We start from the raw sequence: 115,343 nt of genomic DNA on the forward strand, positions 1-115,343 counted from the left end.
CTGTTTAATGGCTTCATAGGCCGCCTCATAGTTGCGCGAATTGAAGTACGCGGCCAACAGCAGCTCACGCGCCTCGTCGATGCGCGGCGAATCGGGGTACGCCTGCACATAGCCGGCCAGCGTCGTAATCGCTTCGTTGAATGCGCCGCCGCCCAGCTCGTATTGCAGTTTGCCGGCGTTGAGCATCGCCTCGCGCTTGATTTCGAGACTGTAATCGGATGCCGAAGCCAACACGAACGCGCGCAGTGCCTTCTGCTTATCGCCGAGTTTGAGGTAGCAGTCGCCCAGGTGGAACGCCGCATTCTGCCCCAGTTCGCCCCCCCCGGAAGCCACGTCCGTCAACTGAGTGCTGGCCTTGGTGTAGTACAGCTGGTTGTAGTTGCTGTATCCGGCCAGGTAAAGCTCCTCAGGGCCCATCTCTCCGCCGAGCTTTTCGTAATTCTCGATCTGGGCGAGTGCATCGGCGTACTGCCCCTGGCGGAAATAAGCTTCGCTCAGGATGCGGGCGATTTCGATCTCACGGGCTCCGGTCGCCTTGTTCAGCAACGGCACGCCATGCTCGACCACATAGGCGTAATTTCCCTGCCGGAATTCGATCTGCAACAGGTAGAACGGAATGATCGGCTCATAGGCGGGCAGCTCCGCTATCGAGGCGAAACCGCTTTTGGCAGCGTCCAGATCGCCGCGCGTATAATCTATATAGGCCTTGTAGTAGGTCGCATGGGGCGCATAAGCGGGATCGGTCGTACAATTCTGGAAATAAGAATAGGCTTTATCCTCGTCGCCGTTCTGGTAGGCGGCATGCCCCGTACGGTAATAATACTCCCCGATGCGCGAATAGGGCAGTTCGTGGGGATTGACGGTCAGCAAATGTTCGTAGGCCCGTTGGTAGTCGCCCTCCTTCTCCAGGATCGTGCCGAGAGCGAAATGGACATCGTTCAGGTAGATCGAATTGGGATAGTCCTCGACAAACCGTTCGAGCATTTCGCGGGCGCCCGTCTGCTGGCGTTCGGCGGCACAGAGCGCAGCATAATAGCGGGCTCGCATCCGGTAACCGGCATCATCGACGGACATCGCCCCGAGGGCCTTCTTGAATTCGGCGAGCGCCGAACCGTACTGCTGGCGCTCGTAGAGTTCCACGCCCTTATCGTAATGGTACTGCGGCCCGCGTTCGAGAGCCGATGCGGGATTCGCGCACACGGCCGAGAAAAGCACCGCCGCCGACAACAACCATCTGTTTTTCATATCGACAAAAATTAACGCTGTATCTGTATAGTTTTCCTCATTCGGTTCACAATGGTACACCTGCCCGGTCACCGGGAGACCTGTGCGTCCGGCACAGTTTCACCACTGTCCCCCCGCCGCCGGGACGAATGTTCCTTTGCAGCAATTTCCTTCCGCGGCTACCCGTCACGACTCCTGCCGCAGCGGCCCGCTCAGTTCAGCTATCCGCAGTTTCGCACTCCGCGAACGGGGATTGCGTTCGATCTCCTCCGGAGTCGGGACAACCGCCTTGCGGGTAACGACCTCGAAAGGCGTCTGCACCCGGCCGTAAAAATCTTTTTCGACCTTTCCCCCGAAGTTGCCGCTGCGCATAAAATTCTTCACCAGCCGGTCTTCGAGCGAATGATAGGTAATCACCGCCAGCCGCCCTCCCGGAGCCAGCGAGCGGACGGTCTGTTCGAGCATCATCTTCAGCGCCTCCATTTCGCCGTTCACTTCGATCCGGAGCGCTTGGAACAGTTTGGCAAGGAATTTACTCTCGCCGCCGCGCGGGGTAACCGGCGCTACCGCTGCGATCAGCTCATCGATCATCGCCAGCGGCCGTTCCGCCCGGCTACGTTCGATACACTGCGTGATGCGGTGCGGGGAATCCAGCTCGCCGTAATCGCGCAAAAGCGTCGTCAACCGGACATGGTCGTAACCGTTCACCACGTCGGCCGCCGTCAGGTGGGCCCGCTGGTTCATCCGCATGTCGAGCGGCGCATCGTAGCGAAACGAAAAACCGCGCTGCCGCGTATCGAAATGGTGCGACGAAACGCCCAGATCGGCCAGGATGCCGTCCACCCGTTCAATCCCGTAATAGCGCAGCCACGTGTGCATGAAGCGGAAATTGCTTTCGACGAATGTCAACCGGGGATCTTCGGGCAGGTTCGCCCGTGCATCGCGGTCCTGGTCGAACGCAAAAAGGCGCCCCTGCGGGCCGAGCCGGTGGAGAATCCCGCGCGAATGACCGCCGCCGCCGAAAGTCAGGTCGACATAAATCCCTGCGGGCCGAATGGCAAGACCCTCAAGGCTTTCATCGAACAGAACCGGCACATGGTAGACACTCATACGGGACAGCTTGAAAAATCCGTCGTAAAGGTATAAAAATTACCCGATTTTTGCGGATAAAACGGCAATATTCTACCTTTGCAGGAACAAGTGTCACAAGAGTGGAAACGAACGATACCCTGCAAGTGGATGTGGACAAGGTGCTCGCAGACAAAAATCCAGGTCTGGCGCGCCTGTTGCCCCGTTTTGTCAAGGCCTACCTCAAGAGGATCGTGCATCAGGACGAAGTCAATTACGTGCTGAGGAGTTTCTCGCACCAGCCGCCTGTCGGATTCGTCCGTTCGACGCTCGACTACATGGAGATCACCCACCGCGCCGTGGGCCTCGAACGCCTTTCCCTCGACGGGCGCTACCTTTTCGCCTCGAACCATCCCTTCGGCGGCATGGACGGCATGATGCTCTGCGACGAACTGGACAACTATTTCGGTTCGAGCCGCATCATCGTCAACGACATCCTGATGAACCTCAAACCGCTGGCTCCGCTGTTCATTCCCGTGAACAAGCACGGCAGGCAAAACAGCGACTATGCGCAGCGGTTCCGCGCAACGCTTGCCGGCAACGAGCAGATCGCCACCTTCCCCGCCGGCCTTTGCTCGCGGCGCATCAAAGGCTCGGTATGCGACTTGCCCTGGAAACCGAGTTTCGTCAAAAACGCCATCGAAAGCCGGCGCGATATCGTTCCGGTCTACTTCGAAGGGAAGTTGTCGAACTTCTTCTACAACCTCTCGTCGATTCGCACCGCACTGGGTATCAAGGCCAATATCGAGATGCTCTACCTGGCCGACGAAATGTTCTCCCAACGCGGCCGCCACTTCGACATCTATTTCGGCGAACCGGTCCCGTGGCAGCGGCTTGCCACCGGAGAACCGCCCGTCCGGCTGGCACAGCAAATCCGCGAACAGGCCTATGCGCTGCGTCCGGCACACCGATAGAACCCGGCCCGGCACGTCACCACAGCCCCGCACCGTCTCCGTCCTCTCTCCAAACATCTTGATCCGATCCCAAAGTACTCTCCCGGGAAAGGGTGCAATGCTCCGCATGCAGTCAGGGTGTTAACAAATCGTTCAGTTCAGCCAAAAAAAAGCGGGACAGCGCGGTTATTCTCAGGATTTGTGTAAATTTGTCAATGCTAAACCGCTTTTTATGATACCCATCATAGACCCTGTGGATCGCACCCTGATCCTGAAGGAACTCACAGCAGACAAACTACTGCGCAAGACCAACAACGGAGGCAACGAAATCTACGTCGTCACGGCCCGCAACAGCCCGAACATCATGCAGGAACTGGGACGCCTGCGCGAACTGTCGTTCCGCGACGCAGGCGGCGGCACCGGCGCAGCGGTCGACATCGATGCAGAGGACACGGCGGAAGAGGGCTACCAACAACTGTTCGTCTGGGATCCCAAAGCGCAGGAGATCGTCGGCGGGTACCGCTTCATCGTCTCGCGCACGCCGCATCCGAAGCACATGTCCACCGAACACTACTTCCGCTTCAGCGACAAATTCCGCAACGAATTCCTGCCCTACACCATCGAACTGGGCCGTTCGTTCGTACAGCCGCTCTACCAGGGGATCCGCCAAAATCCCAAAGGGCTCTACTCGCTCGACAACCTGTGGGACGGCCTCGGCGCACTGGTCGTCACCAACCCCGACATGAAATATTTTTTCGGCAAGGTGACCATGTACGGCGACTACAACAAAGAGGCGCGCGACCTGCTGATCTATTTCCTGAAGAAATACTTTCCGGACCGCGACAAGCTGGTCGATCCGATCTACCCGATCGAGCTCGACATCGACAACGAAGCGATGGGAGCCGTCTTCTGCGGAGAAAGCTACGCCGAGGATTACAAAATCCTGACCCGCGAAATCCGCAAATGCCGCGAGAACATTCCGCCGCTGATCAACTCCTACATGAACATCTCACCGTCGATGCGGGTGTTCGGCACCGTCAAAAACCCCGATTTCGGCGAGGTCGAAGAGACCGGCATCCTGATCACGATCAGCGACATCTACCCGGTCAAGTCGGAACGGCATTTCAAAATAATGGATTAAATACACGGGGCGAGCGCAAAATAAACTGGCCGCAGAAAACGGGATAACCGTCCCGTCCCGATTGTCCGGGAGCTCCGTACAGGGCAGCGCCTTTCCATACATCCGGCGACAGTTCCGATACCCGTGGTGAAGTATCCCCGCCACAAATAGAAAAAACGCACGGTCGACGACCGTGCGTTTAGCATGATTCCGCAGCCCGTCGCTGCATTCCCGTATCGTCATATCACCGTATTTACCCTCTCGCCGTATCATCGCGGCTGGCAACCGGGACAATAATAGATACTGCCCCCCAGGTAGTTTTCCTTGCAGATCAGGGAACCGCAACGGGGACACGGCTCCCCTGCCGTATTTTTGGACAAACGGGGACGGTATCCGCCGGGACGGCCGAACAGATCGGTTTCCGAGTCGCGGCCTCCCAGACGCAGCATCTCCCGGAGCGTCTCCCGGACGGACCGGAACAGTCGCTCTTTTTGCTGCCGGGTCAATCCGGAAATTTTGGTTTTGGGATGCATGCCCGCCCAATAAAGTATATCCTGCAACCCCCCGTTACCGAGACCGGGAATCGTCTGCCCGGTGGCCAGGAACGCCTTGGCGCTCTTTTTCTGCACGGACGGTTCATCCAGCAACGACATGAAATAGGAGAGGTCAAAAGCGTCGGACAGCACCTGAGGTTTCTCCTTCGCACTGCGGTAGTAAGGCTCCAGCGGACCGGGAAACTCACCCTGTGAAAAACACCACACCCCGCCGTACATCCTCACCGACACCACCAGACAACTCTCGTCCCCGAACCCGATGAGCAACTGGTGCTTGTCCGGCAAATCGGCACCGGGTTCGAGATAGGTAAGGTTCGCTCCGTCGCTGAACAGCAGCGCCCGTTCTCCGACTGCCAGTTCCACCATGCCGCCCCGCGCACGGGCCTTCCCGACCCGCTTACCCAAAAGCACGCCTTCGTAATCGATTCCGGGTGAAATAAAGGTAAATTTGTGAGGCGAATGGAACACCACCACCTCGCTGATATACTTGCCGCACACAGCATCATTGAGCTGCCGGGAGAGGCAAACGGCTTCGGGAGCTTCGATCATAGCGGACAAGACGGTTTATGAAACGATCAGCCGTAAACAATATCGCAGCAGACCGGCAAGACGATTAACAGGTAACCGGCAGGAATTTACGCGGCCGGACCGGCAACATTTTCAGCGGCTTCTTCACGCGCCTTTTGCCGCTCGACACGCCCTGCCAGCAAAATACTGCATTCGTACAGGCCGTAGAGCGGAATCACTACCAGCAACAGGCTGAAAATATCCGGCGGGGTAATGATCGCGGAGATGATACACAGCAGAATCAGCGCATGACGGCGGTAGCGCCTCAGGAACGAAGCGGTGATCAATCCCATCCGCGCCAGGAAATAGACCAGCAGCGGAAGCTGGAACACCACCGCGCAGGCGATCGACACGCTCAGCACCGTGGAGAGGTACGAACGCACGTCGATCATGTTGGTGATTTCGGGGCTCGCCTGGTATCCGGCGAAGAAACTGACCGACAACGGAGCGATCAGGAAATAGCCAAAACAGAGCCCTGCAAAAAAGCAAAGCGACACATACAGCACGAACATCCTGCTTTTGCGGCGTTCGTGTTCGGTCAGCGCCGGCACGACAAAACGCCATATCTCCCACAACAGGTACGGTACCGCCACGGCAATGGCGGTCGCCAACGCCACCTGCATGTGCAGATTGAACTGGCCGGCCAGCGCCGTGTTGACCATATTGAACTTCATCTGATTGATGCAAACCCGGTTATCGCCGAAAACGGCGTACGAGAAGTCGCACAGCCACCGGTTCGTCGGGAAATCAGGCGACTGGGGCCCCATCAGGATGGTATCGATGATGAATTTCTTACCGATGAAAGCGGCGATCATCACGACGATCAGCGCCATCACGCCCCGCACCAAATGGGGACGCAGCGCCTCGATATGTTCAAAAAAAGTCATCTCGTTGTCGGATGACTTTTCCCGTTTATCGGACATAACTTTCGTGTGGATTTATCCGCAAGGTTTATTTGGCGGCGTCGTCTTTGGTAGTTTCGTTCCGGGGAGCCTGAGGAGCGGTCGGGGCAGTCGTTTCGTTGGTATTCTCAGCCGTGTAATCTTTGTTGACCGCGTCTTTGAACTCTTTCACGCCGCGTCCCATGCCGCGCATCAGTTCAGGAATTTTCTTCCCGCCGAACAGCACGATAATCAGGATGACGATGACCAGTATCTGAGTCGGGCCGATGACCCCCAGAGGCAACATGAATGCTAACATAAGATTTAGGTTTTAGTTAATTCTTCAGGATGTGTTTGCAAATATAACATAAAAAACGATCATTTTATTTTTTGCAGGCAGAAAAAACGCCCGGCCCGATTGTATTCGGAGCCGGGCGCTGTCATTACTCAGCAGATCAGGCGGCTATTTCTTGAGGATCATTTCGTACTCGCCCGAGCAGAGGTTCATCGTCGTGGCTCCGTCGGCGGTCTTAATCTCCGAAGCTCCCGCGTCCTTCTTGAAGTCGACTCCCGAGATACCGGCGAGTTTGACCGTAGCCGACGTATTGGCCGGGATCGTCACCTTCCACTCGATATTGCCGTCCTCACGTTTCCAGTGGCTCTTGATCTCACCCGAAACCGACTTGTAAGAGGCCTTCACATAGTCGAGGCCGTCGATGAATACGGGCTCCATCTGGATTTTTTTGAAACCGGCCGACTGCGGATCGTTGCGGATACCGGCCAGGTCTTCGTAGAACCAGATCACCAAGTCGCCCAACAGCATAACATGGTTGCCCGAATTCATATTCGGCGCACCGGTATCGCCGTTCCACAGCTCCCAGATCGTCGTAGCGCCCTTCTTGGCCATATACCCCCAGCTGGGATAGGTTTCGTTGGTCGCGATCTTGTAGGCGAGGTCCTGCGCACCGTGCTCGGTCAGACCGCGCATCAGGTGCTGGATCCCCAGTACGCCCACGCTGACGTGGCCGTCGAACTCGCCCACTGTTTTATCAACGATATTCTGGAATACCTTGCCTTCATATCCTTCGGGAACCAGGCCGAGACGCAGCGAGAGAATGTTACCCGTCACGGTGTTATCGCCGAATTGGGGGGTCAGCACCGGAGCGAGTCCTTTACCGCTCGATTTCATGCCGTTATTACCATACTGAGCCGTCTCATAATTAAAGAACTTCTTGTTGTAGGACTCCTTCATTTTGGCTGCCAGCGCTTGGTACTCGGCTACATCGGCCTCGTTGCCGGTTAACTGGGCGAACTGGCTCATCATCTGGAGCAGGCTGTAATAAACGGTCGTTCCCAGAATTTCAGGCCGGGTTTTGCGGGACGGATCTTTCGAATGGATCAATTCCGGACTTTCGGGCGGCATGCACCAATCACCGTAGCGGTCCGTAATGATCACATTGTCTTCCATACAGTTCTGCTGCATATAGTGCATCCACTTGCGCATCGCCTGGTAGTGGGTCTCGATGCCGCTCTTGTCGCCGAACTGACGGTAGAGCATATCGGCTACGTAGAAGTAGGCTGCCGGCCAGGTCACGTCGTCTCCGTAAACAGTCCACGTACGAGGAGATACGTCGGAAATACGGCCCTGGGCATCGCGCGAATCGTAAATGTCCTGCAGCCATTTCTTATACAGCAGCGCATTGTCGAAAATAAAGCTCTCACCCAGTGCGCCGGTCGTGCGGTCGCCCAGCCAGCCGAGGCGTTCGTCGCGCTGCGGGCAGTCGGTCGGCATGCCGCGGTAGTTGCCGCGAATACCCCAGTAAGCGTTCTTGTAAATCTGGTTGATCACCGGATTCGAGGTTTCGAACTCGCCGGTCGTCTCCATCTTGTCGTAAATCACCTTACCGGTGAATACGTGAAGCGCAGGTTTGTAGCTCAGGCCCGATATCTCGACGTAACGGAAGCCGTGGTAGGTAAAGTTGGGTTCCCATTCGAACTCGGCATCCCAGGCAGGGATATAGGTATCGGTGGCTTTGGCCGAACGCAGGTTGGCCGTAAACAGCGAACCGTCGGGCTGGAGCGTCTCGGCGAAGCGGAAGGTGATGGGCTTCTTGATCTGCCCTTTGAGCTTCACATGCAGCCACCCCACCATGTTCTGTCCCATATCGAGGATATAGTTACCGTTGGGCCGCTCCATGATCGCCACGGGTTTGATCTCCTCCATGATACGGATGTTCTCGTTGGGCTGTGCCACCAACTTGCCGCCCGGTGCGGGCAGTTTCTGAGCCGCCATCCATTTGTAGTTGGTCTCATATCCGGTTTTGTTCCACCCAGGCAGTTCGTTGAAGGCATTGTATTCCTCACCGTCGAACTCGTTGTTCGCGACGATCGGCCCCCGTGCCGTGGCCTGCCACGTCGTGTCGGTCACGACCAACTCCTTGGTTCCGTCCTTGTACTCGATCTCCAACTGCGCCAGCAGGCGGGGCACGCCGAAACCGCGGATACCCGGGTTGCGCATCGGGAAGAACCGCCCGTTGCCGAGGATTACGCCGATCGTGTTGTTCCCCAATCCGAGCAATTTGGTTACGTCATACGAGTTGTAGTACATCGTCGCCGGGGCATGTGTCGGCATCGACTCGAAGACATCCTCGGTAATCTGCTCGCCGTTCAGGTAGCTCTTGGCCGACCCACCGGGACAAATGTAAAGTACAGCACGTTTCACACCCTCCTTTACAGGAAATTCTTTGCGCAGGTAACGAGCTGCCAAACGGGTGAGTATCCCCTTTTTGGAAGTCGAATCGCCAAGTTCCTCGCCGGGATTCGTGGCTCCCGCAATACCGATCCACTCGGCCTTCCAGGCGGCGGAATCAAGCAGTGCGGTCGCAAAATTCTCGGTCTCGCTCCAGGCCGTGCGCCCTTTGTTGGTCTTCACACGCACGCGCCAGAAATATTCGGTAGCGGACTGCAACGGAGATCCGCCGTAAGCAATGAACAGCGAAGTGTCCGAATTGACAAAACCCGAATCCCACAGCAGGTTCTTTCCTTTTTCCAATTCCTGGGCCGAGGCCGCCACCTGAATCTGGTAGGCGACCTGGTTCACATTGGATTTCTCGGATTCGATCTGCCACATAAACCGCGGATGGGCCGTTCCCACCCCGACCGGATTTTCACGCAGTTCGACCCGCAACTCATCCACCTTCACTTTCGAGGTAGAGCAGGCGAATCCGAGCCACGCCGCACAAACGGCGACAAACAGCACTTTTTTCATAAGCAATCAGGTATCAATTAAGGTTAATAATCTATTTCTGCTTAACAGGCGTCATCACGACGGTAAACGAATAGTCGCCGTACGGAAGCCGGTATTCGGGACGCGGCAGCGCTCCCCAACTGTCGACACAACCGAGCCCCATCTGGTAGCCGTCGAGCGACACGCAGGTCAGATCCCGTTCGTGCAACTCGCCCGAATGGCGCTGGTGCTTCACCTCCCCGTCATCGAGGTCGCCGGTCAGGTAGTGCAGCGCCGTGGCAAAAAACGGCTTTGCGGAGGTAAACATCACGCCCCGGCCGTCGGCATCCGTCACTTTCCACCAGCGCACATCGCTTTTGGACCCGGTCTCCTGCGGGCGTACATACGGGTAGAACTGCTCCGAAACCGACTGTCTGTAGCACCCCATAAACGTCGAACTTTTCCGGTCGGTATAGTTTTCCCCGGGGCCCCGGCCATAGTACACGATCCGGTCGAAATGCTCCGGCATCACCAACTGCATCCCGAAACGGAACATATCCGGGATATCCTTACGAGCAGGATCTGCCGTCAGTTTTTCGGTTACGGAGAGCTGCCCCGCCCCGTTCATTTCATAACGCATTTCGAGCGTCGCCGAGAGTTCCGGCAGCTTATACAGTGCCGTCACGGCGGCACTGCCCGCACCGGCTCCCGCCTGTGCGAGCGTCATCTCCTGCAACTCCATCGCGGGCTGCTTCCAAACAGCATACTTGGTTTGCAGGTTTGCACCGAAATCGTTGTCGGTCGGCGCACGCCAGAAATTGGGGCGCAGCGAATAACCCGCTTTAAGCATTTCGACGCCTTCGGCCTTATACGAGTCGAGCCAGCCGGTCGAGCGGTTGAACACCGCCTTTACCCGCCCTGCGGTCAACTCATAAACCGCAATGTTTTCATATGTTTTTACCCGACCGGCATCGGCTGCGAACCCGGCGGCAGGTTTCGTTCCGGAGCGTACCGCCAGTTGCTGGCGTGCCACCGGATAACCGGCAGGCAACAGATCGGTTGCCTGCTTGAGTTTATAAGCGACATTCAGGTAGAGATCGTCCTCACTCCCCCCAGGCACGTTGTAACCTTCGAGCGTAACGGTTCCTGTCTGCTGCGGGGCAACCGGCAGCTGATTCACGAACCCCTTCGAAAGCACATAACCTTTGGGCCCGTTGACCAGTTCCCACTCCAGGTAAAGGCCGGACAGATCGGTAAAGAAATTTTCGTTATAGACCTTCAGCACGCCTTTGTCCATATCGCCGGGGGTCGTCCAAACCGACTGGTAGTAATAACGCACTTCGCCCATGTGCGGATTCGGACGACGGTCGGGACTGATCAGTCCGTTGCAGTTGAAATTCTTGTCCGAGGGGTCGTACGGATTGTAGTCGCCGCCGTAGGCGTAAAACATATCGCCCCGGTCGTTATACTTGCGGAAGCCCTGATCGACGAAATCCCAGATAAACCCGCCCTGTAACTTCGGGTATTTGCGGATCAGGTCCCAGTACTCGCCGAAACCGCCCATCGAGTTGCCCATCGCATGCGCATATTCACACTGGATCAGGGGACGGTAGCTGCCTTGTTTGGACGAGCGGCCGCCCTGCCCGAAAGCCACATCTCCCCATACCAAGGCATCCTCCGTGCGGACGGCAGCAGGCAATGCATCGCCCGAAGCGTATTGCTCCATGTGGTCGTAAGTCGCATACATCGGGCAGTAGATATCGGTATGGTCGTTCAGCAACGCACGCTCGTACTGGACGGGCCGCGTCGGATCGTAAGCCTTGACCCATTTGTAGCACTCGACGAAGTTGGGCCCGTCGCCCGCCTCGTTACCCAGCGACCAGATCAGGATCGAGGGATGGTTCTTGAACGCGCGCACCATGCGCTCGTTGCGTTCCAGGTGCGCCTTGAGGTAGGAAGGCTCCTTGGCGAGCGTCTTCTCCTCGTACCCCATGCCGTGGGATTCGACATTCGCCTCGCTGATCACATAGATGCCGTAAATATCGCAGAGTTCGTACCACAACGGATCGTCAGGATAGTGGCAGGTGCGCACGGCATTGATGTTATTCTCCTTCATGATGCGGATATCCTCGATCATCCGCTCGGGCGAAACCACGTATCCGGTCAGCGGGTCCATCTCGTGACGGTTGACCCCCTTGAACAGCACCGGCTGCCCGTTCACCAGGATCTGCCCCTTGTCGGGACGCATTTCGACCTTCCGGAAACCGACCCGCTGGCGGACGGTTTCCAACTCCTTGCCCGAAGCGTCGTAAAGGGTCAAAGCAAGCGAATAGAGGTTCGGCTGCTCGGCGCTCCATTTACGAACATTTTTCACCGGCATGCTCAGACGGCAGCTGTCGCGGGAATCGAGTTTCGCGGTAACGGGAGCAAACTCGCCCTCCTTACCGCTGAGCACCATCTTCACGCTGCCGCCGGGAACGTTGCGGCCCGCCACTTCGACAGCCAACAAACCGTTGCGGTAAGAAGCGTCGAGATCGGCAACGATACGCACATCCCCGAACCGCTGTGCCGGCCGCGCATACAGGTAGACGTCCCGGCCGATGCCCGACAGACGCCAGAAATCCTGGTCTTCGAGATACGATCCGTCGCACCAGCGAAAGATCTGCATCGCGATCAGGTTCTTACCCGGTTTGAGATAAGGCGTGATATTGAAATCGGCGCCCATCTTGCTGTCCTCGCTGTAACCGACGAACTTGCCGTTCACCCACAGATAGAGGTTCGAAGTGGCCGATCCCATATGGAAAAAGACCTCGCGGCCGTCCCACGCTTGCGGCAACTCGACCTCGCGGCGGTAAGAGCCGACATGGTTGTTCCGTTCCTCGACAAAAGGAGGGTTATCGGCAAACTGGCGGGACCAGGCATAAGGAATGTTGGTATAGACCGGATCCCCGTAGCCGTTCAACTCCCATACTGCGGGAACCGGAAAATCCACCCAACCCGCATCGTCAAAATCTTCGGCGAAAAATGTCGTCGGACGCTGGTCCAAATCGCGAACCCAGTTGAACTTCCACAGTCCGTTGAGGGATTTGACCCATTCGGAAGAGGTCTCGATCCGATCGCCGCCCGGCAACACTTCAACGATCCGCGAAGGAGCATAATCCGGGAAAAAAGTGTGAACCGGCTCTCGGTTCACCGCATTGACATTGGGATCCTGCCATTCGCGTCCGGTCTGCGCCGCGGCGGATAAAGCAAGTGAAACAACAAAGGTGAAGATAGAAAAACGTTTCAGTATCATAGTTCAGAAGTTAGGCTCGGGATCCTTTCCGAAGCGGAAACCCGGACAGAACAAATATAATGATAAATACCGAAACTGAAAGCACAAAAAAATGACCCGCAGGGCCGCATCCCTGCGGGACGCGTCATATCAACGACGACACAGCAGCAGTCGAACACACGCTTTCACATACCCTGTAACCTATGACCCGTAACAACAGAGCATCCGACATCTTATCGCTTGCCCCGTACAGCGGTCGCTGAATCCTGCGGCCCGTATTGCGGCGGAATCAGTTCGTGCCGGATCAGGATATCGCAGAAGCGGGCCGCGATTTTCCGGTTTCCCCGCCGGCTGGGGTGGGCATCGTGCCGAAAAAAATCACCCTGCTCCCGGTCCAACTCCGCCTTTAAATTTATGAGACCGATATCAAATCGGGCTGCAACGGCGCTATTTTGCATGGGATCATCTTAAAAATATCATAGTCCCGGGCGCCGCCATCCACACCGCAATTGAGGACTTCCACCCGATACCCCGCACTGTCGAGCATCTTTTGCAACACCTCCACGAATGCGGTATAATAGGGCATTGTCAGCGTACCGGATACGAAAGAGTCCCCGGTCACAGCGATGCGGAACCGGCCGGAGGATTTGTCCGGAAAATCCCTGCCCAGGAATCCCTGTTCCATTGACATGAAACCGATTGCCGCTTACTTCGAAAATCCAGATTCGGGAGGTATAAGGTAATTCACTACCGAATCAGGTCGGTAGGCCAATGGTTTAAGCGTGTCGCTGGAGAGGGGCTCCCAAAAGAAAATCCGGCAAGCCGCCTCGATCAGCAGCAGGACGGAAACCGCCAGAATCGCTCCGTATCCTATACGTTGTCCTATCTTTTATTCCCCATATTCGGTAAAATAATTTACTCTTCTGTACAAGCCTGTCGTTCGGGTGTGCCCCGACATTCAACCCTCCCGCCTTCGCCGGTCCCGGTATTTTGCCCTGCGCCTGAAATATTCCGTTCCCAACCGATAACTAAACTACAATTTTTTATTGAAACAACCGCATAAAACAACTACATTATGGAATAACGACACAATACAGTAAAGCCCGGATGAAAATCATCCGGGCTTTACTGCAATACCGTTAACCGCCAACGGCCGACGTTACATATCCGCGACCGCGATATCGAGAATTTCGAAGGGAATCATCCCCGAAGGAACCTGGACGTCGACCTTGTCGCCTTTTTTGTGGCCGAGCAGCGCCTGGGCGATCGGCGTACCGATCGCGAGCTTGCCCTCTTTGAGGTTCGCTTCGCTCTCGGAAACAAGCGTATACTCGACGGTTTTGCCGGTTTTCATATTCTTGAGCGTGACACGGTTCAGGATTTGTACGGAGCTGGTGTCAATGCGCGACTCATCGAGTACCCGGGCATTGGCCACCATCTCCTCGAGTTTGGCGATACGCATCTCGAGCATCCCCTGGGCCTCTTTGGCCGCATCGTACTCCGCATTCTCGGACAGGTCGCCCTTGTCACGAGCCTCCGCAATCGCAGCCGAAATGGCAGGACGCTCCACAGAGCGCAGGTGCTCCAACTCGCTCTTGATTTTTTGCAAGCCGGCTTCTGTCAAATGAACTACTTTTGATGCCATAGTGAAGAGATATTTAAATAGGTAAAATAAAACGCAAAAAAAGAAAAAATCCCGACTCCCCGCCTGAGAGGGGAGCCAGAACTCTTCCGATAAGGCAAACTTAAACATTTAATTTCGATTTTCCAACTCCCCTCATTTTTTCGAAAAATAATTCTCCTCCTTTCCCCATTGCCATCGTGGCATCAGCCTCTGGGAATGGTCCCCTTCGCAAAATAGTTGGCACAGGAAATGTTGACTATATCGCCGGGGTTTATTATCTTTGTTTAAAACACCCTTTCAACGCACCCGACCCGCAATGCAGCAAACCGTCATCCTCACCCTCCTCGACCTGATCAGCCTGAAAGGCATTTTTAGTTTCGGCTACGTGCTTTTCGTGCTCATCACCATCGGCGTAATCATTCACGACAAACGCGACCCGGTCAAAGCACTCTCGTGGATCGTCGTGCTGATCCTGCTGCCCGTCGCGGGTTTCCTGCTCTATATCGTTTTCGGACGCAACCACCGCAAGGAGAAGCTGTTCAACCGCAAAGAGCTGCACGACCTGGAACAGATCGACGAGATGAGCCGCGAGCAGGTCTACGCGATCAACAACGCGGCGTTGCTGCTGCGCAGCGAAATCACCGAAAACCGCGACATCATCACGCTGTTGCTCAACAGCAACAAAGCCCTGCTGACCAACCACAACCGCATCCGCGTACTGAACAACGGCACCGTTACCTTCGACGAGATCAAAGCAGCCCTGCGCGGCGCCCGTTCGTCGATCCACCTTGAATATTATATTATCGAAGACGATCCGCTGGGCCGGGAGATCGCGGAGATCCTGATCGGGAAAGCCCGGGAAGGGGTCGAAGTGCGCCTGATTTACGACGACGTAGGCAGCTGGGGCCTGAGCAGGCGCTATATCCGACACCTGCGCAATGCGGGCGTGGAAGTGCAATGCTTTATGCGCGTCGTTTTCCCGTGGCTGACCAGCAAAGTCAACTACCGCAACCACCGCAAAATTCTGGTCGTAGACGGCCACATCGGCTTTACGGGCGGCATCAACATCGCCCAGCGCTACCTGACCGGCACGAAGATGGGCCCGTGGCGCGACACGCACCTCAAACTCGAAGGCGAAGCGGTACGGATGCTGCAGATCGTTTTTATGACCGACTGGTACTTCGTCAGCAAACAGCAGCTTACCGACCACGCCAAATACCTGCCCCCGACGACGGTTCGCGACGAATGCCTCGTCCAGATCGCCACTTCGGGCCCCGATTCGGACTGGGCCTCTATCATGCAGGCTTTTTTCGCCGCCATCACGCGCGCCCAGCACCACATCTATATATCATCGCCCTACTTCACCCCGAACGAGGCAGTGCTGACGGCGATCAAAGTGGCAGCCCTCAGCGGTATCGACGTACGGATCATGATCCCGAGCCGTTCGGACTCCAAAATCGTCTACTGGGCATCCCGTTCGTATATCGGGGAACTGATCGACGCAAACGTGAAAGTATACCTCTACCGGAAGGGATTCAACCACTCAAAACTGATCATGATCGACGGAGTGTTCGCATCGGTGGGTACGGCCAATATGGATATGCGCAGTTTCGAAGACAATTTCGAGGTGTCGGCCATCATCTACGACCGCCGCATCACCGAAGAGCTGGAGGAACAATTCCTCGAAGACCTTTCGCGTTGCCGGCTCGTCACGCGCGAGTATTGGGAAACGCGCCCGGTCCTGCACAACATTTACGAAGCCGTGGCCCGGTTGTTCAGTCCGTTGCTTTAACATCCATCGGCCGGAAACATTTGCCGTCACCTGAGTATCGGCTCCGATTCAACCCAAACCATAGAGGATATTTATTCCCAACAGAAGTACAGTCCTTGACATCCCGGCGTATTTTTTGCGCTGGATAATACCGCCGTGCGGAAGAGTACAACCGTATCAAGACACGAGACAGGCGTAAGGCAGGGCGAAACTGGTGTGGAACGACCTAAGAGCCGGGCGGGAACCCCATCCGGCACCGGGAAGAGCAACAGCATGAAATGATCCGAGTTATTACTATTTTTACTACCTTTGAAACGTTGAATTTCCATTAAGTATTGAACGATATGATAAAAAAGAGCCTCCTGATCGGTTCGGCCCTGTTACTACTGGCTGTTCTGGCCGCACCCGATGCCCAAGCCCTGAGTCCTATCCGCTTCGGCGTCAAAGCCGGTATCCAGACCCAATCGCTGAAAATGCAGGGCATGAACTGGAACGAACTCTCGAAAAGCAATAACTTCGGCTACCAGTTGGGCGTCATGGCACAGGTGCCGCTGGGGCCGGTCTACCTGCAACCGGAAATCTTTTACAGTTCGGCCCGATTCAAGTTGCAGGGCGACCTGCTGAATCCGGACGGCACCATGGCAGAGAGCGATGTTTCGGCCAAATACTCGGTCAATACCGTACAGCTCCCGGTACTGGTCGGCATCAAACTGCTGTTCCTGCGCGTATTCGCCGGTCCGTCGTTCAACCTGCTGACCGACACATCCAACAAATCGGGCAAAGAGGGGGTATCGTTCAACTCGAGCGTCACGAAGTCGGCCGTCGCATTCCAAGTCGGAGCCGGCGTCGAAATCGGCAAGTTCAATATCGATATCCGTTACGACGGACAATTCAAGAAACCGGTGCAGACTTTTACCTTCGGCAAAAACTACACCGAGACGGTCAAAACCAAAATGAACAGCTGGCAGCTCAACTTGGGCTACTTCTTTTAACCGGAGCGCCACCAAGATTACATGACAGAAAAAGTTATCCTGCTCGAAGGCGTCGACCCCGTTGAACTCTACGGTGCCGGCAACAGCAACATCGAAAAGATCAGCGCCAAATTTCCGAAGCTGAAAATCATCGCACGCGGTTCGTCGGTCAAGGTGATGGGCGAAGCCTCGGAGATCGGCCGTTTCGAGCAAAAGCTGACCGACCTGATCGATTATTACGGTCGCTACGGGCACCTTTCGGGCGAGGTGATCGACCAGGTTTACGACGGGGGAATGCCCAAGCGCGACGAAACGGCCGACAAGGATGCGATCGTATTCGGCAACAACGGCGTGATCGTCCGCGCCCGCACGGTGAACCAGCAAAAGCTGGTGCAGCTTTACGAACACAACGACCAGCTTTTCGCCGTCGGCCCCGCCGGTTCGGGCAAGACCTATACGGCCATCGCACTGGCCGTACGCGCATTGAAAAACAAAGAGGTCAAGCGCATTATCCTCACCCGGCCGGCCGTGGAAGCGGGTGAAAAGCTCGGCTTCCTGCCCGGCGACATGAAAGAGAAGCTCGACCCTTACCTGCAACCGCTTTACGATGCGCTCGACGACATGATCCCGGCAGCCAAGCTCAACAAATACATGGAAGAGGGCACCGTGCAAATCGCGCCGCTCGCCTTTATGCGCGGGCGCACGCTCGACAATGCGTTCGTCATCCTCGACGAGGCGCAGAACACCACCCTTTCCCAAATCAAGATGTTTCTCACCCGCATGGGCCGCAGCGCGCGTTTCATCGTCACGGGCGACCTGACCCAAATCGACCTGGCCCGCAAAGCCGATTCGGGACTGAGCACCGTGATGAAACTGCTGCAAGGCATCGACGGCATCGGCATGGTCGAATTCGACAACCGCGACATCATCCGCCACAGGCTGGTCAAATACATCGTCGAAGCGTTCGACAACCAGTCGAAGGCCTCCGAACCGGAATTATTCGCACAGGACAACAACCCCGAGCGTTCAAATTAAAAAACATACAATCATGGCAAAAGCAATCCTCAAGACAGATTTCCATTTCGACGGACAGAAAGACCTCTATGTCGGCAAAGTGCGCGACGTTTACAATATCGACGACAACTACCTGGTGATGGTGGTGAGCGACCGGATCTCGGCCTTCGACGTAGTGCTCCCCAAAGGCATCCCCTACAAAGGACAGGTCCTGAACCAGATCGCATCGAAATTCCTGGACGCGACTGCCGACATCTGTCCGAACTGGAAGATTGCTTCGCCCGACCCGATGGTCACCGTCGGCCACCGTTGCAAAGGCTTCCCGGTCGAGATGATCGTACGCGCCTACCTCACCGGCAGTTCGTGGCGCGATTACAAGGCCGGCGCCCGTGAAATCTGCGGCGTGCCCATTCCCGACGGCATGAAGGAGCACCAGAAATTCCCGCACCCGATCGTCACCCCGACCACGAAGGCCGAGATCGGCGAACACGACCAGAATATCTCCAAAGAGGAGATTATTCGCAGCGGACTAGTGAGCAAAGAAGATTACGAAAAACTGGAAAAATACGCACTGGAACTTTTCGCACGCGGTACCGAGATCGCCGCGAAGCAGGGCCTGATCCTAGTCGACACGAAATACGAATTCGGCAAGAAGGACGGTGAGATCCTGCTGATGGACGAGATCCACACGCCCGACAGCTCGCGTTATTTCTATGCGGACGGCTATCAGGAGCGCTTCGACAAAGGCGAAGCGCAGCGCCAGCTTTCGAAGGAATTCGTACGCGAATGGCTGATGGAGCACGGCTTCCAGGGGCGTCCGGGCGAACAAGTACCCGAAATGACCGACGAGTTCGTGACCAGCGTCAGCGACCGCTACATCGAACTGTACGAACACATAACCGGCGAAAAATTCGTCAAGGACGACACCGACGACATCCTCGACCGGATCGAAAACAATACGAAAAACATGCTTGCCCGGCTGAAATAGCCGCCGGATGATCGTCGGCAGAGGGGCCCGGGACTACCGGATCATCGTTGCATTCCGGCTCGGAATATCCGGCACCGGAGTTCAGGCCCGGACCGCACGCAGTTTCGGAACATCAGCATTCAAAGGATTCGACGCGCTCGAAAACCGCATTCCGACAAATTCCGGGCTCGCATCGCAAGGCGACGTTTTGACAATTACTGACACGGATAAAACCAGATAATCATGGATAAAAACATAGCAGCACTCGCACCGCATGAGGTGTGGAAACAATTTGCCGCCCTGTGCGCGATTCCCCGTCCGTCGGGCCACGAAACCGCCGTTCGCGACTATCTGATCGCCCAGGGCAACTCTTTCGGGATCGAATGCTTCGCCGACGAGGCGGGCAATGTGATCATGCGCAAACCGGCCACTCCCGGCATGGAGGACCGCAAGGGCATCATCCTGCAAGCGCACATGGATATGGTGCCGCAGAAAAACAACGACAAAACGTTCGATTTCACCAAAGATCCGATCGAAGCCTATATCGACGGCGAATGGGTAACGGCCAACGGCACGACCCTCGGCGCCGACAACGGAATGGGTCTGGCAGCGATACTCGCCGTGATGGGATCGAAGACACTGAAGCACGGACCGCTCGAAGCGCTGATCACCGCATCGGAAGAGACCGGCATGGACGGCGCATTCGGCCTGAAACCCGGCGTACTGCAAGGGGACATCCTGCTGAACCTCGACTCGGAGGCGGAAGGCGAATTGTATGTCGGCTGCGCCGGAGGACTCGACCTGAACGTCTCGCTCACCTATAAGGAAGAGGCGGTTCCGGCAGGGCTCAAGCCGGTGAAAATCGAGGTGAAAGGGCTGCTCGGAGGTCACTCAGGCATCGAGATCATCCTCGAACGCGGCAACGCGAATAAAATCATGGCCCGGCTTCTGTTGCATGCACAAAAAGAGTTCGGCCTGCGCCTCGCATCAATCGACGGAGGCGGGTTGCGCAATGCGATCCCGCGCGAAGCGACAGCCGTGGCGCTGATCCCGCAAGAAAAACTCCAGACCTTCGGGGAGATGGTTAAAACGTTCGACACGCTGATCCGCGCCGAGCTCAAAGGGGTCGATGACGGCGTTACGGTCACAGCCGGGGATACCTCTATGCCCGCATCGGTCATGGACACAGAAAGCCAGAACAGGTTGCTGAATGCCGTACAGGGCTGCCCCAACGGGGTGATCCGCATGAGCCCCTCGATGCCCGGGCTGGTACAAACCTCGACCAACCTCGCACGCGTCGTATCGGAGAACGGTACGGTACGAATGCAGGCGTTGCTTCGCAGTTCGGTAGACAGCGAGAAGGAGTACCTTGCTGAGACGATGACTTCGGTTTTCACGCTGGCCGGGGCAGTCGTCACGCCGAGCGGCGGTTACTCGGGCTGGAATCCCAATATGGATTCGCCGATCCTGAAAACGATGACAGAATCTTACGAGGCGCTTTACGGCCGCAAGCCGGCTGTCATGGCGATCCACGCCGGACTGGAGTGCGGTATCCTGGGCGGCAAGTACCCGAACCTCGACATGATCTCGTTCGGACCTACGATCCGCTATCCGCACTCGCCGGATGAAAAGACCGAAATCGCATCGGTCGGCAAGTTCTGGGATTACCTGTTGCATACGCTCTCGCACGTACCGCAGCGCTAAACACAACTTCACAGGAAGATGGAGAACGCCGACAAATGGTTTGCCATCGTCAACCCGGTCGCAGGCAGCGGCCGGGGACTGGCGGACTGGCCCCAAATCAGCAAACTGCTGCGCGACAACCATATCGTTCCGGAGTATGCCTTCACCGAGCGCAAGTACCATGCGATCGAACTGGCAGTCGAAGCGGTCAACAACGGTTTCCGCAAACTGATCGTCGTAGGCGGCGACGGCACGATCCACGAGGCCGTCAACGGCCTGTTCATCCAGAAAGCGGTGCCGACGCAGGACGTATTGCTGAGCGTAATCGCCGTAGGTACCGGCAACGACTGGATCCGGATGTTCGGTATTCCGCGCAAATATTCCGAAGCGATCCGCGCGATCGTCGAGGGACACTCGTTCCTGCAGGACGTGGGAATGATCTCCTACTACCAGTCTTCCTACCGGCAAACCCGCTACATGGCCAACGTGGCGGGGGTGGGATTCGACGCAGCGGTCAACCGGCGCTACAACCACCTCAAGGAAGAGGGCAAACGGGGTAAATGGCTCTACCTGTGGAGTACCCTCAAAGCGATCATGCGGTACAACTCCACCGGCGTAAAAGTTTACGTCGACGACCAACTGGTGGTTAACGACCTGGTATACAGTGCCACGATCGGTATCGGCAAATACAACGGCGGCGGCATGCTGCAAACGCCGGACGCCGTGGCCGACGACGGACTGTTCGACCTGACGGTGATCCGCCGGATGAACCCCTTGCAGGTGCTGTACAATTTCAAGGTCCTGTTCAACGGCCGCATCTACCGCCTGCACTCGACGAGCCTCAACCGGGGGCGTAAGATACACATCGAATCGTCACCCGAAATCGCCATAGAGGTGGACGGCGAAGCGCTCGGCTACTCACCTTTCGAGTTCGAGGTGATCGACCGGGCCGTACGGGTGGTCGTCTCCGAAAAGTTCATGCGCGAAGAGGCTGCCCGCCTGCAAGCCGTCTCCGCCGCCGGAACGGAAACGTCCCTGCAAACAGGAAATACGCCGACGGTCCGTTCCTGAACAACGGAAACAGGCCTAAGCAAACATATTGGGATTGGGATTGGGATTGGGATTAAGATCAGGTCCGGATCGAACTCTTCACGTAACTCGTTCTGCAAAAAACGGACAGGAGAGCCTCCAAACCGACCTGCAGACATTCTTCGACAGGAAGATACGACTTACATGCGCATGTCCGGATCCGCTGGTTACCGTCCTCAGAATTCACCGTCACCGGGGTTCAGCAGCAATTCATAATCCACCACGTCCAACCACCGCCCGAATTTTCGGCCCACCTGTTCAAAATGGGAAACTTGTTTGAACCCGAGTCCCGTATGCAACGCAATGCTGGCTTCGTTTCCCGCCGTAATGCAGGCTATCAACGCCCGGTAACCGTTCCGGCGGCACGCTTCGATCAACTCCCGCATCAACCGCTTGCCGATTCCCCGGCCAAGATAGTCCGGTGAAAGGTAAACCGTCGTTTCGAGCGTATACCGGTAAGCCGCTTTTGTTTTCCAGCCGTGTGCATAGCAGTAACCGGCCACTCTTCCCCCCTCCTCGCAGACAAGATAGGGAAAGCGTGCCGAGATGCCGGCGATCCGGGAACGCATCTCCGCTGTGCCGACCGGTTCGGTTTCGAATGTCGCCGAACCGCCCGTCACATACCCGTTGTAAATATCCGTAATAGCGTCGACATCCCGAAGTTCGACCGACCTGATGAGCATATTTATCCGGTATCAGTTTAGTCAATATTTCTTCCTGACTGTGGTTTATCCTCGTTTCCGGCTGAAATAGCGGATGGTGCGGGCGATTTCGCCGACCCACATCACCAACGACGTCGAACCGATAATCAACAGCCAGTCGTTCCAGGTCAACGGTACCGTGCGGAACACCTCCCCGCCCCAGGTCACGATAATGAACTGCCCTACCAGGATCAGCAACAGCACGGCAAAAAATGCATAACACCCTTTCCACGAGAAAATCAGCGGCTGGGTGGACGCGAATCCCTTCGCATTGAACATGTTCCAGAACTGCAACATCACGAAGACGGTGAAGAAAGCCGACAATTCATACGGAGTGATCGCCTCGCCGAACCAGAAGAGCATACCCAGCAGCACGACGATAAACAGCGCGGCCGTGCCGAGGATCGAACGGGACATCGCCGGAGTGATGATAAAATCGCTGCTCTTCCGCGGTTTCTCTTTCATCACGCTACGGCTGGGAGGCAGCGACGCGAGCGCCAGTGCGGCGAACGTATCCATAATCAGGTTGACCCACAGCATCTGCGTAACGGTCAGCGGCAATTCGCTGCCGAAGACAGAACCCAACAGCACGATTACCACCGCTACAACATTGATTGTCAGCTGAAACAGCACGAAACGCTGGATGTTGCGGTAGAGCGAACGGCCCCACATCACCGCCGTGGCGATACTGCTGAACGAATCGTCGAGCAACGTGATATCGCTCGCCTCTTTGGCTACGGAGGTACCGGTACCCATCGACAGGCCGACCTGCGCAAAATTGAGTGCCGGAGCGTCGTTCGTACCGTCACCGGTAACGGCAACCACTTCGCCGCGCTGCTGTAGCAGCCTCACCAGGCGCTGCTTATCGAGCGGCCGGGCACGCGACATGATCTTCAGCGCCTGTACGCGCTCCAGCAGTTCTTCATCGCTCAAAGCGGCGAAATCGGCCCCGGTAATGTGATTGTAATCGGTATCTTCGGCCGTCCACAACCCGATCTGCCGTCCGATCTCCTTAGCCGTCGCAGGCGTATCGCCGGTCACGATTTTCACACCGATACCCGCATCAAGGCATTCGTGAACCGCCGCAGGCACATCGTCGCGCACCGGGTCGGAAATCGCGGCGATCCCGACAAACGTGAGCGGACAGCGTTCGAGGGCCTCCCCGCAGTCCTGCGCCCCGTCGCAACGGCCGTACGCAAAGCCCAGCGTACGCATCGCCATATTCTGGTAGGCCGCCAACTGCGCCTCAACGGCCGTCTTATCCGGAAACGAAGCGCAACGATTCAGCACGATCTCCGGAGCACCCTTGATATAGAGGTAACGGCCGCCGAGCGGGGAATCGACCAGCGTGGCCATAAATTTTCGTTCGGTCGTAAAAGTGAGCTGGTCGACTACCTTGGCCCCACCGCGCAGTGCGGCATAATCGACCCCCTGGTCACGCAGCCACAACAACAACGCTCCTTCGGTCGGATTACCGATCACCTTGCCGTGCGTATCGAGGAATGCCGTGGAGTTCGCGGCAATCCCCTCGCGAATCAGGTCGTCGATCCCCTCCTGATAAAATTTCGTCTCGTGCACACGCATCTCATTGCGCGTCAGCGTACCGGTCTTATCCGTGCAGATCACCGTAATGGCCCCCATCGTTTCGCAGGCGTGCATCTTGCGCACGAGATTGTTCGTCTTGAGCATCCGGCGCATATTGACCGCCAGCGACAGCGTCACGCTCATCGGCAATCCTTCGGGAACCGCCACGACGATCAGCGTGACAGCCACCATAAAGTATTGCAGCACCCGTTCGGCAATCGTGATCCAGTCGGCTTCCAGCAGTCCTCCGAAAAGAAATCCTTTGACCAGCAACGCGACGAACGTCAGCACGGCCAGCGAGATTCCCGCACGGCCGATCAGTTTCGACAACCGTCCCAACTGCAGGTTCAGCGGCGTCTCCTCCTCACTCTCGACCGTCGACTGTTCGGCCACCTTGCCGAACTCGGTAGCATCCCCCACCTTCTCTACGACCATCACCCCGTGACCTTCGATCACCGTCGTCCCCCGCAGCACCTCGTTCGACGGATAGGTCGCATCGTGGTGGAAATGGGCCGGATCGGTCGTCTTGTCGATCATCGGCTCGCCGGTCAGCGTCGATTCGTTGACTTTGAGCGACACGGCCTCATGCAGCCGTCCGTCGGCGGGAACCTCCTCTCCGCTCTGGAGAATCACCACATCCCCCACCACGACGTCCTGTTTGGGAATCTCCATCACCTCTCCGTCCCGGACAACCTTGACCGGCGTATCGTCGTTCGTGCTGTTGAGCAGGTCGAATTTGCGCATCGCATCGTATTCGAACCAAAAGGCGACGCCCGTTGCCAGGAAAATCGCACAGAAGATTCCGATCGTCTCGGCAAATTCATTGTGAATGAAACCGATCCCGAGCGACAGGAATGCCGCAACGAGTAAAATGCGGATCACCGGATCGGAAAATTTCTCGAAGAAAAGCGCCCAAAGCGATTTGCGCTTGGCCGGAGTCAACAGGTTGCGGCCGTGCTGCTCACGGCTCCGGATCACTTCTGCCTGCGTAAGGCCTTTGTGGAGGTCTGTCATAGGATTATAGAGTAAGTTCGTTTTTAGCGGAATCGAGCCGTATCGCCACAAACAGCAGTACAGTAAACGCGATCATCGACGAGCCGCCGTAACTGAAAAACGGCAGCGGAATGCCGATCACCGGCATCAGTCCGATAGTCATGCCGATATTGACCAGTACGTGGAAAAAGAAGATCGATGCGACGCAATAACAATAAATCCGGCCGAAGGGCTCCATTTGCCGTTCGCCCATACGGACCAGCCGCAGGATCAGGATGCCGAACAGCACGATGACCAGAGCACTGCCCAGGAATCCCCACTCCTCGCCCACCGTACAAAAAATGAAATCGGTGCTTTGCTCCGGCACGAAGTTGAATTTCGTTTGGGTCCCCTCGAGAAAGCCCTTGCCTGAGAAGCCTCCCGAACCGATCGCGATTTTCGACTGGTTCACGTTGTAACCCCACCCCTTCAGGTCGGACTCCAACCCCAACAAATCGAGAATACGCTTCTGCTGATGGGTTTGCAGGATATTGTCGAAAGCGTAGTCGATCGAATAGGTAAACGCGAGCGATCCGAAAAAGAAGAGCACGAACATCAGGACGTTGCGCACTTTGTACCGGTAGGCATATGCCGCCACCAGCCCGAGCGACAACACCACGCCGACCAGAATCGCGGTATGCAGCGAGATCGATCCGCCCAGCATCGGAAGAAGCATATAGAGCAAAGCGACGAACAGCGTAAGCGCCGCAACATAGATCAGTTTACTGCGCCAGTATCCGTTAGTCAACCCCTCGCTGATCACACACACGAGCAACAGCACGATCAGCAATGCGGCCGGGTCGAGCAGGAACGAGAAGACAAAGAGTGAAACCACCATAATCAGCACCACATAGACCCAGCGGTTGAATCCCTCGCGGTAGAACATGAACAGGAAAGAGCCGTAAACCAATGCCGATCCGGTATCGTTCTGCAACATCACGATCAGTACGGGCAGGCCGATAATCGCACCGACCCGCAGCAAATCGTGCGGCCGGTGGATATCGAACGTATAGGAGCTCATATACCGTGCGAGCGCGAGCGAGGTCGTAAACTTGACAAACTCGGTGGGCTGCAACGCCACCGGCCCGATCATGATCCACGACTTCGCCCCGTTGACCTCTTTACCGAAAAACAGCACGCCGACCAGGATCAGGATCGTTCCCCAATAGAGCGGATAGGCGAGGATATGGTAATATTTCGCATCGATCAGCAGGATCGAAACCGCCATAAAGGCCGACACGCCGACCCACACCAGCTGCATGCCGTAACGTTGGCTCAGATCGAAGATACTCGCATGGCGATCGTCGTATACCGCCGCATAAATGTTCAGCCACCCCGCCAAAACCAGTGCCGCATAAATCAGGATCGACCACCAGTCGACGCGCCCTACCGACAACCGGGGATTCAGGTCATTTTCCATAGTAGGGATAATTGATTTGCAGGTTTTTGACATATTCGACCAGCTGCGGACGGGTCACCGTATCGGTCAGATAGAGTTCGGTGAGCAGGCTCGCGATCGGCGCTGCTGCGATACCGCCCCAGCGGCCGTTTTCGACATAGACCGACACGGCGATTTTCGGATTGTTGCGCGGAGCGAAACACATGAAAGTACTGTGGTCCGCGCCATGCGGATTCTGCGCGGTACCGGTCTTGCCGCAAATGTCGATTCCTTCGATACGGGCCATGCGGGCCGATCCCCCGTCCACATTCACCGCCCGGTACATGCCCTCGACAATCGGGTCGAAATGTTTGGAATCGACCTTCGTATAGTGTTTTTCATAGAACCGGCCGTCGATCGAATCCCGGTCGTGAATGCGCTTGACCACATGGGGAATTTTGTAATATCCCCGGTTCGCGATGGTAGCGGCGAAATTGGCCATCTGCAGCGGCGTGCAACCCAACTCGCCCTGCCCGATCGCCAGCGAAATAACCGTCAGGCCGTTCCAACGTCCACGGTAAGCCTTGTCGTAAAAAGACGAGGTCGGCACATTGCCGTTCAACTCGCCGGTGAAGTCCGAACCCAATTTACGCCCGAATCCGAAACTGCGCACATAATCGTCCCATACATCCAAACCCTGCTGGATGTTCCCGTATTTGCGGTTCTCGATGATATTGCGGAACACATAGCAGAAATAGGCGTTGCAGGAGGTCTGCACGGCTCCCATCAGGTCGATCGGCGACCAGTGATTGTGGCATTTCACACCCCGCCCGTAGGGATATCCCCCGTGGCAGGGATAGGTCTGCGACGGAACGAGTACCCCCTCCTGCAGGCCGATCAGGCCGTTCACCGTTTTGAAAGTCGAACCCGGCGGGTAACTCGCCATCACGGCACGGTTGAACAAGGGACGGCGGCGATCGTTCAACAGTTTCATGTAATTGTTCCCGCGTTCACGTCCCACCAGTTCGTCGGGATCGTACGTGGGGCTGCTCGCCATGACGAGTATCTCCCCCGTTTCGGGTTCGATCGCCACGACGCTGCCCACCTTACCGGCCATCAGCTCTTCGGCGAGCGCCTGCAACCGGGCGTCGATCGTACAGGTAATCGCCACGCCGGGTGAGGGCAGCGTATCGTACATACCGCCCGCATACGAGCCCTGCGGAATGCCGTGTACGTCGACCATCTCGATCTTTACGCCCTTTTCCCCGCGCAGGACATCTTCATAAGCCAGCTCTATCCCGCTGCGACCGATGTAATCGCCGCTGCGGTAATAGGAATTGCGCTCGATAATGCGGTCGTCCACCTCGCCGACATAACCCAGCAGGTTTCCCGCGATCTTGGTTGGATAAGAGCGGACGGTCCGGTAGACAGTGAAAAATCCGGGAAAATTGCGTTCGTCGAGCCGCACCTTAACCTCTTTGGGCAATTGCTTGAACAGCACCGAAGCGCGGCGGCGAGAAAAACGGGAAGCCTTGTCCAATTCCTTGCGTATCTGTTCGACCGGCACACCGAGGATACGGCTCATCGCCGCCGTATCGAACGGGCCCACCTCCCGCGGAGTAGCCATCAGGTCGTACGCCTCCTTGCTCTGTACCAGGAACCTGCCGTTACGGTCGTATACTTCGCCGCGCGGAGGGAACTGCACCATGTACCGCAACGCATTATTATCCGCACGGGTTTTGTAACTGTCGTCGACCACCTGCAAATAGAAGAGCCGCACCAGCAATACCAGCACGACACCGACCACGGTCAACTGCAATATTTTCACCCGCGACAGACTATTCACTTTTCCTGAGATCCGATTGAAATACCTATTGCTTCCACGCTACACCGCCTATTCCCTGTAATTCCGCGACACCGTAACTCTTGTTCCCCGCTCCTTCACGTTCCCTGCGACTCCAGGTATTTACGGCTAACGCACCTTGTTCGCATGGACCCTGCAGGCTCTTCGCCGCTACCCGCTTCCGGGATACATCCTGCTCCCGGCCATATGCATCCGGTGCCGACAGCACCAATATCTCCCGAACTTATATCTGCATTTATATTTCTCCGTACCCTCCCTGCCGGTTCACTGCAAAAAGTTTCTGGCAGAAATAGACCAACAATAAGGTTATGACCGAACTGCATATGATCCGTAACAAGGTCAGGTAAAAGAAACTCCAGGTCAGGGATTCCAGCACAAAAAACACCGTACCGTGCAACAGCACGATCACACCGGCATAGCGCAAAAAACGCTTCAAGCCGATGCGGTTAACGTTCGGCACGCCCCCTTCCTTCACCTCGTCCTTGCCCACGAGCAACGTCAGAACCGCCGGACGGCAAAAAGCGGCGAACAACGTCGCAATCGTGTTGATCCCGGCCGTTCCCATAAAAAAATCGACCGTCATGCCCAATACCATGCCCAGCACCAACAGCAGGGCTCCGGCAATCTCCATCGGCAATAGGATGAGGAATGCGATATAGACCAACGGATTGACATAGATACTGATCCCGATGCGGCTGAAAAGAAACACCTGCAGGATCACCATCACGAAAAAAAGGATGCCGTATTCAAGTAAACGATACATGTGGCCGTATATTTTCGGGAGCTTCGGCTCCCCCTGATATTTTTTGCGAGCTGTATTTTGCGGGGCGCCCGGCCCCGTTGCGGCGAATCAATAAATGCTCGGATTAGTAACGCTCTCTTCCAGCGCATTGCGTTCGCCGGCATCGAGGTATTTCACCGCCAACACATTGCCCAGTGCCGCGATATTACTGTGCAGTTTCACCTTGACGTTGTAAAAAGTCGCATTGTGCAGCGAAAAACTCTCGACCGTGCCGATGAGCACATCCGGGGGGAAAATCGTCGAATAATCGGTCGTTACGATCGTATCGCCCACCTGGAGCGGTGCATACTTCGGCACCTCGGAAAGCGTCACGTGCTCATAACTGCTGCCGTCCCAGAAAACCGAACCGAAATAGTCGGTTCCCTTGATCCGGCCGCTGGTCTTAAAATTGCGGTTCAGCACCGACATGCAGACTGCAAAGTGGTCGGAGCATCCGAGCACGTAACCCACGATCCCGCCGTCGGAGATCAACGCCATGTCGGGCATCAGTCCGTCGTCGGCTCCGCGGTTCAGCGCGATGTAATTCTCCTGCCGTGTGATCGAATTATTGACCACCTTCGCACTGAAATACTCATACTGCCGTACGCCGCCATTAAAAATCACGGAGGAATCGCCGGTAGCAAGGGCAGTCGAATCGGCCGCCGAAAGCGGAATCCGGATACCGTCCATCCGGTTGCGCAGCTCGGCCAGTTCCCGGGCGAGCGCCTGGTTCTCGCGGCGCAGGTGGAAATAGCTGTTCAGTCCGGCAATCTGCGAATAGATACCGCCCACAACATAGTTGGAGGCGGTAACCAGTTTTACTTTTGTATAGCTCGTACTGTTCGCATAATAGTGGATGGCCAACGATTCCAGCAGGATGAACAGCAGCAGGAAATGAATTTTCTTTATGAACAGGAAAAACTTGATCATCCGGCAAAATCTCTAAATTCTGTGACCTCGCACCGCCCCCGCACCAAACCCGCCGGGAGCGCTCCGTCCGTTCCGCATCCCCCATCCGAATAAAGTATCGGCCGAGACGACAATCCCCTCAGGGGCAGGGCGGACTTTTCCAAACGCGTTTATTTCATCAGGAACGAGAAACGGCCGATATTTTTCAGCGCGATGCCCGTACCGCGCGCCACCGCCCGCAACGGGTCGTCAGCCACATGGAACGGAATGTTGGTTTTTTCATACAACCGGCGGTCGAGCCCTTTGAGCAGCGCACCGCCACCCGCGAGGTAAACGCCTTTCTTGGCGATGTCGGCATACAGTTCGGGAGGAATCATCTCCAATACCTTCATAATCGCGGCATCGATCTTCACGAGCGACTTTTCAAGGGCATAGGCCATTTCGCTGTACGAGATTGACAGCACCGAAGGCAGCGAAGTGAGGATATTCGGCCCGGTCACTTCGAAATCTTCCGGCTCTTCGTCCAGTTCCGACAACGCTGCACCTACGGCGATCTTGATATCTTCGGCCGTCCGTTCGCCGATACGCATGTTATGCTGCTGGCGAATGTAGGTCTGGATATCTTCGGTAAAAACGTCGCCGGCCACGTTGATGCTTTCGCTGCAGACGATACCGCCCAGCGAAATACAGGCGATCTCGGTCGTACCGCCTCCGATATCCACCACCATGTGGCCCTCGGGAGCTTCGACGTCCAACCCGGCGCCCAGCGCCGCAGCCATCGGTTCGTAAATCATATAGACCTCGCGGCCGCCGGCATGCTCGGCCGAGTCGCGCACCGCGCGAATCTCGACGTTCGTGCTGCCCGACGGAATCGAAATAACCATCTTCAGCGACGGGCTGAAAAGCCGCCCACTGCTTTTAACCATCTTGATCAGCCCACGGAGCATCAGTTCGGCGGCGTTGAAATCGGCGATCACGCCGTCTTTCAGCGGACGGATCGTACGGATGTTCTGATGCGTCTTGCCATGCATCTGGCGCGCCTGCTTGCCGATAGCCACCAATTTGCCCGAATGCTGGTCGAGCGCTACGATCGAAGGCTCGTCAACGACGATCTTGCCGTTGTTTATGATAATCGTGTTGGCCGTACCCAAGTCGATAGCCAACTCCTGTGTCAGAGAAAACAGCCCCATATCGTTTCTAGTGTTTGAAATGTCTCAGTCCGGTAAATACCATCGCCATCCCGTTCGCATTGCAATAGTCGATGCTCTCCTGGTCGCGGATCGATCCGCCCGGAGCGATTACGGCATTCACACCCGCCTCATGCGCCAGTTCGACACAATCCGAGAACGGGAAGAAAGCATCCGAAGCCATCACCGCACCCTTGAGGTCGAAGCCGAAACTGTGTGCCTTGGCCACCGCCTGCTTGAGGGCGTCCACACGGGAGGTCTGGCCGATACCGCTTGCCAGCAGCATGCCGTTTTTAGCGAAAACGATCGCGTTGCTCTTCGACTGCTTCACCAGCTTGTTGGCGAAGATCAGGTCGGCCATCTGTTCGTCGGTCACCTGCTTTTCGGTTACGCTGCGCACTTCGCCGTCGATGCCCCCGACCTTCAGGTCGCGGTCCTGCACGGCCACGCCGTTGAGCAGCGAACGGAACTGTTTGTTGCAACGGGTCGTATCCTTGAGCAGTAGGATAATCCGGTTCTTTTTGCTTTTCAGGATTTCGAGCGCTTCGGCGCTGTAAGCCGGGGCGAGGATCACCTCGAAGAAGAGCTTATTGATCTCTTCGGCCGTTGCCGCATCGACCTCGCGGTTGCAGATCAGCACTCCGCCGAATGCCGAAACGGGATCGCCGGAGAGCGCATCCTTCCAAGCCTCGAGCAGCGTCGGACGCGTAGCGACGCCGCAGGCGTTGTTGTGTTTGAGGATTGCGAAAGTGGGCTCGGTGAACTCTTCGATCAGGTTGATCGCAGCGTCTATATCGAGCATGTTGTTATAAGAGATATCCTTGCCGTTGAGTTTGTCGAACATCCGGTCGATGTCGCCGAAGAAAGTAGCGTTCTGGTGCGGATTCTCGCCGTAACGGAGCACGGTGCCGTTCGCAAAACTGCGCTTGAAGACGGACAACTGCTCCTGAAGGTTGAAATAGTTGAAGATCGCCGCATCGTAGTGCGAGCTGACGTTGAATGCGTAAGCGGCGAAACGGCGGCGCTGCTCGAGGGTCGTGGAGCACTGCTGTGAAGTGATGATCTCGAGCAATTCGGCATACTGGTCGACCGACGGAACGATCACCACGTCCTTAAAATTCTTGGCAGCCGCCCGGATCAGCGAAATGCCTCCGATGTCGATTTTCTCGATGATCGCCTGCTCTTCGGCTCCCGAAGCAACCGTCTGTTCGAACGGATAGAGGTCCACGATCACCAGATCGATTTCCGGAATTTCGTACTGTCCCATCTGCTGGCCGTCCTGAGCGTTGTCCCGGCGCGCCAGAATACCGCCGAACACTTTGGGGTGAAGCGTCTTGACACGTCCGCCCAGGATCGATGGATAGCCCGTCAGGTCCTCCACGGCCGTGGCTGCGAGGCCCAGCCCCTCGATGAAAGAGAGGGTCCCCCCCGTCGAATATATTTTCACGCCGTCGGCGGCCAGCCGACGGACGATCGGTTCCAAACCATCCTTGTAATAGACTGAAATCAGCGCGCTTTTGATCTTTTTCACCTTCTGCGAATTTAAATTTGAATATACTTTTCCTAGTAAGCTACAAAGATAACAAAAAAGAGATTTTCCCTAATGATTTTCCGCGACATTTCCCTCGATTTTTACGCAGGATCGGGTAACCGCCTCACAAATCGCTCCTCCGGGCACAGCGATCCACAGAAAACCGATCGTACCGCAACCCGGGAGCGGAAACAATTTCAGGACAAAGCGCGGAATACTATTTAAAAATTCTTAAATTTGTTTTTCGATTTCAATCCGGTTATGACCTATAAAATTGACAGACAGGCGCGTTGCGCAGTAATTGGCTACGGCAGCTGGGCTACCGCGCTGGTCAAAATCCTCCTCGAGAACGAATCGGCCGTCGGCTGGTACATCCGCAACAACGAAGTGCTGGAGCATATCCGCCAGCACAAAACCAATCCGCGTTACCTGCGCGACGTGCATTTCTACACGAACAACCTGAAACTTTCGGACGACATCAACACGGTCGTTTCCGAAGCCGACGTGCTGATCCTGGCCGTGCCGTCCGTCTACCTGAAAACGACCCTCGAGCCGTTGACGGTATCGTTGCAGGACAAATTCGTCATCTCGGCGATCAAAGGCATCGTGCCGGAGGATTACGTGACCGTCACCGAATACGTCAACCGCCGCTACGGCGTCCCGTTCGACCAACTGGGCATCATCAGCGGACCGTGCCACGCCGAAGAGGTGGCCCTCGAGCGGCTCTCTTACCTGACCGTGGTCTGCAAAGAGATGGAAAATTCGCTCTCCCTCGGTGAAAAGATCGGCACCTCGTACATCAACGTCAGCCATTCGACCGATATTTACGGTACGGAATATGCTTCGGTTCTGAAAAACATCTATGCCATCGCGGTAGGTATCTGCGTCGGCCTCAGTTACGGCGACAATTTCCTCGCGGTACTGATCGCCAACAGTGCCATGGAGATGTCTCGTTTTATGGAACAGACCTACCCGGCCGAGCGAAACACTTTCGCATCGGCCTACCTGGGCGACCTGCTGGTAACTTCCTACTCCCAATTCAGCCGCAACCGCCGGTTCGGACTGATGATCGGCAAAGGCTACCCGGTACAATCGGCGCAGATGGAGATGAACATGGTAGCCGAAGGTTACTACGCGAGCGAATGCATCACACAGATCAACAAGAAATTCGACGTCGAGATGCCGATCGCCGAAACGGTCCACCGCATTTTGTACGACAGCGAAAAACCGGGTCCGCTTATCGCGAAACTGACCGGACACCTGATTTAATTAACCATCCAAAAGAACAAAAGGCATCAACGTGCCTCCACGTATAAATTGTTAACGTTATGAGTATTCTTTCGATCAACATCGACAAAATCTACGGCACCGTAAGCGCCGCCGATGTAGCCGCACTGAAAGGCGAAATGGAACAGGGCAACCGCATGCTGCAGGACGGCAGCGGCAAAGGAAGCGACTTCTTGGGCTGGGTCAACCTGCCCGAATCGATCACCTCCGAAGAGTTGAAAACGATCCGCAAATGCGCGGACAATCTCGCTTCACTGGCCGACGTAATCCTCGTGATCGGTATCGGCGGTTCCTATCTCGGAGCCAAGGCCGTCCTCGAAGCGTTGAGCGATCCGTTCCAGCTGTTGCGCAACAAGCAGGAAAAACCGATCGTCCTGTTCGCCGGACAGAACCTGAGCGAAGACTACCTGTACGAGTTGCTCGAAGGCACCCGTTCCTACAAGATCGCCGCAATCGTCATTTCGAAATCGGGTACCACGACCGAACCGGCCGTCGCTTTCCGCCTGATCAAAAACGAGATCGAGAGTCGTTACGGCGCCGAAGGCGCTGCCAAGCGCATCGTAGCCATTACGGACGCCGCACGCGGCGCACTACGGACGCTGGCGACCAACGAAGGCTATGAGACGTTCGTGATTCCCGACAATATCGGCGGCCGCTATTCGGTGCTGACTCCGGTCGGCTTGCTGCCGCTCGCTGCGGCAGGTATCAATGTCGACGAGCTGGTACGCGGCGCCAGGGATATGGAGAAAGCCACGGGCACGGATGTCCCGTTTGAAAAGAATCCGGCGATGATCTACGCTGCCGCCCGTACCGCACTGTACCGTGCCGGCAAGAAGATCGAGATCCTGGCCAGCTACGATCCGAAACTGCTTTACGTGGCCGAATGGTGGAAACAGCTTTACGGCGAAAGCGAAGGCAAAGACGGCAAGGGTATCTTCCCGGCCAGCGTCACGCTGACCGCCGACCTGCACTCGATGGGCCAATATATCCAGCAGGGCGAACGCACGCTGATGGAGACGGTTATCAGCGTCACGAAGCCCAAGCACAAAGTGGTGATCGAAAAAGACAAGGACAACCTCGACGGGCTGAATTTCCTCGCGGGCAAACGCATCAGCGAAGTGAACCGGATGGCCGAGATGGGAACCCTGCTCGCCCACTTCGACGGCGGCGTACCCAACATCCGCATCGAAATTCCTGAAATCAACGAATACTACATCGGCGGCCTGCTCTACTTCTTCGAGAAAGCCTGCGGCATCAGCGGTTATGCACTCGGCGTCAATCCGTTCGACCAACCGGGCGTAGAGGCTTACAAGAAAAATATGTTCGCGCTGCTGGGCAAACCCGGTTACGAAGAGGCCGGCGAAGAGTTGCGCAAACGGCTGTAAACATTGGGCGTGTCAAAATTCCGGACACCTACCTGAACGAACAGAAAAGCTGGATGGGAGACCCCGTCCAGCTTTTTCATATCGTCGAAAATGAACCGGTGACCTTTATTGACACACACCTTCCCCCGCCTATCCTCTTTTCTTATTTTCTTGCCGACCGTTTGCTTCACGGGGAAAGCTTCACGGCATACAAAAACGCGATCAGATTGCCGATACCGCAGCGGCGGCGAACAAGCCGGCAAACACAAATAGCAACAAGATGACGCCCAGCAAAGAGATGATCAGTCCCGCAATAGCCAGTCCTTTCGGTGTCCGGAACACACCGACGCAGGAAAAAATCAGGCCCAATACCCACAAGATCCAGCCGACTACCGGAACCCAACCGAGAAACAGGGCCAGCAGGGCTAATACGAACCCGGCCGTCCCCATTCCGTTCGACTTGGGAACAGGCTGATTGACAATAATGGTCGGATTACCCGAAGTTGTCGGTTCGTTGTTGGGTTGAATGACTTCCATAATCAGAAAATTTAAGTAGGACAATACCCAAAACAGCAAGCAACCGTATCGCTTGCATCACAATAAGCGGGAGACTTTCCCGTAATATAAGAACTAAAATAAACATATCGACTGAAAAATCCAACACATCGGGTCTGTTTCTTGCGAAAATAGAACGTGATTCGTCGCAAACCGTTTTCTGCATACAAAAAAAACGGCTCGTTTGTTCGACTTCAATGTCAGGTTTTCTATATTTGCGGACTTCCCGATCCGCAAACCAGACACCGGGTCGACGCTCCGGGGGAACAGTTGCAGTTGCCCTCACGAACCGTTTTCGATCGCAACGGGACAGGCTTCGTTCCGTCGGGGATCGTCTGTAGCGAAACACAGTCGTTATGAAGAAAAGTTTGCTCGCTTTGGCATTCGGGACTTTGGGATTAGGAATCGCCGAATTCGTCATGATGGGAATCCTGCCTGATGTCGCCGCAAACCTGCACATCAGCATCGAACAGGCGGGACATTTTATCTCGGCTTACGCATTGGGTGTTTGCTGCGGCGCACCTGCACTTATTCTCGCCCGGCGTTTCCCATTGAAACACATACTGCTGGCCCTGGTCAGCGTAGTAATCGCAGGAAATCTATTTGCAACCGCAGCATCCGGTTATTGGACTCTACTCTCCGCACGCTTTATTTCGGGCTTACCCCACGGGGCCTATTTCGGAGTCGCATCCATAGTAGCTGAAAAACTGGCCGACAAAGGGAAAGGTTCCGAGGCCGTCTCGATCATGATTGCCGGAATGACCGTCGCCAACCTTTTCGGAGTTCCACTGGGTACTTCGCTCAGTGCGATGATCTCCTGGCGCGTGACATTCCTGATCGTCGGTTGCTGGGGTTTGGTCATGCTCTACTACATCTGGCGATGGGTTCCCCACGTAAAGGGAGTTAAGGATACCGGGTTCAAAGGGCAATTCCGGTTCCTGAGAAAGCCCGCTCCATGGCTAATCCTGGGTGCCACGGCACTCGGAAACGGAGGCGTCTTCTGTTGGTACAGCTATGTAACGCCGATGCTGATCCATATTTCCGGCTTTTCTCCGGCCAGTATGACGGCATTGATGATGCTGGCCGGCTTCGGGATGGTCGTCGGGAATTTGACGAGCGGACGCCTCTCCGATCGCTATACGCCCGGCAGGGTCGGAGCAACGGTACAAGGCATGATCTGCATCATTCTATTACTGATTTTTTTCCTGGCGCCGCATCCCTGGTGCGCCGCGTTATTGATGGCCTCCTGTACAGCCTGCCTGTTCGCCGTGTCGAGTCCGGAACAGGTCTCCATCATCCGGGTTGCGGCAGGGGGAGAAATGTTCGGAGCTGCCTGCGTACAGGTCGCCTTCAACCTCGGAAACGCTATCGGAGCCTACTGCGGAGGAAAGGTTCTGCACTGGGGGTATCAATACCCCGCCCTGATAGGGGTACCCTTTGCCTTGGTCAGTTTTATCCTCCTTACACGATACTATAAGAAATACGAATCGCAATATCATTCATAAATACGCTGCCGGCAGCACTCCGCCTATTTTTATTCACAACATTCACGCTCATCTCATAACACGGTATTTCGTCCTGTGCCTGTACAGTCTTGACGTTTGCACTACTATCCCCTTGTTTCACACAGCATGAGATCTACAGATATGCGCTGCTTTTGAGTATACATCAGAAGAGGAATGCGCCATCCGGCCTCCTCCTTCGGAACGTGAAGTCGATTACTCCAGTCTGCTACGAGCCTTCAAGATTACCTTTTCGTTTAATCCAAACAAAAAAGGAGCGATTCGAAAGAATCGCTCCTTAAAGTGGCGGTTACCTACTCTCCCACAAAAACTGCAGTACCATCGGCGTGAATGGGCTTAACTTCTCTGTTCGGAATGGGAAGAGGTGGAACCCCATTGCTATAACCACCTAAATCTATACCAGATCACTCTGATTTATCGTAAAGTTCCTGACTCAAATACCGCTAACGGTATTTGACGATTCAGGATGAGAAAAGGGCCCTCTTGGAAGAAAGCCTTTCGGGCAATTAGTACCACTCGGCTGTGACATCACTGCCTATACACCTGTGGCCTATCAACGTAGTAGTCTCCTACGACCCTCAAGGGAAATCTCATCTTGGGGAAGGCTTCGTGCTTAGATGCTTTCAGCACTTATCCAATCCGAACATGGCTACTCAGCAGTACACCTGGCGGCATAACTGATACACCAGAGGTTCGTCCAACCCGGTCCTCTCGTACTAAGGTCAGGACCCCTCAAATTTCCTACGCCCGCAACAGATAGAGACCGAACTGTCTCACGACGTTCTGAACCCAGCTCGCGTGCCACTTTAATCGGCGAACAGCCGAACCCTTGGGACCTTCTCCAGCCCCAGGATGTGACGAGCCGACATCGAGGTGCCAAACCGCCGCGTCGATATGAGCTCTTGGCGGCGATCAGCCTGTTATCCCCGGAGTACCTTTTATCCTTTGAGCGATGGCCAGTCCACACAGAACCACCGGATCACTATACCCTGCTTTCGCACCTGGTCGACTTGTATGTCTCACAGTCAAGCACCCTTATGCTATTGCACTCTGCGCACGGTTACCAATCGTGCTGAGGGTACCTTGGGAAGCCTCCGTTACGCTTTTGGAGGCGACCACCCCAGTCAAACTACCCACCAAACGGTGTCCCCCTCACGGGGTTAGAATTCAAATACATAAAGGGCAGTATTTCAACGTCGACTCCACGATACCTGGCGGCACCGCTTCATAGTCTCCTGCCTATCCTACACATCATGCACCCAAATTCAGCGTTAAGCTATAGTAAAGGTTCACGGGGTCTTTTCGTCCCGTTGCGGGTACCCGGCATCTTCACCGGGACTACAATTTCACTGAGCTCACGGACGAGACAGTGTCCAGATCATTACACCATTCGTGCAGGTCGGAACTTACCCGACAAGGAATTTCGCTACCTTAGGACCGTTATAGTTACGGCCGCCGTTTACTGGGGCTTCGATTCAATGCTTCTCTTGCGATAACATCCCCTCTTAACCTTCCAGCACCGGGCAGGTGTCAGGCCCTATACTTCTTCTTTCGAATTAGCAGAGCCCTGTGTTTTTGTTAAACAGTTGCCTGGACCTCTTCGCTGCGCCCCACTGGCGTGGGGACCCCTTATCCCGAAGTTACGGGGTTAATTTGCCTAGTTCCTTATCCGTGATTCACTCAAGCACCTTAGGATACTCTCCTCGACCACCTGTGTCGGTTTACGGTACGGGTACCATATACCTGAAGCTTAGAAGTTTTTCTCGGAAGCTTGCTTGGGCTAACTATCCAATTGGCCGTAGCCGCTTGGTACTGTCAGGTTTCAGCATCAAAAAGCTATTAACTCCTCGATATACCTACACCCTTTAACGAACAATTCCGTCTGTTCGCGTAGCTTACGCTTCTCCGTCCCTCCGTCGCAGTATATGCTAGTATCGGAATATTAACCGATTGTCCATCGAGATCACCTTTCGGCTTACCCTTAGGTCCCGACTAACCCTGATCCGATTAACGTTGATCAGGAAACCTTGGTCTTGCGGTGGGCGGGTTACTCTCCCGCCTTATCGTTACTTATGCCTACATTTGCTTTTCCATAAACTCCACCGGACCTTACGATCCGGCTTCTGCGTCGATGGAATGCTCCCCTACCGATCTTTCGATCCCATAGCTTCGGCAATACACTTGATGCCCGTTTATTATCCACGCACAACCGCTCGACTAGTGAGCTGTTACGCACTCTTTAAATGAATAGCTGCTTCCAAGCTAACATCCTAGCTGTCGCTGCAGTCGCACATCGTTAGTTCAACTTAGTGTATGTTTGGGGGCCTTAGCTGATGGTCTGAGTTGTTCCTCTTTTGTCGCCGGACATTAGCACCCGACGGCTCACTGCTGAAAATCATACTACTGGCATTCGGAGTTTGTCAGGATTTGGTAGGCGGTGAAGCCCCCGCATCCAATCAGTAGCTCTACCTCCAGTAGATTATTTCAACGCTGCTCCTAAAAGCATTTCGGGGAGTACGAGCTATTTCCCAGCTTGATTAGCCTTTCACCCCTACCCACAAGTCATCCAAAGACTTTTCAACGTCAACTGGTTCGGACCTCCAGTTGGTATTACCCAACCTTCATCCTGCTCATGGGTAGATCGCAAGGTTTCGCGTCTACAACCACTAACTATACGCCCTATTCAGACTCGCTTTCGCTTCGGCTCCGGACCTCATGGCCCTTAACCTCGCTAGTGATTAGTAACTCGTAGGCTCATTATGCAAAAGGCACGCCGTCACGGCACGAAGCCGCTCCGACAGGTTGTAAGCGTACGGTTTCAGGGTCTTTTTCACTCCCCTGTTCGGGGTACTTTTCACCTTTCCCTCACGGTACTGGTCCACTATCGGTCTTCTGGGAGTATTTAGCCTTACGGGGTGGTCCCCGCGAATTCTGACAGGATTCCTCGTGTCCCGCCATACTCAGGATACTGCTACCGCTTACCAAACTTACCAATACGGGACTTTCACCCTCTATGGTATAACTTTCCAGTTAATTCTCGTTCGTTGGTATTGAGTTGTCGCAGTCCTATAACCCCTGCTCTGCCGTAACAAAACAGGTTTGGGCTGTTTCCCTTTCGCTCGCCACTACTCAGGAAATCGATGTTTCTTTCTCCTCCTCCGCCTACTTAGATGTTTCAGTTCAGCGGGTTTGCCCACCTCTCGGTGTGACAGGCCTTCTGCCTGCCGGGTTGCCCCATTCGGAAATCTCCGGATTAACTCGTTTTTGCCAATCACCGGAGCTTATCGCAGCTTAACACGTCCTTCTTCGCCTCCAGAAGCCTAGGCATCCTCCGTACGCCCTTGCTTACTTTCTTCTCTTGTGTCCCCCCAAACCGGCTCGTTACCGCCCGGGGGAACCCCCTTTCTCATCCTTAAATCTGTCAAAGAACTTCAGGTCGCATTGACCGTGACAGTATTGCGGTTTCGCTCCGCTACCGCTTTGTGTGTGAACACAAACGGATACTGTTATAAAAAAAGTCTTTGAAGTATAAAGCAGCTATACCTTATGAATAAGCTCCAGAAAGGAGGTGTTCCAGCCGCACCTTCCGGTACGGCTACCTTGTTACGACTTAGCCCCAGTCATCGGTTTTGCCCTAGGACGCTCCTTGCGGTCACGTACTTCAGGCACCCCCAACTCCCATGGCTTGACGGGCGGTGTGTACAAGGCCCGGGAACGTATTCACCGCGCCATGGCTGATGCGCGATTACTAGCGAATCCAACTTCATGGAGGCGAGTTTCAGCCTCCAATCCGAACTGAGATCGGCTTTCGAGATTGGCATCCCCTCACGGGGTAGCGACCCTCTGTACCGACCATTGTAACACGTGTGTCGCCCCGGACGTAAGGGCCGTGCTGATTTGACGTCATCCCCACCTTCCTCTCGGCTTACACCGGCAGTCCTGCTAGAGTGCCCACCTTGACGTGCTGGTAACTAACAGTAGGGGTTGCGCTCGTTATGGGACTTAACCCGACACCTCACGGCACGAGCTGACGACAACCATGCAGCACCTAGTTTCGCGCTCCGAAGAGAAGACCCCTTTCAGGATCCGTCGCTAACTTTCAAGCCCGGGTAAGGTTCCTCGCGTATCATCGAATTAAACCACATGTTCCTCCGCTTGTGCGGGCCCCCGTCAATTCCTTTGAGTTTCATTCTTGCGAACGTACTCCCCAGGTGGATAACTTAACGCTTTCGCTAAGTCACAGACTGTGTATCGCCTGCAACGAGTTATCATCGTTTACGGCGTGGACTACCAGGGTATCTAATCCTGTTCGCTCCCCACGCTTTCGTGCATCAGCGTCAGTAATAGCTTGGAAAGCTGCCTTCGCAATCGGTGTTCTGTGTGATATCTAAGCATTTCACCGCTACACCACACATTCCGCCTTCCGCAACTATACTCTAGACTAACAGTATCAGAGGCAATTTCGATGTTGAGCATCGAGCTTTCACCTCTAACTTACTAATCCGCCTACGCACCCTTTAAACCCAATAAATCCGGATAACGCTCGGGTCCTCCGTATTACCGCGGCTGCTGGCACGGAGTTAGCCGACCCTTATTCGTACGATACTTTCAAACAGGTACACGTACCTGCATTTACCCTCGTACAAAAGCAGTTTACAATGCATAGCACCTTCATCCTGCACGCGGCATGGCTGGTTCAGACTTGCGTCCATTGACCAATATTCCTCACTGCTGCCTCCCGTAGGAGTCTGGTCCGTGTCTCAGTACCAGTGTGGGGGGAAAACCTCTCAGTCCCCCTATGTATCGTAGCCTTGGTGAGCCGTTACCTCACCAACTAGCTAATACAACGCATGCCCATCTCTAACCATCGGAATTTTCAACCATCTAAGATGCCTTAAATGATATTATGGGGTATTAGACCAAATTTCTTCGGATTATCCCCCTGTTAAAGGTAGGTTGCATACGCGTTACGCACCCGTGCGCCGGTCGCCGGCAGGAGTACCGAAATACTCCACCCGCTGCCCCTCGACTTGCATGTGTTAGGCCTGCCGCTAGCGTTTATCCTGAGCCAGGATCAAACTCTCCATTGTAAAAAATGTTTTGTTAAATATCTTGGCTATACTCAAAGGTATTGTTATTTCTATCACCACCGAAGTGATGATGGATAAACTTTGCTGCTTCAATACTTCAAAGAACTTTAATTCTAAAAATTACAGAACTTTCGTTTCTAAACCTCTAAGACTTAACCTCTTAGCGGGTGCAAAGATAAGTGGAGTTTTTCAAACTTCCAAATCTTTTCGTCAATTTTTTTCAACCTTTTTACACCCTCTCGAAAATCTGAGAGCGAAACGGGTTGCAAAGATAAGAACGATTTTTGGAACCACCAAATCTTTTCGTTAAAAACTTTTCGTTACCGTAAAGAACCTGTCGCTATCGATAGTGTTTCTCTCGTTTAGCGGGTGCAAATATATGGACTTTTATCGGTTACTTCCAAACATTCTGCAAACTATTTTTCCAATATTTTCCAGCGATCACGATAACCAACTACTTAACAAGGGCTTACCGTTCCATGTTTTTCCGCAGCCTCTTCCGCCGCATGTGCCAGAGAAGAACGCAATCATATTTTACTTTATTGCCAAACGGACAAAGATTTTTTAAAATATTCTTAAATTCGGTTCATTACCAGCTGAATTTAGCGGTAAAAAATCTGGCGACGGGCATCCCCGACTACAGTAATTTGCCGCCGAGAAAGAGCGCGGCGATGGTAAAATAGATGATCAGACCGGTTACATCGACCAGCGTAGCGACAAACGGTGCCGAAGCCGTGGCCGGGTCGAGCCCTACTTTTTTAAGCAGGAACGGAATCATCGATCCAGAGAGTGTTCCCCACAGCACGATAAATATCAACGACACCGAGACGCTCAGGCCGATCCACACCCAATACTCCCCGTAATCATAAAGGCCGGCCTCCTGCCACACCCATATCCGGACAAAACCGATAATCCCGAGGATCGCCCCCAACAGCACGCCGGAAAACAGCTCTTTGCGCATCACATACCACCAGTTACGCATCTTCAGTTCCCCGAGGGCCAGCGCGCGGATGATGAGACTCGCCGCCTGGGAACCGGAGTTGCCCCCGCTCGAGATGATCAGCGGAACGAACAGCGCGAGCACTACCGCTTTCGAAATTTCTTCGTCGAAATGCCCCATCGCCGAAGCGGTCAGCATTTCGCTCAGGAACAGGATCACGAGCCAGCCGGCCCGCTTTTTCACCAGTTCGGCCAGCGACGTCTTCGTATAAGAGAGGTCCAGCCCCTCCGTACCGCCGAATTTCTGGAAGTCCTCGGTGTTCTCCTCCTGTACCACATCCATCACATCGTCGATCGTCACGATGCCGAGCAGCGTCCCGGCGGAGTCGGTTACCGGAAGCGCCACCCGGTCCAGGTTGCGGAACAGCTCTCCGGCCACCTCCTGGTCGTCATAAGCGTTCAGCGCGATGAAACGACTGTCGATCAAGTCGGCTATGATCTGGTCCGGAGAAGCCAGCAGAATTTCCCGGATGTGGATGTCGTCGACCAACTTCCAACTGTCGTCCACCACATAAATCACATTGAGCGTCTCGGAATCACGCCCGAAACGGCGGATGTGCTCCAGCGCCTGCGCCACGGTATAATAAGGTTTCACGGCAACGTATTCCGGCGTCATCAGCCGACCGATACTATCTTTGGGGTAGCCTAACAGCCGCGTGGCGATTTCACGTTCTTCTGCCGACAACATCTGTACGAGTCGTTGGCTCACTTTACCCGGCAACTCCTCGAAAAATGCGGTACGGTCGTCCGGATCGAGATCGTTGAGCAGGCCGATCACGTTATCCACATTGGCTGCCAGCCCTTCGATAATTTCTTCCTGCTCGTCGTACGAAAGGTGTTTGAAAGTCTCTTTGGCCGATTCACGTGACAAAAGCCTGAACAGAAGTATCCGGTCGGGTTTCGAGAGTGCGCCGATAATTTCGGCTATCTGGAACGGTTCCAGCGTAGCCAGTTCCTGCTTGGCAATTTTCCAGCTCCGTGATTCGATGAGCTGTTCAAAACGATTGGTGATTTCATTCATCATGCAATCTCCTTGTAGTTTATCCCTGCAAGGAGACCGCAGGGCCCCTTACAGAGAGGTGAATAATACTTTTCCTCTGCAACTCGGATAAGGGCCTTCGTCCATGATAACTGAATTTTGAGTTCGACTGAGAAATGCGGGATCATCCGATCCCACGTTCGATTGCTGCAAAAATAGCGCTTTTCCGGAAAAATCCGGCAAAAAAGGATCCTGAAATGCATGAATCCTCCGGGGAGACTCCCTCACGGGCTTTTTGAACAAAATAACCAAGATCGAAAAGTTTATTCGAAATTTCCCGCCGCCGGAATCTATACAGCCCACAAACGGGCCAAACATGAGAGTTATAAAAACGCATCCCTGCCGGATGGCGGGGATGCGCTACACTTATATTATATATGTATGCCTGAATAAATAATACGACTTAGTACCATAACAGTCCCGGACGGACTCAGGCAATATGGCCTGCAACAAAATCTCCCACTTCCGTCGTCGAGCAGGCTTTCGCCCCGGCAGCTGCCAGGTCCTCGGTCACGACACCGGCTTCGATAGCTTGATTCACCGCATCGCGCACCGCTTTGCCCTCCTGCTGCAGCCCGACGTGCTCCAGCAGCATCGCCGCCGACAGGATCGTCGCCATCGGATTGGCGATATTCTTTCCCGCAGCCTGCGGATAACTGCCGTGGATCGGCTCGAACAGCGCGACTTTCGCTCCGACCGACGCGGACGGCAACATGCCCAGCGAACCGCTGATAACGCTCGCTTCGTCGGTGAGGATGTCGCCGAACAGGTTCTCGGTAACGATCACATCGAAATGCGTCGGGCGCTGAATGATCTGCATCGCGGCATTGTCCACGAACATATATTCCAGTTCGACATCGGGATACTGCGGGGCGAGCTCGCCGCCGATCTGGCGCCACAGCCGGGAGGTGGCAATCACATTGGCTTTATCCACCAGCGTCAGTTTTTTGCGGCGTCCCCGGGCCAGCCCGAAAGCCAGGTGCAGGATACGCTCGATCTCCTCGCGCGTATAGACACAGGTATCGTACGCCGTATTGCCGTCTTCGCTGCGTCCTTGCGGACGGCCGAAATACATGCCGCCGGTCAGCTCACGCACGCAAATGAAATCGGCCCCCTTGACAATTTCGGTCTTGAGCGGAGAACGCCCGGCCAGCGAATCGAACACCGCCAGCGGACGAAGGTTCGCAAAAAGTCCGAGCGACTTGCGCATACGGAGCAATCCCTGTTCGGGACGCACCTTCGCCGCAGGATTGTTATCGTATTTGGGATCGCCGATGGCACCGAACAGGACCACATCCGACGCTTCGCACACGGCGTGCGTTTCGGCCGGATACGGGTCGCCCGTCGCGTCGATCGCACAAGCGCCGACCAACGCCTTGCTGTATTCGAACTGATGGCCGTACTTGGCAGCGACGCTGTCGAGCACCTTCACCGCCTCGCCCACGATCTCGGGGCCGATGCCGTCTCCCGGCAAAAGAGCAATCTTCAATTTCATCTCCTCAATGATTTTAAATAAGGCACCCCATCAGGGGTGCCTTACTCCATTTACATTAATTTCTGTACGTTCGGGTTTGTGCCGGAGAGCTGCCATCAAACCCCATAATCCGAAATCCGCTAAAATCCGGCCGGTTTCCGCCCAAGTCGGGGTACCGGTTCCGAAACCGGAACACTTCATTTCCATGCAAGGTCCATGACGCGGCACATCCCTATACCTCCGCAGTACCTTTTTACGCTTATACCTGCCTACTTATACTTGCCCGCACCCGGACTCCCATCCCGTCACCGGCACAACCGGGTTCCGCCGTAGCCCGGTTCCGTCAGCGCCTCGGCACTGCAAATCACCACGCTGCGAACTCCGTTGTCAATGGCCCGGAACGCATTTTCAAGCTTCGGCAGCATGCCGTCGGCCACAACTCCCGCCGCTTTCAATTCGGCAAAACGCTGCGGCGTAATCTCAGGAATAACGCTGTTGTCGTCGTCGACATCCATCAACACGCCCCGCTTCTCGAAGCAGTAGACCAGTTCCGTGTCATAAACGCCGGACATGCCGACGGCAATCGTCTGTGCGACCGTGTCGGCATTGGTATTGAGCAATCCTTCGCCCGCAGCGTCGAGCGTAATCGGAGCGGCCACGACCGTATAACCCGCATCGATCAGCGTACGGGCCATCGGTAGGCCGAAGCGATCCGGCAACGGATCGCCCACCCAGCCGTAATCGACCGGCACCGGATTACGACGCTGCGAACGGATGAATCCGCCGTCCGCGCCGCTCAATCCCACCGCGTTACAACCAGCCTGCTGCAACTTACTGACAATCGTTTTGTTGATAAGTCCGGCATACACCATCGTCACAACCTTAAGCGTCTCGGCATCGGTTACCCGGCGGCCGCCGACCATTTGTGTCTCGATCCCAAGGGCTTTCGCAACGGTCGTAGCCACTTTTCCGCCCCCGTGAACCAGAATCTTCGGTTCGGGCAGCGATGCGAAATCGACTAGGAACCGATCGAGTTTCTCCGGGTTATCGACAATGTTTCCACCGATCTTAACGACTTTCAACATACTGGAATTACAATTATTTCAACGGTTTACAAAGAGCTGAATCGCCAAACCGACCGGTTACGAACAATCCGTTTCCCTGTTCCGGGTATTAAACTGTCAATAACTTGCGCAACGAGGTGAGCAACTGATCGGCATGCGCCTGCGTGATGTTCAGCGCGGGCAGCAACCGGAATACGTTCTTATTGCCCGACGAACCGACAAAAATATGCTCGTCGTAGATCAGTTTCTTGCGCAACGGAGCCGCATCCTCGAACAGTTCGATACCGATCATCAGGCCCCGGCCGCGCACCTCTTTAATATTGGGAAGCTTGCGCAACTCGGCGATCAGGTAGTCGCCCATCTTTTTCGCATTGTCGATCAGATTCTCCTGCTCGATTACGTCGGCCACGGCAATGGCTGCGGCACAGGCCAGGTGGTTGCCGCCGAAGGTGGTCCCGAGCATGCCGTATTTCGGCGCGATGCGCGGCGAGATCGAAATGGCTCCCATCGGGAAACCGTTGCCGATCCCCTTGGCCATCGAATAGATGTCGGCAGACACTCCGGCCCAGTCGTGCGAATAGTACTGTCCGCTCCGGGCGCAGCCGCACTGCACGCTGTCGGCGATGTACACGGCATCGTGCTGGTCACACAGCGAACGGATTTTCCACAGGAACGAACGGCTCGCCTCGCGAATACCGCCCACACCCTGAATGCCCTCCAAAATCACCGAAGAGATTTCGCCCTTGTTGGCCAGGAACGCCTCTTCGAGCGCCTGCTCATCGTTCAGCGGAACGAAAATCACGTTGTCCGTCTGGTTAACCGGAGCGACGATGTTCGGATTGTCGGTCGCTGCGACCGCCAATGAAGTCCGGCCATGGAACGAGCCTTTCATCGCAATCACCTTCTTCTTGCCGTTGAAGAACGAAGCCAGTTTCAGTGCGTTTTCATTCGCCTCGGCTCCCGAGTTACACAGGAACAACTGGTAATCGCTTTTGCCCGACAGGCGGCCGAGTTTTTCGGCCAGCTCCTTCTGCTGCGCAATGATTACGGAATTGGAATAAAATCCGATATTTTTCAGCTGGTTGGTCACCATCTCCACATAATGCGGATGGGTGTGGCCGATCGAAATCACGGCGTGACCGCCGTACATATCGAGGTATTTCGTCCCCTTGTCGTCCCACACGTAGGAGCCTTCGGCCCGCACAATGTTGATATCGTACAAGGGATATACATCAAACATTTTCATAGTACTCTGTTTTTATAGGAGAAAACCGGGTATTTCTTTTCTCGCCAGCGCGGGAGACTTTCCGATGCAGCCTACCCTGTCACACAGACGCAGGTTTAGAACGCAGCCGCTTTCAATCGCAAGCCGGCGCGCTGATCCAAACCAAACATCAGATTCATGTTCTGCACCGCCTGTCCCGACGCACCTTTGAGCAGGTTGTCGATCGCGCTCACCACCAGCAGCTTGTCGCCGTGCTTTTCCAGCGAGATCAGGCATTTGTTGGTGTTGACGACCTGTTTGAGATTGATATTCTTATCGCTCACAAACGTAAAGGCGGCATCTTTGTAATACTCCTTATACAGCGCGGCCATCTCCTCGAGCGGCCTATCGCAGTCGGTATAGATCGACGCGAGAATCCCGCGCGTAAAGTCGCCGCGATACGGAATGAAGTCGATTGCACTGTCGAAAGCTGGCATCAACGAGCGGATGCTTTCGCCGATCTCACGCAGGTGCTGGTGCTCGAATGCCTTATAGACAGACAGGTTATTGGCCCGCCAGCTGAAATGCGACGTGGCGGCCAGCTTCTGCCCAGCCCCGGTCGAACCGGTAGCGGCCGAAATGTGCACATCACTGCGGAGCAACCCGGCTGCGGCCAGCGGCAGCAGTCCCAGTTGCAGGCAGGTAGCGAAACAACCCGGATTTGCGATGTTGCACGCCTCGCGTATTTTTTCACGGTTCATCTCGGGCAGGCCGTACACGAATGTCCGCTCCCCGAGCACTGCGCCCGCAGCCAGGCGGAAATCCTGGCTCAGGTCGATCACCCGCACCGAAGCCGGAACAGGATTCGCTTCCAGGAACTTACGGGCATCGCCGTGACCGACGCAGAGGAAAATCACATCGACGCCCGAAAAATCGAGCTCTCCGGTGAAACGCATATCCGTATCGCCCAACAGATCGGCATGCACGTCACTGAGCAGATTGCCCGCATTGGAGTTGCTGTGCACGAACACCAGTTCCACCCCGTCGTGATTGACGAGAATACGGATAGCTTCGCCACCCGTATATCCCGCACCTCCTATGATGCCTACTTTAACTCTCTTCATGCGTATACTTTAAAGTATAGGGATGATTTACCTATTTCATTCCTTTGTTGACCTTGTACCAAATTTTGTTCTGGTTGCCGAAAATCTTACCGAAACCTTTGACGTCATCGCTGGTCCAGTCGCTCATCGTTTCGCCGTAAGCACCGAACGCATTGCTCATCAGGTCGTGCTCGCTCTTAATGCCGACCACCACGAAACGGTAAGGATGCAGATCGACGTACACGTCGCCGCTCACCGTGCGCTGGCTGCTCTCGAGCATGGCCTCCATGTCTCGCATCACCGGATCGTAGTACTGCCCCTCGTGCAGGTAATTGCCGTAGAAAGCGGCGATCTGGTCTTTCCAGAAGAGCTGCCATTTGGTCAGCGTATGTTTCTCGAGCATGTGATGCGCTTTGATGATAATCATCGGGGCGGCAGCCTCGAAACCTACACGGCCTTTGATACCGATGATGGTATCGCCCACATGCATGTCACGGCCGATCGCATAGGGAGCGGCCACGGCCTGCAAGGCCTGGATCGCCGCGATACGATCGTCGAAACGTTTGCCGTCGAGACCGACGAACTCCCCTTTCTCGAAAGTCAGCGTAATGCGGCGCGATTTGCTCTCCTTGAGCTGCGAGGGGTAAGCCTCTTCGGGCAGCGTCTCGCTCGAAGTGAGCGTCTCCTTGCCGCCTACCGACGTGCCCCAAATGCCTTGGTTGATCGAATATTCCGCCTTTTTAAAGTCGAAATCGACGCCGTGCGAGCGCAGGTAGCTGATCTCCTCTTCGCGGCTGAGGCGTTTCTCGCGGATCAGCGCGATCACTTCAATCTCCGGTGCGATGATGTTGAACACCATATCGAAACGCACCTGGTCGTTACCGGCGCCCGTACTGCCGTGGCAAAGGTAATCGGCTCCGATCTGCTCGGCATATTTGGCAATGGCCGTCGCCTGCGACATACGCTCGGAGCTGACCGAAATCGGATAAGTGGCATTTTTCAGCACATTGCCGAAGATCATGTATTTGATTGCCGTATTGTAATAGTCCTGCGTCACATCGAGCGCTACGTAGCTCTTCACGCCCAGATCGTAGGCGCGTTTCTCGATTTTCGCGAGTTCCTCGGCCGAAAAGCCGCCGGTGTTGGCCAGTGCGGCATGAACCTCGAGGCCCATCTCCTTGGCCAGATATATTGCGCAGTAGGACGTGTCGAGCCCACCGCTAAATGCCAATACAACTTTTTTCTTTTCCATTTTCGTTACTTTTTGTCTTACTAACTTGTCCTGCTAATTTTTAAATCAAGAGGTCCTCCTTCTCACAGCCTGCATCCCGGCCGCAACATGCGAACCGGAAGGCTTCCGATCTCCAGCGGTGAAGGCTACTCCTCCTCGAACCCTGCGGGCCGGGGAACTTTCACTTCATCGTGGGCGGGATCAAAAAGCATGGCTGTGCAGAGGCAATTTCGTCGTTGTTTGCTTTGCAGGATCGGATAGTTCACGCAGCTTTCGCAGCCTTTCCAGAACTGGTCGTCATCGGTCAGCTCCGAGAAAGTTACGGGGCGGTACCCCAGTTCGTTGTTGATTTTCATCACGGCCAAACCGGTGGTCAGACCGAACAGCTTAGCACCTTTGAACATCTTGAGCGACAGGAAAAATGTCGCGGTCTTGATGGCTTTGGCCAAACCCAGCTTGCGGAATTTCGGATTGATAATCAAACCCGAATTGGCGACATAGTCGCCATGTCCCCAGGACTCGATGTAACTGAAACCGGCCCAGGTTCCGTCTTTGTGAAAGGCAATCACCGCCTTGCCGGCACGCATCTTGTTCGCTACATACTCGGGAGTACGTTTGGCGATACCAGTGCCGCGGGCTTTGGCGGATTCGGCCATTTCATCGCAGATAGCCTGCGCGAAGGGAGTGTGCTCCTCCGTGGCTACCAACACATTGAAATCTTCGATACTCATTCTAACACTCTAAATTTAAACGACGAAATTGTTTATGTACGGACGGCAGCGGCTCCTTGTCGCTGTTCGGCACGTACGAACTGCAAAAGTATGAAAAAAAGCTCAGAATAGGTCATAAGGGCGGGTTAAATTAAATTTTAAACAACTTCACCCTTTCGTGTCAGGATTCAATCGGCAATCCGACAAAACTTTCCCCGGAAGATCAACAATCGGAGAGGAATGGTATGGAAATTGTTCTCTGATTGAAACAATCCCCAATAAAAACGAATCCGCTATGAATTCATTATTATTAATCATTAATACGCTGTTAATCATGACACACACACTTCCTCCCCTCCCCTACGCCATGGACGCTCTCGCTCCGAAGATGAGTAAAGAGACTCTCGAATACCACTACGGCAAGCATTTGCAAACCTATATCGATAACCTCAACAACCTGATCAAAGGGACGCCTTACGAGAATATGACCCTGGAAGAGATCAGCGTGAAGGCCGACGGCCCGATTTACAACAACGGTGCGCAGGCCTGGAACCACGCATTCTTCTTCAACAGCTTCTCCCCGACGCCGAAATCGGCGCCCGAAGGAGCGTTGGCCGAAGCGATCAAACGTGATTTCGGTTCGTTCGACGCCTTCAAAGAGCAGTTCGGCAAAGCCGCCATCGGCCTGTTCGGATCGGGTTGGACCTGGCTGGCCGCAGATAAAGACGGCAAACTGGTTATCGTATCGGAATCGAATGCCGGCAATCCGTTGAAAAAAGGGCTGATCCCGCTGTTGGGCATCGACGTATGGGAGCACTCCTATTACATCGACTACCGCAACCGCCGGGCCGACTATGTAAAGAACTTCTGGGACATCGTCGACTGGAAGGTGATCGAAAAACGCTTCAAAAAATAGCTCAATAGCGTGGCCCGTTCAGGGGGCCGCAACCCCTTGTGTCCGAAACCTGAACACACAGTGGCCACGCGACGAATGCCAAGAGGCGCTCAATCGAGCGCCTCTTCATGTTTCACATCAGCCCTGGTCAGACTGCCTCGAATTATTGCAGGAAGACATAATATACGGCAACGCAGGCAATACCCGGTTCATCGTTGCGGGAAACAGCAAGAAAAATTCCGTCAAACTACAACCCCTACAGCATTCTGATCAGGATACCCCCATAAATACAAGATTTAGGAAGGGGCTCTCTCACCGCGAAAATTTGCTCCGGTGCAGTTTACCAGGTCTTGTTGTATAGCAGCTATTTCACCGGACGTTTCGGATTGCGGGGAAACCAACCTTTGCGCACGCGCTCTTTCTGCTCGAAAAGCTCTTTGATCGTCCACAACGATGAAAAAGCGAATACGCCAGCCAGCGCAGCGACCAGCACGTTGTCGGTGCAAAGCGACCAGACGATACCACCGATGCCCAATAACAGGAAAATCCACCAGCATCCGGTGCCCCAGTAATATTCGGCTTTCACTACAACCGGATGAAACAGGCCGATGATCAGAAATGTCGCGATCCCGATCACGAGACCCAACAAGTGGTATTGCATCAGAAATTCCATTGCTTTTCCTGTTTAGAGGTTCCGGTGGACAAATTCGATGCAACGTTCCATCAGGTGATTCCGGTAATTGCCCATCGAATGGTTCCGGTCGGGATAGATATACATCTCGAACGGTTTATCGTGCTGTACCAGACGCGCGACCATTTCGTACGTATTCTGGATATGCACATTGTCGTCGGCCGTGCCATGCGCGATCAATAGTTTGCCCTTGAGCCGGTCGGCAAAGTTGATCGGCGAGTTGTCGTCGTAACCCGACGGATTTTCATTCGGGTCACCGTTGTAGATTTCGGTATAAATCGTATCGTAAAAGCGCCAGGAGGTGACCGGAGCAACCGCAATCGCCATCTTGAACACGTCGTTGCCCTTCAAAATACAGTTCAGCGCCATAAAACCGCCGTAACTCCATCCGAAAATCCCGATCCGATCCGAATCGATGTAAGGGAGCGCACCCAAATAACGCGCTGCGGCGATCTGGTCTTCCACCTCATATTTGCCGAGCTGCTTGTACGTGCACTTCTTGAATTCGGATCCGCGAAAACCGGTCCCGCGCCCATCCACACAGGCGACGATATAGCCCTGCTGCACAAGTACGTCCTCCCAGCCCATACTCCAGCTGTCGGCCACACGCTGCGAGCCGGGCCCGCTGTACTGCACCATAAAAAGCGGATAGCTCCGGGTCGAATCGAAATCGGCCGGACGGATCATGTATCCATTGAACTCGATCCCCTCCGGGTTCCGGAATGTAAAAAACTCCTTTTCCGGCACATTCAGTTTCGAAAGCGTATTCCTCAACGCAACGTTATCCTCGAGGGTACGCACCAACTTGCCGTCGGCTGCGTGCAGCGTCACGCGGTTCGGCGTCGAGACATTCGAAAAATAGCTGATAAAATAACGGAACCCGCGCGAGGGAGCGACCGAGTAGGTACCGCTGCCGTCCGTCAGCCGGCGTTTATCCTTGCCGTTGAGCCTGATGCTGTAAAGGTCCCGCTTCAAGGGCGAAGTTTCGGTCGAAAGGTAATAGACCCGGTCGCCTTCGATCCCGGCCAGAGCGGTAACCTCCCAATCACCGGAAGTGATCCGGTTCAGGAATCCTGTCTCCGCACTATATAAATAAAGGTGCGTAAACCCGTCTTTTTCGCTGCGCACCACGAACCGCTCCCCATCGGGAAGGAATGTAACGCACTCGTCATCGACCCGCTCGACATACCGCGGATCACGCTCATCGTAAATCACCCGGGCAGATACGACTCCGGCATCCGTCCCCGCACCTGCTGCCAGGGCCGCCGCATCGCACAGCAACAGTTCGAAATGGTTTTGCGAACGGTTCAGCCGGTAGACGAGCAAACCTCCGGCGGGCGTCCATTTGACCCGCGGAATATACTGGTCGGTCTCTTTCCCGGTGTCGATGCGGCTGCGCCGGCCGCTTTCCAGATTGTAGTTGTATACTTCGACGATCGAATTTTGTTCGCCCGCCTTGGGATATTTGAACGAATAGTTCTCCGGATACAAGTCCCCTTCGAAACGGTTCATGTTGTACTCCCTGACCCGGCTCTCGTCGAACCGCATCCACGCCAGGTTCTTTCCGTCGGGAGACCAGGCGAATGCGCGTGAAAAGCCGAACTCCTCTTCGTATACCCAGTCCGGAATGCCGTTGATGATGTGGTTGAACAGACCGTCCGAGGTAATTTGCCGCTCGGATCCGGTAGCCAGATCGACCACGTACAGATTATTCCCACGCACAAATGCGAGGCGCGTGGCATCGGGCGAAAATTGCGCCACCTGCTGCGGCCCGCCCGCCGAAAGCCGGATCAACCGGTCTTCTTCCCGGTCGTAGATCCAATACTCGGCAGTAAACGACCGGCGGTAGATCGGTTTTACCTCCGTAGTCAGCAAAATACGGCGTTCATCCGAACTGAATGCATAATCGGTGAACGGCAATACCGGTTGCTGTTGTTTGCTGTCGAACACCACAGCGGTCTGCTCTCCGGTCCCATAGCTGAATTCGAGGATTTTCCCGTCGCTCATGGTCGTGTAATGCTCTCCGTCGTTCATGCTGCGTACGCCCTGTACGGTGCGGGGTACGAAAATCCCCTGCTTCATGTCGTCGTAACCGAACCGTCCCGCTCCGGCAACGGGAGCCGCCGAGGAGCAGGTAACCGCCGAACAGAGGGTGAGCGCCATAGCCATCGTTTTTATGTTTTTCATACCGTCGTTTCGATCTTGATCCATGCATTACCCCTTCAGGAATCCTAACACGCCTTCAGGCTCAGGTCGAGGCTTTTGATCTGGTGCGTCAGCGCGCCAACCGAGATAAAATCAACGCCGCACTCGGCGTACTCACGCAGATTCTTAAGCGTAATTCCCCCGGACGATTCGATCTCGGCCCGGCCGCCGATCAGTTTTACCGCTTCACGCGTCAATTCAGGGGTGAAATTGTCCAACATGATCCGGTCGCAACCGCCCGCAGCGAACACGTCGCGGATATCGTCCAGCGAACGGACCTCCACCTCGATCGGAATATCCTTGCCTTTCTCCTTCAGATATTCGCGCGTCAGCGGGATCGCCTTGAGGATACCACCGGCAAAGTCGATATGATTATCCTTAAGGATCACCATGTCGAACAGACCCATGCGGTGGTTTTCGCCTCCGCCCAACTTGACAGCGATCTTATCCAACACACGCATCCCCGGCGTCGTTTTGCGCGTATCGAGCACTTTGGTCTTCAACCCCTCGAGCTCTTTCACATAAACGGCCGTCTGTGTCGCCACGCCGCTCATACGTTGCATGATGTTGAGCAAGATCCGTTCAGCCTGCAGCAGCGAGATCAATCGTCCCTCGACGTAAAAGGCAATATCTCCGGGTTTGATCCGGGTCCCGTCCTCCAGGAGCTGCTCGAATTTCACCTCAGGATCCAGGCGCCGCAGCACCCGCCGGGCGACTTCAACGCCGGCCAAAATACCGTCCTGTTTCACCAGCAGTTTCATCCGTCCGCGCTGGTCATGCGGAATACAGGCCAGCGACGAATGGTCGCCGTCGCCGATATCCTCCCGGATCGCCAGCTCAATCAATTCATCGACGAAGGGAATATACTCTTCTTTCATAATGCTCATGTTTTAACCGGACAGCGCATACTGTCGCAATTACAATCGAATTTCGTACAAAGTTAAACAAAGTGGCGGCAATTCAAAAGCAGGACTTTCCGATTTGCACGCCTTACAATCCGGCAGTTCATACAAGTTTTTGCTTACAATTTACAACACATATTCTTTTCCCCACTTACGATTAGCTTACAAACCGCTTAAATTTGCATATTTTCAAGCATAATTTGTACTTTTACAGAGAATTTTTAACATCAATTACAAATCGGATTACTTTTGTCATTGTGTTTAAAACAAATATAAACAACTGACACACAATAATAAAAGTGCAACCTTAAAAGTTTGAGCATCATAGGTACCCGAAAAACTTTCATTCTATCAGCTGCTATCCCGATTTATTTTGTAAAAAAAGAACCGAACCACACGACATGAAACCACTCAGAAGCGATATAACCACCCGGGGCCGCCGCATGGCCGGGGCCCGCAGTCTTTGGAGGGCGAACGGCATGAAGGACGAGCAGATGGGTCGTCCGGTCATTGCGATCGTCAATTCGTTCACGCAATTCGTCCCGGGACACGTCCACCTGCATGAAATCGGCCAGCAAATTAAGGAGTGGATCGCCGAAGAGGGTTGCTTCGCCGCAGAGTTCAATACGATCGCCATCGACGACGGAATCGCGATGGGCCACGACGGGATGCTCTATTCGCTCCCTTCACGCGAACTGATCGCGGACAGCGTCGAGTACATGTGCAACGCACACAAAGCCGACGCAATGATCTGCATCTCGAACTGCGACAAAATCACCCCCGGCATGCTGATGGCAGCCATGCGGCTCAACATCCCGGCAGTATTCGTCTCCGGAGGACCGATGGAGGCCGGACGTACAGCGGGAAAAGCCTACGACCTGATCGACGCAATGGTCAAGGGGGCCGACGATACAGTTTCCGAACAGGAATTAGCCGCGGTCGAGCATTCCGCCTGCCCGACCTGCGGCTCCTGTTCAGGAATGTTCACGGCCAATTCGATGAACTGCCTGACCGAAGCGCTCGGCCTTTCGCTGCCCGGCAACGGAACGATCCTCGCCACGCATGCGGCTCGTACCGACCTGTTCCGCAAAGCGGCCAAACTGATCGTCAAAAACGCGAACGAATACTATTTCAACGATAACGACGCCGTACTGCCCCGTTCGATCGCCACGCGGAAAGCATTCCTGAACGCCATGTCGATGGACATCGCGATGGGCGGTTCGTCGAACACGGTTCTGCACCTGCTGGCCATAGCGCAGGAGGCGGGCGTGGAATTCACGATGAAAGACATCGACGCGCTCTCGCGCCGGGTGCCGGTCATCTGCAAGGTCGCGCCGAATTCCCACCACCACATCGAAGACGTAAACCGTGCGGGAGGGATTATGGCGATCCTCGGCGAACTCGACCGCGCGGGACTGCTCGACACCTCGGTGCACCGAATCGATTATCCCGACCTGAAAAGTGCAATCGCCGCAAACGACATCCTCTCGGCTACTGCGTCGGAGGAGGCCAAAGCACGCGCGCTGGCAGCGCCCGGCGGCAAATTCAACCTGGAACTCGGTTCGCAGGACAATACCTACCCCGAGGCCGATACCGACCGTAAACAGGGCTGCATCCGCGACATGGAGCACCCCTATCTCAAGGACGGGGGGTTGGCCGTGCTGTTCGGCAACTTGGCCGAAGACGGCTGCATCGTCAAAACGGCCGGCGTAGACGCATCGATCCTCCGTTTCGAGGGCAAAGCCCGCGTATTCGAATCACAGGAAGAAGCATGCGAAGGAATCCTCTCAGGCAAGGTTAAAGCCGGCGACGTGGTGATTATCCGCTACGAAGGCCCCAAAGGGGGCCCCGGTATGCAGGAGATGCTCTACCCCACCTCCTACCTGAAAAGCATCAAAATCGACAAGCAGTGCGCACTGGTGACCGACGGCCGTTTCTCGGGAGGCACCTCGGGCTTGTCGATCGGACACGTATCGCCGGAAGCAGCCGCCGGAGGCAACATCGCACTTGTCCGCAACGATGATCCCATCCTGATCGACATTCCCAACCGCACGATCCGCATCGACCTTCCGGACAAAGAGTTGCTACAGCGCCGCAAAGAAATTGTCCGCTTCGAACCCGAAGGACGCGAACGAGTCGTCAGCAAGGCCCTAAGGGCCTACGCTAGCCAGGTCACTTCGGCCGACCGCGGCGGCGTCCGGGAAATTCGCTGAGCGCTTCACACCTGCGGGCTACTCCCCTCCCGTCCCCGGAAACACTCCGAAAACTTACCGGTACAAATTACAGCCAAGCCGTCCCGGTTGGTGCTAAAGGTATTTTGCCACTGTCCCGGACCTGCCAGACTGGCTGTCCAAACACCCTGAAGCCGGAACTCTCCCAGAGCTGAAAAGTTGTACGGAAAAGATTAGAATAAAAAGGAGATCAACATTTTGAAACAGTATGCAGATATGTCGAACCCACACAAGGTAAAAGGAGCGGAAGCTCTGCTGTTATCGCTGTTGGCCGAAGGCACCGATACGCTCTTCGGCTACCCCGGAGGTGCCATCATTCCGGTATACGATCACCTCTACGGCTATACCGACCGGCTGCACCATATCCTGACGCGCCACGAGCAGGGTGCGGTACATGCCGCGCAAGGTTACGCACGGGCTACGGGCCGGGTCGGTGTCTGCATGGCCACTTCGGGCCCCGGCGCCACGAACCTGGTCACCGGCATTGCCGACGCCATGATCGATTCGACGCCGCTGGTCTGCATTACGGCCCAGGTCGCAGCCGCTGCATTGGGTTCCGACGCTTTCCAGGAAGCCGACATCATCAGCATGACCATGCCCGTCACGAAATGGAATTTCCAGATTACCCGTGCGGAAGAGATTCCGGGAGCGATCGCCAAAGCCTTTTACATCGCCCGGTCAGGCCGTCCCGGCCCCGTAGTGATCGATTTCACGAAAAATGCGCAGAACGAAGATATGGTTTTCAGTTACACGCCCTGCGACTACCTGCGCAGCTACCAGCCGACGCCACCGCTGCAAGCCGCTGACATCACGCAGGCGGTAGAGATGGTCAATGCGGCTGAAAAACCCTTGCTGCTGGTCGGACAGGGAGTCAAACTCTCCGGCGGGGAACGGGCCGTGATCGCACTGGCCGAAAAAGGGGGAATCCCGATGGCGGAAACACTGATGGGCATTTCAGCGGTACCCAACGCCCATCCGCTTTTCGTCGGCAACCTAGGCATGCACGGCAACCTAGCTGCCAACGAAATGACCCAGCAAAGCGACCTGATCGTCGCCGTGGGCATGCGTTTCAGCGACCGCGTGACGGGAGACGTCAAGAGTTATGCTCCCCATGCCCGGATCATACATATCGACATCGATCCGGCGGAACTGAATAAAAACATTCCTGTCGCGCTGGCCGTCCATGCCGATGCGAAAGAAGCCCTCGAGGCCATGCTGCCCGGCATCCGGTACAAAGAACGCACGCAGTGGCTCGCCCTCGCAACCGCCAAACGGCGCGAGGAAGACGATACGGTCGTTCGCCATGACATGCACCCCCGGGGCGACGGCATCACGATGTGCCAGGCCGTGAGCGCACTGGCCGACGCCGAACACGGCGATGCCGTCATTGTCACCGACGTGGGGCAAAACCAAATGTTCGGGGCACGCTACTCGCGCTTCAACTCCACGCGCAGCTTCATCACCTCGGGTGGCCTCGGCACGATGGGGTTCGGGCTGCCCGCAGCCATCGGGGCAAAGCTCGGCATGCCCGGGCGGGAGGTGGTGGCCATCCTCGGCGACGGAGGTTTCCAGATGACGATACAGGAGTTGGGGACGATCAAACAGGAACAATTGGGCCTGAAAATCGTCGTGCTGAACAACTCCTATCTGGGTATGGTCCGTCAGTGGCAGCAACTTTTCCATGACCGCCGCTATTCGTTCACCCCGATGGACAATCCGGATTTCACGATGATCGCGTCGGCTTACGGCATTCCCGCCGACCGGGTCAGCGACCCGGCGGAACTCCCGGGCGCAATGCGCAAACTGGCCGACGCTCCGGGCCCCTATTTCCTCGAAGTGGTCGTCCGCCCCGAAGAGAACGTATTCCCGATGGTACCCGCAGGAGAATCGCTGTCAAACGTCATGTGCAAAGAGTAAAGTTATGGAACAGGAATATATCGTCATCGCTTTCACGGAGAATCAAATCGGTGTACTGAACCGCATCACGGGGCTTTACCTGCGCCGCAAAATCAACATCGAGAGCCTGAAAGTCTCGGAAAGCTCGATCAAGGGGATTAGTATGTTCGTTATTTCGGCTTTCACGACCCACGAGATCATCGAACGGCTCGTCAAGCAACTGCGCAATATTATCGACGTCATTCAGGTGGAGTTCTATTCCAACGAAGAGTTGATCACCCAGGAAATCGCCCTGTATAAAATCTCGGCTGAAATTCTGCGGCAAAGCGACACGGTAGACCGAATCATCCGGCAATGGAACGCCCGTTTCATCGAAATCAATCCCGCATACGTGGTGGTCGAGAAAACCGGGACGCGCGAAGAGATCGACCGCATGAGGGAAACGCTCGCAGAGGAGAAGCTGCTCGACGAATTCACACGCTCGGGCAGCGTCGTGCTGCACCGCGAATCGGTGGAAGAGAAACTGCAGGGGAAAATATAGGATATACAAACCCGGCAAGAGTGCACACCGATTCGATCCGGTATCTCCGGCTGCTTGCAAACGGATGCCGCTGCGTTTCCGGCAAGCAGACAGGGGAACGGGACCATTTAAAGTCTGGACAAACAAAGAAATAAACCAACTGTAAGATTAAATCTGAAAAATCATGGCAAAAATGAATTTCGGCGGCGTCGAGGAGAACGTTGTCACCCGCGAAGAGTTTCCGTTGAGCAAAGCGCTCGAAGTGCTTAAGGGCGAGACCATCGCCGTCATCGGCTACGGCGTTCAGGGACCGGGACAGTCGCTGAACCTGAAGGATAACGGTTTCAATGTGATCGTCGGCCAGCGCAAAAATTCGAAAACCTGGGACAAAGCTATCGCAGACGGCTGGGTTCCCGGGGAAACGCTTTTCGAAATCGAAGAGGCCTGCCAGCGGGCTACCATCATTCAATACCTGCTGTCGGACGCTGCCCAGATCGCCGTATGGCCTACTATCAAAAAGCACCTGACCGCCGGGAAAGCGCTCTATTTTTCACACGGCTTCGGCGCTACCTACTCCGAACGCACCGGCATCATCCCGCCGAAAGATATCGATGTCATCATGATCGCCCCGAAAGGTTCGGGTACCTCGCTGCGCCGGCTCTTCCTCGAAGGGCGCGGGCTGAACTCCAGCTATGCGATCCTGCAGGACGCTACCGGCAAAGCCTGGGATCGTGTCATCGCATTGGGTATCGGCGTAGGGTCGGGGTACCTGTTCGAAACTACGTTCAAAAAAGAAGTTTACTCCGACCTGACCGGTGAACGCGGTACGCTGATGGGCGCTATTCAGGGGATTTTCGCGGCACAATACCAAGTACTGCGCGAAAACGGACACACTCCTTCCGAAGCGTTCAACGAAACAGTCGAAGAGCTCACCCAGAGCCTGATGCCGCTGGTTGCTGAAAACGGTATGGACTGGATGTATGCGAACTGCTCGACTACTGCACAGCGCGGGGCGCTCGACTGGTGGAAACCGTTCCGCGATGCAACGTTGCCGGTATTCAAAAAGCTATACGCCGAAGTGGCTGCCGGCAATGAAGCCCAGCGTTCGATCGACAGCAACAGCAAGACAGACTACCGCGAAAAACTCGATGCCGAACTCAAAGAGATGCGTGAAAGCGAAATGTGGCAGGCCGGTGCGACGGTGCGCAACCTGCGTCCCGAACGCAACAAGTAACCTTACCAGGCATCTTCATGTAAAAACATCAAAGCCTGCCCGGATGAGCAGGTTTTGATGTTTTTATTATTCGATGTATCTATAAATAGAGACGATCGACAAAAAAGAAAATCGACCGGAAGCTAAAACCCTCCTTCAGGTTCCCAGCCGGAAAAAACACAGTAACCTGCGTACCATACGGTTATGCAAACCTATCCGGGAAGAGTGGAAATCGGAATTTTCTCCTTGATGCAAGGCGGCCTGGCCTGCTCCCATGGAAGCGGCTATGATCGGGTTCCAGAAGCGGGCCCGCCGTCGCCTGTTGAATCCATGGCAGCCAAACGGGACATGCCCTCCGTTCAACTGATAGCAAAGCCAAGGGTAGGTATCGAATGAAAAGTGCGCCGCCACTTCAACCGGAGGAATACTGAAATTCGGCTCCAGTTTGGGAGCTTCCACGGCAAAAAACACATCCTCATAATAGCGGGATTCGGCGACACGCTCCTTATAGTAAGCTACCCGGTCGGCATGGTCGGTCAGCAAACGATAGATCGTCCCGGTACGCCTGAGCGACAAACCGCCGTTGCCTACCTTATTCCGGACAATGTGCCTTTGATAATGGTTCTTTCCGCTCAACAGGCTTTTCAGCCGGGAACATACTTTATAAACCGGATTGGCATAAAGCGGACGGGAAGGCCAGGGGGCACCGATATAATCATATCCCCGGGCACACCACTGCGCCAGTTCGTCCCGGAAGACAAAAGCATCCGTCTGGTAAATCAGGATATATTCCCAATTCAGAAAACGCCGGTAAAATTCGGCCGACAGCATCAAGTGGTTGTAGCCGTAGCGTCCCGCAAAAAAAGAGGGATCGAAACTCTCTATCCTGCAAAACGGAAAACGCATCATGACCGGAGTCATATCGAGCCCTTCGGGAATCACAAACGTAATCGGATAGCCGCCCAACACAGCGAAACACCGCTCCAGCGACAACCATTCGTCAGGATTCAGTGCAGTGCGGTAAAGCGGAACAACCACATTCACGGGAGGGAGAGTCTGTTGCTTCAAGTGCTGGAAATTTAGGATAACGACAATACTTTACTCAGATGAGCGTGCAACTGGATCGGAGTCAGGTTCTGCCGAATGTGCCCTTTCCGGGCCACGGAAATCGTCCCGCGCTCTTCCGAAACGGCGATCACCAACGCATCGGTCACCTCGGAAGCGCCGAGTGCCGCCCGGTGCCGCATCCCGAATTCCGAAGGCACAACTTCACGCTCGGTTGAAGGGAGCACACACCGTGCCGCAGCGATCCTTCCGTTCGCAATCACGATCGCTCCGTCATGCAACGGTGAATTTTTGAAAAATATTGTTTTAATCAGGGCCGACGACACCCTGGCATCAATCGGTTCACCCCGCTCGATCAACGGATCGAGACTGATGCTGCGCCCGATCACAATCAGTGCGCCGGTCTTCGAAGCGGCCATATCCGCACAAGCATTCACGATCGGATCGATCCATTCCAACGCCCGGTCGATCGACTGGCGCGATTTGAACCACCTGCCGAAAAGCGTATTTTTTCGGTGTGAATACTGCGTTCCGAGCAACAACAGGAACCGCCGGATTTCCTGTTGGAACACCACGATCAGCGCGATCACGCCGACCCCGATGATCTGTCCCAGGATCATACTCAGCAACTCCATTTTCAACACTCTGACCACAATCCATAGCAGATATACGATCAGGATGCCGACCACGATCCTCAATGCGTTCGTACCCCGTGTAAGCCGGTAGATCTGGAACATGATCAGCGCGACCACGAGGATATCGATGATGTCGATCAGCGTTATGTCGATAAAGCCCATACGGGAACAAAGATAATAAAGTAATCATAAAAACGGCAACTGTTTTCACAATTGCCGTTTTGGTATGAAAATCGGACAGGTAACGAAAATCCCTACCCGCGTTGTTTCCGGTTGATCATGTCGTACGCGACCGGTGTGGCCACGAATACCGACGAGAAGGTACCCATCACGATACCGAACATCAGCGCGAAGATAAAGCCGCGGATCACCTCGCCGCCGAACAGGAAGATCGCCAACAGCACGACGAAAGTGGTTCCCGCCGTATTGACCGTACGGGCCAACGTACTGTTGATAGCGTTGTTGATGTTATCGCGTACGCTCCGTTTCGGATAGAGTTCCTGATACTCGCGAATACGGTCGAAGATTACCACCGTGTCGTTGATCGAGTAACCGATAATCGTCAGGATCGCAGCGATGAACGACTGGTCGATCTCCATATTGAAAGGCAACAGCCCATGCAGCATCGAGAAAATACCGATCGTGATGATCGCGTCGTGGGCCAGCGAGATCACACCGCCCATACCCCACTGCCAGCGTTTGAAACGCAGCATGATATAAATTCCGATGGCCAACAAGCTGAACAATACGGCGATAAACGAATTTACCGTAATATCGTGCGCCACGCTCGGGCCGACCTTGTCGGAACTGATGATGCCGTACGGACTGGTCTGGGTCGTCTGGAACTCGGATTCGGTCAATTTTTGGGTCATCAGCGGCGAAAGCGACTGGTAAAGCATCGATTCGATTTCGGCGGTCACATTGTCGCCCGCGTCGTCATACTTGTACTGCGTTACGATACGCATCTGGTTCTCCTTACCGAACTGCTTCACCTCGTAGCTCGAACCTTCGAAAACGGGCTGCAATGCTTCGCGCACCTCGTTGGCGGTCACGGGACGGTCAAAGCGCACGACGAAAGCACGTCCGCCGGAGAAATCGACGCCGTAACTCAGACCTCGGGTCGCCAGCGATACGACAGTCGCTACAACCAATGCAATGGAAATAATATAAGTGATGTGACGCAGTTTGATAAAGTCGATATGCGTATGGGCCAGGAAATTCTCCGTATACTTGTTCGAGAAGCGGATCTTCCAACCCTTGTTGAGCATTCCGGTAAAGATCAGGCGCGTGATGAAGATTGCGCAGAAGAGCGAGGTCAGGATACCGATGATCAGCGTCGTGGCAAAACCCTGAACAGGTCCCGTACCGAAAATGAACAGCACAATACCGGTAATCAGCGTGGTCAGGTTACCGTCGATAATGGCAGACATGGCGTTCTTGAAACCCTCTTTGAGCGACAGGGCCAAGCCTTTGCCCGCCCGGAGTTCCTCTTTCACGCGTTCATAGATGATCACGTTCGCATCGACGGCCATACCCATCGTCAATACGATACCGGCGATACCCGGCAGTGTCAGTACGGCTCCGAACGACACCAATACGCCCAGCAAGAAGAACAGGTTGCATATCAATGCAATACCGGCAACAAGGCCCGCCGTATTGTAATAGAAGATCATGTAAATCAGAACCAGGATGAACGCGAGGATAAACGACATCATACCGGCGTTGATCGACTCCTGTCCCAGCGACGGGCCGACCACGGTATCCTGGATAATCCGGGCAGGCGCGGGCAGTTTACCCGACTTGAGGACGTTGGCCAAGTCTTTCGCCTCCTGGATCGTAAAATTGCCGGTGATCGAAGAACGGCCGCCTTCGATCTCCTGGTTCACACGCGGAGCCGAGTAGACATAACCATCAAGGACGATCGCGACGCTGCGGCCGATGTTGTCGGCGGTCAGGCGAGCCCACGAACGGGCGCCGGCAGCGTTCATCACCATACTAACCTCTGCCGATGCACCGTGCTGCGAATATTCCTCGCGCGCCTCGGTTACGACACCGCCGTCGAGCGGAGCTTTGCCGTCGCGCGTATTGGCTTTGATCGCATAAAGATCGAAAATCGTTTCACCCGGATCGGAAGCCTTGATGCCCCACAGCAGTTTCACATCGCGCGGCAACAGCGCCTTCACCTGCGGCAGGTTCAGGTAACGGTTCACCGTAGCGGTATCGAACGACAATGCACGGCCCACTACCGGACCTGCACCGAGCTGCCCCTGCTGGTCAACGATCGGCTGCAGTTTTGCAAAAAGCGGGTATTGTGCACTCATCGCCGAAGTGTCATGCACCTCTGCGGCGGGTTTGTTCTGGGGTGCGAGGCTGTCCAGTTCTTTGAGCAGCGACGATTCCTCTTTGGCCTCTGTTTTGGCTACAGTGGAATCGGCGGCCAAAATGGCCTCCGCTGTCGTTTTGGCAACGCTATCCGTTGCACCGGCCAGGCTGCCGGCAGCCTGCAGGTCGCGGATCAGCGCATTGGCCTGTTCGAGGGCGGGATAAATCTCGTTGTTTTCGTAAGTGGCCCAGAATTCGAGGCTGGCCGTTCCCTGCAGCAACTTGCGGACACGCTCCGGCTCCTTGACGCCGGGCAATTCCACCAGAATACGGCCGGAATTTTCGAGGCGCTGGATATTGGGCTGTGCCACACCGAAACGGTCGATACGGTTGCGCAGCACGTTGAACGAGTTGGCAATGGCACCTTCTGCCTGCTCGCGCAGTACGCGGATCACCTGTTCGTTGGTACTGGCCGGGGTAATCACCTCGCGCAACTCGGGCGTATTGAAAATGTAGCACAGCTTGCCGCCGTCCGACACCTTCTCATAAGCCGAGGCGAAGAGCGTAATATAGTCGCTGGTGCTGCTTTTCTGGGCCTCCCGGGCCTGGGCGAGCGCCTGGTTGAACACCGGGTCCTTGCTGTCGTTGGACAGTGCGCGCACGACGTCTTCAACCGAAATCTCGAGCATGACGTTCATACCGCCGCGCAGGTCGAGACCGAGGTTGATCTCTTTCTCCTTGCACTCCTTGTAGTTGAACTTCACGAACCCGAGGTTATACACGGGCTGCGACTTGACGGAGTCCAGATAATTCTGCTCCTTGACCGGATCCCCGGCGGCATAACGGGCGGCTTGCTTCTCGACATGGCGCGTCACAAACGTGAACGAAAGCTGGTACGCGCAGGCTATTGCAAGAACAATCGCCAGAAATTTTAGTGCACCTTTATTCTGCATGTTGTTTGGATTTATATACTTTAAATGTTAACTCGTTCATTCACACAATGTGCATTTGGAGTGCAAATCTACACATTTTTTCATCAAATACAACCAAAAGGAAGCTTTTCAGCCGGTGAATTTTGCGCACCCGGAAGTACCGGGGCGGCGGGAACCGGGGAAATATGCTATATTTGTCAGGCACCATCTTTGCGCGAACCAAAGTAACCTAACCTTGACCGGATATGGAATTCGAGACCGTTCCCCGTTTTTTTGTCCTGCAATGGATCGAGAAGTACCTGTTTCAGTGGGGCTTCTCGGACGCCGCAGCCGACCTGATCACTTTTCTGGTAGCCTGCGGACTGGCCGTGCTGCTGCTCTGGCTGCTGAACTTCATCGGGACCTGGATACTGACCCATATCGTCGCACTGGCCGTACACCGCAGCCGCACGCTGTGGGACGATTTCCTGATGCGCCGCCATTTTTTCAACCGCATCATCAAGTGCCTCACCGGGGCTTTATTGCTCTTTTCGGCCCGAATCATCTTCGCAGGTTACAACCCGGCGGTCATCACCGGTATCGAAGTAACCGCGCGCGTCTTCATCACCGTTATGGGTGCACTGGCCTGCGGATCGTTCCTCGATGCGCTGAACGACGTCTATAACTCGAAACCGATCGCCAAGCAGAAATCGATCAAAGGGATCGTCCAAACGGCCAAACTGGTGATCTACATCATCGCAGGCATTATCGGCATCGCAATCCTGCTGCGCAAGGACCCGACCCAGCTGCTCGTCGGACTGGGTGCCTCGGCGGCCATCATGTCGCTCGTGTTCAAGGATACTATCCTGGGCTTCGTCGCATCGATCCAGATTTCGGCACAGGACATGATCCATCCCGGCGACTGGATCGAAATGCCGTCGAAAGGGGCCGACGGTGTCGTGACGGATATCAACGTAAGCAATGTAAAGGTGCGCAACTGGAACAATACGATCACCATGATCCCGATCTACTCGCTCGTCTCGGAAGCTTTCACCAACTGGCGCAGCATGGAAGAGAGCGCGGGCAGACAGTTCCGTCGACCGTTGTACTTCGACGTGACCAGCCTCGGCGAACTGACCCCGCAACAGGTAGAGGCCATCGAAAAACATCCGGCCGTCACGGCCGTTGCAATCAAGATGCAGCAAATTTTCAGGGAGACCAATACGGGACACGCCGTGCTGAATCTCGCCCTGTTCCGGTGCTATGCGCAAGCATACCTGAGCCAGCACCCGCAGATCGCCGCAGATCAGACGCTGATCGTACGCTACCTGCCTTTCGACGAAAACGGAATTAAACTCGAGCTGTACGGCTACTCTGCCGAAAAGCGATTCGCTTTCTACGAGGCGATCGTGGCGGATATAATCAACCACCTGTTCATCGCTGCGCCGGTCTTCGGGCTGAAATTCTACCAACGTCCGTCGGCATCGCAAAGCGCCGTACTGCTTGCCGGGACCGATGACACGGACAGGAACGATAGCCATGACACGCTCTTGTCCGGCAGTGCGCACTAAAAACAGGCAATCGGTATATATAAAAACATTCAAGGGGGCGCAACCGCACCCCCTCTCTTATTTACGATCCGACGAACGGGATCAGAACAGACAAACCAGTCTACACCGCTTTGGCATCATTCTCGGCGATGATACGCAGTGCACATTCAAGAATGCAGGAATCGTCGAGCGTTACCACGCCGCCGTCCGGTCCCTTCTCGATATGGATTCCGACGGGAGCGCCCGCCCCATCGAAATGCCTGCCTCCAAAATAATTCCTTACTTCATCCACACTCACTCCCACTTCCTCTGCAATGCGCTGCGAACTGCCACTGGGCAATTTGTCTTTGATCCTACGCAGCTCGTTGAATGTAATTACCATGATCCGTGAAGTTTTAGTTTATATTATGACCGCTCTGCGGTACCTTGTTGACTGTGTTTAAAAATACATGAAATAAAAATTAATTCAAAATATTTCACGATAAAAAACCGCTTCGGGACGAAATTCCGTGCCGTGTCGGACGATTTGTCAGGTGCAAATGTCATGCCTTCTGCCAAAGGCAGTCTCTCTGACAGTAAAACGGATGAAATGCCCCGTAATTGCCTCTTGGCACAAACATTGTTAAAAATTACGGCAAACTGAGCAACATACGATCAGATACGAGATAACACTAATATAGAGAAATAATAACTAATAAACCTGAGAAATATTATGGGAAAGATTATCGGAATTGACCTCGGAACCACGAACTCCTGCGTTGCCGTTATGGAAGGCAACGAGCCCGTTGTGATTCCCAACAGTGAAGGACACCGCACGACGCCGTCGATCGTGGCATTCGTGGACAATAACGAACGGAAAGTGGGCGATCCGGCCAAACGTCAGGCCATCACGAACCCCAAACGCACGATCACCTCGATCAAGCGTTTCATGGGCGAGACTTACGACCAGGTATCCAAGGAGATCGGCCGCGTAACCTATCCCGTCGTCAAAGGCGACAACAACACGCCCCGCGTAGAAATCGAAGGGCGCAAATACACGCCGCAGGAGATCTCGGCGATCATCCTGCAAAAGATGAAAAAAACCGCGGAGGACTACCTGGGCACCGAGGTGAGCGAAGCCGTCATCACGGTTCCGGCTTACTTCTCCGACTCGCAGCGCCAGGCTACCAAAGAGGCCGGCGAAATCGCGGGCCTGAAAGTACGCCGCATCATCAACGAGCCGACTGCCGCAGCACTGGCCTACGGCTTGGACAAAGCGCACAAGGACATGAAAATCGCCGTATACGACCTCGGTGGCGGTACGTTCGATATTTCGATCCTCGAACTGGGCGACGGCGTTTTCGAAGTGAAATCGACCAACGGCGATACCCACTTGGGCGGTGACGACTTCGACCACGTAATCATCGACTGGATGGCCGAAGAGTTCCAGAAACAGCACAACATCGACCTGCGCAAGGATCCGATGGCGATGCAGCGCCTGAAAGAGGCCGCAGAGAAGGCTAAGATCGAACTTTCGAGCGCCACCTCGACCGAGATCAACCTGCCGTATATCATGCCGGTGGACGGTATTCCGCAGCACTTGGTGATGACCCTTACCCGCTCGAAATTCGAACAACTGGCCGACAAGCTGATCCGCGACACCATCGAACCCTGTAAAAAGGCCCTCGCCGATGCAGGCCTCACGACCAGCGACATCAACGAGGTGATCCTCGTGGGCGGCTCGACCCGTATCCCGGCCATCCAGAAGGTAGTAGAGGATTTCTTCGGCAAAACTCCGTCAAAGGGCGTGAACCCGGACGAAGTGGTGGCCGTAGGCGCTGCGATCCAGGGCGGTGTGCTGACGGGGGAGGTAAAAGACGTGCTGCTGTTGGACGTCACCCCGCTGTCACTGGGTATCGAGACGATGGGCGGCGTGTTCACGCGCCTGATCGACTCCAACACGACGATCCCGACCCGCAAGAGCGAAGTTTTCTCGACCGCCTCGGACAACCAGCCGTCGGTAGAGATCCACATCCTGCAGGGTGAACGCCAGATGGCACGCGACAACAAAACGATCGGCCGTTTCCACCTCGACGGTATTCCCGCTGCACCGAGGGGTGTGCCCCAGATCGAAGTGACCTTCGATATCGATGCGAACGGCATCCTCAACGTATCGGCCAAGGATAAAGGTACGGGCAAGGAGCAGAAAATCCGCATCGAGGCTTCTTCGGGCCTGACCGAGCAGGAGATCCAGCGCATGCGCGACGAAGCGAAAGCCAACGAAGCGAAGGACAAAGAGGAGCGCGAGCGTGTCGACAAGGTAAATGCCGCCGACAGCATGATCTTCTCGACCGAGAAACAGCTCAAGGAGTACGGCGACAAACTGCCGTCGGACAAGAAGAGCGCGATCGAATCGGCTCTCGGGAAACTCAAAGAGGCCCACAAAGCCCAGAACCTCGCCGACATCGACAAGTACACCACCGAACTGAACAACGCTTGGCAGGCTGCTTCGCAGGACATTTACAATGCCCAGAATGCGGCGGGCAGCCAGGCCCAAGGTGCGGCCGACAGCGGAAACGCAGGTGCAGGTTCGGCAGGAAATGCCTCGGCAGGCAGCGGTTCGGCCAGCGGCGACAACGTAACCGACGTGGAATTCGAGGAGGTAAAATAACCCCGGACATACAACGACGACAAGAGGAACCTAAAAAGGTTCCTCTTTTTTATTGCTGGCCGGCCTGCGCAGTTATCCCGGAGCGATAAGCCGAGAGACACCGGAGACACTCATACACATCTCACGTACATACCTCACGGCCCTGCATATCGATCCGCAACGGGCGGCCCTGGAGTGTAACCTGCGCGAGCGAATCGTTCCCGAAATCGAAGGCATCCTCATACTGCAACGGAATCGCCACTTCGCCCGAATGGCGGATATAGCCGCAAAGACCGTCCTTGCGAACCAGCAGCAATTCCGACTCGCGCACATCGCCCATCCAGTCGTAAACCGGAGTGACCCGTTCGTCTCCGTTCCGGTCGTACAATCCGATCTTACCGTCGTAAGAGACACACGCGACTCCATGCCGGCAATCCCAGTCGATCGATTCATAAATGGGCGGCAATACTTCGCGCCCCTCTTTGTCGATCAGCCCGAACTGCCCGCCGACACAAACCACCGCGCGGCCCTCGAGGAAATCGTCGGCCCAATCGTACTGCAAAGGAATGGCGATCTCACCACTGCTGTGCAGATATCCCCATTTGGTTCCCTGCTGCACGCAGATCAATGCTTCCGCCATCGGCCCGGCCCAGTCATACGCCGAGAGATCGGTCGGACCCGGCACTGCGGGAATTTCAGTTTCGGCCGACAATGTTCCAACGGAGCCGACCGGTTCGGATGAAACACGAATCCGTTCCATTAACCTTGGCGGCAAGACAATCTCCGTGGGATCATCGGCCAAAGCCTCGAGTATCGCCGACAAATCCTCTCCCTGTGGCGGCGTATACCGGCTTTGCTGCAGCATTTGCGTAAGCTGCCGCATCGGGCCGCAACCCGGCTGGCGCGCCAGGTCGTCAAACAGGTGCAGCAGCGAGGAACGGAGCACCGGAGTACGGAAAACCGAATTGCCGTTGAGTGCGCGATAGGCCTCCGGCGATGCACTCAGCACGGTCAGTCCCAGCGCCAGGTTGGCCAATGCCACACGATCATCAGCCGCATGCTCCGCATAGTCGTCCATCTGCGGAACGCACATCGCTTCGTAATTGACAAGCCGGATCGCACCGCCGGGCATAACGATGATATTGGCGGGCTTCAACGCGCCATGCACGAGCGGTGTCCGCAACAACCAGGCTGCCATCCGGCAAAACTCCTTCCTCAGCGCCACAAGCGACGCCCTCTCCCCCCGGTCGCACACGCCTGCGAGAAAATCGCCGAGAAGCACCCCTTGCGGCCGCTCTGCCAGTACCATATCGACATAATGAAAGCGCTCCGACGCATCGAACAGCAGCATCTCCCCACCCCGGAACAAATATTCGGCGAGGTAAGGCGCACGCACCTGCTGCAGGTAAGCGGCCCGCTGCCGCGCCTGCACATTCCGGCGTTCATAATCTTTCAACGGAAATCGCAACTCATACGGGCGGCTGTTCCACCACACCCGGAAAACGGCAACCGCGCCGCCGCAGTGCAGGCTGTAATGCGGCTCCCCGTTTTCACTTTCAAGGTGAATCCCTTCCAGCGTTTTGAAGCGTCCCTCGGGATTGGCGAGGGTTTCGAGCAACTGATCGATTGAGGCTATCATAATTCCTAATCCATTAACGTGACTGAAACCGAACCGATATTCATCATGCCGATCAGGTCGGTCATCGACGCATTGTAACTGACGCCCCGGAACGTACCGGGCGCACAACCGCGCAACGCAGTGATATTTTCGTTATAGAGCGGGGGCATGACACTCGACATCCGGTACAGCAAACGGGCGTACCGCTGTTCCGGCAGTTCTTCTTCCGAAGCGGCGAAGACCACAGGGGTTTTGGTCAGGTCCGAAGAGATATGAATATTCATCAGCAGTGCATTGCCGTCGTCGGTACCCGTCCCGCGAATGCGCGCGGCGAGTTCGGACAACCCTTCCTCGTCGCTGTCCGACGCTTCGCCGTCGGTGATATTGAAAATCGCAGGCGGGTAACATTCGCGGTGATCCCGCACCGCACACCAGTCCCGGACCAGTTCGTACGCATGCAGCAGCGCGGCGTACATCGGTGTCTGTCCTTCGGCAAACGGCGCGATCCACTCCCGCTGTTCGACCACCGAAAAGAGCGTCCGCCCGTCGGGAAGCCGCCGCTCCCGTTGCACCTGCCGGCACGGAGTGTCGCGTTCATACAGTTCCGAAGGTTTGACGACCAAACGCTTTCCTTTGGACAGTAACGGCTCGACCCGCTCGCCGTGATACCCCAGCACCGCAATGTCGAAATAGTCGCGGTAACCCTCTTCGCGTCGGCTGCGATGCAGCAGCTCGCCGAGGAGCATATTAACGGTAGCGGCGACCGCCTCGGCTTTGGAAACCGTACGGCCGTACAGCGAGGTCGGCTCTTCCATCGAGCCGGACTGGTCGATCAAAATAACGAACAGCGCAGGGGATTTCCTGCTGATTCGGGCGGAATACATAACAGTGAGGGTAAAATTTTGATTTGTAAGTTACAAAATTTCCCCGAATCATTATTCCGTTTAGTCCGGAAATTCACAAGATTTAACTGAAAAACATACAACATTCGGACACAAAATACGCCTTACCCCCCGATTTTGCATCCGTCGCGGTCTATATAAAAATAATCTTCCTGCAACCGCACCTTGGCCCGGCCTTCACGAAAAGCTCCGGCAAAAGGATAAACGGGCGCCACCGATTCACGGCCGTCGGCATCGATAAAACCGTACAGCCCCTCGCGGCAAATCCGGGCACGCCCCTCGCGCAACGGCATCACCTCGGTGTATTCCGGGAAACGGCTCAGTATACGCCCGGTTACATCGATCGCCCGCCAGCATCCGCCGCCGCGTACCATGGCAATGCCTTCGGAGCAGGGCTGAGCCTCCTCCCAAAGCGGATACACAGTCCAGACGCCGCGATCGAGGTCGGCGTAACCGTACCGCCCGCCGTGACAGATCAACGCGCATGCCCGGTCACCATCTTCCACCACGTCGTACCCTGCCAGCAGTTCCAGTGCCCGGTCGCCGGTCAACGCCCGGAAAACGGCTCTGAGCCCCGCCACGGCCGGGACCGGAGCGTGCAACGCGCGCCACAAGGCCGCCAATTCGCCCTCCCCCGCATCAATCCAGTTCCGTCCCTGTTCCGCAAACAGTCCGGATGTACCGGCAGCCACTTCGGCGGCATTGAGGATCAGGTTCTCCCGATCGTTATACCGGTCATAAAGCCCGGGAGCGGCAGCAAGCGCATGCAGGCTGAGCGACAGGATCGCCAACGGATAGTCGTCGATATCCCGGTCGAAACAACGCTCGTCGCGCAGGGGATGCTGACAGGTCGGAGATCCGAGCACGACACTGCGTTCCCCGGCAAACTGCGGCAGGAACATGCCGTCCAGGTCGATCAGCCGCAGCTCTCCCGACGGCTCGACCAGAATGTTATCGGGTTTGATATCCCCGTGCGCATACGGTTGCTGCAACAGCCACAGGGCCATGCGGTCGAAACGTCCGGCCAGCAGGGAGAGCGCCTCCCGGTCCCCTGCCCCGCAAAGCCGGGCGACATGCCGTCCCAGCGTTTCGCCTTCGACCCACTCCGAAAGGACGGCCGGGAAATAGGCACCCCGCCCGTATTCATCGTATACGTAAAGTTCTTCCGGCAAATAACGGCACCGAACCAGATAGGGCACATCCAACGCTCCAACCGCGGCGCAAACCCGCCCGATCCGGCCACAGGGACGCGTATAACACTTCAGGGCATAATGGCCCATCCCTGTCATTCCCGAAAGAGCTTTTTCCTGAACCGGCAGTCCGACCTTGAATACCACGGAAAAATTCCCTGCGTGGAGCCGCAATTCACCATAAGGATTCCGCAACGGCACAACGTCCCGCAACGTACGGAACAGGCCCTGCGGATTGGCCAGGCTTTCGATGTATTGACCTACGGTGGGAAAACGCATGAAAAAAACTTGAATGACCTACTATACGGTAAACAAAAAAATATGGAACGCCGCCGGGACGTTTCATAAAGGTAATGAATTTGCCGGTTCCGGCAACTTTTTCTGCGATCACATGCCTGCTACAGAAATACCCTGCGTTCTGCACTCCGTAGTGCAGCGTGCTCTATATCCTGCACACCCTGCGCCGCATACCGTGAACCCGGTACAAGAACAGAAAAAACTACTCGTTCATGATCTTGTTCTGCAGGTTGATGCTCTCGAGGTGGATCGCTTCCATAATCGTCTTGAGGAATTCCGCACTCAAACCGAGCTGTGGAGCCTGGGCCATCGCTTTATCCAGGATACTGCTCCAGCGACCGCCCTGCAGTACCGCCACATTATTCTGTTTTTTGACGCGCCCGATCTGCTCGGAGACCCGCATCCGGTTGCTGAGCAACTCAAACAGTTCGGCGTCGATCTGGTCGATCTGACGGCGCAAACCGGCCAACGCATCATGGAACTCGGGCGTATCGGCCGTCGACTGCCTCCAGACGATACTACGCAACAGCGTTTCGAGATCCGACGGCGTCACCTGCTGCGAAGCGTCGCTCCAGGCCTTGGCCGGACAGATATGGCTTTCGAGAATCAGTCCGTCGTAGTAAAGGTCCGCACTTTTCTGAGCCACCTCCTGCAAGTAGGTACGGTTGCCGCAAATGTGCGACGGATCGCAGATCATCGGCAACTCCGGCATGCGGCTGCGCATCTCGATGGCAAGGTGCCACATCGGGTTGTTGCGGTAGAGCGAAGCCCCGTAAGCCGAAAACCCGCGGTGGATCAACCCGACGTTTTTGATACCCGCATTCCGGATACGCGTCACAGCGCCTACCCACAAGTCGAGATCGGGCGTCATCGGGTTCTTGACCAACACCGTGATATCGGTTCCCTTCAGCGCATCGGCAATCTCCTGAACACTGAACGGATTGCCCGTGCTACGCGCACCGATCCAGAGCATGTCGGCCCCGAATTCGAGCGCTGCCTCGACATGCTTGGCCGTAGCTACCTCCAGACCGAACGGCAGCCCCGTCTCCTTGCGCGCTTCGCTCATCCAGGCGAGCCCCTTAAGGCCCACGCCTTCGAACGATCCGGGTTTCGTACGCGGTTTCCAGATGCCGGCCCGAAGCACGTCCACCATGCCGGTAGCGGCGATTTGCTTACAAGTTTCTATGGTTTGTTCCTCGGTTTCCGCACTGCACGGCCCCGATATGATCAGCGGCCGTTTTGCCTTTAAATCAAATGTTTTCATCGTCTCTGTTTTATCTCTGTCCTAATTGTTCCCTGAAAGTTTTTCCGCCGCTCTACGCAACCCCGTTCACCAGACCGGAGTCCCGTCCGCCGTGGCTTATCCGTTTATCTCAGCCATTTACCGCAACCGGGTTTGCGTATCCGGCCAGCGCCCCACGAAGTGGTTACGGCAATATCCGTTTGATCGAATTGGCACGCACCATCAGGCTGCGCAATCCTTCGACATCGTCCTTCTCGATCATGCGGCGGAAAATCTGCAACTGGTGGATATGCTCCCGCAACACGTCGAGGATATTGTATTTGTTTTGCATGAAAATCGGAATCCATGTCGCAGGCGAACTCTTGGCCAGACGCACCGTGCTTTCGAAACCGCCGCCCGCCAAATCGAAAATATGCTCTTCCTCGCGCTCCTTCTCCAAAACGGTCAGCGCCAACGCGAACGATGTGATGTGCGAGATATGGCTCACATAAGCGGTATGCGTATCCTGTTCCTCGGCGCTCATGTATTTAACCGGCATCCCAATCTCGGCATAGATGCGTTCGACCGATTCTAATGCATCGGGATCGCTCGCCTCGCGGTCGCAAATCACGACCGTGCGACCGGCAAAAGCCCCGTGCACGGCCGCCTCGGGACCGCTGAACTCGGTACCCCACATCGGGTGCGTCGCCACAAAGCGGCCCCGGCGCGGGTGTTGTGCGATCACCTCACAAAGCTCCTGCTTGGTCGATCCCATATCGATCACCACCTGGCTATCGTCCACCAAATTCAGCACTTTGACCGCCAGCAGCGGGATCGAACTGACCGGAGTGGCCAATACGATCAGGTCCGCCCCGGCCACTGCCGCGGGTAACTCTTCGAAACGGTCGACCAATCCGAGTTCCAACGCCTTGTTGCGGTTCGGTTCCGAATTATCCACGCCGACCACTTCGGCTGCGAGCCCCTTCTCTTTGAGTGTAAGTGCGAACGATCCGCCAATCAGCCCTACGCCGACCACGGCGATCTTCATCTGTTTATCCATTTTTCCCTTTTCCATCGTCTGCCAGAGGTTCTGCACCTCCATTACAACCTAACTCCAAGCTGAACTCTTACATTTTCTCCCGAATGCGCTGTTTGGCCCGTTCGAGCACTTCGACCGGCGAACAGAGGCTGATGCGGATATAATTGTTACCCTCCGAACCGAAGATGCCTCCCGGGGTGATAAAAACGCCGCAACCGTAGAGCAACTTGTCCGAAAACTCGAAACAATCGCCCGCGCCTTCGGGCAGGCGTCCCCAGACGAACAATCCCGACTGGGGCTTGGCATAGCTACAACCGATCAGATCGAGCAGTTCGAAACCTTTCACCTCGCGTTCGCGGTAAACCGCGTTCAGCGAACGGTACCACTCCTCGTCCAGGTCGAGCGCCTCGGCCGCCGCAGCCTGCATCGGATAAAACATGCCCGAATCCATATTGCTTTTGAAACGGATCACTTCGTCTATCCGCTCAGGAGCCCCGGCCAGCATCCCGATTCGCCAGCCGGCCATGCTGTGGCTCTTGCTCAGCGAATTGAGCTCTAGGGCCACCTCTTTCGCACCGTCCGTCGCCAACAGGCTTTCCGGATGCTCGTTACGGATAAAGCTGTACGGATTGTCATGCAGCAACAGGATATTATGCTTACGGGCAAAAGCGACCAGGTCGCGGAACAATCCTTCACGCGGTGCGGCACCGGTAGGCATGTGCGGAAAATTCACGATCATGATCTTCACGCCGTCGAGCCCGCCGCATTCGATCTCAGCGAAATCGGGCATCCAGCCGTTCTGCTCGCGAAGCAGGTAATCGACACAAACGCCTCCCGAAATCGTTGCGGCGGAGCGATAGGTCGGATAACCGGGATTGGGGATCAGCACCTTATCGCCGGGGTTCAGGTAAGTCATACAAACATGCATGATACCCTCTTTCGAACCGATTAGCGGCAGGACTTCGGTCACCGGATCGAGCGTCACGCCGTAAAAGCGGTTGTACCACCGGGCAAAGGCCTCGCGCAGGATTGCCGTGCCTTTGTACGGCTGGTAAGCGTGCGTCCCGGGCTTGGCGGATTCGGCCGCCAGCCGTGCGATCACCTTCGGATGCGGAGGTTGGTCGGGACCGCCCACGCCGAGGCTGATAATATCCTGTCCCGCTGCGCGCATCTGGTCGATCTCCCGTAATTTTTTCGAAAAATAATATTCGCCTACCCCTGAAAGGCGTCCGGCTAACGCTATCTGTATCGGTTTGTTTTCCATGATCGGAACTTTTATTCGCTTTCGTATCTCTTTATTAATGCTAATCATTCAGGCACCGCATGCGTATCCATGCATCTGCCCGGCAACGCCCGTCCCGGGATCAGGAGTGTGTCGAAATTCCCCTTTTATACACACCGTAAACATGCAACTGCTGTGAATTACGCTCCATATCGGCCAACACCCGGTCGTACTCCTCCATACTGTCGAACTCCATATCGATATGGAACATGTAATGCCAAGGTTCGCTGGGAATCGGCGACGACTGCAGCTTGGTCATGTTGATCGTACTGTTTTCGATCGCGCGCAGCACACGCATCAACGAACCGTGCTCGTGATCGGTCTTGAAACAGAGCGAAGCTTTGTCGGCCCTGGACGGAAGCGGCTGGCCCGCAGGACGCAGCAGCAAAAAACGGGTGTAGTTGTTCTTGATCGAATGAATGTCGGGCACAACGATTTCGAGCCCGAACAACTCTGCGGCCAGATCGCCTGCGATGGCAGCCGCATTGCGTAATTTATGCTCGGCGATATGCCTGGCGCTAAGGGCCGTATCTTCGGTTTCGACCAGTTTCCAGCGGTGTGCGTCGAGGAAATCGACGCATTGCAACAGCGCCATCGGGTGCGACTGGACCTCTACGATATCCCCCAACTCCACGCCGGGGAGTACCATCAGGTTCTGGCGGATATGCAGGTAATATTCGCCCACGATCTGCACGCGGGCGTTATGCAGGATACCCAGGTTCGGCAGGATGGTGCCGGCGATCGAGTTCTCGACGGCCATCACGCCGTAATCGGCCTCACCGGTCTCGACCTGGCGCGCCACTTCGCGAAACGTCGCGCAGGGATGGATCGCGATATCCGTTCCGAGGCAGCGGTGCGCCACAATGTGGTGGAAAGATCCTTCGTACCCCTGTATAGCGACTTTAAGTTGTCCTTTCATCTTGTTTTTCCCTTTGTCATCGGTCGGTCCTCCGCCCGGGCCGTACCCCACAAAAAATCCCGGCCTTGGGTAAGGACCGGGATCGATATAGTTTCATCAAATGATTCGTTCGCTATTAACAATGCAATCCCAGTCCGCTTTTGGTAAAGTAGAAATAAAAATAATAACCAAAAAAAGGCGAATACTGGCCCATCGTTAATTCGTTACATGGTTTTCAACTGCGCAAATGTACATAAAAATGGATAAAAACAATCTTTTTTCTAAAAAAATTACATCCGTAGACCTCGAAGCTACTCCCCGTCCGGTCCATCCGCGTCATAATCCTCCAGTTGGGCCGGAAGCGATTTGGAAGCCTTCACCTGCAATTCGCGCAGTCTCTCGGCACGTCGTATCAGGTTTCCGCGCCCGGTTTTGAGTTGGTTCATCGCCTGTTCATACTTGCCCGTAGCCGCACCGAGGCTGCGGCCCAGATCGAGCAGCGTTTCCGAGAAGCCGACGAACTTGTCGTACAGGTTAGCCCCTTCAGTGGCAATCGCCAGCGCATTTTTGCTCTGCCCGTCACGTTTCCACAGGTCGTCCACGATCTTCAGCAGTGCGAACAGGTTCGTCGGGCTGCTGATAATCACCTTACGGTTGTAGGCATCGCTCCACAGCGCGCTGTCCTGCTGCATCGCCAGCAGGAAGGCAGGTTCGTTGGGAATGAACATGATGACAAAATCGGGCGACACGCTTTTATTTTGGCCGTTGAGCAGTGTCTGGTACGATTTGCCCGCCAATTCGGCAATGTGGCTGCGCACCGAACGGACATGCTCCTTCACCGCACGCTGCTGCGCTTCGGGTGCATCGGTTTCGCTGTAAGTCACATAAGCCGTCAGCGACACTTTCGAATCGATAACGATCTGCTTGCCCTCGGGCAGGTTCAGAATCACGTCGGGCCGTAAATTGGCTCCGGTCTCATTATCCTTGATATTCTCCTGGGTCTGATAATGCACCCCTTTGATCAGGTTCGAACTGTCGAGGATCGTCTCGAGTATCATTTCGCCCCAGTCGCCCTGCACTTTCGAATTACCTTTGAGCGCGGCGGTCAGGTTATTGGCCTCCTGGCTCATGCGCAGGTTCATCTCGTTGAGGTGCCGGATCTCCTCTTTGAGCGAAAAGCGCTGCTGCGCCTCTTTTTCGTACACCTCCTCGACTTTTTTGCGGAACCCCTCTATATTGTCGCGGAACGGCTTAAGCAACAGCTCCAGCGATTCGCGGTTCGTCTGCTTGAACTGGTTACTCTTCTCCTCGAGTATCTCGGCGGCGAGATTCTTGAACTCCACGCGCTGCCGCTCCTGCAGGGCCGTCAACTCCTCTTTCTGGCGTGCAAGCGCCTCGTCGCGCGCCGCGAGTTTCTCCGCCAGGGTAGCCTGGCGTACCGCCGCTTCGGTCAGTTGCACCGCCTGCCCGGAGAGCTGGTCACGCAACGTCCCGACCTGCTCTTCACGCTGAGCCGCCTCCTGCCGCAATGTTTCGCGTTCGAGAGAGAACCGCCGCAAAACCGGACGGTAAGCCAACACCGCCCCGGCCGCCCCTACGAGCAACCCTATCAATACCCACAATACCGTCATATGATCTCTGTTGAATCGGCAGCCCAATTGCCCATACCTTTTACAAAAATAGTGAATTTTGCCGATTTTTGATGTACCTTTGCCGATACCCTGAATTATATGGATAAAACCCCGCAGCGCCGGACGTTGCGGTACAAATGTTAGGCAATATGTCAAGAATCATATCACCTTCGGTCCTGTCGGCCGATTTTCTCCACCTGGGCCGCGACACCGAAATGCTCAACCGCAGCGAAGCGGAATGGATCCACATCGACGTGATGGACGGCGTGTTCGTCCCGAACCTTTCGTTCGGATTTCCCGTGCTCTCGGCCATCCGCAAGGTCACCACGAAAGTGCTCGACACGCACCTGATGATCGTTGAACCGGAACGCTACATCGAACGCTTTGCAAAAGCGGGCGCCGACATCATCACGATCCACATCGAAGCGACCGAAGACCTTCCGGCAGCCATCCGCACGATCAAGACCTGCGGCGTGAAAGCCGGCGTCTCGATCAAGCCGAAAACGCCTGTTTCAGCCATCGTGCCCTACCTAGACGATCTCGACCTGGTGCTCATCATGAGCGTCGAACCCGGTTTCGGCGGTCAGTCGTTCATCGAAGGTTCGACCGAGAAGGTGGCCGAGCTACGCCGTGAAATCGACCGTTGCGGTTCCGATACCGTGATCGAAATAGACGGCGGCATCACGCTTGGAAATGCAGGGGAGCAGTTCACCGCCGGATGCGACGTACTGGTGGCCGGCAATACGATTTTCGGCTCGGACGATCCGACACGAACCATCCACGACCTGCTGCGGGCCTGAAACAGGAATTTCCATCGGGGCGGGATTGCCATCGGAAAGGCCGGATCAATACGTAACGCCCGACCGGGCTCCGCCCCTCATGTTGTACCCCATAACCACGCTATATATCCATGATTTCAGTAGACAACCTCACCGTCAGCTTCGGCGGCTGGGATCTGTTCAAAGACATATCGTTCCTGATCAATCCGAAAGACCGTATCGGCCTGGTCGGCAAAAACGGCGCGGGCAAATCGACGATGCTCAAGGTGCTCACCGGCGAACAGCCGCCCTCTTCGGGAGGCGTCTCGCGTAACGGTGACTGCACGATCGGTTACCTGCCCCAGCAGATGAAAGTGGCCGACACGACCACGCTGTACGCCGAAACCGAAGCGGCTTTCGGCGAGGTGATCGACCTCGAAAAGGAGATCGCCCACCTGACCGAGCAGATTACCGTACGTACCGACTACGAGAGCAAGGAGTACGAGACACTGCTGCACCGGCTCAACGACTGCAACGACCGCTTCCAGATTCTCGGCGGCCTGAACCGCGAAGCCGAAATCGAGAAGACGCTGCTCGGGCTGGGTTTCAAACGCAGTGATTTCACACGTGCGACAAGCGAATTCAGCGGCGGCTGGCGCATGCGCATCGAGTTGGCGAAACTGCTGCTGCGCCGTCCGTCGCTCTTCCTGCTCGACGAGCCGACCAACCATCTCGACATCGAAAGTATCGAATGGCTCGAAAGCTACCTCAAAGAGTATAACGGCGCGGTGGTACTGATCTCGCACGACCGCGCGTTCCTCGACAACGTCACCACGCGCACGATCGAAATTTCGCTCGGCAAGGCCACCGACTACAAAGTGCCTTACAGCCGCTATGTGGAACTGCGCAACGAACGCCGCCAGCAGCAGATGGCCGCCTACCTCAACCAGCAGAAGATGATCGAGCAGACCGAAGATTTCATCGAGCGCTTCCGCTATAAGCCGACCAAATCGAACCAGGTGCAGTCGCGCATCAAGCAACTCGAGAAGATCGAGCGCATCGAGATCGAAGAGGAAGACCTCGCCACGCTGAACATCAAATTTCCGCCCGCTCCGCGCTCGGGACAGGTGGTCGTCGAGGCGAAAGAGGCCGGCAAGAGTTTCGGGGAAAAGCACGTCTTTTCGGATGCGACCTTCACCATCGAAAGGGGAGAAAAAGTGGCGCTCGTCGGCCGCAACGGGGAAGGCAAGACGACCTTCGCCCGGCTCGTGATCGGCGAGAGCGAACCCTCGCGCGGAGTGGTACGCGTCGGACACAACGTACATATCGGCTACTATGCGCAGAACCAGGACGACCTGATGAACGGCGACTTCACAGTTTTCGACACGCTGGACCGCGTCGCGGTAGGCGACGTACGGACAAAATTGCGCGACATTCTCGGGGCATTCCTGTTCCGCGGCGAAGACATCGACAAGAAGGTGAAGGTGCTTTCGGGCGGCGAGCGGGCCCGGCTAGCGATGGCACGGCTGATGCTCGAGCCCTACAACCTGCTGGTACTCGACGAGCCAACCAACCACATGGACATGCGCTCGAAGGACATCCTCAAAAACGCCCTGCAGAAATACAACGGCACGGTGATCGTCGTTTCGCACGACCGCGAGTTCCTCGACGGACTGGTCGATAAGGTCTACGAGTTCCGCGACGGCCGGGTAAAAGAGCATCTGGGCGGCATCTACGACTTCCTGCGCGACCGCCAGCTGGAATCGATGCGCGAACTCGACCGGGCCAATTCGTCCGCTGCGGTAGCCGCCCAGAGTTCCGGACCGGGAACGAATCCGGTTCCTGGCAACAGAAGCAAAGGTACTGCGGGCAAGTCCCCCGCGAACGGAGCAACCTCACCGGCGAAACCTGCCCTGTCGGGCAAAGAGCTTTACACGCTCAAACGCGAAGCGGACAAACAACTGCGCAAAGCCGAACGCGACGTGGAGCAAGCCGAAGAACAGATCATGGCGCTCGAAAAACAGATCGCCGGGATGGACAAACAGATGGCAGACCCCGCTGCCCACGGTATCGACCTGAGCGACGGCACCCTTTACGCCCAGTACAACGAACTGAAAGACCAACTTTCCAAACTGACCTACCGCTGGGAAGAGCTGAACATCGAATTGGAAAACGCACAGGAAGCGGTGGCCGAGTTCCAATAAACCGGCGGCAAAACGACTATACACGCCAAAACAGCACAAGAGGCGCTTTTACAACATTACCGCGCAAACGCGAAAGGCAGGCCGCATATACCGAACGGAGTCCCGCCGCACTGACATAACAAATACGATGGAAAAGAAAAACATCCTGTTCGGACTGCGCCCGATCATCGAAGCGATCGAAGCGGGCCGCGAGTTCGAAAAAATTTACCTGAAAAAGGGAGCGGACGGCGTACTGCTCAACGAACTGGCCGAGCTGTGCAAAGAGAAGCACATCCGCGTGCAATGGGTGCCGGTCGAAAAGCTGAACCACCTTACGCGAAGCAACCACCAGGGCGCCGTGGGCGTCACCTCGGCCATCGAATATGTCGATGTGCATGAAATGCTCGCCGAAATCCCCGAAGGAGAGACACCACTGCTGGTCATTTTCGACGGGGTGACCGATGTGCGCAATTTCGGTGCCATCGCCCGCAGCGCCGAATGCGCCGGAGTGCACGGGCTGATCATGCCGGTCAAAAACTCCGCACCGGTCAATGCCAACTCGATGAAAACCTCGGCAGGTGCCCTGAGTATCATCCCGGTAAGCCGCGTAGGCAGCATCCGCAACACGATCAGAATCCTGCAAAATGCCGGGTTACAGATCGTAGCGGCCTCGGAAAAGAGCGAGCTTCCGCTTTACAAAGCCGACCTGAACAAACCCACTGCACTGGTGCTGGGCAGCGAAGACACGGGTATTTCGAAAGAGGTGCTCAAAATGTGCGACGTCCAGCTGGCCATTCCGCTGAAGGGAACCATCGAGTCGCTCAATGTCGGAGCCGCCGCCGCTGTCATGCTGTTCGAAGCGGTGCGCCAGCGGAGCCTTTAAACACCCGTTCGGCGGCGATCCGCTTCCAGACAACGCAGTCCCCGGGATGTAACCCCAATCATACGGCCGGAACAACCCGTCGTTAATTCAAACGAAAGTCGAAAACGAAAATGAAACAAGAGGAATTATACCAGAACGCCGTCACGTTGTTGCAAAGCCTGATCCGTACCCCGTCTCTGAGCAAGGAAGAGGATGCAACGGCCGAACTGCTCGCCAGCTTCCTGCAGGGACACGGCGTGGCGATCCACCGCAAAGGCAACAACGTCTGGGCATTCAACCGGCATTACGACCCGGCCAAACCGACCATCCTGCTCAATTCCCACCACGACACCGTCAAGCCCAACACGGCTTACACGCGCGACCCGTTTTCACCCGAGATCGAAGGGGACCGGCTGTACGGGTTGGGCAGCAACGACGCGGGAGCGAGCGGCGTGTCGCTGCTTGCGGCATTCCTGCACTACTACGACCGCAGCGACCTGAAATACAACCTCTGCGTGGCGATTACGGCCGAAGAGGAAAACAGCGGTTCGGGCGGACTCGAAAGCATCATTCCCGACCTGGGCCCGTTGGAATTCGCGATCGTGGGCGAACCGACGCTGATGCAACTGGCCATCGCCGAACGAGGCCTGATGGTAATCGACTGCACGGCGCACGGCAAAGCGGGACACGCCGCACGCGAAGAGGGGGACAATGCCATCTACAAAGCGATGCGGGACATCGAATGGTTCCGGACCTACCGTTTCCCGAAGGAATCCGACCTGTTCGGAGCAGTCAAAATGAGCGTTACGATCATCTCGGCGGGTTCGCAGCACAACGTCGTCCCGGCGCAGTGCCGTTTTACGGTAGACATCCGCGTGACCGACCGCTATACGAACGAAGAGGTGTTGGAGATTATCCGGGAACATGTACAATGCGAAGTGACGCCGCGCTCGACCCGGCTCAAGCCGTCAAGTATTCCGCCGTCGCATCCGATCGTACAGGCCGGTCTGGCCCTCGGCCGTACGACGTACGGTTCACCGACCACTTCGGACCAGGCCCTGCTCGACATCCCGTCGCTGAAACTGGGTGTCGGCGACAGCGCCCGCTCACACAGCGCCGACGAGTTCGTGCACCTGAGCGAAATTCGCGAGGGAATAGAACTCTACATCGAAATGCTGAAAGCGGTTTTGTAACTCCGTCTTTTCGCATTACCTCTAAGGTATAACACAAAGGAAATAAAACCTGCTTCATTCCTGACCTTCGGCAACTCGCCGCAGCAACGGATAACAGGCCCCTAAAACGACAGTCAAATACGCAATAACACTAAAGAAGATCAACAGATGAAACTGTGGCAGAAAAACACCGATGCCAATCAGGCGGTCGACCGGTTCACGGTGGGACACGACCGGGAGATGGACCTCTTTCTGGCCGAAGCCGACGTGCTCGGTTCGCTCGCACATACGCGCATGCTCAACTCGATCGGATTGCTCGGCGACGAAGACCTGCAGGCCGTGCAGCGCGAACTAAAGAAAATTCATGCCGACATCGTAGCCGGACGCTTCACGATCGACGAAGGTATCGAAGACGTCCATTCCCAGGTGGAGTTCCTGCTCACCGAACGGATCGGCGACGCGGGCAAGAAGATTCACAGCGGACGTTCGCGAAACGACCAGGTACTGGTCGACCTGCGGATTTTCCTGCGCCGTCAAATCAAGGAGATCGTCGAGGACGTGGAGAGCCTGTTCCGCCTGTTGCAAAGCCTTTCCGACAGATACAACGAGGTGCTGATGCCCGGCTACACGCACCTGCAGATCGCCATGCCCTCTTCGTTCGGGCTGTGGCTCGGCGCTTACGCCGAAAGCCTCGTGGACGACACCGAAATGTTGCATGCCGCCTACCGCATTTGCAACAAAAACCCGCTCGGCTCAGCGGCCGGTTACGGCTCGTCGTTCCCGCTCAACCGCACGATGACCACCGAGTTGCTCGGCTTCGACACGCTGAGTTACAACGTGGTATACGCCCAGATGGGACGCGGGAAAACCGAACGGATCATGGCGCAGGCCATGTCCTCGGTAGCCGCCACGCTGGCCCGGCTTGCGATGGACAATACGATGTTCCTGAACCAGAATTTCAATTTCATCTCCTACCCGGCCGAACTAACCACCGGATCGAGCATCATGCCGCACAAGAAAAACCCGGACGTATGGGAGTTGATCCGCGGCAAGTGCAACCTGATCCAGGGACTGCCCAACCAGATCGCAATGATGACGACCAACCTGCCCATCGGCTACAACCGGGACCTCCAGCAGCTCAAAGAGGTACTCTTCCCGGCAGTTGCAGAACTCAGGAGTTGTCTCCAGATGGCGCATTATATGCTCGAAAACCTTTCGGTCAAAGAGGATATCCTCAACGACCCGAAATACGACTACCTGTTCAGCGTCGAGGTGGTGAACGACCTCGTGTTGCACGGCACCCCGTTCCGGGAAGCTTACAAAAAAGTTGGGCTGGACATCGAGAACGGAACTTTCAAGGCACCTCACACCGTACATCATACACACGAAGGCAGCATCGGAAACCTCTGTACCCAGCAGATCGCCGCGCTGATGGACGCTCAACTCGCCCGGTTCCATTTCGAACGCGTCGAAGCGGCCGAAGCGGCACTGGTCCAACCCTAACGCCAGCTATCGGGGACAGTGCATCCTACCCCAGACCGGGAAAACGGCCGCACAGGCAATAAATCTACAGAAAAGCCGATAAAACCGAGCGTCATCCCTCCCTGACACTCCGGCATACCAACCTAAACTTTTATTTTCCGACACCGATGAAACGAACACAGCTGATTTCCGCCTTTCTGAGTCTGGCGGCCCTGTGGGGAGTCCAGACAGGAAGTGCCGCCGCCCAGTCCGCGGCAAACGCCAAACCCGCCTATCTAGATGCCCGGTGCCCGGTCGAAGAGCGGGTCGAAGACGCCCTCGCGCGCATGACCCTCGAAGAGAAGGTAGCGCTGTGCCATGCACAGTCGAAATTCAGCTCGGCCGGCGTTCCGCGCCTCGGGATCCCCGAAATGTGGATGAGCGACGGACCGCACGGCATCCGTGCCGAAAAGTTGTGGGACGAATGGGACGACGCGGGATGGACGAGCGACTCTTGTACGGCATTCCCAGCCCTTACCTGCCTTGCCGCGACATGGAATCCGACCCTGGCCGACACTTACGGACAGGCGGTCGGCGAAGAGGCCCGCTACCGCAACAAAGCCGTGTTGCTGGGTCCCGGAGTCAACATCTATCGCACGCCGCTCAACGGGCGCAACTTCGAATACATGGGCGAAGATCCTTTCCTGGCCTCGGCCATGGTCGTTCCGTACATTCAGGGCGTGCAGCGCAACGGTGTAGCGGCCTGTGTGAAACATTTCGCGGTGAACGATCAGGAGACGGACCGGTTCAACGTCGAGGTCAAAATCGACGACCGGACGCTGCACGAAATCCATCTGCCGGCTTTCAAAGCCGCCGTTCACGACGGTGGGGTATGGGCCGTAATGGGTTCCTATTCGATCTACAAAGGCCAACACTGCTGCCACAACCAATACCTGCTGCGTGACCTGCTCAAACGCGACTGGGGCTTCGACGGCGTCGTGATCTCGGACTGGGGTGGTACGCACGACACGCGTGAGGCGGCGCTCAACGGACTAGACATGGAGATGGGATCGTGGACCAACGGGCTCACGCTCAGCTGGAGCAATGCATACAACGAATATTTCCTTGCCGATCCGTTCCTCGAGCTGCTTCGTTCAAAAGAGATCGACGAAGAAATCGTCAACGACAAGGCACGAAGGATCCTGCGGCTGATGTTCCGCACGACGATGAACCCGGACCGACCTTACGGCTCGTTCGCGACAAAAGAACACGCACTGATTGGCCGGAAAATCGCCCAGGAGGGTATCGTCCTGCTGAAAAACCAGGACAACCTGCTTCCGCTCGACCCAAAACAACCGCGCAGGATTCTCGTGGTCGGGGAAAATGCCAAAAAGATGATGACGCTCGGCGGCGGAAGTTCCGAACTGAAAGTAAAATACGAAATATCGCCCCTGCAGGGTATCGAGAACTATTTCTCCCCTGCATCCCAGGTGACTTACGCCGAAGGATACAGCAGCGTTCCCACGCAAAACCGCCACGCCCTGCTGCTGGAAGCCGTCGACGCGGCCCGCAAAGCCGATGTGGTGATCTTCGTAGGCGGCCTGAACAAAAACGAAAACCAGGACTGCGAAGGAGCCGACCGCCGCAGCCTCAATTTACCCTACGGGCAGGACGAGCTGATCGGCGAACTGGCCCGCGTGAACCGGAACCTGGTGGCAGTCATCATCAGCGGCAACGCAATAGCGATGCCGTGGGTGAACGAAGTGCCGGCCATTGTCGAGGCATGGTACGGAGGTACGGAAGCCGGCAATGCGATCGCTTCGGTGCTCGCAGGCGAAGTGAATCCTTCGGGCAAATTGCCGTTCACCTTTCCGGTACGGCTGGAGGACAATCCGGCTATCGCCCTGGATGCCTATCCCGGGGACGGCAAACAGGTGGAATACAAAGAGGGGATTTTTGTCGGATACCGTTGGAACGACCGCGAACAGATCAAGCCGCTCTTTTGTTTCGGCCACGGATTGAGCTATACCACCTTCGAATACGGCAAAGTGACCGCAGAGGGCAGGCAAATGGGCCCGGACGGAACAATCACCGTCAGCGTGCCGGTGAAAAACACCGGTTCGCGTGCCGGTGCCGAAATCGTACAACTCTACGTCAGCGACCTGAAATCGTCGCTTCCGCGCCCGGTCAAAGAGCTCAAAGGTTTCCGCAAAATCACGCTGCAGCCCGGCCAGGAGCAGATGGTTTCGTTTACGATCGACCGGAAAGCGCTGAGTTTCTATGACGATACAAAGCAGGATTGGGTGGCAGAGCCCGGCACATTCGAAGTATTGGTCGGCGCATCGGCCTGCGACATCCGCGGCAAAGCGGCATTCGAGCTGACAGCCCGATAACTCTGTGCACGGACATACTCCGTCCGCATACAACCCGTCGGCGAGCCGGGAAAGACAAAACCGGCCGGAGATCAAACCGTACAAACGCAGGAGACACATCCGATGTTCAAACGCAAAAACACACGTGTATCCAAACCGTGCCCCCAGCCGGTGTCCTCACGGGAAAAGTTCCGGCATCCCCTGCTGGGAGAGATCACGCTGAACCGCTCACCGCGGGCCCGGCGGCTCTCGATCAGCGTCCGGCCCGACGGCGAAGTGCGGCTGACGATTCCCTGCGGAGACAATGAGCGTACCGCGTTGAACTTTCTCGATCAAAAGAGCGCGTGGATCGAACAGGCCCGTGTGCGGATGCTGGCACGCCACCCGAAACAGGTCATCGAACCTCCCTACTCGACCCGCAGCCATACGCTGCGGCTCTATCCGTGCGCCTGCCGCACGATCCGCACCCGCGTCGGCGAAGGGATTATCGAAGTTCGGTATCCGATGGAGCTCCGTTACGAAGCCGCCGAAGTACAGGATGCGATCCGCAAGGGGATCGAACAGGCGTGGCGCACAGAGGCACAGGCCGACCTGCCGCAGCGGACGGCCCGTCTTGCCGGGCAACTCGGCTTCCGGTGCGGTGCGGTGACGGTACGCAATGCACGCACCCGTTGGGGCAGTTGTTCGGCCCGCGACGACATTTCACTGAGCATCCACCTGATGAAGCTGCCCGACGAGCTGATCGACTACGTGATTATCCACGAACTCTGCCATACGATCCACAAAAACCACGGCCCGAAATTCCACAAACTGCTCGACCGTCTCACGGGCGGACATCATCTCGAACTGCGCCGACGGCTCAAAACCTATTCCACCCGCTGGTAGCACATTCCGATTCTACATATCCGGTTACGACACCCGACTAAACGCCTTCTATATACCACCTAATACCGGGAAACAAACAGGGAACCATCTTTCAGATGGTTCCCTGTTTATAATCCTATCCAAAAAGTTGATACGGATTTAAACTATTTCTCCGCGAACAACTTTTCCATCTCCTCGAGCGAACGCCCCTTGGTTTCGGGAACGAATCTCCACATGAACAATGCCGCCAATACCGCCATCAGTGCATAAATCCAATACGCAAACGCATGGTGGAAAATGCCGTTGAGGTAGGTCGATTTATCCATCATCGGGAAGGTCCAGGAGACCAGGTAATTGGCGACCCACTGCGCCGCGACAGCAAGTGCCATCGCCTGGCTGCGGATCTTGTTCGGGAATATTTCTGCGAGAAGCACCCAGCAGATCGGACCCCAGGAGACTGCGAACGACGCTACGTAACACAACATCGCCAGCAAAGAGAGAAATCCCATTTGTTCCAGGAAGAAAGTCATCCCGAGCGTCACCATGCTTACGGCCATGCCCAGGCTCCCGATAATCATCAGCGGGTGGCGGCCGAAACGGTCCACCGTAAAGATCGCCAATACGGTGAACGAAAGGTTGATCACCCCGACGATAATCGTCTGCGCCAGCGCGGCATTCGTCCCCATGCCCATGTTGCGGAAAATTTCAGGAGCATAGTAGAGTACCACATTGATGCCGATAAACTGCTGAAATACGGAGAGCAACATACCAATCACGATCACCCCCACCCCATAGCTGAACAGTTTGGCTTTTACCGTTCCGTGCAGGGAGCGGCGAATACTTTGCGCTTCGACCTCAGCTTCAGGGGCGCCGTTGATCCGCTCCAAAATAGCGACCGCCTTTGCTTCGCGGCCTTTCATAATCAGCCAGCGGGGACTTTCCGGCACACCCAATACCAACAGGAACAGCAGTGCCGCCGGAATCACTTCCGAAAGGAACATCAGCCGCCAACCGGTCGAGGTCAGCCATGCTTCGTCACCGTTCAGCGCGATAAAATAGTTGACGAAATAAACCACCAACATTCCGAAGATAATCGCAAACTGGTTCCACGCCACCAATCCGCCGCGCCGTGAAGCGGGGGCCATTTCGGCGATGTACATCGGCGAAAGCATCGATGCGAGGCCCACCCCGACGCCACCGATAATGCGGTAGATAATAAACTGGGTGAGGAAAGTATGCGGTGCTCCATGCGGGAAACCCATTTCGGGATAAGCCGATCCGACCGCCGAAATGATAAACAGGACGGCGGCTATCATCAGGCCGCGTTTGCGCCCCAGTGCCGAAGCCACGACACCTCCGACCATACCGCCCAACACGCAGCCGATCAGCGCACTCGACACGGCAAACCCCAGCAGCGAGCTGGCCGCCGTCTCGCTCAGGCCGAGCGGCGCAACGAAATTCAGATCGAGGTACTTCACCGTTCCCGAGATCACCGCGGTATCGTAGCCGAAAAGCAGACCGCCGAGTGTCGCTACCAGTGTCAGGAACATCAGGTAGCTGTTATTTTTATTCATTCAGGTATGTTTTAGGAGTGATCCCGGGAGTCAGGACAGTGCCCGGATACCGCGCTGTCCCTGCTCCCGGGAAAGATTCAGATGCAGTTTAGATATAGAGCGACAAAAGTTGCTCGTACTTCTCCTGCTTGCCGCTGATGCATGCTGGTTCTCCCGCAGCGGCGGCAAAGTCGCGCAGTTGCTCGAGCGTCAGCTTGCCCTGTTCGAACGCCGCACCGTTACCGTCGTCGAACGAAGCATAGCGCTCCTTGCGCCAGGAGTCGAGCTGGCCGTCTTTGAGGATCGTATCGGCGACGATCAACGCACGGGCGAAAGTATCCATCCCCGCAATGTGCGCGATGAAGAGGTCCTCGATATCGGTCGAATTGCGGCGGGTCTTGGCGTCGAAGTTGATACCGCCGGTTTTGAAGCCGCCCTGGCGCAGAATCACCAACATCGCCTCGACCGTCTCCTGCAGGTTGATGGGAAACTGGTCGGTATCCCAGCCGTTTTGCGCATCCCCGCGGTTCGCATCGATGCTGCCCAACATGCCTGCATCCGCTGCGCACTGCAGCTCATGGTCGAACGTGTGCCCCGCGAGCGTGGCGTGATTCACCTCGATATTGACTTTGAAGTCCTTGTCGAGGCCGTAATGGCGCAGGAAGCCGATCACCGTCTCGGTATCGTAATCGTACTGGTGCTTGGTCGGCTCCATCGGTTTCGGCTCGATCAGGAAGGTTCCTTTGAAACCGTTTTTACGGGCGTAATCGCGCGCCATCGTGAGCATCATCGCCAAATGGTCCTTCTCGCGTTTCATGTCGGTATTGAGCAGCGACATATACCCCTCGCGGCCGCCCCAAAAGACATAATTCTCGCCGCCGAGCGCGATCGTTGCGTCGATTGCGTTCTTGATCTGCGTGCCGGCATAAGCCACCGCCGCAAAATCGGGATTGGTCGCAGCGCCGTTCATATAACGTGCATTACTGAAAACGTTCGCAGTACCCCAAAGCAGCTTCACGCCGGTCTCCTGCTGTTTCTGTTTGGCATACTCGACGACCGCCTTCAGGTTTTTCTCATAGCTGGCCACATCGCCCACCTCGCGCACAAGATCGACATCGTGGAAGCAATAATACGGGGCCCCGATTTTTACGAAAAAGTCGAACGCCGAATCCATCTTGGCTTTGGCCTGCTCGACCGGATCGCCGATACCGCTCCACGGGAAAAGGTGCGTCGCACCGCCGAACGGATCGCTCCCGTCGGCACAGAACGAATGCCAGTAGGCAATCGCAAAGCGCAACTGTTCCTTCATGGTTTTGCCTCCGATTACGCGGTCTGCATCATACCAGTGAAACGCCAGCGGATTTTTCGAATCCGGGCCTTCGTACTTGATTTTGGCGATCTTTGAAAACATCGATTCCATTTTGTCTGTTTTTATTGATTTGTAATTCCTGTCCTTACGGATTGAATGTGCAGATTGCCCGGATGCCGCCCTCCAATATCAGGAACCAGTTCCAAAGCGCCTGCTCCGTTCGTTTTACTGATTTTCCAACTGCAATTGCAATTCCTTTTTCCAGATTTGATACGTCTCTTCCAACACCTGGCGAATCGCCGGATCGGGATGGACCTCTTCGATCCGGCGCAGCGAAGCGAAAGCCTCGTTCCGGTTCCTGTACAATCCGGCCCCGAGTGCCGCGCCCCGGGCTGCGCCCAATGCACCGTCGGTATTATAAAGCTCGATATTCGCGTCGCACAGGGTCGCCAGCGTGCTGCGGAACAGCGGACTGAGGAACAGGTTGGCATGCCCGGCCCGGATCACCCCGGCCCGCAGGCCCGATTCGCGCATAATATCGACCCCGTACCGGAATGCAAAAGCGATTCCTTCCTGTGCCGCGCGCAGCAGGTGGGCACGGTTGTGGCGGTTCAGGTCGACATGCAGGACGGAAGCCCCGGTATAGCGGTTCTCGAGCATCCGTTCGGCCCCGTTGCCGAACGGATGCATCAGCACGCCGTCGCTGCCGGCAGGAACCGTCTCGCACAACTGGTTCACTTCGCTGTAACTCAATTCAGGAGCCACGGTGCGTTTCGCCCAGGCATTGAGGATACCGGTACCGTTGATACACAGCAGCACGCCATAGCGATGCGCCTGTGCCGAGTGGTTCACATGCAGGAAAGTGTTGACGCGCGAGAGCGAATCGGCTTTCGGAAGGTCGGTCACCCCGTAAACGACGCCCGAAGTGCCGCCCGTAGCCGCAATTTCACCCGGCTCCATCACGTTCAGTGAAAAAGCGTTGTTGGGCTGGTCTCCGGCCCGGTAAGCGATCGGGATACCCGGTTCCAGTCCGAGTTCCGCAGCGGCGCCGGCACTCACATGCGCCTGAATGCCGATCGACGGCAATGCCTCGGGAATGCTCCGGGGATCGATCCCGTAATAGTCGGCGACGAAATCGGCACGTCCGTCCGCGACGAAATCCCAGAGAATCTGCTCGGACAGCCCGCTGCATGTGGTCGAACGCTCGCCCGAAAGTTTGAAGAGAATGTAGTCGCCGGGCAGCATAAAACGGTCGGTGCGGGCAAAAACATCCGGTTCGTTCTCACGAACCCAAGCCAACTTCGACGCGGTAAAATTACCGGGAGAGTTCAGCAGGCGTTCGAGGCACCGTTCGCGTCCCAGATCGCGCAAAGCCCGTTCACCCTGTCCGACAGTCCGGCTGTCGCACCAGATAATAGACTTGCGCAACGGTTCGCCCTGCGTATCGAGACAAACCAGCCCGTGCATCTGGTAGGTAATGCCGATCGCCCGTACGAAACCAGCCGGTTTGCCTTTCATCAACTGCCGGATACCCTCGCAGGCATACTGCCACCACATCCGGGGATCCTGTTCGGCCCATCCCCTGTGCGGCGCATCGATCGGCATTTCCGCCTGCGGCAGTGTCACAGAACCGGCACATGCGCCCGAAGCCACCTCCAGCAGTGCAACCTTCACCGACGAACTGCCGATATCAATTCCTAACGTATATACCATCTCTCTTTCTTTAAATTTTCCGCCGAAATTCTAACCTTACCGCCGAAACCTTCCGGCCAATCCGTCGCCCGGTGCGGCGCTATGCCCGCTATAGCCGCCTCGAAAGGTGCCGCACAACCGGGATGCGCCCCGTAAAGCCGATACTCCGGGCCTATAATTGCCAATTGATAAAATTAAGCCTGAACTTCTGCCGCACATCCTTCTGGAACCGGCCCTTATCGAAGGAGTAAAACATGGCCGGTTTGTGGGCCACATGCTTCTCCCGTTCGCCCGTCTCACGCAGGTAACCCGACGAAAGCACCTTCTTCCGGAAATTACGGTTATCAATCTCTATTCCAAGTATAGCCTCGTAGAGCACCTGCAACTGGCGGAGCGTAAATTTACGCGGCAACAGTTCGAATGCGATCGGCTCGACCATCAGCTGCCGTCCGAGCGTCTCGAGGGCACGGGCCATAATCTGTTTGTGATCCATGGCCAGGCGCGTCACCCGCTCCACTCCGACCCATTGGGCATGCTCGGCCGCGGCCGAAGCGATCAATGCCTCGTTGAGCTTGACGAGCGCATAATAGCCCACCGTCACGACCCGCCCCGTATGTACGCCGTAATGTTCGTTGAGCCACCGCAACTCTTCACCCACCACGCGGTCGGGCTGTGAAAATACATGCAGTTGGCGCAGGTAAATATCCCGCCGGCCCATATACTTATCCAGTACACGTGCCGCCGACGCGCGGAGTTCTTCATCCTGAAAAATCAGGCTGCCGGGCAGCTTGAAATCATGGATGCGTTCGCCCGCGGGATTGACAAAATCCCGCTCGACAAGCAGCACCTTGAGCGCTGCGCCATCGAAGCCGAACACGACACAATCGACCGAAAGGGAGGGATTAGGTTGCGGAGACATGCAAAATCAGTGTTTTAGGTTTCAGGTTTCAGACAAAACTAAATTTTCTCCGGGACAAATCCAAACTTAATGTATTTTTCACGCTAAGCCACCCCCAGGCACACAAAAAATGTTTGAATATCAAAATTTTGATATTCAAACACTAATACACTCCACTACGCTTAGGCTGTCTCCGGAAAAAATTCGCCGGTAAAAACCGGCAACCGCCTGAATCCAGATCCTGCGAACTACCGCACCTTCGGATCGTTCAGCGCATTGCGGACAGCGGAATCCGAGTCCATACCCCGTTTATGCAGCATTTCGAAATCAAGCCGCTTCAGGCCGGCCTTGCGGTAATCGACCGCCTTGTTGTGGTCGTTCAGGTACAGGCGCTCGCCGGGAGCATAGCTGTCGCTAACCAGCGAATACCGCTGATTGATATAGGGACTTTGCAGCGAGGCCATATCGGTGATCGTATGGAAAACCTGCGCCGTAGTGGCCGGTGAAGCCTCATGCGACAGGGCTGCGACATATTTTTCGGGATAGAGTGCGCGATATTCGGGCGAAAACCAACCGAAAGAGGCCACATGCAATTGGTAGTAGGTCGGCGTCGGCGATGCATGCAGGAAGCGCACGCGGGAATCGTCCATCATATCTTCGCCATGATCGGACGAATAAAACAGCGCCGTACAGGCCTGCGTACCCTCCAGCACCTTGATAATTTCGTCAAGTACATAATCCGTATAATAGACGCTGTTGTCATAGGCATTGACCATGATGGACCGGTTGTTTTTATTGATCGCCGAGATCAGGTCGGGCGTATAGCGGGCAAACTCCTGCGGGTAACGCTTCCGGTAGTCGTAATGCGAACCGTACGTGTGCAGCACGATCAGCAGGTTGCTGTCGCTCTGTTGGATGATCTCGCGGATACTCGGCAGCATCTCGCCGTCGGGACGGTTATCGGTATACAGTTCCCCTTCGCGCGGAGAAATATCGATGCGGCGTTCGGCCTCTTCTGAGAAGAAGTCGATCAGCGAACGGTTCGGTACCTGGTTCGACAGGTACCAAGTCTGGAATCCGGCCTCCTTGAAAGCGGTGATCAGGCTCTTTTGCACATAGATCGAATCGTAATTGGCTGCCGAAGCGGGTGACAGGATGATCGGTACGCTCTTGTGTGTCGCATTGCTCTGGGTCAACACGTTCGAAAACGGCACCACCCCTTCGCGCTTCTCCAACCGGGGCGTCGTCTCGCGGTCGTAGCCGAAAAGGCTCCACGAATCGGCCCTGGATGCTTCGCCGATCACCAGCACGTAAATTTCGCGCCCGGGAGCCTGCCGGTTCTTCACCGCATGGAACGTAAAATCTTTCGATGTTTCGTGATAGCGCTCGCTGAGGCCCCAACGCTCCAGCGTCAACTTGATATTATAGCAGACATTAACCGGAAAAACCTGATATTTAATTCCGAAATCGGGCACCTTGACCCACGCATATATCGTGAACAGCAAACCGACAAACGCCATGCCGAGCCCCGTGCGGAGCAATTTGCGCCGGAACAGGCCGCTGAGCCGCTCCTTGATGCAAAGCGACCGGACGCCCAATACCAGCAACGGCAGGTACAAAATACAGACGAACAAAACCGCAGGCCACAGGTTGGCCAGTAATTCGCCCGCCTCGGAAGCATTCGTCGTAAAGAGATTGGTAAACATGTCCACCGCGATGATCGACCCTCCGAATAGGTAGAGCAACACGATTTGGAACGCCCCCAGAATCATCAGCGGCAGCGACACGAGCATCAGTGTTCCCGGCTTGCGCAGGGCCGCCATCAGCAATGCGTAAAAAGCCGCCGGCCAAAGCAGTGCCGCCAGCGTCACACTGAACGGATAGCGCTCCGTAATCGTAAGCAGCACATTAGGTACCATCATGATTACCACATACAGCATCGCGATGCTCTCCTGCCGTCCGACGAGTCGCCCGAACACGCGGAAACCCTTGGACTCTTTGATTTTCGACATTTTTTTCCTGCCGCCCATCTTCTTGCTCTCTAATTTTCTCTATTTTCCTGTTTCCGTTCTCATGTCTCAAAATCCGAACCGGACTGTATTTATAGCGTCATACCGACTGTCCTGACCACCCGGCCGGCACCCTCCGAATAAAACTCCTGCACGGACGACACCGGACACAACCGGCTGTGCATCAAAACGCCTCGTTGATACTGAACAGGAAGCTGTTCTCGCCTTTACCGAACCCGTAGTCGAACCGGACGTTGACTTTATTTTTGAACTCCCAACGGTATCCCACGCCATAGTTGGGCAATGTGTGTGCCGGATTGAACTCGCCGAAAGTCGGGAATACATTGCCGGCCCCGACCCATACCGCCACACCGTGACGGTTGTAAATATGCTGCCGCAGCTCGGCCTGTACCTCGACCATCTGCCGGTCGCGGTAGCGCCCCTCGTAATAGCCGCGCATCCGGTACGAGCCGCCCAAACGGGCCAGCATCGTCCAGGGCACGCTGCCGGTACCCAGCTGAGCGTAGAAATCGTAAGCCATCACCGCCCCTTTCCACAGTTTGTGGTATGCGTCGAAAATCAGTTCGGTTTGGGTAAACGCCCCCTTATTACCGAAAAACGACGGGTAGAAACGTTGATCCAGACGCGCATAAATACCCCGCGAGGCATTGTAGATCACATCGCGCGAGTCATACATCAGAATCACGCCGATACTCGTATTGGTATATTGCGTATTCTCGCCGTTAAGCAGTGAAATATCGGAAAAATCTTTGCCCTTGATATAATTGAAGCTGACGCTCGGTCCCAGATAAAATTTCGGAACCAACCGGAAAAAGAAATCGACCTTCACCTGGCTCTGCATGCGCTTGTAGGAACCGGGCGTACCATACATGCCCTTATCGTAACCTATTCCCCAGAATGCGCTCGGGAACGAAAAGAAGTACGTCGTGAAATCGAGCCTGTATTTGGCCCCTTTGAACAAGGTGTTTCCCCTCACGCCCAACAACCAGAAACCGGTGGTAGTGATATCGCCGAACAGGGATATGTTAGAAGGCGGAATGGAAAGGTCTTTGCGATCGACACGGTAGAGCCCGGCAGCCACCAGCCCCAACCCAAGCTTAATATCGCTCGAGTAGTGCGGACCGCCGATAATGCTGAAATCGAATTTTTTGGTAAGCGTCTTATCGACATTCGCCGATTTGAAATAGTTATAAAAACGGTGGAAAAAGCCTTTCTTCACGGTCGAATCGCCCGACATGCTATCAACAGCCATCTCCATGCTATCGGCCGGGGCATGCGTCTTCCCCTGCATCGAGTCAGGTTTTGATACGGACAACTCTTTGGTCACAACGGGAACCGCTCCCGACGTGACGCCGGTCTCCTCAGACAGTACCGAAAGCGTTTCGGGGGGAACCGGTCGGGAATCGGCAGCGGCGCCGGACCGACCGGCTGGCGCCTGCTGTTGGGCGGATGCGACCACCGACGTGTCGGCAGCCGCTACGTTTCGTTTTTTAACCGCACTTTCCGTACGATTCACGGCTCCGGCGGACGTTGCAAAGAAAACCGACCCTATCCATACGGCCAGCAGAAATCCTCTCATGCTGTTCTTTGTTTTCGTTTATATTCGAGATCAGAAAAAGAACGATCGAACCTGCGAATATACGTCCAATATCGCGGATATGAAAATTCCACCTCTCGGGAGTTTCAATACCGCATTTCGCCGGAAACAGGGCCGGCGCGTCCATCTGCAATATAATAATTTAAAAATCAAAGGAGTATTCCCAGTACTGGGAATACTCCTTTCGAGTTCTATAACGGGAAAAACCGGACTTTTACGATATTTTTACCACCGGAATGGATAGCAGGAATGCCAATTTCCCGATTTTGTCGGCAATATGCCCCGTGCCGATCGCACAGTGGTGCGCCGGACCCGCCTTGGACCAGGCGTCCATAAAGGCCCGGGCGCCGATTCCGAACCGGTAACGGCTGTTGGTATTACCGATATTGAGCACTTTGCCCGGAACCGACTCGCCTTCGGCCACCAGCAGGAAAATCCCGTCACGGCCTTCGACCACCGACAACAACGTCACGGGACCGTGCTTGACCGTCATCTGGATCGACAGCCCCTTACCGGGTTTGCCGTGATAGATCGGCAGCGGCACAAGCCCCACACGCCCTTCGGCAATCGCAAAATGGGCCGGGCCGTCATGCCCCCACAACACCACGTCATCCTCGAAGTCCATCGCATAGGGTTCCGAAAACGACCCTCCGGCACCGAACTCGGCCATAATCTTCATCGCTTCGGCATTTTTCACTTCGCACTCGCCCGCCACCGGGATATTCTTGCCCGTCAGCAGCGTATTCCCGGCGATCACCGACGTCACGACGTTCTCATAATCGTTGCCGCTGGCGCCTTCATAATAGTAGGCCATTGAACCGAGATCGTACTTCTTCACCAGTTTGTCCAGCGCGACCGACGTCCGTGCGGCCCGTTCGATCTCCGCACGTTCGCATTCCGACGACACTTCGAACGTGTCGTAAAATTCGTCTATTTTGGCCTGAACTTCCTCTGCGGTGACCCCGTCGCGCAACTCCTTGAGCTGGCACATCTCGAGTAGTTCGAAGTGGGTTCCGAACACGCCCGACATTTTCGTCAGGTCGGTGTACACATCGAGCATCCCGCAGTAGTAATGTCCCAGCACCCCCATCCGGTCATGGCGCAGGGCATGGGCCACGCGCGCCGCCTCAACCCAACCGCCGATCTGTTCCCAAACCGACTCCTCGCCCAGGTATCCCGTCACGATATCGTACCGGAGACCGAGCCGATTGAACACGCACGCCACCTCAGGCACCGAGCACGCCTGGCAGTTGGCCAGCCACTCGCCGGTCATCCGGCCCCGGTCCCCCAGCGAATTGATATAATCGTAATCGATGGCCGCCGTAGGCTGCAGGTTCAGCACCACCACCGGAACATTCAGGCGGCTGACGACCGGCAGCACCGTCGACGAAAGCGCATAAGTCGAGATATAAAGGAAAACCAACTCCACGTCGTTCTCCTTAAGCAATGCCGCCGCCGCATCCGCTTTGGTCGGATCGTCGACCATGCCGGCATCGGTCACTTCGACGCCCATCGCGCCGATCCGGTCCGCGATCTCGCGCCGGTAACCTTCGAGCCGGTCGAGCAGTCCTTCGAACTGCCCCCAATAGGTATTCAGCCCGATTCCAAAAAGTCCTATCTTCATAATTCAGTAGTTACAAAACACGCTAATATTTAATAAAATAATTTTCAAAGGGCATAAAAGCCCCACTTTCCGCACGACATCCCGAAAGTGTCCCGGCACACCGGCGGAACCCGCCGGGACTACTCCCGGCGAACCCGGAAATTATCCCGACAACTGCTCCGCAAAGCGTGATACGGACAGCGGCACACCGCTTCAGCCCGATTTGCCACGAAAGTTTCCGATCCGAGTTTTACACCCCTTCATAAAGGGTAAAATCGGACTGTAACCCAAACGGGGTAAGGCGATATTCCGAAGCCTTTTTCGGACTGTCCACCTCCCAGCAGTTGGGACCGACATAACCGTCATAGGCCCGGTGGTGTGGGCCGATAAAGTTCTGCATACTGCCCACTACGCGCAATTCGACGTGATTGCCGCCCTTGGTCAGGTAGGGAGTAATATCCAGGGTATAGGGATCGGAGAAGATCACGCCCACCTTACGGTCGTTGACCCATACCTCCGCGACCGATCCGTTCCAACGGTCGGCTTTCACCCAATGGCGTTTTCCCGTATCCTGCACGTCATAGAATTTCGAATAGCGCATCTCCCACGGATAGAACGGCGCGCCAAGTTCCTGCCAGTCGGCCAGCCGGTCGTATTTGTGCGCGGGAACGATCACCCATTTCTCCCCACGGTTCACCACATCGAAATTACCCAGCACATAAACGGCCCCCAGTTCGGTATCCACCGTCGTGTGATCGGCGACGAGCTCGATCCGGTTTTCACCCGGTTTAACGAGCGATCCGATGCCCATCGTCTTGAAATCTTCATCGACGAGCCAACCGTGTCCAGCCCTTACCGGCGTACCGTTCACCTTGACCGTATAAAGCCATGGGCGCTCGACCAGAATCTTCATCGACGCCAGATCGACATCGCCCTCCCCGACCGTAAATTTGTAAGTCGCGGTAAAACCCGGAGCCGCGGAAAGGTCCATATTGACGATGTCGCTGCCGTACTGAATCGCACGGTTCCACGGGTTATCCTGCAATCCGGCGTTCAGGTAAATCTGCTTGCCGGCCGCGTTGTAGTACAGATTCCGGTACTTCTTATCCCCGCTGACCAGATCGACGAAATCGATCAGCAGCACATTATCCTTCACGCGGCCGATACTCAGCGGTCGCATCTCCTTGAGCGGCATGCCTCCACTCAAGACAGCGGCCTTCTCGGCGGCCAGAGGCTCGTCCGACACCCGCAACAATACGCTGCCGGCAGGTTCTATGGTCGTTTTGACGGCGACTTTACCGTCGCCGGAAGTATACGGAATTTGATACGTTTTGCCGTCGAGCGCATCCATGCGTACGACATATTTGCCGTCCAGCGCCACTTCGACCGCCGTCGGTTCATCGAGCGATACATTGGTCAGCAGCAATACCTGACCGTCAGCGAACTCCTTGCGGTGATGGTGCAGGTCGCCCCCCGACACGGTGACAAAACGGATGTCGTCGTTGCGGAAATTCGATTCGATAAATTCGGGTGTACATACCGGGAGTCCCGCTTGGGATGCGGTAGTGTTTAAACCGCCCCCGGCAATACTGTTAGACTTACAAAACGCTTCGACTTCGGGAGAAACGACACCGTCCACCCGCGACGGACAGCCGAAGGCGATCAGTTTCCCGCCCTGGGCAACGAACGATTTGAGCAGGTCGAAAGTAGCGCCTTCGATATTTTCAGTCCCGTCCGGAATCACGAACGTGCTGTACGCGCGATTGCCCACAACGAACTTGCCGTCGCGCACCGATCCGTTCGTCTGGAAAATATGTTCGCAACCCAAATCGAATTCGACTTGCGCATGCTCCAGCGTCGCAACAAGATCCTGGAATTTCTGCCCGATCTCCAGCGAAGCGCCTTCGGCCGGTTTACCCATATAGTTGTTGTAGAGCCATGCGGTCGTGGTGGGCTCCAGGACGAGGATATCGTTGACCTGCTCGCCCAGGCTCATCACCGTGCAAATGCGCGCGATGTAATCGTTCAGGACGTGGTAGTTTTCCCACCACGAAGCGGCGCGCGTGAACATCGGCGGATAGTCGAATTTGCGAACCCCGTCGAGGCTCATGTGGCCGACATGCTGGTTCACAAGGTTCACCCCCAGCACCATCTGCCAGTCGGCGAGGCGCTTCATATCCTTAAAGGTAGCCTCCCAGCCCGCGCCTCCATATGTTTCGCTCAATACCCGCTGGCGGCCGAGCTGGTTCGCGATGCTGCGCACCTCCTTGACCGAACGGATATTGCCGAACTGGGCATGCACATCCTTCTCGTTGAACTGATTGAACAGCATGTCGATACCGGGGGTCTGCTGCCACGCGGCCATCGACATGTTGTCGATCACTCCGGTCACGTTAGGCCAGCTGTGTTCCCAATAATGTCCCGTCCACGAAATGCCCTTTTCGTCGCAATAACGCGACCACGGTTTGGCCCAGCGGTCGACGAACATATCGTTGAGCAGCGCGAAGTAATCGTGCCGTACCCGTTTCCAATCGCCCACCTCCTCGTGCAATGCGGGCAGTTGGTCGCGCAAGCCGTAGCCGTAACGCGCCCGGAATGCTTCGAACAGGTCCGGCGTCCAACGCAGGCCGCCGGACGATACCACCTCCGGCTCATCGGTGAAAATTCCTTTTACGTTGTTCTTCAGATCCCCGCCGAACGTTTTTTCGTAACCGTCCATAGTAATCTCCATGAACTTACCGGTCACGCCGTCGGCCAACAAATCGACGTACGAACCGCCCGCATACCACGGGGAAACTTTGTAATAGGTTTTCTCGTAAAGATAGAATTTACCTTTTTTGCCTTTCATCTTCGGGGCCTTGGCGGTAACATCGGTCAATTTGCCGCCTTTCTCGCTGACGACCACCGCGTATTTCGACACGTCGCCGGGCATCACTCCGACAACGGTCGGCATCAGTCCCGCGCCCTGGTTGTAGGCTTCGGGCATCTGGCGGTAGACATGCCCTCCGGCGAATCCGCTCGGATAGGAGTTCTCATCGTAAATCCAGACGTCGATGCCGAGCAGTTTACCCCGGTCGACCGTATATTTATACATTTCGAGCCACTCGGGCGACAGGTAATCGGTTTTCAGACCCGGACGCGGGTGGATAATCACCGCGCCGCATCCCTGCCGACGGTACTCGTTGAGCATATTGTCGATCTGGTACTTGCTCACTTCGGTATTCCAGACCATGAACGGCGCGGTGCGGAACTCGCCGCCCGGAGACGGGAATTCTTCGATCAGACGGGCCATAGAAGCCGCAGAGCCCACCTGGGCTACGGCAGACCCTCCGCAGAACACGAGCGCTGCGAGGGAGAGAAGGATCTTTTTCATTCGGTTCGTTTAGGTTATGATTCGTTTCAATTCAAGCGATACTCCCGGAAGTCGCCCGTCTATCACAGGGCAGCACCCCTGCACGGGCCGGCTCCGAAACGGACAGGCAAATACCGTCCGCCCCTACCCGGATAGCGGGAAAACCCCTTTCCGCGCACCGGGCATCCAAATATACGATTTAAAATCGAAAGCACCGCGCCCGGACACGCTTCATTTGCATATCCGCAGCGCATTCGCTACCTTTGGTCGGCTTTCCCGCAGTGGGTGCGCCCTTCCAACCCCATCTCCCTATGAAAAAGACATGCACCGTGACGCTGGTTCCGCTCGGACGGACCTTACAAGTAGCCCGGGGGGCGCTGCTCAGCGATGCGATACACGATCTGGGCATCGAATTCCCCTGCGGCGGCAAGGGAATTTGCGGCAACTGCAAAGTGAAGCTGCTCGCAGGCGAAATCGCACTGAGCCCGCAGCACCGCACAGTCCTCGAACGGAAAGGACTGTTGCCGGGATGGAGACTGGCCTGCCTGAGCCGGGTCGAAGAGGACCTCACCATCGAAGTGGCGCAGTTCGACAACATCGTGCTGGCCGACGAGACGCCGTTCCGGTTCACGCCGCGCGAAGGCCGGGGAATCGCCGTAGACCTTGGCTCGACGACGATCGTATCGCAACTGCTCGACCTCTCGACCGGACGCGTACAGGCCGTCCAGACCGATATCAATCCGCAGGCCCGCCATGGGGCCGACATCATGTCACGTATCAGCTATGCGATACAGTCGGAAGAGCACGCCGCACGCCTCACCGCCCTGGTCCGCGAAACGGTCGGACGACATGTCCTGACCCTGACAGCACAGGCCCCGGGCCCTATCGACCGCATCCGCATCGTCGGCAACAGTGTGATGCACCACCTGTTTTGCAGACTCGACGTCGGTCCGCTGGCCGCTTACCCATTCGAGTCGCCGGATAACGGCATGCGGCATTTCTCCGCGGCTGAACTGGGCTGGCTGGAGGTTTCCGGAACCAAGCCTCCGGTCCGTTCTTCTCAAACGCAACACTCCGATCGAAATGCTCTTTCCGCCGCAGAACCGGACAACGCGAATCACCTTTCTGTCGCCGACAAGCTGGCCGGCACCGACATCGCCTTCCTGCCCAATATCGGCAGTTTCGTCGGCAGCGACATCCTGGCGGGAATTTACGCTGCAGGCATGTTTTCCAGCGGAAGCCCCCGGGTACTGATCGACCTGGGGACGAACGGCGAAATCGCGGTAGGCAGCCGCAACGGGATCCTCTGCGCCTCAACGGCGGCAGGGCCGGCTTTCGAGGGCAGCAACATTTCGTGCGGCATGCGCGCCGCAACCGGAGCGATATCTTCGGTAACACGCCTGGGTGCAGAAACCCGGGTGCACGTAATCGGGAATGTGGAAGCTGCGGGTATCTGCGGCAGTGGGCTGATCGACGCGATCCGCACAGGCGTACAGGAAGGAAAAATCAGCCGCGACGGCACGATCGCAACACCCTCGATGGAACTGCCGTTGACAGGCAAGGTCAAACTGGTCCAGAAAGACATCCGGGAATTTCAACTGGCAAAAGCGGCCATCGCCACCGGAGTGGAGCTGCTGCTCCGGGAGCAGGGAATATCCCGCTGCGATGTGGAAAGGGTATTTATCGCAGGAGGATTCGGCAACTACATCGACCTGCCCAACGCCATCGGCCTGGGACTGCTGGAGTTCGACGGGGAGAAAATCGTAAAGCTGAGCAACAGCGCCCTGATCGGTGCCAAGATGTTCCTTTTTGAAGACGATGCATTCATCGACAACCTGCTACCGGCCACGAGCCACCTTTCGCTCGAATCGAACCCGGCATTTTTGGATGTATTCTGCGAGAAGATGTCGTTTTAGCCGCCGTTATTCCAGATCAATTCCGGCCGGGCTCCTTGTCCCCATGGGTAAAAGCCGAAGGACATTGGATAAAAAGGTTACTTGCCGAATTATTCCGAAGGGGAACCCGCAGTCATTCTTCCTCACCGACCTCTTCAATAACCGCAAGGCTCTCCTGCAATCGACGAATATTCTTATCGAACACCCTTTTGTACAACCAGTAGCAGGCAACAGTCGTCGCCACAACGACGCCAAACAAAACGCCCCATATAAAATCCGGCGCTTTCATCTCTATAGACATGACTACCGACAAAATCACGAACAACGGGCCGATAATCGCAGCCGTAAATATCTTTTCCCGCGTAATCTGTACCGTGTAGCGGTTTACCCGAAGGATATTCTCTTTCACGACCTTGGTAAAATCGATTTTCATCAACCCGTACAGTTTATAGCCGGTCCAAAGTACAAGCAGTCCGTCAACAACGATCGCCACACGGATAAACAGATCCCACATCGCAAAATGCCCGCCGAAGCGATGATAGACATATATGCTGTAGGGGATGATCAATATAGTCACCACAAAACCGAATGTTTCCCAGTTAATCAGCCGGCTGACCGACTTTTCCCCTTTCGTTCGCACCAGTTCACGAATAACCGACTCCTGCAACATTTCGGTTCTCTCCAGGCGGTCGTTCAAAGCCGCCCAGCGCTCTTTCATCTCTTCCAGTTCCATACTCTAATCCGTTTTATGCGTTCACCATCTGCCGAAGCTTGATTTTGGCCCGTTTCAGTTTCGTCGCGACATTACACAGGGTCAATCCGGTAATATCCGCTATCTGCTGGTAACTGTTCTCCTCCAAATAGAGCAACACGACCGTCCGCTCCAACGGTCCGAGCCGGCGAATCAATGCGTACATTTCGCGCAGCTCCTCTTCCATCTGCTCCGGTTCGGCCAAAGCCTCCGCAAGATTGGAAACGAGCGGTACGCTCTGCGGCCGCCGGATGCTCCTGCGTACGCCGGTAAGACAGGTATTGAGGGTCACCCGGTACACCCAGGTGGAGAGCGAACACTCCTGCCTGAATTTCGGGAAACCGGCCCACAAGCGGCAAACCGACTCCTGATACAGATCGGCGAGCGGCCACTCCAGCGACGTGTAACAGACGCAAACTTTGTAAATCGTCCGTTCATACCGGCGAATCATCGCAATAAAGGCTTCCTCCAATTCATGCTTACCCATCGTGCCTGTTTTAATTATTAGACGCCCACTCCGCCGAAAAATGGCATTTGCCGCCGTTTTTATACACCTTCAGGTTCGTTTTTATTTTTGACCGGGGCATCGCCCGGATACAAAACGCTCCGCGACAAGTCTCATACAAAAAACAAGCGGACAATCCGGTTATTCCCGTCCGTCCGCTTATGATTCCAATCGCCCTGCGGCAATCTTAAAAAGCCTCTCTTTACGCCTATATCTTTTGTCTTTTCTATTTCCCTCCGCCCCCACAAGGCCCAGACTATCCATCCGGTCATCCGGAAACAGTCTCCATCCCCACAACCGAAATCCGGCACAAACAGCGATGCGAATCCAAGGCATGTGAAATGCACCCGGACGCTACCCCATCACCGAGACATTGAAAAACTCGACGATGCCGACCACGTGTCCCTGTTCATCCGTCACGACGATCGAATGTATCTTGTGGTTGCGCATCATCTCCTCGGCCACGACGATCCGTTCGGTCGGCAGGATCGTTTTCGGCGTGCGGGTCATCACCTCCTGCGCTTCGATATTGAAAAAGTTCTCCTTGTATTTGGCCATCGCCCGGCGCACATCCCCGTCGGTAATCACACCGATCAGTTTGCCCTCCTCGACGACCGCCGCGATTCCCAGCCGCGCATCGCTGATGGCGATAATCACATTGCCCAACGTCATCTCCTTCGGCACGCAAGGCAGGTTGTCCTTGCGCATCACGTCCTGCACCTTCGTCAACAGGCGCCGCCCGAGGCTGCCGCCCGGATGGAACACGGCGTAATCCTCCGCTTTGAAGTTGCGTTCGTTGATCAGCGCGATGGCCAGCGCATCTCCCATCACCAGCGTCGTCGTAGTCGACGACGTGGGCGCCAGATCCAACGGACACGCCTCATGCGCCACGGCGATATTGAGGTGATAATGCGCATGCTTGGCCAATGTCGACTCGGGATTCCCGGTCATTGCGATCACGACGTTCTTGTTGTATTGCAGGAAGGGGATCAACTTCAGGATTTCGTCGGTCTGTCCCGAATTGGCAATCGCCAAAACGATATCCTGCGGTTCGATCATCCCCAGATCGCCGTGGTACGCCTCACCCGGATGAAGGAAAAACGACGGGGTACCTGTGCTGGCCAGCGTCGCAGCTATTTTTTTGCCGATCAGACCCGATTTACCCATGCCGGTGACGATCACCTTGCCTTTACAGGCAATGATCGCTTTCACGGCTTTTTCAAAATCGTCGGTCAGCAGTTCGGTCAGGTGTTTGACGGCCGCAGCCTCGGTATTGATCGTATCGATAGCACTCTGTCGGATCGGATTCATCTCGTTATCGGTTTATTTTTTGTAACGTCCCGGCCTCGCCTGCGATCCGTTAAAAAAGGATCGGACCGGAAAATCCCGGCTGCATCAGGCCCAGACTAAATATTACTGCTCAAAAATTACAGCCCAAAGGTACGAATTTAATTATTAAAAAGTGCCTCGCAGGCCATAACCGCGCGTGGCGCAGAAAACCTGACTGTAAATGTGGAAACCGGGACGCGAAGTCTCGATCTTGCGGTCGAGTTGCAGGATCGGGTGTCCCGGCTTGACGCGCAGGTGTTCCTGCAGACGCTTATCCGCCCGGATCGCATACAACTGCTGCGTCCCGCCCGTCACGACGATCTGGTATTTCGTGCGCAGAAAGTCGAACAGCGAGGTATTCTCCAGGTTATACGAAGTAAACCGCGGCAGGTTGATATTCGGCAGCATCGTAATATCGAGGAACACAGGCTCGCCGTTAAGCAGCCGAAGCCGTTCGAAATAGATGCATCCGACCTCCTGTTCATACGGGGTGACCGGAAACGAAAACGCCTCGGTCCAGGAACGCACTTCCGGCCGGAGGATGATATGCGTGAGGAAATCCTCGCGCCCGACGGCCGATGTGGTACCCGTCAGCGAAAGAATACCGATTCCTTTGGGCACACCTTTCACGATACTTCCTTTTCCCTGGTGTTTCAGGATAAACCCGTCGGCCACCAGTTGATCGAGCGCACGACGCACGGTTGGCCGGGCGACCCGGTGCACAATGCTCAGTTCATGTTCGGAGGGCAACAAATCGCCCGCAGAATAGACTCCCTCGGCGATATGGCGCCGGAGGGTTTCGTAAACTTGTTTATATCGGGGCAGCTCTACCATGGCATTTTGAAGGTCTGATTCAGACGCCTGAAAGTCAGGCGCAAAAAGTTTAGTCGAAGCCAAATATAGGCAAAGATATCGGGCCTGACAAATTTTTGTCGGGAAAATTTGTATATACATGTTCACAACTTGTAAACCTTCAGGATACACACAATCACCTATATATCAACGTTTAGAAAAATCAATAAAAATCACTTGTATATATAAGTTATTGTTGTAACTTTGCAAAAACCGGATTTTGCGGAGAACTAACTAAATCATACATAACTTAAAACTCATATGGCAACAGTAGTCATCATGCCTAAACAGGGACAGTCCGTCGAGAGCTGTATCCTGACCGAAATGAAAAAGAAAAAGGGCGACACAGTCGCCGTGGGCGACATCCTTTTCTCCTACGAGACAGATAAGGCTTCGTTCGAAGAGGAGGCCCAGGTGGCCGGCACCGTATTGGACGTTTTTTTCGACGACGGCGACGAAATTCCGGTGCTGACCAACGTAATGGTAATCGGCAACGAGGGTGAAAGCACCGCAGAGTTCCGTCCGGGCGGAGAAGCCGCTGCTCCCGCAGCCGAAACCCCGGTTGCCGCCGCTGCTGCTCCCGCAGCAACACCCGCTATCGCAGCCGCAACTGCCGTCAAGCCCGCTACCACCGAAGGCACTTCACCCGTATCGCCGCGCGCCCGCGCACTGGCGGAAAAAGAGGCGGTCAACGCCGCCGCGCTGCAAGGTTCCGGCCCTCACGGCCGCGTCATCGAACGCGACGTACAGGCCGCCATCGCCGCCACGCCCAAACTCACCCCGTTGGCGAAAGCCATCGCGAAGGAGACCGGTGCGGCCGCACCCGAAGCGGGCAGCGGATTGGCCGGCATGGTCAAAGGCGCCGATATGGGGGCCCTCAAGAACAGCGTTTACGCGACCGACAGCGAGATCAAGCCGCTGACCAACATGCGCAAGCTGATCGCCAAAGCGATGCACGCATCGTTGCAAAATTCGGCCCAGCTGACGCACCACCTCAGCGCGGACGCCCGCCGCATCCTGGAACTGCGGAAGAAAGTCAAGAAAGCCGTCGACAACGGCTACCCGACCAACATCACCCTCAACGACATGGTCTGCATGGCGGTAATCAAAGCGCTTAAAAAATTCCCGCAGGTCAACTCGCATTTCCTCGGTGACAGCACGCGCGTTTTTTCGAAAGTCCACCTCGGCCTGGCCGTCGATACCGACCGCGGCCTGATGGTGCCGACGGTGAAAAATGCCGACGACCTTTCGATCCAGGGCCTCGCCAACCAACTCAAAGAGGTTGCCAACGCCTGCAAGAAGGGCTCGATCGATCCCGACCTGCTCTCTTCCGAAGCAGCATCGTTCACCGTATCGAACCTCGGCAACTACGGCGTCGAGATCTTTACCCCCGTGATCAACCTGCCGCAGGTGGCGATCCTCGGTGTGAATACGATCGTACCCCGCCCGAAAGATATCGGCGGCGGCGTATACGCCTTCGTGCCGCACATCGGCCTGAGCCTCACCTACGACCACCGCGCACTGGACGGCGGCGAGGCGACCCGCTTCGTCAAAGAGGTAGCCAACGAAATCGAAGCGCTCGACTTCGAACTTTAATTAAATGCACGGCGGAGCGGAAGTTCTTACGACACCGCCCCGCACACCATTAACAGACTTAAATCGACAAAAATGATAGATTTGGCAATTATCGGCGGCGGCCCGGGCGGATACGTGGCTGCGGAACGTGCCGGAGCGAAAGGGTTGAACGTCGTGCTGTTCGAGAAGCGCGAGTTGGGCGGTGTCTGCCTCAACGAGGGGTGTATTCCGACCAAAACGCTGCTTTACAGCGCGAAGATATACGACTATGCGAAGCACGGCGACAAATACGGCGTATTCGCAGCGGATGCGACCTACGACTACGGCAAGATCGTGGACCGCAAGAACAAAGTGGTCCGCAAACTGGTCGGCGGCGTGGGCGCCAAGATGAAAGCGCACAACGTCAAAGTCGTCAAAGGTGAAGCGAAAATCAAAGGCCGCTCTGAAAACGGGATCGAAATCGAGTGCAACGGCGAGACCTACTACGCAGTCAACCTGTTGCTCTGCACCGGTTCGGAGGCTTTCGTACCGCCGATCCCGGGTCTGAAGGAGGCCGGCGACATCATCCTGACGAACCGTGAAATCCTGGCGATGAAAGAACAGCCCAAATCGCTGGTGATTATCGGAGGAGGCGTGATCGGGATGGAGTTCGCGAGCTTCTTCAACAGCCTCGGCACCGAAGTGACGGTCGTAGAGATGTTGCCCGAAATCCTCGGCGGCCTCGACGGCGAAATCAGCGCGATGCTGCGCGATATCTATGCGAAAAAAGGCATCAAGTTCAACCTGTCGTGCCGTGTGACCGAAATCAAAGGCAACGAGGTGATCTATGTCGATCCGCAGGGCAATACCGCATCGGCCAAAGGAGACAAGATACTGGTCAGCGTCGGCCGCCGAGCGGTAACCGCCGGATTGGGCCTCGAAACGTTAGGCGTGGAGCTGAACCGCGGCGCGGTAAAAGTAGACAACAAGATGCGCACGAACATACCGAACGTCTTTGCCGCAGGCGACGTGACGGGCTTTTCGATGCTCGCACATACGGCCAGCCGCGAAGGCGAGGTGGTCGTGAACAACCTGACCGGACGTCCGGACGTCATGCGTTACAACGCTATCCCGGGCGTGGTTTACACGAATCCCGAAGTGGCAGGTGTCGGCCTGACCGAAGAGTCGGCCAAAAAGGAAGGTATCGCATACCGCATCCAGAAGCTCCCCATGGCCTATGCCGGACGCTTCGTCGCTGAAAACGAAGGAGGCACGGGCATCTGCAAAGTGCTCGTCGGCGAGCAGTACGGCGAAGTGCTCGGCGTGCATATGCTCGGCAACCCGTGCAGCGAAATCATCTACGGCGCCTGCATGGCCATCGAGCAGGAGATGACGCTCAAGGAGATGGAAGAGGTGGTTTTCCCGCACCCGACCGTGTCGGAAATTTTCAAGGAGACCGTCTTCGCCTTCGGAGAATAACACAAATCGGGGGAGCGAGCCGGCCCGGCGCATCTGAACCGCTATAAAAACGGGGAAAAGAGCAGCTTCTCATACAACCAGCAAAAAACCTAAAAACAAATAACAGTTATGCCTAAGTCACAATACATCGATCCTAAAGAGATGCGGAAAGCCGGTGAGATCACCTTCTCGCCGATCCCCGTCAACCAGTACAAAAAAACCGCGAAGGAGGAGCTCAAAAGCAAGCACTTCACCAAAGACGACCTGAAGCGTATCTACCGCGACATGGTGGTGATCCGCGAATTCGAAACGATGCTGCAACTGGTGAAGACCACCGGCGGCTACAACGGCGTCGAATACAACAACCCTGGCCCCGCCCACCTCTCGGCCGGCCAGGAAGCCGCTGCTGTCGGGATGGCCTACATGCTCGACATCAACGACTTTATCTTCGGTTCCCACCGCAGCCACGGCGAAATTCTCGCCAAAGGCCTGCGTGCCATCGAACTGCTCGACGACAAGTCGCTCGAAAAGATCATGAACGAATTCTGGGACGGCGCCACCGTGAACGTTGCCAAAAAGGCATACAAAGGCGGCTCGGTCAAGGAACTCGGTATCCGCTTCCTGCTGTACGGCGCACTGGCCGAAATTTTTGCCCGTACGACCGGATTCAACAAAGGACTGGGCGGCAGCATGCACACCTTCTTCACGCCGTTCGGCATCTACCCGAACAACGCCATCGTAGGCGGCAGCGGCAGTATCGCCGTCGGCGCGGCCCTCTATAAAAAAGTAAACCGCAAACCCGGTATCGTCGTGGCCAACATCGGCGACGCTTCGATGGCACGCGGTCCGGTCTGGGAAGGCATGACCTTCGCCGCCATGGACCAATTCAAACAGCTCTGGGAAGGCGACATGAAAGGCGGCCTGCCGGTGATCATCAACATCATGGACAACCAGTACGGCATGGGCGGACAGACCCGCGGAGAGACGATGGGCTTCGATTTCGCAGCCCGCATCGGCGCCGGCGTGAACCCCGAGCAGATGCATGCCGAACGCGTGGACGGCTTCAATCCGCTGGCCGTGATCGACGCTTACCGCCGCAAGAAAGCGATCCTCGAAAAAGAGAAGGCCGGCCCCGTGCTGCTCGACGTGTTGACCTACCGTTACAGCGGCCACTCGCCCTCGGACGCATCGTCGTACCGCACCAAAGAGGAGGTCGAAGCATGGGAGGCACAGGATTGCATCGTATCGTACGGCAAGGAACTGATCGACGCAGGTGTTGCCACACAGGCCGACTTGGACGCAGTCACCAAGGAGATCAAGGAGATCATGTTCGACACTTTCAAGCTCTCGATCGACGACGAGCTCTCGCCGCGCATGGACCTGCACAAAGAGCCGGAACTGCTCGGCACGATGATGTTCTCGAATCAGAGCATCGACTCTCTGTCGGACGCCAAACCCGACGTAAACCATCCGATGAGCGAAAACCCGCGCGTGCAGCAGATCGCCAAAAAGGAGCGCTTCGCATTCGACAAGGACGGCAAGCCGTTCTCGAAAATGAAACAGTTCCAACTGCGCGACGGTATCTTCGAAGCGATCATCGACCGTTTCTACAAAGACGCTTCGCTGGTGGCCTACGGGGAGGAAAACCGTGACTGGGGCGGAGCATTCGCCGTGTACCGCGGCCTGACCGAGGCACTACCCTACCACCGCCTGTTCAATGCACCGATCGCCGAGGCGGCCATCATCGGCACCGCAATCGGATACGCAATGTGCGGCGGACGCGTGATCCCCGAAATCATGTATTGCGACTTCCTCGGCTGCTGCGGCGACGAGGTATTCAACCAACTGCCCAAATGGCAGGCGATGAGCGGCAACATCCTCAAGATGCCCGTGGTCGTACGCGTGTCGGTCGGTTCGAAATACGGTGCGCAGCACTCGCAGGACTGGACTTCT

General features: G+C 55.7%; 81 protein-coding genes and 3 rRNA genes (2 of these 84 only partly in view). 29 read left to right on the forward strand and 55 right to left on the reverse strand.

Features of this window, described 5'->3' with window-relative positions:
- Both NQ495_RS04525 and rsmH read right to left on the reverse strand, forming a co-directional pair.
- Window positions 1-1,245, reverse strand: partial view of a tetratricopeptide repeat protein gene (locus tag NQ495_RS04525; protein ID WP_009134143.1) — the start only. 1,740 nt of this gene lie to the left of the window's left edge; only the first 1,245 of its 2,985 coding nucleotides appear in the window; its start codon is at window positions 1,243-1,245; its stop codon lies beyond the left edge, outside the window.
- Window positions 1,246-1,410: 165 nt separating this feature from the next.
- The gene (rsmH, locus tag NQ495_RS04530) at window positions 1,411-2,334 is read right to left on the reverse strand and encodes a 16S rRNA (cytosine(1402)-N(4))-methyltransferase RsmH (protein WP_009134142.1); all 924 of its coding nucleotides are present in this window, start codon (window positions 2,332-2,334) and stop codon (window positions 1,411-1,413) included.
- Between the two features lie 101 nt (window positions 2,335-2,435).
- Between rsmH and NQ495_RS04535 the strand changes: the two genes are divergently transcribed.
- Together NQ495_RS04535 and NQ495_RS04540 are read left to right on the forward strand one after the other, a co-directional pair.
- Window positions 2,436-3,266: a 1-acyl-sn-glycerol-3-phosphate acyltransferase gene (locus NQ495_RS04535; RefSeq protein ID WP_009134141.1), complete on the forward strand. Its 831-nt coding sequence runs from the start codon at window positions 2,436-2,438 to the stop codon at window positions 3,264-3,266.
- A gap of 211 nt (window positions 3,267-3,477) precedes the next feature.
- Window positions 3,478-4,386, forward strand: a complete 909-nt coding sequence (locus tag NQ495_RS04540) for a GNAT family N-acetyltransferase (protein ID WP_009134140.1) — start codon at window positions 3,478-3,480, stop codon at window positions 4,384-4,386.
- Window positions 4,387-4,634: 248 nt separating this feature from the next.
- Here NQ495_RS04540 and NQ495_RS04545 read toward each other — a convergent pair whose 3' ends face one another.
- The 7 genes from NQ495_RS04545 to greA all read right to left on the reverse strand — a co-directional run bounded on the left by NQ495_RS04545 (window position 4,635) and on the right by greA (window position 14,512).
- Complete coding sequence (locus NQ495_RS04545) at window positions 4,635-5,468, reverse strand: formamidopyrimidine-DNA glycosylase (protein WP_009134139.1); 834 nt, start codon at window positions 5,466-5,468, stop codon at window positions 4,635-4,637.
- Between the two features lie 86 nt (window positions 5,469-5,554).
- Window positions 5,555-6,409, reverse strand: coding sequence for a twin-arginine translocase subunit TatC (tatC, locus tag NQ495_RS04550; protein WP_009134138.1), 855 nt, complete (start codon window positions 6,407-6,409; stop codon window positions 5,555-5,557).
- A gap of 28 nt (window positions 6,410-6,437) precedes the next feature.
- Window positions 6,438-6,686, reverse strand: coding sequence for a twin-arginine translocase TatA/TatE family subunit (locus NQ495_RS04555; RefSeq protein WP_009134137.1), 249 nt, complete (start codon window positions 6,684-6,686; stop codon window positions 6,438-6,440).
- Window positions 6,687-6,830: 144 nt separating this feature from the next.
- Window positions 6,831-9,635, reverse strand: coding sequence for an alpha-L-rhamnosidase (locus NQ495_RS04560; protein ID WP_009134136.1), 2,805 nt, complete (start codon window positions 9,633-9,635; stop codon window positions 6,831-6,833).
- Window positions 9,636-9,666: 31 nt separating this feature from the next.
- Entirely contained in the window at window positions 9,667-12,882 is a 3,216-nt protein-coding gene (locus NQ495_RS04565) for a glycoside hydrolase family 2 TIM barrel-domain containing protein (RefSeq protein ID WP_370806508.1), read from the reverse strand.
- Window positions 12,883-13,279: 397 nt separating this feature from the next.
- The gene (locus NQ495_RS04570; RefSeq protein ID WP_147513065.1) at window positions 13,280-13,552 is read right to left on the reverse strand and encodes an SGNH/GDSL hydrolase family protein; all 273 of its coding nucleotides are present in this window, start codon (window positions 13,550-13,552) and stop codon (window positions 13,280-13,282) included.
- A gap of 474 nt (window positions 13,553-14,026) precedes the next feature.
- Complete coding sequence (gene greA / locus NQ495_RS04575) at window positions 14,027-14,512, reverse strand: transcription elongation factor GreA (protein WP_009134133.1); 486 nt, start codon at window positions 14,510-14,512, stop codon at window positions 14,027-14,029.
- A 295-nt stretch (window positions 14,513-14,807) separates the two neighbouring features.
- On the opposite strand from greA, the gene cls reads away from it, so the two are divergent.
- The 6 genes from cls (at window position 14,808) to NQ495_RS04605 (ending at window position 21,968) form a co-directional block, all read left to right on the forward strand.
- Entirely contained in the window at window positions 14,808-16,283 is a 1,476-nt protein-coding gene (gene cls / locus NQ495_RS04580) for a cardiolipin synthase (RefSeq protein WP_009134132.1), read from the forward strand.
- Between the two features lie 323 nt (window positions 16,284-16,606).
- Window positions 16,607-17,254 carry a porin family protein gene (locus NQ495_RS04585; protein ID WP_009134131.1) on the forward strand — a complete coding sequence of 216 codons (648 nt, stop codon included), beginning with the start codon at window positions 16,607-16,609 and terminating at the stop codon, window positions 17,252-17,254.
- Window positions 17,255-17,275: 21 nt separating this feature from the next.
- Window positions 17,276-18,268, forward strand: a complete 993-nt coding sequence (locus NQ495_RS04590) for a PhoH family protein (RefSeq protein ID WP_009134130.1) — start codon at window positions 17,276-17,278, stop codon at window positions 18,266-18,268.
- 13 nt (window positions 18,269-18,281) lie between these two features.
- A complete protein-coding gene (locus NQ495_RS04595) occupies window positions 18,282-19,235 on the forward strand; it encodes a phosphoribosylaminoimidazolesuccinocarboxamide synthase (RefSeq protein ID WP_009134129.1) in 954 nt (317 codons plus the stop codon).
- A gap of 222 nt (window positions 19,236-19,457) precedes the next feature.
- The gene (locus NQ495_RS04600; RefSeq protein ID WP_009134127.1) at window positions 19,458-20,918 is read left to right on the forward strand and encodes an aminoacyl-histidine dipeptidase; all 1,461 of its coding nucleotides are present in this window, start codon (window positions 19,458-19,460) and stop codon (window positions 20,916-20,918) included.
- An 18-nt stretch (window positions 20,919-20,936) separates the two neighbouring features.
- Window positions 20,937-21,968 carry a diacylglycerol/lipid kinase family protein gene (locus NQ495_RS04605; RefSeq protein WP_009134126.1) on the forward strand — a complete coding sequence of 344 codons (1,032 nt, stop codon included), beginning with the start codon at window positions 20,937-20,939 and terminating at the stop codon, window positions 21,966-21,968.
- A 194-nt stretch (window positions 21,969-22,162) separates the two neighbouring features.
- On the opposite strand, the gene NQ495_RS04610 is transcribed toward NQ495_RS04605, so the two are convergent.
- From NQ495_RS04610 to purH, 8 genes are all read right to left on the reverse strand, one after another.
- Complete coding sequence (locus tag NQ495_RS04610) at window positions 22,163-22,669, reverse strand: GNAT family N-acetyltransferase (protein ID WP_009134125.1); 507 nt, start codon at window positions 22,667-22,669, stop codon at window positions 22,163-22,165.
- A 45-nt stretch (window positions 22,670-22,714) separates the two neighbouring features.
- Entirely contained in the window at window positions 22,715-25,285 is a 2,571-nt protein-coding gene (locus NQ495_RS04615; RefSeq protein WP_009134124.1) for a calcium-translocating P-type ATPase, PMCA-type, read from the reverse strand.
- A gap of 4 nt (window positions 25,286-25,289) precedes the next feature.
- On the reverse strand, window positions 25,290-26,723 hold the full coding sequence (rodA, locus tag NQ495_RS04620; RefSeq protein ID WP_009134123.1) for a rod shape-determining protein RodA: 1,434 nt from the start codon (window positions 26,721-26,723) through the stop codon (window positions 25,290-25,292).
- Window positions 26,713-28,509 (reverse strand): penicillin-binding protein 2, encoded by a 1,797-nt coding sequence (mrdA, locus tag NQ495_RS04625; RefSeq protein ID WP_232208910.1) that lies wholly within the window; start codon window positions 28,507-28,509, stop codon window positions 26,713-26,715. The genes rodA and mrdA overlap by 11 nt, the downstream gene beginning before the upstream one ends.
- Window positions 28,510-28,780: 271 nt before the next feature.
- Window positions 28,781-29,308, reverse strand: coding sequence for a hypothetical protein (locus NQ495_RS04630; protein WP_009134121.1), 528 nt, complete (start codon window positions 29,306-29,308; stop codon window positions 28,781-28,783).
- Between the two features lie 87 nt (window positions 29,309-29,395).
- Complete coding sequence (gene mreC, locus NQ495_RS04635) at window positions 29,396-30,256, reverse strand: rod shape-determining protein MreC (RefSeq protein WP_009134120.1); 861 nt, start codon at window positions 30,254-30,256, stop codon at window positions 29,396-29,398.
- Window positions 30,257-30,405: 149 nt separating this feature from the next.
- Window positions 30,406-31,425 carry a rod shape-determining protein gene (locus NQ495_RS04640; protein WP_009134119.1) on the reverse strand — a complete coding sequence of 340 codons (1,020 nt, stop codon included), beginning with the start codon at window positions 31,423-31,425 and terminating at the stop codon, window positions 30,406-30,408.
- A gap of 7 nt (window positions 31,426-31,432) precedes the next feature.
- On the reverse strand, window positions 31,433-32,953 hold the full coding sequence (gene purH / locus NQ495_RS04645) for a bifunctional phosphoribosylaminoimidazolecarboxamide formyltransferase/IMP cyclohydrolase (RefSeq protein ID WP_009134118.1): 1,521 nt from the start codon (window positions 32,951-32,953) through the stop codon (window positions 31,433-31,435).
- 261 nt (window positions 32,954-33,214) lie between these two features.
- Here purH and NQ495_RS04650 point away from each other — a divergent pair, with 261 nt between their 5' ends.
- On the forward strand, window positions 33,215-34,222 hold the full coding sequence (locus NQ495_RS04650; protein ID WP_009134116.1) for an NAD(P)H-dependent glycerol-3-phosphate dehydrogenase: 1,008 nt from the start codon (window positions 33,215-33,217) through the stop codon (window positions 34,220-34,222).
- A gap of 59 nt (window positions 34,223-34,281) precedes the next feature.
- On the forward strand, window positions 34,282-35,625 hold the full coding sequence (locus NQ495_RS04655; RefSeq protein ID WP_009134115.1) for a glucose-6-phosphate isomerase: 1,344 nt from the start codon (window positions 34,282-34,284) through the stop codon (window positions 35,623-35,625).
- A 201-nt stretch (window positions 35,626-35,826) separates the two neighbouring features.
- On the opposite strand, the gene NQ495_RS04660 is transcribed toward NQ495_RS04655, so the two are convergent.
- Complete coding sequence (locus NQ495_RS04660; protein WP_009134114.1) at window positions 35,827-36,141, reverse strand: hypothetical protein; 315 nt, start codon at window positions 36,139-36,141, stop codon at window positions 35,827-35,829.
- Window positions 36,142-36,515: 374 nt separating this feature from the next.
- Between NQ495_RS04660 and araJ the strand changes: the two genes are divergently transcribed.
- Window positions 36,516-37,664, forward strand: coding sequence for an MFS transporter AraJ (gene araJ, locus NQ495_RS04665; protein WP_009134113.1), 1,149 nt, complete (start codon window positions 36,516-36,518; stop codon window positions 37,662-37,664).
- 298 nt (window positions 37,665-37,962) lie between these two features.
- Here araJ and rrf read toward each other — a convergent pair.
- The 10 genes from rrf to NQ495_RS04715 all read right to left on the reverse strand — a co-directional run bounded on the left by rrf (window position 37,963) and on the right by NQ495_RS04715 (window position 51,617).
- Window positions 37,963-38,074, reverse strand: a 5S ribosomal RNA gene (gene rrf, locus NQ495_RS04670).
- Between the two features lie 93 nt (window positions 38,075-38,167).
- Window positions 38,168-41,037, reverse strand: a 23S ribosomal RNA gene (locus NQ495_RS04675).
- Between the two features lie 206 nt (window positions 41,038-41,243).
- Window positions 41,244-42,772, reverse strand: a 16S ribosomal RNA gene (locus tag NQ495_RS04680).
- Together the 16S, 23S and 5S rRNA genes form the textbook arrangement of a ribosomal RNA operon.
- Before the next feature lie 637 nt (window positions 42,773-43,409).
- On the reverse strand, window positions 43,410-44,795 hold the full coding sequence (gene mgtE, locus NQ495_RS04685) for a magnesium transporter (protein WP_009134111.1): 1,386 nt from the start codon (window positions 44,793-44,795) through the stop codon (window positions 43,410-43,412).
- Window positions 44,796-45,240: 445 nt separating this feature from the next.
- Window positions 45,241-46,305 carry a 3-isopropylmalate dehydrogenase gene (gene leuB / locus NQ495_RS04690; protein ID WP_009134110.1) on the reverse strand — a complete coding sequence of 355 codons (1,065 nt, stop codon included), beginning with the start codon at window positions 46,303-46,305 and terminating at the stop codon, window positions 45,241-45,243.
- A gap of 284 nt (window positions 46,306-46,589) precedes the next feature.
- Window positions 46,590-47,369: an acetylglutamate kinase gene (gene argB / locus NQ495_RS04695; RefSeq protein ID WP_009134109.1), complete on the reverse strand. Its 780-nt coding sequence runs from the start codon at window positions 47,367-47,369 to the stop codon at window positions 46,590-46,592.
- An 88-nt stretch (window positions 47,370-47,457) separates the two neighbouring features.
- Window positions 47,458-48,594: an aspartate aminotransferase family protein gene (locus NQ495_RS04700; RefSeq protein WP_009134108.1), complete on the reverse strand. Its 1,137-nt coding sequence runs from the start codon at window positions 48,592-48,594 to the stop codon at window positions 47,458-47,460.
- A 95-nt stretch (window positions 48,595-48,689) separates the two neighbouring features.
- The gene (gene argC / locus NQ495_RS04705) at window positions 48,690-49,676 is read right to left on the reverse strand and encodes an N-acetyl-gamma-glutamyl-phosphate reductase (protein ID WP_009134107.1); all 987 of its coding nucleotides are present in this window, start codon (window positions 49,674-49,676) and stop codon (window positions 48,690-48,692) included.
- 31 nt (window positions 49,677-49,707) lie between these two features.
- Window positions 49,708-50,907, reverse strand: coding sequence for an argininosuccinate synthase (locus NQ495_RS04710; protein ID WP_009134106.1), 1,200 nt, complete (start codon window positions 50,905-50,907; stop codon window positions 49,708-49,710).
- Window positions 50,908-51,032: 125 nt separating this feature from the next.
- Window positions 51,033-51,617 (reverse strand): N-acetyltransferase, encoded by a 585-nt coding sequence (locus NQ495_RS04715; RefSeq protein ID WP_009134105.1) that lies wholly within the window; start codon window positions 51,615-51,617, stop codon window positions 51,033-51,035.
- 313 nt (window positions 51,618-51,930) lie between these two features.
- On the opposite strand from NQ495_RS04715, the gene NQ495_RS04720 reads away from it, so the two are divergent.
- Window positions 51,931-52,512: a superoxide dismutase gene (locus tag NQ495_RS04720; protein WP_040294512.1), complete on the forward strand. Its 582-nt coding sequence runs from the start codon at window positions 51,931-51,933 to the stop codon at window positions 52,510-52,512.
- 343 nt (window positions 52,513-52,855) lie between these two features.
- On the opposite strand, the gene NQ495_RS04725 is transcribed toward NQ495_RS04720, so the two are convergent.
- From NQ495_RS04725 to nadC, 3 genes are read right to left on the reverse strand one after another with little or no spacing between them, the layout of a single operon-like run.
- Window positions 52,856-53,164 carry a DUF4491 family protein gene (locus NQ495_RS04725; protein WP_009134103.1) on the reverse strand — a complete coding sequence of 103 codons (309 nt, stop codon included), beginning with the start codon at window positions 53,162-53,164 and terminating at the stop codon, window positions 52,856-52,858.
- A gap of 12 nt (window positions 53,165-53,176) precedes the next feature.
- Window positions 53,177-55,369 (reverse strand): S9 family peptidase, encoded by a 2,193-nt coding sequence (locus NQ495_RS04730; RefSeq protein WP_147513039.1) that lies wholly within the window; start codon window positions 55,367-55,369, stop codon window positions 53,177-53,179.
- 44 nt (window positions 55,370-55,413) lie between these two features.
- Window positions 55,414-56,265 (reverse strand): carboxylating nicotinate-nucleotide diphosphorylase, encoded by an 852-nt coding sequence (nadC, locus tag NQ495_RS04735; RefSeq protein WP_009134101.1) that lies wholly within the window; start codon window positions 56,263-56,265, stop codon window positions 55,414-55,416.
- Between the two features lie 425 nt (window positions 56,266-56,690).
- On the opposite strand from nadC, the gene ilvD reads away from it, so the two are divergent.
- From ilvD to ilvC, 4 genes are all read left to right on the forward strand, one after another.
- A complete protein-coding gene (gene ilvD / locus NQ495_RS04740; RefSeq protein WP_009134100.1) occupies window positions 56,691-58,502 on the forward strand; it encodes a dihydroxy-acid dehydratase in 1,812 nt (603 codons plus the stop codon).
- 234 nt (window positions 58,503-58,736) lie between these two features.
- Window positions 58,737-60,437 carry a biosynthetic-type acetolactate synthase large subunit gene (ilvB, locus tag NQ495_RS04745; RefSeq protein ID WP_009134099.1) on the forward strand — a complete coding sequence of 567 codons (1,701 nt, stop codon included), beginning with the start codon at window positions 58,737-58,739 and terminating at the stop codon, window positions 60,435-60,437.
- Between the two features lie 4 nt (window positions 60,438-60,441).
- The gene (gene ilvN, locus NQ495_RS04750; protein ID WP_009134098.1) at window positions 60,442-60,957 is read left to right on the forward strand and encodes an acetolactate synthase small subunit; all 516 of its coding nucleotides are present in this window, start codon (window positions 60,442-60,444) and stop codon (window positions 60,955-60,957) included.
- Between the two features lie 163 nt (window positions 60,958-61,120).
- Window positions 61,121-62,170 (forward strand): ketol-acid reductoisomerase, encoded by a 1,050-nt coding sequence (ilvC, locus tag NQ495_RS04755; RefSeq protein WP_040294219.1) that lies wholly within the window; start codon window positions 61,121-61,123, stop codon window positions 62,168-62,170.
- A 135-nt stretch (window positions 62,171-62,305) separates the two neighbouring features.
- Here the strand turns inward: ilvC and NQ495_RS04760 are convergent, their stop codons facing one another.
- The 3 genes from NQ495_RS04760 to secDF all read right to left on the reverse strand — a co-directional run bounded on the left by NQ495_RS04760 (window position 62,306) and on the right by secDF (window position 67,124).
- Entirely contained in the window at window positions 62,306-63,217 is a 912-nt protein-coding gene (locus NQ495_RS04760) for a DUF5672 family protein (protein ID WP_009134096.1), read from the reverse strand.
- 11 nt (window positions 63,218-63,228) lie between these two features.
- A complete protein-coding gene (gene cdaA / locus NQ495_RS04765) occupies window positions 63,229-64,011 on the reverse strand; it encodes a diadenylate cyclase CdaA (RefSeq protein ID WP_009134095.1) in 783 nt (260 codons plus the stop codon).
- A 92-nt stretch (window positions 64,012-64,103) separates the two neighbouring features.
- A complete protein-coding gene (secDF, locus tag NQ495_RS04770) occupies window positions 64,104-67,124 on the reverse strand; it encodes a protein translocase subunit SecDF (protein ID WP_009134094.1) in 3,021 nt (1,006 codons plus the stop codon).
- 224 nt (window positions 67,125-67,348) lie between these two features.
- Here secDF and NQ495_RS04775 point away from each other — a divergent pair, with 224 nt between their 5' ends.
- Entirely contained in the window at window positions 67,349-68,653 is a 1,305-nt protein-coding gene (locus NQ495_RS04775; RefSeq protein ID WP_009134093.1) for a mechanosensitive ion channel family protein, read from the forward strand.
- 100 nt (window positions 68,654-68,753) lie between these two features.
- Here the strand turns inward: NQ495_RS04775 and NQ495_RS04780 are convergent, their stop codons facing one another.
- Complete coding sequence (locus NQ495_RS04780; RefSeq protein WP_009134092.1) at window positions 68,754-69,014, reverse strand: hypothetical protein; 261 nt, start codon at window positions 69,012-69,014, stop codon at window positions 68,754-68,756.
- Window positions 69,015-69,344: 330 nt separating this feature from the next.
- On the opposite strand from NQ495_RS04780, the gene dnaK reads away from it, so the two are divergent.
- Entirely contained in the window at window positions 69,345-71,282 is a 1,938-nt protein-coding gene (dnaK, locus tag NQ495_RS04785; RefSeq protein WP_009134091.1) for a molecular chaperone DnaK, read from the forward strand.
- Window positions 71,283-71,403: 121 nt separating this feature from the next.
- Here the strand turns inward: dnaK and NQ495_RS04790 are convergent, their stop codons facing one another.
- The 8 genes from NQ495_RS04790 to rmuC form a co-directional block, all read right to left on the reverse strand.
- Window positions 71,404-72,900 (reverse strand): WG repeat-containing protein, encoded by a 1,497-nt coding sequence (locus NQ495_RS04790; RefSeq protein WP_009134090.1) that lies wholly within the window; start codon window positions 72,898-72,900, stop codon window positions 71,404-71,406.
- A gap of 5 nt (window positions 72,901-72,905) precedes the next feature.
- A complete protein-coding gene (locus NQ495_RS04795) occupies window positions 72,906-73,763 on the reverse strand; it encodes a vWA domain-containing protein (RefSeq protein WP_009134089.1) in 858 nt (285 codons plus the stop codon).
- A gap of 122 nt (window positions 73,764-73,885) precedes the next feature.
- Window positions 73,886-75,250 carry a WG repeat-containing protein gene (locus tag NQ495_RS04800; RefSeq protein ID WP_009134088.1) on the reverse strand — a complete coding sequence of 455 codons (1,365 nt, stop codon included), beginning with the start codon at window positions 75,248-75,250 and terminating at the stop codon, window positions 73,886-73,888.
- A 220-nt stretch (window positions 75,251-75,470) separates the two neighbouring features.
- Window positions 75,471-76,532, reverse strand: a complete 1,062-nt coding sequence (locus NQ495_RS04805) for a chorismate mutase (RefSeq protein WP_009134087.1) — start codon at window positions 76,530-76,532, stop codon at window positions 75,471-75,473.
- A 163-nt stretch (window positions 76,533-76,695) separates the two neighbouring features.
- Window positions 76,696-77,538 carry a prephenate dehydrogenase gene (locus tag NQ495_RS04810; RefSeq protein ID WP_040294510.1) on the reverse strand — a complete coding sequence of 281 codons (843 nt, stop codon included), beginning with the start codon at window positions 77,536-77,538 and terminating at the stop codon, window positions 76,696-76,698.
- A 79-nt stretch (window positions 77,539-77,617) separates the two neighbouring features.
- The gene (locus NQ495_RS04815; RefSeq protein WP_009134085.1) at window positions 77,618-78,793 is read right to left on the reverse strand and encodes a pyridoxal phosphate-dependent aminotransferase; all 1,176 of its coding nucleotides are present in this window, start codon (window positions 78,791-78,793) and stop codon (window positions 77,618-77,620) included.
- A 100-nt stretch (window positions 78,794-78,893) separates the two neighbouring features.
- Complete coding sequence (locus NQ495_RS04820; RefSeq protein WP_009134084.1) at window positions 78,894-79,730, reverse strand: prephenate dehydratase; 837 nt, start codon at window positions 79,728-79,730, stop codon at window positions 78,894-78,896.
- A 290-nt stretch (window positions 79,731-80,020) separates the two neighbouring features.
- Window positions 80,021-81,340 (reverse strand): DNA recombination protein RmuC, encoded by a 1,320-nt coding sequence (rmuC, locus tag NQ495_RS04825; protein WP_009134083.1) that lies wholly within the window; start codon window positions 81,338-81,340, stop codon window positions 80,021-80,023.
- A 149-nt stretch (window positions 81,341-81,489) separates the two neighbouring features.
- Here rmuC and rpe point away from each other — a divergent pair, with 149 nt between their 5' ends.
- From rpe to NQ495_RS04860, 7 genes are all read left to right on the forward strand, one after another.
- The gene (gene rpe, locus NQ495_RS04830; protein ID WP_009134082.1) at window positions 81,490-82,140 is read left to right on the forward strand and encodes a ribulose-phosphate 3-epimerase; all 651 of its coding nucleotides are present in this window, start codon (window positions 81,490-81,492) and stop codon (window positions 82,138-82,140) included.
- Window positions 82,141-82,250: 110 nt separating this feature from the next.
- Window positions 82,251-84,302 (forward strand): ribosomal protection-like ABC-F family protein, encoded by a 2,052-nt coding sequence (gene abc-f, locus NQ495_RS04835; RefSeq protein WP_009134081.1) that lies wholly within the window; start codon window positions 82,251-82,253, stop codon window positions 84,300-84,302.
- Window positions 84,303-84,429: 127 nt separating this feature from the next.
- Window positions 84,430-85,164, forward strand: coding sequence for a 23S rRNA (guanosine(2251)-2'-O)-methyltransferase RlmB (gene rlmB / locus NQ495_RS04840; RefSeq protein WP_009134080.1), 735 nt, complete (start codon window positions 84,430-84,432; stop codon window positions 85,162-85,164).
- A 110-nt stretch (window positions 85,165-85,274) separates the two neighbouring features.
- Window positions 85,275-86,336, forward strand: coding sequence for a M20 family metallo-hydrolase (locus NQ495_RS04845; RefSeq protein WP_009134079.1), 1,062 nt, complete (start codon window positions 85,275-85,277; stop codon window positions 86,334-86,336).
- Window positions 86,337-86,483: 147 nt separating this feature from the next.
- Window positions 86,484-87,818, forward strand: coding sequence for an argininosuccinate lyase (gene argH, locus NQ495_RS04850; protein WP_009134078.1), 1,335 nt, complete (start codon window positions 86,484-86,486; stop codon window positions 87,816-87,818).
- Window positions 87,819-87,964: 146 nt separating this feature from the next.
- The gene (locus tag NQ495_RS04855) at window positions 87,965-90,169 is read left to right on the forward strand and encodes a glycoside hydrolase family 3 C-terminal domain-containing protein (protein ID WP_009134077.1); all 2,205 of its coding nucleotides are present in this window, start codon (window positions 87,965-87,967) and stop codon (window positions 90,167-90,169) included.
- 150 nt (window positions 90,170-90,319) lie between these two features.
- Entirely contained in the window at window positions 90,320-91,033 is a 714-nt protein-coding gene (locus tag NQ495_RS04860; RefSeq protein ID WP_040294508.1) for a M48 family metallopeptidase, read from the forward strand.
- 143 nt (window positions 91,034-91,176) lie between these two features.
- On the opposite strand, the gene xylE is transcribed toward NQ495_RS04860, so the two are convergent.
- From xylE to NQ495_RS04900, 8 genes are all read right to left on the reverse strand, one after another.
- On the reverse strand, window positions 91,177-92,586 hold the full coding sequence (gene xylE / locus NQ495_RS04865; protein WP_040294218.1) for a D-xylose transporter XylE: 1,410 nt from the start codon (window positions 92,584-92,586) through the stop codon (window positions 91,177-91,179).
- A gap of 88 nt (window positions 92,587-92,674) precedes the next feature.
- A complete protein-coding gene (xylA, locus tag NQ495_RS04870) occupies window positions 92,675-93,985 on the reverse strand; it encodes a xylose isomerase (RefSeq protein WP_009134074.1) in 1,311 nt (436 codons plus the stop codon).
- A gap of 114 nt (window positions 93,986-94,099) precedes the next feature.
- Window positions 94,100-95,587 carry a xylulokinase gene (locus tag NQ495_RS04875; protein ID WP_009134073.1) on the reverse strand — a complete coding sequence of 496 codons (1,488 nt, stop codon included), beginning with the start codon at window positions 95,585-95,587 and terminating at the stop codon, window positions 94,100-94,102.
- Between the two features lie 151 nt (window positions 95,588-95,738).
- Window positions 95,739-96,485 carry an NUDIX hydrolase gene (locus tag NQ495_RS04880; RefSeq protein ID WP_009134072.1) on the reverse strand — a complete coding sequence of 249 codons (747 nt, stop codon included), beginning with the start codon at window positions 96,483-96,485 and terminating at the stop codon, window positions 95,739-95,741.
- A gap of 227 nt (window positions 96,486-96,712) precedes the next feature.
- A complete protein-coding gene (locus tag NQ495_RS04885) occupies window positions 96,713-98,494 on the reverse strand; it encodes a sulfatase-like hydrolase/transferase (protein ID WP_009134071.1) in 1,782 nt (593 codons plus the stop codon).
- A gap of 163 nt (window positions 98,495-98,657) precedes the next feature.
- A complete protein-coding gene (locus NQ495_RS04890; protein WP_009134070.1) occupies window positions 98,658-100,073 on the reverse strand; it encodes a BamA/TamA family outer membrane protein in 1,416 nt (471 codons plus the stop codon).
- 232 nt (window positions 100,074-100,305) lie between these two features.
- On the reverse strand, window positions 100,306-101,715 hold the full coding sequence (locus NQ495_RS04895) for an L-fucose/L-arabinose isomerase family protein (protein ID WP_009134069.1): 1,410 nt from the start codon (window positions 101,713-101,715) through the stop codon (window positions 100,306-100,308).
- A gap of 229 nt (window positions 101,716-101,944) precedes the next feature.
- Window positions 101,945-105,067 (reverse strand): glycosyl hydrolase, encoded by a 3,123-nt coding sequence (locus tag NQ495_RS04900; protein WP_009134068.1) that lies wholly within the window; start codon window positions 105,065-105,067, stop codon window positions 101,945-101,947.
- A gap of 290 nt (window positions 105,068-105,357) precedes the next feature.
- Between NQ495_RS04900 and NQ495_RS04905 the strand changes: the two genes are divergently transcribed.
- Entirely contained in the window at window positions 105,358-106,962 is a 1,605-nt protein-coding gene (locus NQ495_RS04905; RefSeq protein WP_009134067.1) for an ASKHA domain-containing protein, read from the forward strand.
- 112 nt (window positions 106,963-107,074) lie between these two features.
- Here NQ495_RS04905 and NQ495_RS04910 read toward each other — a convergent pair whose 3' ends face one another.
- The 4 genes from NQ495_RS04910 to NQ495_RS04925 form a co-directional block, all read right to left on the reverse strand.
- Complete coding sequence (locus tag NQ495_RS04910) at window positions 107,075-107,674, reverse strand: hypothetical protein (protein WP_009134066.1); 600 nt, start codon at window positions 107,672-107,674, stop codon at window positions 107,075-107,077.
- A 13-nt stretch (window positions 107,675-107,687) separates the two neighbouring features.
- Window positions 107,688-108,179 (reverse strand): sigma-70 family RNA polymerase sigma factor, encoded by a 492-nt coding sequence (locus NQ495_RS04915; protein ID WP_009134065.1) that lies wholly within the window; start codon window positions 108,177-108,179, stop codon window positions 107,688-107,690.
- Window positions 108,180-108,551: 372 nt separating this feature from the next.
- On the reverse strand, window positions 108,552-109,508 hold the full coding sequence (locus NQ495_RS04920; RefSeq protein WP_009134064.1) for a KpsF/GutQ family sugar-phosphate isomerase: 957 nt from the start codon (window positions 109,506-109,508) through the stop codon (window positions 108,552-108,554).
- Between the two features lie 144 nt (window positions 109,509-109,652).
- On the reverse strand, window positions 109,653-110,360 hold the full coding sequence (locus NQ495_RS04925) for a GntR family transcriptional regulator (protein ID WP_009134063.1): 708 nt from the start codon (window positions 110,358-110,360) through the stop codon (window positions 109,653-109,655).
- 279 nt (window positions 110,361-110,639) lie between these two features.
- Here NQ495_RS04925 and NQ495_RS04930 point away from each other — a divergent pair, with 279 nt between their 5' ends.
- From NQ495_RS04930 to NQ495_RS04940, 3 genes are all read left to right on the forward strand, one after another.
- Window positions 110,640-111,974 (forward strand): dihydrolipoamide acetyltransferase family protein, encoded by a 1,335-nt coding sequence (locus NQ495_RS04930; protein WP_009134062.1) that lies wholly within the window; start codon window positions 110,640-110,642, stop codon window positions 111,972-111,974.
- Between the two features lie 72 nt (window positions 111,975-112,046).
- Window positions 112,047-113,411: a dihydrolipoyl dehydrogenase gene (gene lpdA, locus NQ495_RS04935; protein ID WP_009134061.1), complete on the forward strand. Its 1,365-nt coding sequence runs from the start codon at window positions 112,047-112,049 to the stop codon at window positions 113,409-113,411.
- Window positions 113,412-113,519: 108 nt separating this feature from the next.
- A protein-coding gene (locus NQ495_RS04940) for an alpha-ketoacid dehydrogenase subunit alpha/beta (RefSeq protein ID WP_009134060.1) crosses the window boundary here: on the forward strand, window positions 113,520-115,343 show its 5' portion. Its footprint extends 657 nt past the window's final position; 1,824 of the gene's 2,481 nt are visible here — the first part of the coding sequence; the start codon lies at window positions 113,520-113,522; its stop codon lies off the right edge, out of view.

The sequence above is a fragment of the Alistipes indistinctus YIT 12060 genome, assembly GCF_025144995.1.
GTDB lineage: Bacteria > Bacteroidota > Bacteroidia > Bacteroidales > Rikenellaceae > Alistipes_A > Alistipes_A indistinctus.

Excerpts from the sequence above, each read along its gene's own strand:
- NQ495_RS04855 (WP_009134077.1), top strand. The coding sequence starts at position 87,965 with ATGAAACGAACACAGCTGATTTCCGCCTTTCTGAGTCTGGCGGCCCTG.
- NQ495_RS04780 (WP_009134092.1), bottom strand. The coding sequence starts at position 69,014 with ATGGTAATTACATTCAACGAGCTGCGTAGGATCAAAGACAAATTGCCC.
- argC (WP_009134107.1), bottom strand. The coding sequence starts at position 49,676 with ATGAAGAGAGTTAAAGTAGGCATCATAGGAGGTGCGGGATATACGGGT.
- NQ495_RS04600 (WP_009134127.1), top strand. The coding sequence starts at position 19,458 with ATGGATAAAAACATAGCAGCACTCGCACCGCATGAGGTGTGGAAACAA.
- NQ495_RS04595 (WP_009134129.1), top strand. The coding sequence starts at position 18,282 with ATGGCAAAAGCAATCCTCAAGACAGATTTCCATTTCGACGGACAGAAA.
- NQ495_RS04610 (WP_009134125.1), bottom strand. The coding sequence starts at position 22,669 with ATGCTCATCAGGTCGGTCGAACTTCGGGATGTCGACGCTATTACGGAT.
- NQ495_RS04925 (WP_009134063.1), bottom strand. The coding sequence starts at position 110,360 with ATGGTAGAGCTGCCCCGATATAAACAAGTTTACGAAACCCTCCGGCGC.
- rlmB (WP_009134080.1), top strand. The coding sequence starts at position 84,430 with ATGGAAAAGAAAAACATCCTGTTCGGACTGCGCCCGATCATCGAAGCG.
- NQ495_RS04900 (WP_009134068.1), bottom strand. The coding sequence starts at position 105,067 with ATGAAAAAGATCCTTCTCTCCCTCGCAGCGCTCGTGTTCTGCGGAGGG.
- NQ495_RS04605 (WP_009134126.1), top strand. The coding sequence starts at position 20,937 with ATGGAGAACGCCGACAAATGGTTTGCCATCGTCAACCCGGTCGCAGGC.
- rmuC (WP_009134083.1), bottom strand. The coding sequence starts at position 81,340 with ATGACGGTATTGTGGGTATTGATAGGGTTGCTCGTAGGGGCGGCCGGG.
- xylE (WP_040294218.1), bottom strand. The coding sequence starts at position 92,586 with ATGAATAAAAATAACAGCTACCTGATGTTCCTGACACTGGTAGCGACA.
- xylA (WP_009134074.1), bottom strand. The coding sequence starts at position 93,985 with ATGGAATCGATGTTTTCAAAGATCGCCAAAATCAAGTACGAAGGCCCG.
- NQ495_RS04810 (WP_040294510.1), bottom strand. The coding sequence starts at position 77,538 with ATGAAGATCGCCGTGGTCGGCGTAGGGCTGATTGGCGGATCGTTCGCA.
- NQ495_RS04540 (WP_009134140.1), top strand. The coding sequence starts at position 3,478 with ATGATACCCATCATAGACCCTGTGGATCGCACCCTGATCCTGAAGGAA.
- NQ495_RS04560 (WP_009134136.1), bottom strand. The coding sequence starts at position 9,635 with ATGAAAAAAGTGCTGTTTGTCGCCGTTTGTGCGGCGTGGCTCGGATTC.
- NQ495_RS04820 (WP_009134084.1), bottom strand. The coding sequence starts at position 79,730 with ATGAAAGGACAACTTAAAGTCGCTATACAGGGGTACGAAGGATCTTTC.
- NQ495_RS04905 (WP_009134067.1), top strand. The coding sequence starts at position 105,358 with ATGAAAAAGACATGCACCGTGACGCTGGTTCCGCTCGGACGGACCTTA.
- araJ (WP_009134113.1), top strand. The coding sequence starts at position 36,516 with ATGAAGAAAAGTTTGCTCGCTTTGGCATTCGGGACTTTGGGATTAGGA.
- NQ495_RS04930 (WP_009134062.1), top strand. The coding sequence starts at position 110,640 with ATGGCAACAGTAGTCATCATGCCTAAACAGGGACAGTCCGTCGAGAGC.
- NQ495_RS04720 (WP_040294512.1), top strand. The coding sequence starts at position 51,931 with ATGACACACACACTTCCTCCCCTCCCCTACGCCATGGACGCTCTCGCT.
- NQ495_RS04590 (WP_009134130.1), top strand. The coding sequence starts at position 17,276 with ATGACAGAAAAAGTTATCCTGCTCGAAGGCGTCGACCCCGTTGAACTC.
- NQ495_RS04640 (WP_009134119.1), bottom strand. The coding sequence starts at position 31,425 with ATGGGGCTGTTTTCTCTGACACAGGAGTTGGCTATCGACTTGGGTACG.
- NQ495_RS04710 (WP_009134106.1), bottom strand. The coding sequence starts at position 50,907 with ATGGAAAAGAAAAAAGTTGTATTGGCATTTAGCGGTGGGCTCGACACG.
- NQ495_RS04570 (WP_147513065.1), bottom strand. The coding sequence starts at position 13,552 with ATGGAACAGGGATTCCTGGGCAGGGATTTTCCGGACAAATCCTCCGGC.
- NQ495_RS04845 (WP_009134079.1), top strand. The coding sequence starts at position 85,275 with ATGAAACAAGAGGAATTATACCAGAACGCCGTCACGTTGTTGCAAAGC.
- dnaK (WP_009134091.1), top strand. The coding sequence starts at position 69,345 with ATGGGAAAGATTATCGGAATTGACCTCGGAACCACGAACTCCTGCGTT.
- NQ495_RS04915 (WP_009134065.1), bottom strand. The coding sequence starts at position 108,179 with ATGGGTAAGCATGAATTGGAGGAAGCCTTTATTGCGATGATTCGCCGG.
- NQ495_RS04730 (WP_147513039.1), bottom strand. The coding sequence starts at position 55,369 with ATGAAAAACATAAAAACGATGGCTATGGCGCTCACCCTCTGTTCGGCG.
- NQ495_RS04805 (WP_009134087.1), bottom strand. The coding sequence starts at position 76,532 with ATGAAAACATTTGATTTAAAGGCAAAACGGCCGCTGATCATATCGGGG.
- nadC (WP_009134101.1), bottom strand. The coding sequence starts at position 56,265 with ATGAAAGAAGAGTATATTCCCTTCGTCGATGAATTGATTGAGCTGGCG.
- rsmH (WP_009134142.1), bottom strand. The coding sequence starts at position 2,334 with ATGAGTGTCTACCATGTGCCGGTTCTGTTCGATGAAAGCCTTGAGGGT.
- greA (WP_009134133.1), bottom strand. The coding sequence starts at position 14,512 with ATGGCATCAAAAGTAGTTCATTTGACAGAAGCCGGCTTGCAAAAAATC.
- NQ495_RS04715 (WP_009134105.1), bottom strand. The coding sequence starts at position 51,617 with ATGAGTATCGAAGATTTCAATGTGTTGGTAGCCACGGAGGAGCACACT.
- NQ495_RS04615 (WP_009134124.1), bottom strand. The coding sequence starts at position 25,285 with ATGACAGACCTCCACAAAGGCCTTACGCAGGCAGAAGTGATCCGGAGC.
- NQ495_RS04885 (WP_009134071.1), bottom strand. The coding sequence starts at position 98,494 with ATGGGCGGCAGGAAAAAAATGTCGAAAATCAAAGAGTCCAAGGGTTTC.
- NQ495_RS04800 (WP_009134088.1), bottom strand. The coding sequence starts at position 75,250 with ATGCGTTTTCCCACCGTAGGTCAATACATCGAAAGCCTGGCCAATCCG.
- NQ495_RS04555 (WP_009134137.1), bottom strand. The coding sequence starts at position 6,686 with ATGTTAGCATTCATGTTGCCTCTGGGGGTCATCGGCCCGACTCAGATA.
- secDF (WP_009134094.1), bottom strand. The coding sequence starts at position 67,124 with ATGCAGAATAAAGGTGCACTAAAATTTCTGGCGATTGTTCTTGCAATA.
- rpe (WP_009134082.1), top strand. The coding sequence starts at position 81,490 with ATGTCAAGAATCATATCACCTTCGGTCCTGTCGGCCGATTTTCTCCAC.
- mreC (WP_009134120.1), bottom strand. The coding sequence starts at position 30,256 with ATGATCAAGTTTTTCCTGTTCATAAAGAAAATTCATTTCCTGCTGCTG.
- NQ495_RS04895 (WP_009134069.1), bottom strand. The coding sequence starts at position 101,715 with ATGAAGATAGGACTTTTTGGAATCGGGCTGAATACCTATTGGGGGCAG.
- NQ495_RS04880 (WP_009134072.1), bottom strand. The coding sequence starts at position 96,485 with ATGTCTCCGCAACCTAATCCCTCCCTTTCGGTCGATTGTGTCGTGTTC.
- NQ495_RS04585 (WP_009134131.1), top strand. The coding sequence starts at position 16,607 with ATGATAAAAAAGAGCCTCCTGATCGGTTCGGCCCTGTTACTACTGGCT.
- NQ495_RS04545 (WP_009134139.1), bottom strand. The coding sequence starts at position 5,468 with ATGATCGAAGCTCCCGAAGCCGTTTGCCTCTCCCGGCAGCTCAATGAT.
- NQ495_RS04910 (WP_009134066.1), bottom strand. The coding sequence starts at position 107,674 with ATGGAACTGGAAGAGATGAAAGAGCGCTGGGCGGCTTTGAACGACCGC.
- NQ495_RS04815 (WP_009134085.1), bottom strand. The coding sequence starts at position 78,793 with ATGGAAAACAAACCGATACAGATAGCGTTAGCCGGACGCCTTTCAGGG.
- lpdA (WP_009134061.1), top strand. The coding sequence starts at position 112,047 with ATGATAGATTTGGCAATTATCGGCGGCGGCCCGGGCGGATACGTGGCT.
- NQ495_RS04875 (WP_009134073.1), bottom strand. The coding sequence starts at position 95,587 with ATGGTATATACGTTAGGAATTGATATCGGCAGTTCGTCGGTGAAGGTT.
- ilvN (WP_009134098.1), top strand. The coding sequence starts at position 60,442 with ATGGAACAGGAATATATCGTCATCGCTTTCACGGAGAATCAAATCGGT.
- ilvD (WP_009134100.1), top strand. The coding sequence starts at position 56,691 with ATGAAACCACTCAGAAGCGATATAACCACCCGGGGCCGCCGCATGGCC.
- leuB (WP_009134110.1), bottom strand. The coding sequence starts at position 46,305 with ATGAAATTGAAGATTGCTCTTTTGCCGGGAGACGGCATCGGCCCCGAG.
- NQ495_RS04725 (WP_009134103.1), bottom strand. The coding sequence starts at position 53,164 with ATGGAATTTCTGATGCAATACCACTTGTTGGGTCTCGTGATCGGGATC.
- NQ495_RS04775 (WP_009134093.1), top strand. The coding sequence starts at position 67,349 with ATGGAATTCGAGACCGTTCCCCGTTTTTTTGTCCTGCAATGGATCGAG.
- cls (WP_009134132.1), top strand. The coding sequence starts at position 14,808 with ATGCAGCAAACCGTCATCCTCACCCTCCTCGACCTGATCAGCCTGAAA.
- NQ495_RS04920 (WP_009134064.1), bottom strand. The coding sequence starts at position 109,508 with ATGAATCCGATCCGACAGAGTGCTATCGATACGATCAATACCGAGGCT.
- ilvC (WP_040294219.1), top strand. The coding sequence starts at position 61,121 with ATGGCAAAAATGAATTTCGGCGGCGTCGAGGAGAACGTTGTCACCCGC.
- NQ495_RS04795 (WP_009134089.1), bottom strand. The coding sequence starts at position 73,763 with ATGTATTCCGCCCGAATCAGCAGGAAATCCCCTGCGCTGTTCGTTATT.
- tatC (WP_009134138.1), bottom strand. The coding sequence starts at position 6,409 with ATGTCCGATAAACGGGAAAAGTCATCCGACAACGAGATGACTTTTTTT.
- argH (WP_009134078.1), top strand. The coding sequence starts at position 86,484 with ATGAAACTGTGGCAGAAAAACACCGATGCCAATCAGGCGGTCGACCGG.
- NQ495_RS04655 (WP_009134115.1), top strand. The coding sequence starts at position 34,282 with ATGAGTATTCTTTCGATCAACATCGACAAAATCTACGGCACCGTAAGC.
- rodA (WP_009134123.1), bottom strand. The coding sequence starts at position 26,723 with ATGGAAAATGACCTGAATCCCCGGTTGTCGGTAGGGCGCGTCGACTGG.
- NQ495_RS04660 (WP_009134114.1), bottom strand. The coding sequence starts at position 36,141 with ATGGAAGTCATTCAACCCAACAACGAACCGACAACTTCGGGTAATCCG.
- mgtE (WP_009134111.1), bottom strand. The coding sequence starts at position 44,795 with ATGATGAATGAAATCACCAATCGTTTTGAACAGCTCATCGAATCACGG.
- abc-f (WP_009134081.1), top strand. The coding sequence starts at position 82,251 with ATGATTTCAGTAGACAACCTCACCGTCAGCTTCGGCGGCTGGGATCTG.
- NQ495_RS04700 (WP_009134108.1), bottom strand. The coding sequence starts at position 48,594 with ATGAAAATGTTTGATGTATATCCCTTGTACGATATCAACATTGTGCGG.
- NQ495_RS04630 (WP_009134121.1), bottom strand. The coding sequence starts at position 29,308 with ATGTATCGTTTACTTGAATACGGCATCCTTTTTTTCGTGATGGTGATC.
- NQ495_RS04790 (WP_009134090.1), bottom strand. The coding sequence starts at position 72,900 with ATGATAGCCTCAATCGATCAGTTGCTCGAAACCCTCGCCAATCCCGAG.
- cdaA (WP_009134095.1), bottom strand. The coding sequence starts at position 64,011 with ATGGGCTTTATCGACATAACGCTGATCGACATCATCGATATCCTCGTG.
- ilvB (WP_009134099.1), top strand. The coding sequence starts at position 58,737 with ATGTCGAACCCACACAAGGTAAAAGGAGCGGAAGCTCTGCTGTTATCG.
- argB (WP_009134109.1), bottom strand. The coding sequence starts at position 47,369 with ATGTTGAAAGTCGTTAAGATCGGTGGAAACATTGTCGATAACCCGGAG.
- NQ495_RS04650 (WP_009134116.1), top strand. The coding sequence starts at position 33,215 with ATGACCTATAAAATTGACAGACAGGCGCGTTGCGCAGTAATTGGCTAC.
- NQ495_RS04890 (WP_009134070.1), bottom strand. The coding sequence starts at position 100,073 with ATGAGAGGATTTCTGCTGGCCGTATGGATAGGGTCGGTTTTCTTTGCA.